This is a genomic window from Bradyrhizobium septentrionale (assembly GCF_011516645.4).
Lineage (GTDB): Bacteria > Pseudomonadota > Alphaproteobacteria > Rhizobiales > Xanthobacteraceae > Bradyrhizobium > Bradyrhizobium septentrionale.
This window is the reverse complement of sequence record NZ_CP088285.1, coordinates 2381129-2496173: the sequence shown is the minus strand read 5'-3', so window position 1 is coordinate 2496173 and position 115045 is coordinate 2381129. Positions and strand designations below refer to the sequence as shown.

99 protein-coding genes, 1 tRNA gene and 2 pseudogenes are annotated in these 115045 nt (G+C 63.8%); 50 read left to right on the top strand and 52 right to left on the bottom strand.

All coding sequences use genetic code 11. The annotated features are described in order from the left end of the window. Nucleotides 1-301: 301 nt before the first annotated feature. From HAP48_RS13615 to HAP48_RS13600, 4 genes are all read right to left on the bottom strand, one after another. The gene (locus tag HAP48_RS13615; RefSeq protein ID WP_166213369.1) at nt 302-1102 is read right to left on the bottom strand and encodes an FAD binding domain-containing protein; all 801 of its coding nucleotides are present in this window, start codon (nt 1100-1102) and stop codon (nt 302-304) included. Nucleotides 1103-1115: 13 nt separating this feature from the next. Further along, the gene (locus HAP48_RS13610; protein ID WP_166213370.1) at nt 1116-3455 is read right to left on the bottom strand and encodes a xanthine dehydrogenase family protein molybdopterin-binding subunit; all 2340 of its coding nucleotides are present in this window, start codon (nt 3453-3455) and stop codon (nt 1116-1118) included. Between the two features lie 90 nt (nt 3456-3545). After that, a complete protein-coding gene (locus HAP48_RS13605) occupies nt 3546-4031 on the bottom strand; it encodes a (2Fe-2S)-binding protein (RefSeq protein WP_024583646.1) in 486 nt (161 codons plus the stop codon). 133 nt (nt 4032-4164) lie between these two features. After that, nucleotides 4165-4500, bottom strand: a complete 336-nt coding sequence (locus HAP48_RS13600; RefSeq protein WP_224497047.1) for a hypothetical protein — start codon at nt 4498-4500, stop codon at nt 4165-4167. On the opposite strand from HAP48_RS13600, the gene HAP48_RS13595 reads away from it, so the two are divergent. The 4 genes from HAP48_RS13595 to HAP48_RS13580 all read left to right on the top strand — a co-directional run bounded on the left by HAP48_RS13595 (nt 4484) and on the right by HAP48_RS13580 (nt 9069). Continuing rightward, nucleotides 4484-6151 carry a PQQ-dependent dehydrogenase, methanol/ethanol family gene (locus HAP48_RS13595; RefSeq protein ID WP_175612328.1) on the top strand — a complete coding sequence of 556 codons (1668 nt, stop codon included), beginning with the start codon at nt 4484-4486 and terminating at the stop codon, nt 6149-6151. The two genes, HAP48_RS13600 and HAP48_RS13595, sit on opposite strands and share 17 nt — an antisense overlap. A 29-nt stretch (nt 6152-6180) precedes the next feature. Then, nucleotides 6181-7395, top strand: a complete 1215-nt coding sequence (locus HAP48_RS13590; protein ID WP_338029002.1) for a c-type cytochrome — start codon at nt 6181-6183, stop codon at nt 7393-7395. 135 nt (nt 7396-7530) lie between these two features. Further along, nucleotides 7531-8211 carry a response regulator gene (locus HAP48_RS13585; RefSeq protein WP_166213373.1) on the top strand — a complete coding sequence of 227 codons (681 nt, stop codon included), beginning with the start codon at nt 7531-7533 and terminating at the stop codon, nt 8209-8211. 81 nt (nt 8212-8292) lie between these two features. Further along, nucleotides 8293-9069: a LuxR C-terminal-related transcriptional regulator gene (locus HAP48_RS13580; RefSeq protein WP_224497155.1), complete on the top strand. Its 777-nt coding sequence runs from the start codon at nt 8293-8295 to the stop codon at nt 9067-9069. A 102-nt stretch (nt 9070-9171) separates the two neighbouring features. Here HAP48_RS13580 and HAP48_RS13575 read toward each other — a convergent pair whose 3' ends face one another. Both HAP48_RS13575 and HAP48_RS13570 read right to left on the bottom strand, forming a co-directional pair. Beyond that, complete coding sequence (locus HAP48_RS13575) at nt 9172-10545, bottom strand: hybrid sensor histidine kinase/response regulator (protein WP_166213374.1); 1374 nt, start codon at nt 10543-10545, stop codon at nt 9172-9174. Then, nucleotides 10542-11714 carry an FIST N-terminal domain-containing protein gene (locus HAP48_RS13570; RefSeq protein WP_166213375.1) on the bottom strand — a complete coding sequence of 391 codons (1173 nt, stop codon included), beginning with the start codon at nt 11712-11714 and terminating at the stop codon, nt 10542-10544. Before HAP48_RS13570 ends, HAP48_RS13575 begins: the two co-directional genes overlap by 4 nt. 463 nt (nt 11715-12177) lie before the next feature. On the opposite strand from HAP48_RS13570, the gene HAP48_RS13565 reads away from it, so the two are divergent. The 4 genes from HAP48_RS13565 to HAP48_RS13550 all read left to right on the top strand — a co-directional run bounded on the left by HAP48_RS13565 (nt 12178) and on the right by HAP48_RS13550 (nt 18554). Next, a complete protein-coding gene (locus HAP48_RS13565) occupies nt 12178-14211 on the top strand; it encodes a methyl-accepting chemotaxis protein (RefSeq protein WP_166213376.1) in 2034 nt (677 codons plus the stop codon). 347 nt (nt 14212-14558) lie between these two features. Next, the gene (locus tag HAP48_RS13560) at nt 14559-16052 is read left to right on the top strand and encodes an MFS transporter (protein ID WP_166213377.1); all 1494 of its coding nucleotides are present in this window, start codon (nt 14559-14561) and stop codon (nt 16050-16052) included. Nucleotides 16053-16079: 27 nt separating this feature from the next. Beyond that, the gene (gene otsB, locus HAP48_RS13555; RefSeq protein WP_420869897.1) at nt 16080-16889 is read left to right on the top strand and encodes a trehalose-phosphatase; all 810 of its coding nucleotides are present in this window, start codon (nt 16080-16082) and stop codon (nt 16887-16889) included. A 213-nt stretch (nt 16890-17102) separates the two neighbouring features. After that, nucleotides 17103-18554, top strand: a complete 1452-nt coding sequence (locus HAP48_RS13550; protein WP_166213379.1) for a trehalose-6-phosphate synthase — start codon at nt 17103-17105, stop codon at nt 18552-18554. 807 nt (nt 18555-19361) lie between these two features. Here the strand turns inward: HAP48_RS13550 and HAP48_RS13545 are convergent. Continuing rightward, nucleotides 19362-19775, bottom strand: coding sequence for a MarR family winged helix-turn-helix transcriptional regulator (locus HAP48_RS13545; RefSeq protein WP_224497044.1), 414 nt, complete (start codon nt 19773-19775; stop codon nt 19362-19364). A gap of 208 nt (nt 19776-19983) precedes the next feature. Here HAP48_RS13545 and HAP48_RS13540 point away from each other — a divergent pair, with 208 nt between their 5' ends. From HAP48_RS13540 to HAP48_RS13520, 5 genes are all read left to right on the top strand, one after another. Then, nucleotides 19984-20847 (top strand): isocitrate lyase/PEP mutase family protein, encoded by an 864-nt coding sequence (locus tag HAP48_RS13540; RefSeq protein WP_166213381.1) that lies wholly within the window; start codon nt 19984-19986, stop codon nt 20845-20847. An 8-nt stretch (nt 20848-20855) separates the two neighbouring features. Next, a complete protein-coding gene (locus HAP48_RS13535) occupies nt 20856-21401 on the top strand; it encodes a cytochrome b (protein ID WP_166213382.1) in 546 nt (181 codons plus the stop codon). A 532-nt stretch (nt 21402-21933) separates the two neighbouring features. Beyond that, nucleotides 21934-22023, top strand: a tRNA-Ser gene (locus HAP48_RS13530). Between the two features lie 679 nt (nt 22024-22702). After that, on the top strand, nt 22703-22939 hold the full coding sequence (locus HAP48_RS13525; protein ID WP_166213383.1) for a hypothetical protein: 237 nt from the start codon (nt 22703-22705) through the stop codon (nt 22937-22939). Then, nucleotides 22917-23459, top strand: a complete 543-nt coding sequence (locus HAP48_RS13520; protein ID WP_166213384.1) for a hypothetical protein — start codon at nt 22917-22919, stop codon at nt 23457-23459. Before HAP48_RS13525 ends, HAP48_RS13520 begins: the two co-directional genes overlap by 23 nt. 52 nt (nt 23460-23511) lie before the next feature. Here the strand turns inward: HAP48_RS13520 and HAP48_RS13515 are convergent, their stop codons facing one another. Then, on the bottom strand, nt 23512-23904 hold the full coding sequence (locus tag HAP48_RS13515) for a LysR family transcriptional regulator (RefSeq protein WP_166213385.1): 393 nt from the start codon (nt 23902-23904) through the stop codon (nt 23512-23514). Between the two features lie 116 nt (nt 23905-24020). Between HAP48_RS13515 and HAP48_RS13510 the strand changes: the two are divergent. Further along, a pseudogene (locus HAP48_RS13510) lies at nt 24021-24911 on the top strand (dihydrodipicolinate synthase family protein); the annotation flags it as partial. Here the strand turns inward: HAP48_RS13510 and HAP48_RS13505 are convergent. Next, complete coding sequence (locus HAP48_RS13505) at nt 24836-26491, bottom strand: acyl-CoA synthetase (protein WP_224497043.1); 1656 nt, start codon at nt 26489-26491, stop codon at nt 24836-24838. The pseudogene HAP48_RS13510 and the gene HAP48_RS13505 overlap by 76 nt on opposite strands. Nucleotides 26492-26837: 346 nt before the next feature. On the opposite strand from HAP48_RS13505, the gene HAP48_RS13500 reads away from it, so the two are divergent. Both HAP48_RS13500 and HAP48_RS13495 read left to right on the top strand, forming a co-directional pair. Continuing rightward, entirely contained in the window at nt 26838-28796 is a 1959-nt protein-coding gene (locus HAP48_RS13500; protein ID WP_166213386.1) for a primary-amine oxidase, read from the top strand. Then, complete coding sequence (locus HAP48_RS13495) at nt 28777-30033, top strand: MFS transporter (protein ID WP_224497042.1); 1257 nt, start codon at nt 28777-28779, stop codon at nt 30031-30033. Before HAP48_RS13500 ends, HAP48_RS13495 begins: the two co-directional genes overlap by 20 nt. Nucleotides 30034-30050: 17 nt before the next feature. Here the strand turns inward: HAP48_RS13495 and HAP48_RS50735 are convergent, their stop codons facing one another. Both HAP48_RS50735 and HAP48_RS13490 read right to left on the bottom strand, forming a co-directional pair. Beyond that, a complete protein-coding gene (locus HAP48_RS50735) occupies nt 30051-30299 on the bottom strand; it encodes a response regulator transcription factor (protein WP_224497154.1) in 249 nt (82 codons plus the stop codon). 78 nt (nt 30300-30377) lie between these two features. Next, entirely contained in the window at nt 30378-31088 is a 711-nt protein-coding gene (locus tag HAP48_RS13490) for a hypothetical protein (protein ID WP_166213389.1), read from the bottom strand. A gap of 617 nt (nt 31089-31705) precedes the next feature. Between HAP48_RS13490 and HAP48_RS13485 the strand changes: the two genes are divergently transcribed. From HAP48_RS13485 to HAP48_RS13445, 9 genes are all read left to right on the top strand, one after another. Further along, the gene (locus HAP48_RS13485; RefSeq protein ID WP_166213390.1) at nt 31706-32989 is read left to right on the top strand and encodes an ABC transporter substrate-binding protein; all 1284 of its coding nucleotides are present in this window, start codon (nt 31706-31708) and stop codon (nt 32987-32989) included. Further along, nucleotides 32989-33765, top strand: coding sequence for an ABC transporter ATP-binding protein (locus HAP48_RS13480; RefSeq protein ID WP_166213391.1), 777 nt, complete (start codon nt 32989-32991; stop codon nt 33763-33765). Before HAP48_RS13485 ends, HAP48_RS13480 begins: the two co-directional genes overlap by 1 nt. Then, the gene (locus tag HAP48_RS13475) at nt 33762-34529 is read left to right on the top strand and encodes an ABC transporter ATP-binding protein (protein WP_166213392.1); all 768 of its coding nucleotides are present in this window, start codon (nt 33762-33764) and stop codon (nt 34527-34529) included. The genes HAP48_RS13480 and HAP48_RS13475 overlap by 4 nt, the downstream gene beginning before the upstream one ends. Nucleotides 34530-34532: 3 nt before the next feature. Continuing rightward, nucleotides 34533-35414: a branched-chain amino acid ABC transporter permease gene (locus tag HAP48_RS13470; RefSeq protein WP_166213393.1), complete on the top strand. Its 882-nt coding sequence runs from the start codon at nt 34533-34535 to the stop codon at nt 35412-35414. Nucleotides 35415-35417: 3 nt separating this feature from the next. Continuing rightward, nucleotides 35418-37067, top strand: coding sequence for a branched-chain amino acid ABC transporter permease (locus HAP48_RS13465; RefSeq protein ID WP_166213394.1), 1650 nt, complete (start codon nt 35418-35420; stop codon nt 37065-37067). A gap of 73 nt (nt 37068-37140) precedes the next feature. Further along, nucleotides 37141-39465 (top strand): LamG domain-containing protein, encoded by a 2325-nt coding sequence (locus HAP48_RS13460; RefSeq protein ID WP_166213395.1) that lies wholly within the window; start codon nt 37141-37143, stop codon nt 39463-39465. An 82-nt stretch (nt 39466-39547) separates the two neighbouring features. After that, nucleotides 39548-39913 carry a N,N-dimethylformamidase alpha subunit family protein gene (locus HAP48_RS13455; RefSeq protein ID WP_166213396.1) on the top strand — a complete coding sequence of 122 codons (366 nt, stop codon included), beginning with the start codon at nt 39548-39550 and terminating at the stop codon, nt 39911-39913. A 66-nt stretch (nt 39914-39979) separates the two neighbouring features. Then, nucleotides 39980-42319, top strand: coding sequence for a LamG domain-containing protein (locus HAP48_RS13450; RefSeq protein WP_166213397.1), 2340 nt, complete (start codon nt 39980-39982; stop codon nt 42317-42319). After that, a complete protein-coding gene (locus HAP48_RS13445; RefSeq protein ID WP_166213398.1) occupies nt 42300-42605 on the top strand; it encodes a TetR-type transcription factor C-terminal domain-containing protein in 306 nt (101 codons plus the stop codon). Before HAP48_RS13450 ends, HAP48_RS13445 begins: the two co-directional genes overlap by 20 nt. A gap of 36 nt (nt 42606-42641) precedes the next feature. Here HAP48_RS13445 and HAP48_RS13440 read toward each other — a convergent pair whose 3' ends face one another. From HAP48_RS13440 to HAP48_RS13420, 5 genes are all read right to left on the bottom strand, one after another. After that, nucleotides 42642-43325 (bottom strand): hypothetical protein, encoded by a 684-nt coding sequence (locus tag HAP48_RS13440; RefSeq protein WP_166213399.1) that lies wholly within the window; start codon nt 43323-43325, stop codon nt 42642-42644. Beyond that, on the bottom strand, nt 43306-43920 hold the full coding sequence (locus HAP48_RS13435; protein WP_166213400.1) for a papain-like cysteine protease family protein: 615 nt from the start codon (nt 43918-43920) through the stop codon (nt 43306-43308). Before HAP48_RS13435 ends, HAP48_RS13440 begins: the two co-directional genes overlap by 20 nt. Next, the gene (locus HAP48_RS50010) at nt 43917-44828 is read right to left on the bottom strand and encodes a phosphatase PAP2 family protein (protein WP_175612329.1); all 912 of its coding nucleotides are present in this window, start codon (nt 44826-44828) and stop codon (nt 43917-43919) included. Before HAP48_RS50010 ends, HAP48_RS13435 begins: the two co-directional genes overlap by 4 nt. Before the next feature lie 50 nt (nt 44829-44878). Next, a complete protein-coding gene (locus HAP48_RS13425) occupies nt 44879-46687 on the bottom strand; it encodes an adenylate/guanylate cyclase domain-containing protein (RefSeq protein ID WP_166213401.1) in 1809 nt (602 codons plus the stop codon). A gap of 820 nt (nt 46688-47507) precedes the next feature. Beyond that, nucleotides 47508-48029: an alpha/beta fold hydrolase gene (locus HAP48_RS13420; protein WP_338029001.1), complete on the bottom strand. Its 522-nt coding sequence runs from the start codon at nt 48027-48029 to the stop codon at nt 47508-47510. 27 nt (nt 48030-48056) lie between these two features. Between HAP48_RS13420 and HAP48_RS13415 the strand changes: the two genes are divergently transcribed. The 5 genes from HAP48_RS13415 to HAP48_RS13395 all read left to right on the top strand — a co-directional run bounded on the left by HAP48_RS13415 (nt 48057) and on the right by HAP48_RS13395 (nt 51121). Continuing rightward, a complete protein-coding gene (locus HAP48_RS13415; RefSeq protein ID WP_166213403.1) occupies nt 48057-48782 on the top strand; it encodes a DUF805 domain-containing protein in 726 nt (241 codons plus the stop codon). A 213-nt stretch (nt 48783-48995) separates the two neighbouring features. After that, nucleotides 48996-49712 carry a septum site-determining protein MinC gene (minC, locus tag HAP48_RS13410; protein ID WP_166213404.1) on the top strand — a complete coding sequence of 239 codons (717 nt, stop codon included), beginning with the start codon at nt 48996-48998 and terminating at the stop codon, nt 49710-49712. Nucleotides 49713-49734: 22 nt separating this feature from the next. Next, complete coding sequence (gene minD, locus HAP48_RS13405) at nt 49735-50550, top strand: septum site-determining protein MinD (protein WP_029080500.1); 816 nt, start codon at nt 49735-49737, stop codon at nt 50548-50550. Beyond that, nucleotides 50550-50828: a cell division topological specificity factor MinE gene (minE, locus tag HAP48_RS13400; protein WP_029080499.1), complete on the top strand. Its 279-nt coding sequence runs from the start codon at nt 50550-50552 to the stop codon at nt 50826-50828. The genes minD and minE overlap by 1 nt, the downstream gene beginning before the upstream one ends. After that, nucleotides 50825-51121 carry a hypothetical protein gene (locus HAP48_RS13395; protein ID WP_166213405.1) on the top strand — a complete coding sequence of 99 codons (297 nt, stop codon included), beginning with the start codon at nt 50825-50827 and terminating at the stop codon, nt 51119-51121. The genes minE and HAP48_RS13395 overlap by 4 nt, the downstream gene beginning before the upstream one ends. A 24-nt stretch (nt 51122-51145) precedes the next feature. On the opposite strand, the gene HAP48_RS13390 is transcribed toward HAP48_RS13395, so the two are convergent. Beyond that, complete coding sequence (locus tag HAP48_RS13390) at nt 51146-51988, bottom strand: NAD-dependent protein deacetylase (protein WP_275949062.1); 843 nt, start codon at nt 51986-51988, stop codon at nt 51146-51148. Between the two features lie 111 nt (nt 51989-52099). Between HAP48_RS13390 and HAP48_RS13385 the strand changes: the two genes are divergently transcribed. After that, nucleotides 52100-52480: a c-type cytochrome gene (locus tag HAP48_RS13385; RefSeq protein ID WP_224497041.1), complete on the top strand. Its 381-nt coding sequence runs from the start codon at nt 52100-52102 to the stop codon at nt 52478-52480. 16 nt (nt 52481-52496) lie between these two features. Here the strand turns inward: HAP48_RS13385 and HAP48_RS13380 are convergent, their stop codons facing one another. Beyond that, complete coding sequence (locus HAP48_RS13380; RefSeq protein WP_166213407.1) at nt 52497-53657, bottom strand: LysM peptidoglycan-binding domain-containing protein; 1161 nt, start codon at nt 53655-53657, stop codon at nt 52497-52499. 314 nt (nt 53658-53971) lie between these two features. Further along, nucleotides 53972-54178: a hypothetical protein gene (locus tag HAP48_RS13375; protein ID WP_029080494.1), complete on the bottom strand. Its 207-nt coding sequence runs from the start codon at nt 54176-54178 to the stop codon at nt 53972-53974. A gap of 405 nt (nt 54179-54583) precedes the next feature. Between HAP48_RS13375 and HAP48_RS13370 the strand changes: the two genes are divergently transcribed. Next, on the top strand, nt 54584-54826 hold the full coding sequence (locus HAP48_RS13370) for a hypothetical protein (protein WP_166213408.1): 243 nt from the start codon (nt 54584-54586) through the stop codon (nt 54824-54826). 150 nt (nt 54827-54976) lie between these two features. Here the strand turns inward: HAP48_RS13370 and HAP48_RS13365 are convergent, their stop codons facing one another. Continuing rightward, nucleotides 54977-55441, bottom strand: a complete 465-nt coding sequence (locus tag HAP48_RS13365; RefSeq protein WP_166213409.1) for an Lrp/AsnC family transcriptional regulator — start codon at nt 55439-55441, stop codon at nt 54977-54979. A 161-nt stretch (nt 55442-55602) separates the two neighbouring features. On the opposite strand from HAP48_RS13365, the gene HAP48_RS13360 reads away from it, so the two are divergent. The 6 genes and pseudogenes from HAP48_RS13360 to HAP48_RS13335 all read left to right on the top strand — a co-directional run bounded on the left by HAP48_RS13360 (nt 55603) and on the right by HAP48_RS13335 (nt 61537). Continuing rightward, on the top strand, nt 55603-56616 hold the full coding sequence (locus HAP48_RS13360; RefSeq protein ID WP_166213410.1) for a 1-aminocyclopropane-1-carboxylate deaminase: 1014 nt from the start codon (nt 55603-55605) through the stop codon (nt 56614-56616). A gap of 64 nt (nt 56617-56680) precedes the next feature. Then, a complete protein-coding gene (locus HAP48_RS13355) occupies nt 56681-56995 on the top strand; it encodes a transposase (RefSeq protein WP_166204213.1) in 315 nt (104 codons plus the stop codon). 202 nt (nt 56996-57197) lie between these two features. Continuing rightward, nucleotides 57198-58565, top strand: a complete 1368-nt coding sequence (locus HAP48_RS13350) for an IS110 family RNA-guided transposase (RefSeq protein ID WP_166204212.1) — start codon at nt 57198-57200, stop codon at nt 58563-58565. A gap of 9 nt (nt 58566-58574) precedes the next feature. Then, nucleotides 58575-59459, top strand: a pseudogene (locus HAP48_RS13345) (IS3 family transposase); the annotation flags it as partial. A gap of 356 nt (nt 59460-59815) precedes the next feature. After that, nucleotides 59816-60061 carry a hypothetical protein gene (locus HAP48_RS13340; RefSeq protein WP_224497152.1) on the top strand — a complete coding sequence of 82 codons (246 nt, stop codon included), beginning with the start codon at nt 59816-59818 and terminating at the stop codon, nt 60059-60061. Nucleotides 60062-60268: 207 nt separating this feature from the next. Then, nucleotides 60269-61537, top strand: coding sequence for a S1C family serine protease (locus HAP48_RS13335; RefSeq protein ID WP_166213411.1), 1269 nt, complete (start codon nt 60269-60271; stop codon nt 61535-61537). Between the two features lie 275 nt (nt 61538-61812). Here the strand turns inward: HAP48_RS13335 and HAP48_RS13330 are convergent, their stop codons facing one another. The 6 genes from HAP48_RS13330 to HAP48_RS13305 form a co-directional block, all read right to left on the bottom strand. Then, nucleotides 61813-62757: a metallophosphoesterase gene (locus tag HAP48_RS13330; protein ID WP_166213412.1), complete on the bottom strand. Its 945-nt coding sequence runs from the start codon at nt 62755-62757 to the stop codon at nt 61813-61815. 77 nt (nt 62758-62834) lie between these two features. Then, nucleotides 62835-64583 carry a flavin-containing monooxygenase gene (locus tag HAP48_RS13325; protein ID WP_166213413.1) on the bottom strand — a complete coding sequence of 583 codons (1749 nt, stop codon included), beginning with the start codon at nt 64581-64583 and terminating at the stop codon, nt 62835-62837. Nucleotides 64584-64742: 159 nt separating this feature from the next. Next, a complete protein-coding gene (locus HAP48_RS13320; RefSeq protein WP_166213414.1) occupies nt 64743-65966 on the bottom strand; it encodes an MFS transporter in 1224 nt (407 codons plus the stop codon). Between the two features lie 75 nt (nt 65967-66041). Beyond that, on the bottom strand, nt 66042-67910 hold the full coding sequence (gene recQ, locus HAP48_RS13315) for a DNA helicase RecQ (RefSeq protein WP_166213415.1): 1869 nt from the start codon (nt 67908-67910) through the stop codon (nt 66042-66044). Nucleotides 67911-68150: 240 nt separating this feature from the next. Then, a complete protein-coding gene (locus HAP48_RS13310; RefSeq protein ID WP_166213416.1) occupies nt 68151-69371 on the bottom strand; it encodes a DUF2235 domain-containing protein in 1221 nt (406 codons plus the stop codon). 36 nt (nt 69372-69407) lie between these two features. Beyond that, a complete protein-coding gene (locus HAP48_RS13305; RefSeq protein WP_166213417.1) occupies nt 69408-69722 on the bottom strand; it encodes a hypothetical protein in 315 nt (104 codons plus the stop codon). Here HAP48_RS13305 and HAP48_RS13300 point away from each other — a divergent pair. Next, the gene (locus tag HAP48_RS13300; protein ID WP_210292835.1) at nt 69714-70241 is read left to right on the top strand and encodes a hypothetical protein; all 528 of its coding nucleotides are present in this window, start codon (nt 69714-69716) and stop codon (nt 70239-70241) included. The two genes, HAP48_RS13305 and HAP48_RS13300, sit on opposite strands and share 9 nt — an antisense overlap. Nucleotides 70242-70270: 29 nt before the next feature. On the opposite strand, the gene HAP48_RS13295 is transcribed toward HAP48_RS13300, so the two are convergent. The 9 genes from HAP48_RS13295 to HAP48_RS13255 all read right to left on the bottom strand — a co-directional run bounded on the left by HAP48_RS13295 (nt 70271) and on the right by HAP48_RS13255 (nt 78940). Further along, nucleotides 70271-71674, bottom strand: coding sequence for a VWA domain-containing protein (locus tag HAP48_RS13295; RefSeq protein WP_166213418.1), 1404 nt, complete (start codon nt 71672-71674; stop codon nt 70271-70273). A 6-nt stretch (nt 71675-71680) separates the two neighbouring features. Beyond that, nucleotides 71681-72628: an AAA family ATPase gene (locus HAP48_RS13290; RefSeq protein ID WP_166213419.1), complete on the bottom strand. Its 948-nt coding sequence runs from the start codon at nt 72626-72628 to the stop codon at nt 71681-71683. Between the two features lie 259 nt (nt 72629-72887). Further along, nucleotides 72888-73520 carry an HAD-IA family hydrolase gene (locus tag HAP48_RS13285; RefSeq protein WP_210292834.1) on the bottom strand — a complete coding sequence of 211 codons (633 nt, stop codon included), beginning with the start codon at nt 73518-73520 and terminating at the stop codon, nt 72888-72890. A 169-nt stretch (nt 73521-73689) separates the two neighbouring features. Then, nucleotides 73690-74388: a methyltransferase family protein gene (locus HAP48_RS13280; protein WP_166213421.1), complete on the bottom strand. Its 699-nt coding sequence runs from the start codon at nt 74386-74388 to the stop codon at nt 73690-73692. A gap of 97 nt (nt 74389-74485) precedes the next feature. Beyond that, a complete protein-coding gene (locus tag HAP48_RS13275) occupies nt 74486-74827 on the bottom strand; it encodes a hypothetical protein (RefSeq protein WP_166213422.1) in 342 nt (113 codons plus the stop codon). A 37-nt stretch (nt 74828-74864) separates the two neighbouring features. Then, nucleotides 74865-75044, bottom strand: a complete 180-nt coding sequence (locus tag HAP48_RS13270) for a hypothetical protein (RefSeq protein WP_166213423.1) — start codon at nt 75042-75044, stop codon at nt 74865-74867. 58 nt (nt 75045-75102) lie between these two features. After that, nucleotides 75103-75294, bottom strand: a complete 192-nt coding sequence (locus HAP48_RS13265; RefSeq protein WP_029080476.1) for a hypothetical protein — start codon at nt 75292-75294, stop codon at nt 75103-75105. Between the two features lie 175 nt (nt 75295-75469). Beyond that, nucleotides 75470-77917 (bottom strand): S8 family serine peptidase, encoded by a 2448-nt coding sequence (locus HAP48_RS13260; protein ID WP_166213424.1) that lies wholly within the window; start codon nt 77915-77917, stop codon nt 75470-75472. 348 nt (nt 77918-78265) lie between these two features. Next, nucleotides 78266-78940 carry a LuxR C-terminal-related transcriptional regulator gene (locus tag HAP48_RS13255; protein ID WP_166213425.1) on the bottom strand — a complete coding sequence of 225 codons (675 nt, stop codon included), beginning with the start codon at nt 78938-78940 and terminating at the stop codon, nt 78266-78268. A gap of 453 nt (nt 78941-79393) precedes the next feature. Here HAP48_RS13255 and HAP48_RS13250 point away from each other — a divergent pair, with 453 nt between their 5' ends. Beyond that, entirely contained in the window at nt 79394-80143 is a 750-nt protein-coding gene (locus HAP48_RS13250; RefSeq protein ID WP_224497040.1) for a S1 family peptidase, read from the top strand. Between the two features lie 168 nt (nt 80144-80311). Here HAP48_RS13250 and HAP48_RS13245 read toward each other — a convergent pair whose 3' ends face one another. The 3 genes from HAP48_RS13245 to HAP48_RS13235 form a co-directional block, all read right to left on the bottom strand. After that, on the bottom strand, nt 80312-82534 hold the full coding sequence (locus tag HAP48_RS13245; protein ID WP_166213427.1) for an acetate--CoA ligase family protein: 2223 nt from the start codon (nt 82532-82534) through the stop codon (nt 80312-80314). A gap of 168 nt (nt 82535-82702) precedes the next feature. Next, the gene (locus HAP48_RS13240) at nt 82703-83293 is read right to left on the bottom strand and encodes a class GN sortase (RefSeq protein WP_166213428.1); all 591 of its coding nucleotides are present in this window, start codon (nt 83291-83293) and stop codon (nt 82703-82705) included. Between the two features lie 218 nt (nt 83294-83511). Next, the gene (locus HAP48_RS13235) at nt 83512-85731 is read right to left on the bottom strand and encodes a marine proteobacterial sortase target protein (RefSeq protein WP_420869896.1); all 2220 of its coding nucleotides are present in this window, start codon (nt 85729-85731) and stop codon (nt 83512-83514) included. Nucleotides 85732-85984: 253 nt separating this feature from the next. Between HAP48_RS13235 and HAP48_RS13230 the strand changes: the two genes are divergently transcribed. Beyond that, a complete protein-coding gene (locus tag HAP48_RS13230; protein WP_166213430.1) occupies nt 85985-86749 on the top strand; it encodes a helix-turn-helix domain-containing protein in 765 nt (254 codons plus the stop codon). A gap of 253 nt (nt 86750-87002) precedes the next feature. On the opposite strand, the gene HAP48_RS13225 is transcribed toward HAP48_RS13230, so the two are convergent. Further along, nucleotides 87003-88223, bottom strand: coding sequence for an ABC transporter substrate-binding protein (locus HAP48_RS13225; RefSeq protein WP_166213431.1), 1221 nt, complete (start codon nt 88221-88223; stop codon nt 87003-87005). A 127-nt stretch (nt 88224-88350) separates the two neighbouring features. Next, nucleotides 88351-89892 (bottom strand): acyl-CoA synthetase, encoded by a 1542-nt coding sequence (locus HAP48_RS13220; RefSeq protein ID WP_166213432.1) that lies wholly within the window; start codon nt 89890-89892, stop codon nt 88351-88353. 215 nt (nt 89893-90107) lie between these two features. Here HAP48_RS13220 and HAP48_RS13215 point away from each other — a divergent pair, with 215 nt between their 5' ends. From HAP48_RS13215 to HAP48_RS13200, 4 genes are all read left to right on the top strand, one after another. Further along, a complete protein-coding gene (locus HAP48_RS13215) occupies nt 90108-91244 on the top strand; it encodes an acyl-CoA dehydrogenase family protein (protein WP_166213433.1) in 1137 nt (378 codons plus the stop codon). 151 nt (nt 91245-91395) lie between these two features. Next, entirely contained in the window at nt 91396-92565 is a 1170-nt protein-coding gene (locus tag HAP48_RS13210; protein ID WP_166213434.1) for an acyl-CoA dehydrogenase family protein, read from the top strand. Then, nucleotides 92565-93221, top strand: a complete 657-nt coding sequence (locus HAP48_RS13205; protein ID WP_166213435.1) for a glutathione S-transferase family protein — start codon at nt 92565-92567, stop codon at nt 93219-93221. The genes HAP48_RS13210 and HAP48_RS13205 overlap by 1 nt, the downstream gene beginning before the upstream one ends. 134 nt (nt 93222-93355) lie before the next feature. Continuing rightward, a complete protein-coding gene (locus tag HAP48_RS13200) occupies nt 93356-94174 on the top strand; it encodes a helix-turn-helix domain-containing protein (protein WP_210292833.1) in 819 nt (272 codons plus the stop codon). Nucleotides 94175-94319: 145 nt separating this feature from the next. On the opposite strand, the gene HAP48_RS13195 is transcribed toward HAP48_RS13200, so the two are convergent. Continuing rightward, entirely contained in the window at nt 94320-95543 is a 1224-nt protein-coding gene (locus HAP48_RS13195; RefSeq protein WP_166213436.1) for an ABC transporter substrate-binding protein, read from the bottom strand. A gap of 219 nt (nt 95544-95762) precedes the next feature. On the opposite strand from HAP48_RS13195, the gene HAP48_RS13190 reads away from it, so the two are divergent. The 4 genes from HAP48_RS13190 to HAP48_RS13175 all read left to right on the top strand — a co-directional run bounded on the left by HAP48_RS13190 (nt 95763) and on the right by HAP48_RS13175 (nt 101969). Further along, nucleotides 95763-96635, top strand: coding sequence for a beta-keto acid cleavage family enzyme (locus tag HAP48_RS13190; RefSeq protein ID WP_166213437.1), 873 nt, complete (start codon nt 95763-95765; stop codon nt 96633-96635). 143 nt (nt 96636-96778) lie between these two features. Then, complete coding sequence (locus HAP48_RS13185; RefSeq protein WP_166213438.1) at nt 96779-98377, top strand: AMP-binding protein; 1599 nt, start codon at nt 96779-96781, stop codon at nt 98375-98377. Then, the gene (locus HAP48_RS13180) at nt 98377-99993 is read left to right on the top strand and encodes an acyl-CoA carboxylase subunit beta (RefSeq protein WP_166213439.1); all 1617 of its coding nucleotides are present in this window, start codon (nt 98377-98379) and stop codon (nt 99991-99993) included. The genes HAP48_RS13185 and HAP48_RS13180 overlap by 1 nt, the downstream gene beginning before the upstream one ends. Continuing rightward, entirely contained in the window at nt 99990-101969 is a 1980-nt protein-coding gene (locus HAP48_RS13175) for an acetyl/propionyl/methylcrotonyl-CoA carboxylase subunit alpha (RefSeq protein ID WP_166213440.1), read from the top strand. Before HAP48_RS13180 ends, HAP48_RS13175 begins: the two co-directional genes overlap by 4 nt. Nucleotides 101970-102113: 144 nt before the next feature. On the opposite strand, the gene HAP48_RS13170 is transcribed toward HAP48_RS13175, so the two are convergent. From HAP48_RS13170 to HAP48_RS13130, 9 genes are all read right to left on the bottom strand, one after another. Further along, nucleotides 102114-103106, bottom strand: coding sequence for an ABC transporter ATP-binding protein (locus HAP48_RS13170; RefSeq protein WP_166213441.1), 993 nt, complete (start codon nt 103104-103106; stop codon nt 102114-102116). Beyond that, nucleotides 103103-104119, bottom strand: a complete 1017-nt coding sequence (locus tag HAP48_RS13165) for an ABC transporter ATP-binding protein (protein WP_166213442.1) — start codon at nt 104117-104119, stop codon at nt 103103-103105. Before HAP48_RS13165 ends, HAP48_RS13170 begins: the two co-directional genes overlap by 4 nt. Continuing rightward, entirely contained in the window at nt 104119-105012 is an 894-nt protein-coding gene (locus tag HAP48_RS13160) for an ABC transporter permease (RefSeq protein ID WP_166213443.1), read from the bottom strand. Before HAP48_RS13160 ends, HAP48_RS13165 begins: the two co-directional genes overlap by 1 nt. Nucleotides 105013-105072: 60 nt before the next feature. Then, nucleotides 105073-106020 (bottom strand): ABC transporter permease, encoded by a 948-nt coding sequence (locus tag HAP48_RS13155; RefSeq protein ID WP_166213444.1) that lies wholly within the window; start codon nt 106018-106020, stop codon nt 105073-105075. Between the two features lie 35 nt (nt 106021-106055). Then, nucleotides 106056-107651, bottom strand: coding sequence for an ABC transporter substrate-binding protein (locus HAP48_RS13150; protein WP_166213445.1), 1596 nt, complete (start codon nt 107649-107651; stop codon nt 106056-106058). 422 nt (nt 107652-108073) lie between these two features. Beyond that, nucleotides 108074-108961: a TauD/TfdA dioxygenase family protein gene (locus HAP48_RS13145; protein WP_166213446.1), complete on the bottom strand. Its 888-nt coding sequence runs from the start codon at nt 108959-108961 to the stop codon at nt 108074-108076. Between the two features lie 79 nt (nt 108962-109040). Next, nucleotides 109041-109739, bottom strand: a complete 699-nt coding sequence (locus HAP48_RS13140; RefSeq protein ID WP_224497039.1) for a DUF2270 domain-containing protein — start codon at nt 109737-109739, stop codon at nt 109041-109043. Nucleotides 109740-109861: 122 nt separating this feature from the next. Beyond that, on the bottom strand, nt 109862-111412 hold the full coding sequence (locus HAP48_RS13135; RefSeq protein ID WP_166213448.1) for an AMP-binding protein: 1551 nt from the start codon (nt 111410-111412) through the stop codon (nt 109862-109864). Between the two features lie 38 nt (nt 111413-111450). After that, on the bottom strand, nt 111451-112605 hold the full coding sequence (locus HAP48_RS13130; RefSeq protein ID WP_166213449.1) for an iron-containing alcohol dehydrogenase: 1155 nt from the start codon (nt 112603-112605) through the stop codon (nt 111451-111453). 984 nt (nt 112606-113589) lie between these two features. Between HAP48_RS13130 and HAP48_RS13125 the strand changes: the two genes are divergently transcribed. Beyond that, complete coding sequence (locus HAP48_RS13125) at nt 113590-113892, top strand: DUF6916 family protein (RefSeq protein WP_210292832.1); 303 nt, start codon at nt 113590-113592, stop codon at nt 113890-113892. Nucleotides 113893-113941: 49 nt separating this feature from the next. On the opposite strand, the gene HAP48_RS13120 is transcribed toward HAP48_RS13125, so the two are convergent. Then, nucleotides 113942-114433: a GNAT family N-acetyltransferase gene (locus HAP48_RS13120; protein ID WP_224497038.1), complete on the bottom strand. Its 492-nt coding sequence runs from the start codon at nt 114431-114433 to the stop codon at nt 113942-113944. Between the two features lie 76 nt (nt 114434-114509). Further along, nucleotides 114510-115037 carry a phage tail protein gene (locus tag HAP48_RS13115; protein WP_166213452.1) on the bottom strand — a complete coding sequence of 176 codons (528 nt, stop codon included), beginning with the start codon at nt 115035-115037 and terminating at the stop codon, nt 114510-114512. Nucleotides 115038-115045: the final 8 nt, after the last annotated feature.

Genomic DNA, 115045 nt, shown 5'->3' with positions numbered 1-115045 from the left:
GGGCTTGGTGCCGCACTTCATGCGTTCTCCCAGCCGTCCGTGGGACGGCATTTTTAATTAGCTGATTAGCTAAATTGTCTCGCCTAATGGGGGAAGTGGCAAGCGTCTTTTGCCCCGAAGCGCCGGTAAAACGGAGTGCTGGTAAAACGCGAACGGCGCGCATCGCTGCGCGCCGCTCCTCGACTTGTGTTTAGGCGCTAAAGCGCGATGAGATCAGGTTCAATCGCCATCGCGCTTTAGCCTTTTGTTTGAGCATGATCTTTTCGGAAAACCGCTTCGCACTTTTCCGGATCATGCTGTATCAGCCGGCCGCGGTCACGGCCCGCTGTCCCATCACCTTGATCAGGTTCGCGCGATAGTCCGCCGAGCCATGGATGTCGGCGAGCAGCCCGCTCGCCGGGATCGTCACGCTGTCGAGCGCGCTGGCCGACCAATTCGCCTTCAACGCTCCCTCGATCGCCGGTACCCGCATGACGCCGCTTTGCGACGCGCCGGTTGCCGTGGCACGGACGTCGCCCGACTTGGTCTTGGCGACGAACACGCCGGTCAGCGCAAAGCGCGAGGCCGGGTTCGGAAACTTGGCATAGCCCGCCTTGGCCGGGACCGGGAACGACACCGCGGTGATGATCTCGCCATCCTCGAGCGCCGTCGTGAACAGGCCCTTGAAGAAGTCTTCCGCCGATATCGACCGCTTGTTGGTCTTGACCGTCGCGCCGAGCGCCAGCACCGCCGCCGGATAATCCGCCGCCGGGTCGTTGTTGGCGAGCGAGCCGCCGATCGTGCCGCGATAGCGCACGGCGGGATCGCCGATCATCGACGCCAGATTGGCGAGCGCGGGGATCGCCTTCTGCACGGCGTCGCTTTGCGCCACATCGTAATGCGGCGTAGCGGCCTTGATGGTGACAGTGTCGCCCGAAACCTCGATGCCGATCATCTCCTGCACCTTGGAGAGGTCGATCACGTCGGAAGGCGCGGCGAGACGCTGCTTCATCACAGGAAGAAGGGTTTGTCCGCCGGCAAGGAATTTTGATTCCGTGCCCTTGGCGAACGTTGCTGCTGCGTCGGCGACCGAGGAAGCGCGGTGATAATTTGTCTCGTACATGGCTCTTCCTCCCTCAACCGTGGATGGCGTGCCAGACGCGATCGGGCGTCGCCGGCATTTCAAGCTTGTTGTTGCCGATGGCGTCCGTGATCGCGTTGATCACGGCAGCAGAGGCGCCGATCGCGCCGGCTTCGCCGCAGCCCTTGACGCCGAGCGGGTTGCCCGGACACAGCGTCGTGGTGTGGGAGAGCTGGAACGACGGCAGGTCGTCCGCGCGCGGCATGGTGTAATCCATGAACGACGCGGTCACGAGCTGACCGGTGTCGTCATAGACCGCGCCTTCGAGCAGCGCCTGGCCGATGCCTTGCGCGAGGCCGCCATGGACCTGGCCTTCGACGATCATCGGGTTGATCAACCGGCCGAAATCGTCGGCCGCCACGAAGTCGATGAAGGAGGTCTTGCCGGTGCCCGGATCGACCTCGAGCTCGCAGATATAGGCGCCGGCCGGGAAGGTGAAGTTGGTCGGGTCGTAGAACGCCGTCTCCTTCAGGCCGGGCTCCATGCCGTCAGGCAGATTGTGCGCGGTGTAGGCGGCAAGCGCGACCATCGGCAGCGCGATCGACTTGTCGGTGCCGGTGACCTTGAACTCGCCATTCTCGATCACGATGTCGCTCTCGGACGCCTCGAGCGCATGCGCCGCGATCTTCTTGGCCTTGGCCTCGACCTTCTCCATCGCCTTCACGATCGCCGTACCGCCGACCGCAAGCGAGCGCGAGCCGTAGGTGCCCATGCCGAACTGCACCTTGTCGGTGTCGCCATGGACGATCTGCACCTGGCTGATCGGGACGCCCAGGCGTTCTGAAATCAGCTGCGCGAACGTCGTTTCGTGGCCCTGGCCGTGGCTGTGCGAGCCGGTGAGCACCTCGATGGTGCCGACCGGGTTGACGCGGATTTCCGCCGATTCCCAGAGACCGACGCCGGCGCCGAGACTGCCGACCGCCTTCGACGGCGCGATGCCGCAGGCCTCGATGTAGCAGGACACGCCGATGCCGCGCAGCTTGCCATCGGCTTTCGCCTTGGCCTTGCGGGCCGGGAAGCCGGCATAGTCGATCGCCTTCATCGCGGCATCGATCGAGGCGTGGAAGTCGCCGACGTCATACGCCATGATGACGGGCGTCTGATACGGGAACGCGGTGATGAAGTTCTTTTTGCGCAGCTCGGCCGGATCGACCTTCAACTGCCGCGCTGCGGTCTCCATCATGCGTTCGATCAGATAGCTCGCTTCGGGTCGGCCCGCGCCGCGATAGGCGTCGACCGGCGTGGTGTTGGTGTAGACGCCGATCACCTCGGCATAGATCGCCGGAATCACGTACTGGCCCGACAGCAACGTCGCGTAGAGATAGGTCGGCACCGCCGAGGAGAACAGCGACATATAGGCGCCGAAATTGGCGTGGGTCTTCACCCGCAGGCCAAGGATCTTGTTGTCCTTGTCGAGCGCCATCTCCGCCTTCGAGACATGGTCGCGGCCATGCGCGTCGGTGAGGAAGGCCTCCGTGCGGTCGCCGGTCCACTTCACCGGGCGGTTGACCTTCTTCGAGGCCCACAGCGCCACCATCTCTTCCGGATAGATGTAGATCTTGGAACCGAAGCCGCCGCCGACGTCGGGCGCGATCACACGCAGCTTGTGCTCGGGTGCGATATTGTAGAATGCCGACAGCACGAGGCGGGCGACGTGCGGGTTCTGCGACGTGGTGTAGAGCGTGTAGTGCTCTTCGGCCTGATCATAATGTGCGACCGCCGCGCGCGGCTCCATCGCGTTCGGCACCAGGCGGTTGTTGGTGAGCTCGAGCGTCACCACATTGGCCGCCTTGCTGAAGGCGTCCTTCACCGCGGCTTCGTCACCGAGATGCCAGTCATAGACGATGTTGCCGGGGGCTTCGGGATGCAGCTGCGGTGCGCCCGGCTTGATCGCGGCCTTGATGTCGGCCGCGGCGGGAAGCTCTTCATAGTTGACGACGACAGCTTCGGCGGCGTCCTTGGCCTGGTTCTTGGTCTCGGCGATCACGACCGCGACGGCCTGCCCGACAAAGCGCACGGTCTCCGGCGCCATCGCCGGCCACGCGCCCATTTTCATCGGCGAACCGTCCTTCGAGGTGATCGCCCAGCCGCAGATCAGATTGCCGACCTTGTCGTCGACGATCTGCTGCCCGGTCAGCACCGCGATCACGCCGGGCATCTTCATGGCCTCGGCTGAATCGATGCCCTTGACCTTGGCATGTGCATGCGGGCTGCGGATGAAGTGAGCGTAGCTCATGCCCACCATCTTGACGTCGTCGACGTAACGACCCTGGCCGGTAATGAACCGGCGATCTTCCTTGCGCACGACGCGTGCGCCAATTCCTTCAACACCCATGGTCTGGTCCTCCCGACCGGAGATTCGTTTTGCCGCCGTTTCCATCGAGACCGGCGGTGATGAGCTTGATCGTGTGCGACGCGCGGGCTGCTATTCGGCGGCCTGCGCGACCTTCATGCGGCCGGCAGCGTCGAGCACCGCCTTGACGATGTTGTGGTAGCCGGTGCAGCGGCAGATGTTGCCTTCCAGCTCGTGGCGAACCGTTTCCTCGTCGAGCTTGCCGCCATGGCGGTGCACGATATCGACCGCGGACATGATCATGCCGGGGGTGCAATAGCCGCACTGCAGGCCGTGATTGTCGCGGAACGCCGCCTGCATCGGGTGCAGTTCGTCGCCCTTGGCGAGGCCTTCGATCGTGGTGACGTTGGAGCCCGCGGCTTGGCCGGCCAGCATGGTGCAGGATTTGACCGCCCGTCCATCGACATGGACGACGCAGGCGCCGCACTGGCTGGTATCGCAGCCGACATGGGTGCCGGTGAGGTTCAGGTTTTCGCGCAAGAGGTGCACGAGGAGGGTTCGGTCCTCAACGTCGACCGAGACCGCCTTGCCGTTTACCGTCAATTTGACTGTAGACACGCGTTTCTCCCAATAGCTTCGTTATGGGCCCAGTAGATCACGCTTCATGTGGGGCGTAACCGCGATCAAAGTCGTAGTCGCGGCCCTGTCATGAAGGCGCCGGGCTGTGTTTCCGATCCTAGCAGGCGGCCGTTCAATGAGCAATTTGCAAGCTGCCAGCGACGCGCTCCGGCGCGATCAAATTGCGCTGCGGCGCAAGCGATTCTCGGCAGCCTGACGGTGCTCGCGACGTGCCGAAAATCGTCGCCGTGATTGCTACTACCTTCCGCCTATAACGGCGCAAAGACGTTGCTGTCATTTTCATCGCCGACGCAGCGACGGAGATCGCTGGTTCATGAAATTGGGTAGCGATCCGCGCGCGCGATGCATCCATCGCGGCAACGAAACCATATTGGAGGAAGCCAATGAAGCTGAGGAGCGGGATTTTCTTTGCCGGTGTGTCGCTGGTCGCCATGGTGATGGCAGGCATTGGTGCGTCGAGAGCCAATGATTCCGTCGTCAAGGCGGCGTCCGATCCGAACGGATGGGCGATCGCCGGCCACGACTACGGCAATACGCGCTTCAGCCCGCTGAAGCAGATCAATTCCGAGAATGCCGGCAAGCTGCAGCTGGTCTACTCGCTGTCGCTGGCCTCGCTGCGATCCAACGAGTCTTCGCCGGTCGTGATCGGCAAGACGCTGTACGTGTCGACCTCGTGGGGCCCGAAATACGTCTATGCGATCGATGCCGCGACCGGCGCGCGCAAATGGACCTGGCAGCCCGATATTCCCGATGACGTGCTCCAATACGCCTGCTGCGACGTCAACAGCCGCGGCGTGTCCTACGCCGACGGCAAGATCTTCGTCGGCCGCCTCGACGGCAAGCTGACCGCGCTCGACGCCGAGACCGGCAAGGAGCTCTGGACCTCGACGGTGGTCGACTACAAGCAGGGCTCGGTCATCACCTCGCCGCCGCTCGTGGTCCGCGACAAGGTCATCACCGGCTTCGGCGGCGGCGAATACGGCGTTCGCGGCTCGTTGCAGGCGTTCTCGCTCAAGGACGGCAAGCTGCTCTGGCAAACCTACACGGTGCCGGCGCCCGGCGAACCCGGAAGCGACACCTGGAAGGGCGACACCGGGCTGCATGGCGGCGGCGCCGCCTGGCTGGTCGGCTCCTACGACGCCAAGTCCGACACGGTCTACTGGGGTACCAGCAATCCGGGACCGTGGAATACCGCGGTGCGCTCCACCGGCGATGGCAATTTCGGCAAGCTGACCAACCTCTACACCGCCTCGACGCTGGCGATCGACCCCAACACCGGCAAGATCAAGTGGCATATCCAGGGCACGCCGGCTGACGCCTGGGACTATGACGGCGTCAACGAGCTGCTGCTCGCCGATTTGAAGATCAAGGGCAGTGAAACGCCCGTTCTGATGAAGGCCGACCGCAACGGCTTCTTCTTCGTGGCCAACCGCGAAACCGGCAAGATGATCTCGGCCGAGAAGTATGTCTTCGCCAACTGGGCCAAGAAGTGGGACATCAACACGATGCGGGCGGAAGAGGATCCGGACAAGCGCCCGGGCCCCGGCCATCCCGCCAAGGACATCTGCCCGAACCTGATCGGTGGCAAGAACTGGCAGCCGATGTCGTTCAACCCGGAGACCGGCCTGGTCTACATCCCGACCAACAATGTCTGCATGGACTGGTCGGTCAGCGACGTGAACTACAAGCGCGGCGTGTTCTATCTCGGTGCCGAATTCCCGACCAAGGAAGGCCCCGGCGGCTTCCTCGGCGAGCTCGTGGCCTGGGATCCCGTCGCCAACAAGAAGGTGTGGGGCATCAAGGAAGACCTGCCATTCAACGGCGGCACGCTGACGACCGGCGGCAACCTGGTGTTCTCGGGCAATCTGCACGGCGACTTCCGCGCCATCGATGCCAAGAACGGCAAGGTCGTGTGGAGCAAGAACCTCGGCAGCGGCGTCGGCGCCGGTCCGGTGACCTATTCGGTCGACGGCAAGCAGTATGTCGCGATCGTGGTCGGACGCACCGCCGCGCTGCCGGCCTTCCTCGGTGACATCGGCAAGAAGATGGTTGCCGCAGCGCCCGAAGGCGGCTCGCTGTTCGTGTTCGCCCTGCAGTAATGCATCGTCCAAAGGAGGCAGCATTGTCCGTGTCCTGCATCAACCGGAACGAAGTGCCCAAACGTGCGCCCGGCGCCCAGTTGGGAAAGGCGATCCGGACCGTGCTGCTCTCCACCGCGCTGCTCGCGCCGGCCTTCTCGGCCGGCGCGGACGAGGCCAAGCCGTCGCTGCGGCTCTGCGCCGATCCCACCAACCTGCCGTTCTCGAGCGACGACCCGGGCAAGCCCGGCCTCTATCTCGAGATCGGCCAGGCGGTGGCGCAAAAGCTCGGCCGCACGGTGAGCACCAATTGGTACAAGTCCTATTTCGGCAAGCGCACCGTGCGGGAGACGCTGCTCAGCAAGCAGTGCGACGCCATGGTCGGCCTGCCCTTGATCGATGATTTCATGGGCCCGGCGGTGATCTTCTCGAAGCCGATCACCCATGAAGGCTATGCGCTGGTCGGCGCCAGGGATCGCAAGCTGGCCGGCATCGACGACCTCAGGGGATTGCGGGTTGCGGTGCAGTATCAGTCGACGCCGCAGAACCTGCTGGCGCTGCGGGACGATATCCAGAAGGTCACCGTGCTGAGCCCGGAGGAGGGCATGGCGGCCCTCAACCAGGGCAAGGTCGACATCGCCTTCATCTGGGCGCCGGTGGCGGGTTGGCTCAACAAGACCAGCTATGGCGACGAATATCAGATCGTGGCGACCGAGGGCGACGGCCTCTTGTGGGCGACCGCGATCGGCTTCGCCAAGGCGTCCGGCGCCCTGCGCGATGAGGTCGACGGCGTGCTGCCGTCGCTGCAGCCGGAGATTTCCGCCCTGTTTGCCAAATATGGCGCGCCGAACGGCGCCCCGGTCAAGTTCGGGCAGGCGGCCCCGGCGACGACGTCGTCCGTTGGGGCAAGCGAACCCGTCACGGTAGGGCAGGCGCCCGCGGCCGAGAAGCCGCTTCAGACCGCGGCGACCACCGGGGATGTCAAAGGGGATGCCAAGGGGGACGCCACGGCGGGACGGGAGGTCTTCAACGGCACCTGCGCCCATTGCCACGGTCCGGACGCGGTGCAGGCCGAGCGAAAGATCGATCTCAGGCTGCTGAAGAAGCGCTATTCTGACGACATGGAATCGACCTACTGGAAGACGGTTCATGACGGGCGGCCAGCCAAGGGCATGCCGGCCTGGAAGGACGTCTTCAGCGACGACGAACTCAGAAACGTATATGTCTATCTGCAGAGCGTGCAGGATACCGGCGGCTCGAACTAGCCGCTGCAATCCGCAATAGGAGCGTTTTCAAGCGAAGTGGATACCGGTTCGCGTGAAGAAAACGCGTCAGAACATGAATCGAGAGCCCCGTTCCGATTCAATCGGAACGGAGGCTCGATCAGTGCGAGGGTCCTCATGATGGGGTTCCTGATCATCGACGATCACCCTCTGTTTGGCGAGGCGCTTGGCAATGCCATCCGCATCTCGCACCCGGATGCCCGGATCTATGAGGCGACCTCGATCAAGGGGGCGCTCGGCATCCTCGCCAGCGAGCCGAACATCGATCTGGCGCTGCTTGACCTGCTGCTGCCCGATGTCGTCGGCTTCTCCGGCTTCCAGAAGATCCGGGATCGCTATCCGCGGCTGCCGATCGCCATCGTCTCGAGCGAGGAAGACAAGCACACCATCCGCGAGGCGCTGGAGATGGGCGCGGTCGGCTATTTGCCGAAATCGACCTCGCTCGGCGAGCTCTCGCAGGCGATCGCGCGCGTGCTGAGCGGTTCGGTCTCGGCGCCGCGGGATTTCGTGGCGGTCGGCGCGCTGGACCATTCCGAGACCGCGCGTACGCTGCGCGAGCGGATTCAGAAGCTGACGCCGCAGCAAATCCGTGTGCTGCATCTGATTATCCGCGGCCTGCAGAACCGCGAGATCGCGACCGAACTCAAGCTCGCTGAATCCACCGTGAAGGCGCATGTGACCGAGATCCTGCGCAAGCTGAAGCTGTTCAGCCGCAACAAGGCGATCATCGAGCTCGGCAAGATCCCGCTTCCCGTCCCCGACGCCTGCGCGGGCACGAAGGCGGAGAAGGCGCCCTAGGCTTGCTGCACTGCGAGGCACGCGCATTGAAGGTCGCCCCTATAGGCTGCCGGTCGGCTTTGGGATAACGTCGTGCGCACAATGGCTGTCATCAGCGATCCGAGGGAGGACGGCGCAGCATTGACCACGACCGCGCCCCTGGCGGACGAGCCGCGGCTCGGAAAGGCGGGTGCACCTCGACTGCTGATCGTCGAGGATCACCCGCTGTTCCGCGCCGCCCTGATCGGCGTGATCGGGGCCGAGTTTCCCGATGCCGAGGTGCTGCAGGCGACCTCGATCGACGGTGCGCTGGACGTGATCGCCGCGCGCGACGGCCTTGATCTGATCCTGCTCGATCTGTCGATGCCCGGGACCACGGGCCTGCTCGGCGCCTACCGGGTGCGCGCCGCCGCGCCGCGCAGTGCGCTGGTGATCGTGTCGGCGCATGACGATTCCCGGATCATCGGCGGGGCAATCTCGCTCGGTATTTCCGGCTTCATCCCGAAATCGACGCCGAAGGTCGAGCTGGCGCGGCTGTTGCGCGGTATCCTCGAAGGCGCGGTGTGCCTGCCTACCCGCTTCCGCGACACCGCTGCTGCCCGCAAGGGCCAGGCCGAGACGCGTGAACTGATGCAGCATCTCGGCCAGTTTACCGCGCAGCAGCTTCGCGTGCTCGATATGATCTGCCGCGGGCTGCAGAACAAGCACATTGCCTATGAGCTCGATATCTCGGTGACCACCGTGAAGGTACACGTCTCGGAGATCCTGCGGAAGCTCGGCGTGCGCAGCCGGACCGAGGCCATCATCGCGATGTCGAAGCTCGACTTCGGCAAGCACGACCACGCGCCGGTGACGGCCTCGCCGTCCCGCGACGCCTAGAGCCTTTCCCGTTCCGATGGAATCGGAACGGGGCTCTAGGTTTTTGTCTGGATGCGTTTTCTTCACGCGAACCGGTATCCACTTCGCTCGAAAACGCTCTGGTCATAGCCGCGCGGCCGACTGCTCCGCAGCCAGCAGGAACGACAGCAGCGAGCGCATCTCGGCGGGCTTGATCGGCTTCTTCAACAGCTCGTGGCCGTAGGCCGACACGTCGGAGGCGGCCTTGGCCGAGTAGTCGGCGGTCACGATGATCGCCGGAACCTTGGCGTTGATCTCGCCGCGGATCACGTCGACGGCCTGGATCCCGGTCTCGCCATTGTCGAGGTGCAGGTCGGCGATGATCGCGTCGGGAATGCCGTCGAGCGCGTGGATGCGCTCCAGCGCCTCGGTCTTGGAGATCGTCACCGCGACGTCGCAGCCCCATTTCTCCAGCAGGTGGGCGAGACCCTCGGCGCTCGAGAGGTCGTTCTCGATCAGCAGGATTTTTGCGCCCTCCATGCCGCCATAGCGATAGTCGACGCTGGCCTGCTCGCGCACCGGGACCGCAACCGGATCGAGGGTACGCGGCACGGTGACCGAGAACACCGAGCCCTTGCCGGCGCGCGAGTTCAGCCTGATGTCATGGCCGAGCAGGTCGGCAAACCGCCGCACGATCGAAAGGCCGAGCCCGATGCCTGCCTTGTCGCCGGCACTGGCTTCGCCGCGCTGAAACTCGACGAAGATGGCCTCGCGCTGGGCTTCCGGGATGCCCGGCCCGGTGTCGTGCACCTCGATGCAGATATCGTCGCCCCTCTGGCGGCACCCCATCAGCACCGTGCCACGCTGGGTGTAGCGCAGCGCATTGGCCACAAGGTTCTGCAGGATCCGGCGCAGCATCAGCGGATCGGAGCGAACCACCGCGGACGACGGCATGATCTTGAAGCCGAGGTTGCGCTTGGCGGCGGTCGCCACGAATTCCTGCTCCAGCGGCTCGAACAGCGAGGCGATCGCGACCGGGCCGAATTCGGGCCGGAGCACGCCCGCATCGAGCTTCGAGATGTCGAGCAGCGTCCGCAGCATGTCCTCGAGCGTCGCCAGCGAACGGTCGATCTGGTCGGTCAGCGCGACGCCCTTGGGCTCGGTTGCCATTTCGGTGAGCGCGGACAACGTCAGCCGCGCCGCATTCAGCGGCTGCAACAGGTCGTGCGTCACCGAAATCAGCACCGATGATTTCAGTGAGCTTGCCGCCTCGGCCTGCTGCTTGGCCTGCAGCAGGCGTCCGTTGGTCTTTTCCAGCGATTGCAGCGCCTGCTTGAGCTGCTTGGTGCGGTCGCGGACCTGCTGATCGAGCGCAATTGCGGTCTCGAACAGCGAGAACGCGTTGAGCTGCTGGTCGGTCGAACGTTCGACGCGCGACATCAGCGCCGCGTTGATCTTGCGCAGCTTCTCGGCCTCGCGTTCGAGGGCCGCAATTCGCGTGGTCTTGGTGTCGGTCATTGCGGCGCGACAGCCCGCTTGCCGATGGCGATGCCGGTCAGCGTCTGGTTGACATGCATGGAGCGATACTGCTCGCCATAGGTCTGAAAGCCAATCACTTTGTTGCGGCGATAGAGTTCCGACATCTCCCGCGACAGCTGGCGCTGCTCGACATCGAGTCGGCGCAGCACGCATTCGAAGCCGATGAACATCGAGACCTTGCCGAGGTCCTCGGTCAGCTCCTCGAGCAGGCGGCTGGTCACGTCGATCGGATCGCGCTCGCGCGCCACCGTCAGCACCATGCCCTCGTCGATGGCGCAGAAGAATTGCAGCGACCCGTCCGGATTGGTGCGCTGGATCGACCGCGCGTAATAGGCGCCGCCGACGCGGACCAGGACCGGATGGGCGGCAAAGGAGAACAATTCGAGCTTGCTCTCGCTGAGGCCGACGGCGCGGGAATATTCCAGCGCGGCCGGCTCGGCATTCAATTCCTTGACGATGCGGTGCTCGGTATCAGCCTCGGTCACCACCATCTTGGTCGAGGTCGGCTCGAAATGATCGCATTTGAACAGGCGGAACGGCAGCCGGGTCCGGATCAGGATCAGGACGGCGGCGTCGGTAAAGGCCTCGCCGCCATGGAACACCCAGGACTTCTCGAAGCGCAGGCCGTCGCCGGCGGAGCCGCCGACCACCGGAATGTCGCCGAGCGCTGCATAGATCGCCGACATGATGGTCTCCTCGCGCTGGCACATGCCGTCGATGAAGAGCAGCCCGAAGGAATCCTCGGTGTGGTCGCAATGCTCGGTCCGTTGCGCGAATTCGGTCTGCAACTCGGTGCAGATCGAGCGGCCGTGATCGACCCGGAACGTCGCGAGGTCGAACAGCGGCCGCGCCGCGATGACGAAATCGGCCGCGTTGAAGCCCATCGCGACGACGCTGTCCTCGTCCCAGCCGCCGGGCGACAATTCGCCGGCCGTGGTGCAGCCGAAGATCGGAACGTCGGGCATCCGGCGGGACAGTTCGGCAATGAATTCCTGCGGGTCATAGAACGGCGACACGAACACCACGAGCATCGCGAGATCAGCTGACGCCAATTGGCGCGCGATCTCGTCCGCTGCTTGCCGCGGCCCGTCGGTCTTTGCCTGCACCACGACAATGCTGTCGGTGGCGCTGCCGTTCTCCTTCGCCAAAGGCGTTCTCCCTGAGCAGGATTTTTTGTTTTTCTTGGCGCGGCCGGTTGAGGCAGCGCGGGTCGTAAGGGCATACGGGCCCATGCCGCGATTGGTTGCGGTCAGGCCCGCCGATAAATTCTAGGTCGTGAGGGGGAATGTCATTGGCCGGACTCTGCCGGCAGCTTCGCTCGCCGCAAGCGCCAACGGCGCCGGTCGACGCGATGACATGGGACACCTCCCGATGTGTTCTCCTGGCCCGGGCAGGGACAGGTTTGATCGGTTCTAAACTATCGGGTCGGTCCCGCGCGTCAATCACCAAGCCCAACCTCCTGGCCCGACCAAGGTAGTAGCGTGCCGATTCAGGCGAACTTGTTGCCCATTTACCGGGCCTTATCGATTCTGCCTTAGTTTTGCCCTCCGGGGTCTGGGGCGGGTTGCTGCCGGACCCCGCGTGGTTTTCAGAAGGAAGACGGGGGTTGGAATGCCGGGACTCAAGCGATCGCTCTCGATCAGGTTCCCAACCCTCAGATTCCGCGCCAAGATCATGCTCGGCTTTGCCGTCACGCTGGCGCTGTCGGCCGCCACCATGGGCTTCGCCTATATGGGCTTCGAGCGGGTTTCCGCCGGCGTCGGCTCCTTTCGCCAGAGCGTCGCGGAAGCCGATCTCGCCCGCAACATCGACCGCGAACTGATCTCCTATCGCTCGCTGGCACGCTATTACGTCGCGACCGGCAAGGAGGACGACGCCAAGGCGGCGCTCGCCGCCGAAGCCAGCCTGAAGGACGCCATCATGGCGTCGATGAAGGGCACCACCAACCCGGCCCGGCTCGAGCAGATCACCAAGCTGGAGCGTGAATTCCGCGCCTTCACCAAGATCTTTGCCGAGATCGTCCGGATCAAGGACGAGAGCGCGCAGACCGCGCAGAACAAGCTCGTCCGCAGCGCAACCTCGATGCGCTACAAGCTCGACGATCTCCCGAGCAATGCCGATGATTCCGAGCTGCAGTCGATCCAGTTCGGCGCCAAGAAGGTGGCTGACCAGCTGCAGTCGATCACCGGGGCGGTCAACACCTTCGTCGTCAACGGCGACAAGACGGTTGCCTCCAGCGCGCTCGCCCGGCTGAAATTCGCTGACAATCTGGTGAAGGGGATCACCTCGCAGAACGAGCGGATCACGCAGGCGGTGAAGGAAATCACTGCGCTGCTCGAAGAATATCGCGAGGCGCTCGCCAAGCTGATCGCCAACGCGAAGTCGATCGACGAACTGACCGTCGAGATGACGGAGTCCGCGGCCGCGATCAGCCAGGGCGCGGCGGCGATGAAGTCCGATCTGTTCGCCGACCAGAAGCGGCTTGAAAGCGAATCGCACACGATGATCGGCGATACCGAGCAGCTGATCCTGATGCTCGCTGCCGGCAGCTTCGTGCTCGGGCTGGTTTGGGCGTTCCTGCTCGGCAAGGGCATCTCGCGGCCGATCGCGGCGATGTGTGCCGCGATGCGCGAGCTCGCGGCGGGCAATTTCGATGTCGTGTTGCCCGGCCTCGGCCGCCGTGACGAGCTCGGCGAGATGGCCGGCGCCGTCGAGGAATTCAAGGTTCAGGCGGTCGCCAAGGCCGAGCGCGATGCCGCGACCCAGGAAGCGCAGAACAAGGCCAGCGCTGCGGCGCGGCGCACCGAGCTGATTCGTTTTGCCGACGAATTCGAATCCGCCGTTGGCGCGATCGTCTCCAACGTGTCGGCCTCCGCCGTGCAGCTCGAATCCGCGGCGGGTACGCTGACGCGGACTGCGGAGACCACGCAAAACCTGTCCAGCCAGGTCGCCGGCTCCTCCGAGGAGGCCTCCAGCAACATGCAGTCGGTGGCTTCGGCGACCGAGGAATTGTCCGCATCCGTCGACGAGATCGGCCGCCGCGCCAAGGAATCCAGCCAGATCGCCGATTCCGCTGTGCGCCAGGCCGAGCAGACCGACGCCCGGATCGGCAAGCTCTCGCGTGCCGCGCAGGAGATCGGCGACGTGGTCAAGCTGATCACGGCGATCGCCGAGCAGACCAATTTGCTGGCGCTGAACGCCACCATCGAGGCCGCGCGCGCGGGCGATGCGGGCCGCGGCTTCGCGGTGGTCGCCTCCGAGGTGAAGTCGCTGGCGAGCCAGACCGCCAGGGCCACCGACGAGATCTCCAGCCACATCTCGGGCATGCAGGCCGCAACCCAGGAATCGGTCGCCGCGATCAAGGAGATCGGCGGCACCATCGGGCAGATCTCCGGGATCGCGACCAACATCGCGAGCTCGGTCGAGCAGCAGAGCGCTGCAACGCAGGAGATCGCGCGCAGCGTGCAGAACGTCGCGCAGGGCACTCAGGAAACCGCCTCGAGCGTCACCCAGGTCACCCGCGGCGCCACCGAGACGGGAGCGGCCTCCGAAGAGGTGCTGAATTCAGCCCGCTCGCTGTCGGTCGAAAGCTCGCGGCTGCGCGAGGAGCTCGACCGCTTCATGGCGAATATCCGCGCCGCCTAGACCCACAAGTGTCGTCCCGGCGAAAGCCGGGCGGAGGCCGGGACCCATAACCACCACTCATTATTGTTGAACATGCAATGCGCCGCGTGCCCATTGCCATGGCCGCGGCGTATGGGTCCCGGCCTTCGCCGGGACGACGGGATTAATTGCTTCCGCCAGGACGACACGATCAATCCCGCCTGAACTGCTTTCAGTGATACGGCGATTTTCCTCGGGTTTCCGCATTGCGGGAACCCTCGCCAGCCTGCGGCGTTGACGTCGGGTGGCGGGCATTCCGTTTGCCGCAATCCTGGGAGGGAGAACCTTGGAACGCATCGTTCCGGGGGTTTTCTCATTGGTCCATTCTGATGACACTGCAGCGGACACAGTTGAGCTCTGCGAAAACGACGGACGGGACTGCGTCGCCGGCTGCACAGAGCGACGACCGCGTCATCGAGACCTCGATCCCGCTTCGGCTCGACAATCTCAGCTGGAGTGGCTTCCACACCCGCGTCGTGCTGGCGCTCGGCATCACCTGGATTCTCGACGGGCTCGAGGTGACGCTGGCCGGTGCGCTGTCGGGTGCGCTGAAGGACAGCCCGACGATGCACTTCACCAACGCCGATGTCGGCCTCGCCAGCAGCGCCTACCTCGCCGGCGCCGTGCTCGGCGCGCTCGGTTTCGGCTGGCTCACCGACCGGATCGGGCGCAAGAAGCTGTTCTTCATCACGCTCGCGGTTTACCTCTCGGCGACCGCCGCGACCGCGCTGTCGTGGAACGTCGCGAGCTACGCGCTGTTTCGTTTCCTCACCGGTGCCGGCATCGGTGGTGAATACACCGCGATCAATTCGACCATCCAGGAACTGGTGCCGGCGCGCTATCGCGGCTGGACCGATCTCGTCATCAACGGCAGCTTCTGGATCGGCGCCGCGATCGGCGCGCTGAGCGCGATCGTCCTGCTCGATCCCGCGTTGCTTGCGCCGGACCACGGCTGGCGGATCGCCTATTTCACCGGCGCGGTGCTTGGCCTCGTCGTGCTTTTGATGCGGATGTGGATTCCGGAAAGCCCGCGCTGGCTGATGATCCATGGCCGCCCGGAAGAAGCCCACAGGATCGTGGCCGATATCGAGACCTCCGCGCTGGGTCACGAGCAGCCGAGCGAGGGTTTTGAGAAGATCAGGATTCGGATGCGCGATCACACGCCGCTGCGCGAGGTCGCGGTGACGCTGTTCTCGACCTACCGGCAGCGCTCGCTGGTCGGGCTGACGCTGATGGCCGCGCAGGCCTTCTTCTACAACGCGATCTTCTTCACTTTCGCACTGATCCTGACCGATTTCTTCGGCATCGCCGCCAGCCATGTCGGCTGGTACATCCTGCCCTTCGCTGCCGGCAACTTCCTCGGCCCGCTGCTGCTCGGCCGCCTGTTCGATACGGTGGGCCGCCGCACCATGATCACGCTGACCTATGGCATCTCCGGCGTGCTGCTTGCGTTGTCCGGCTATCTGTTCTCGATCGGCGTGTTGAGCGCGCAGACCCAGACCATCGCCTGGATGGTGATCTTCTTCTTTGCGTCGCCCGCGGCGAGCGCCGCCTATCTCACCGTCAGCGAGACGTTTCCGCTGGAGGTTCGCGCGCTCGCGATCGCCGTCTTCTATGCCGTTGGCACCGGCATCGGCGGCGTGATCGGACCGGCGCTGTTCGGCGTGCTGATCGACACCGGATCGCGCAACAGCGTGTTCGCCGGCTACCTTCTGGGGTCGGCACTCATGATGGTCGCCGCAGCCGTCGCGTGGCGCTATGCCGTCGCGGCCGAGCGAAAGCCGCTCGAATCCGTCGCGCGACCACTGGCATTTGTGGAGTAGACTAGGATGAAGCATAACGTGGCTGAAATGCCTGTGGATGATGACATCACCCCTGACGCGACGACGGACAGCGTGCCGGCGCCGGCGTCGCTGATCCCGCCGCTGGGACAGACCGCGGTGCTGCTCGATATCGACGGTACCTTGCTCGATTTCGCGCCGACGCCGCGCGAAGTCTGGGTGCCGCCGGAGTTGTCGACCACGCTGAAGCAACTGCATGAGCGCACCAACGGCGCGCTGGCGCTGGTCAGCGGCCGCTCGCTCAACGACATCGACCTGATCTTCGCGCCCGACCAGTTTCCCGCGATCGGCGGCCATGGTGCCGAGATGCGGCTGCAGCCGGACAGCGAGGCGGTCGCCGCGCACGCGCCGCCGCTGGACAAGGAGTTGAAGCGCCGTCTCGCCGCGATCGCCAAGCTCAGCCCCGGTATTCTGCTCGAAGACAAGGGCTATTCGCTGGCGCTGCACTATCGGCTGGCGCCGCATGCGGAGAAGGCGATCTATGAAGCGGTGTCGCTGATCCGCGCCGAATTGCCGACCGCGCCGATCGAGGTGCTGCCGGGCAAGAGCGTCTGCGAGATCAAGCACTCTGGCTTCACCAAGGCGACCGGCGTGCTCGAGCTGATGACGCATGAGCCGTTCAGGGGGCGCCGCCCGTTCTTCATCGGCGACGACGTCACCGACGAGACCGTGTTCGGCATCATGCCCGACTTCAATGGTCTCGCATTCTCCGTCGGCCGTCGCGCAACCGGCGTCGCCGGGCATTTCGACGGGCCGAGCGATGTGCGCGAATTCCTCGCGCGTCTGCTCGACGACGATAGGGACGTCAGCCTGTCCTAACCAAATCATCTGCATCGCACGCCGCGTCGCGCATTCCTGAATGCGGTTGTTTTGCGTCATGACGTGCATCTCGCATGAATTTTTCTTTTCGCGAGTTCCCGCGAGTTCCTTCACGCTTCGCCAGAATTTGGTTTCAATTGGGAGATTCGTTGATCCGGAACCATCTTGATGAATGGTTGTTAATACGCGAGTTGACCAACAGGAGGGGACCTGGTGAACCTCGTCGTCGTATCGAACCGCGTCTCGCGCGGAAAACCCAATGAACCCATGACGGGGGGGCTGGCTGCGGCATTGTTGCCGGTGGTGGAAAAGACAGGGGCAATATGGGTTGGTTCCAGCGGACGTGTCCGCGACGGGAACCACAAGGAACCTTTTGCAGAGGTCGAAGCTCTCGGTGCGGGCGCGCTGGCGATGCTCGATCTGCCGGCCGCGCACTATGGCGGTTACTACGAAGGCTTTGCCAATTCGGCGCTGTGGCCCGCGATGCATTCGCGCGCCGATCTGATTCGTGCCTCGCACGAGGACTACACAAGCTATCGCGAAGTGAACGCGTTCATGGCGCGCGCGCTGTTGCGCTTCCGCAAGCCCGATTCCGTGTTCTGGGTCCAGGACTATCATTTCCTCGCACTCGGTGCCGAGCTGCGCGATCTCGGCGTCACGCAGCCGATCGGCTTCTTCCTGCACACGCCATGGCCGGCGCGCGCGGTGATCGCAGGCGTGCCCAATCATCGCGCGCTGATCGAAGCGATGCTGTCCTACGACCTGATCGGCTTCCAGACCGACGAGGACTGCGAGAACTTCCTGAGCTACGTGCAGCACGAGCTCGCGTTCGAGGTGCGTGACGGCGTCATCAACTCGTCGTTCGGCCACAGCCGCGCCGCGGTGTTTCCGATCGGCATCGATCCCGGCAAATTCGCGCAGCAGGCGACCAAGGCGATGATGCATCCCGACGTGACGCGGCTGCGGCGCAGCCTCAACGGCGAGAAGCTCACGATCGGCGTCGACCGGCTCGACTATTCCAAGGGTCTCGTCAACCGCATCAAGGCGTTCGACAAGATGTGGACGCTGCACCCGGCGCTGAAGCGCTCGGTGTCGCTGCTGCAGATCGCAACGCCCTCGCGCGGCGCGATCGAGGCTTACGGCAATCTCGCGAGCGAGGTGGCAAAGCTCGTCACCGACGTCAATGGCGTGCATGGCGAGGTCGACTGGACCCCGATCCGCTACCTCAACAAGGGCTTTGGCCAGGGCGTGCTCGCCGGCCTCTACCGGACCGCGCAGGTCGGCGTGGTGACGCCGCTGCAGGACGGCATGAACCTCGTCGCCAAGGAATATGTCGCAGCGCAAAACCCGGCGGATCCCGGCGTGCTGGTGCTGTCGAAATTCGCCGGCGCGGCGAACGAACTCGACGCCGCGCTGCTGGTCAATCCGCACGACATCGACGGTATGGCACGCACCCTGGCGACCGCGCTCGCGATGCCGCTGACCGAGCGGCGGATGCGCTGGGAAGCCATGATGGAGAAGCTCAACAGCGGAACCATCCAGCAATGGTTCGCGGATTTCATCGAGGCGCTGCAGGATACGCACAGTGCGGGAAACGCGGCGCTGCCTGAGCCACCCAGCCTGTGGCCGCGCCGCACGGCGGATCTTGCCGCGCGATATCACTAGTCGCATCGCATAGCAGGATGGGCATGCTTGTGATTGCCCGTCCTCATGCATCGTCGTCGTCCGATTCAACTGTCAAACAGCTAGTTCGGTGTCATCACCCGCGCATGCGGGTGATCCAGTATTCCAGAGGCGCCTGTGCTTGAGTCGAGAGGCCGCGGCGTACTGGATCGCCCGGTCGAGCCGGGCGATGACGGCGCGGGTGCATCACACACGATCGTCGTCCTGGCCTAGTGCGCAATTGCGCACGGGAGCCAGGACGACACCGATTGTGTTGCACGAGCTCTCTCTGAGTCATGCTTTCGCATTCTCGCGACATGATCCGCCCGAGCTTTGCATTTCGTTCCGCCGCTCTTCGAACAGAGGGCGCAGGGAAAGCCGGGTGCCGATCGCACCCATGGGTCCCGTGCAACAAAAAGCACGGGAGGTAGGACCACAGGTGTAACCGGGAACATCCCGGCTTTCCCTGCGCGATGGGTTACGGCTTACTTCGTGCTCTCCCCGGCGAGACTGGGCTTGTTTGTCACCGCCTCGCGAAGATGCTTCGCATCTCGCGGGGGACACCTACCACTAGGGCGTCAGGACCACACGACTTCACCGTCCGCCTCATGCGCACTCGTCAGTTGCGCAATCGGCGTCCACCGCATCTCACCGCAACACCCGTGACGATGCGCAGCGCCCCTCGATCGGGTGAGACGGGCAAATCTATACACCGAGTTGTGTTTCGGATAAAGCGAAATATTTTTGCTGCGGGGGCTTGCGCCGTCGGGCAACTCGGTGGCACGGGGGCGCGCCGTCAGTTCCGGCTATTTATTTTCGACCGCGCGGCACTGACGCTCTCGAATAAGCCATGATGCGTTCGAGCAAGGCACCGGCCCTGATCAGATCCGCACGCTCGCGGGCTGTGAGGTGCGTTTTCACGGCTTCGGTGAGCCAGCGCTCGCCGCGTGCGCGGCTGTCGTCGAGAAATCGCTGCCCGGCCGCACTGAGCCGGAGCCTGACCTTGCGCCGATCTTTGCTGTCCGGCGTACGCACGATCAGCTTGCGTGCTTCGAGGGAGCGCAGCGCCGCAGCAAGATTAGAGGAGCGCATGCCCTCATCGGACGCGAGCACCGATGGTGTGGCCGTTTCGCCGTGGCGGTCGATCGCACCCAGCACCAGCAGTCTGGCCCAAGATCGGTCGTCCGCAGTGGCTTCACGGCGTAGCCGGCGGGAAACGCCCATCAACTGCCTTCGCAATCGCGTGATGTCGTTCGTCGGGCGTTGAATTCTCATATTGCTACTATGAGATAGCTATTTATCTATAGCAATAGAGCGATGGGCGTTCTCTCGAATGTTTCCGAGCAGAAGACGCTGCGGTGCCGCCGAAGTTCCATACCATTCGTGACGACCGGAGCCCCCCATCCTGCGAAAATCGGTCAAGGAGATCATGATGACATCCAGCACTTTAAGAACATTGATCGAGGAAAAACCATTCGTGGCTTGTCCAGGAGTCTTCGACTTAGTCTCTGCCAAGCTCGCCGATCGCACCGAGGCCGACGCGCTTTACATGACAGGCTATGGAGCAGTGGCGTCCTATCTCGGCCTGCCTGATGCCGGTCTGGCGACATACTCGGACATGCTCGATCGCGTGCAGGCAATTGCCCAAACCGTGCGCAAGCCGCTGATTGCCGACGGCGATACCGGTTACGGCGGCCTGCTGAATGTTCATCATACCGTCCGCGGCTACGAGAGGGCTGGAGCTGCAGCGATCCAGCTCGAAGATCAGCAGAGCCCCAAGAAATGCGGCCACACGCCGAACCGGCACGTGATCCCCGTCAAGGAAATGATCAACAAGCTGACGGTCGCGAGCGAGGCGCGCTCGTCAAGAGACGTTCTCATCATCGCGCGCACCGATGCACGTACGTCGCTCGGCCTCGACGAGGCGATCCGCCGTGGGGAGGCATATGCCAGAGCCGGGGCAGACATTATTGTCATCGAGAGTCCGGAATCGGAAGCCGAGATGCGAAAGATCGGATCGGCCCTGAGCGTTCCGCTGCTCTCAAACCAGCTTCACGGGGGCCGGACCCCCATCCTCAGTCAGGAAAAACTCAAAGAAATCGGCTACCGGGTGGCGATTTATCCGACAGCGGGGCTCCTCGCCACCGCTTATGCATTGAACAATGTCTATAGTTCGCTGGTTGACGACAAGCCGGTGCAGGCGCCGCTCTATGACTTCAACGAGTTCACCTCGTTGATTGGCTTTGAGGAGGTGTGGGATTTCGAGAAGAGGTATGCCTCACTGGAAGCGGGCTAAGCCCCTGCATGACTGATCTCTCTGATGGTCCGCCGGAAGTCTATGACCGCACGGCGATCAAGCTCCACTGGGCGACCGCAATGCTCGTTGTGATCGAGTTCCTGATCGGCAGGACAACCAACCTCCTGCCGCGCGGTCCGCTTCGGGTCGACATCTGGTCAGTGCACGTCATACTCGGGTTTGCGCTCGCCAGCGTGGTGGTTTCGGGGATGCTTTGGCGCGTCACTCGTGGCCGTAGATTGCCGCCGCCTGACCGCGGTGTCCTTCACCTGGCCGCGCTGGCGACGCACCGGCTTCTCGATGTGCTGCTGCTGATCATGGTCGCGTTGGGCATCACCAACGTGTTCGCACACGGTTTTCCGCTGTTCAACCTTTGGCACTTTCCGAAACTCGGCAGTGGCGAATTCATGCACGGCGTCAATGCGTGGCACGGCTCGATCGCAAATGTCGTTATCGTCGTGGCGCTGTTTCATTCCGCGGCCGCACTATTCCATCATCATGTAATCAAGGACGGAGTTTTACGCAGGATGTGGCCAAGCCTGACCGAGCGGTGAGAAGCGCCGTGTGAATCGCAAACGCTGAACTGCGTTCCTCTTTCGCAGCCATCGCGTCGACCGCATCTCGCCGCAGCACGCGTGATGATCGCGACGCGCCCCTCAATCGGGTGAGACGGACGGGTCGTGGCATCACATCGCTGTACCGGTAAACAGAAATTGTTGCTGCCGGCCCCTGTGCCATCGGGCAACTCAATGGCAGGGGGCCGCGCCCCCTTCATGCTTCCGTCATTCCCTGGTGCGCAATTGCGCACCTGAGGGCAGCCCGCAGGGCCGAGCCCGGAATCCGTTCATCCGCCGAACGTGCCGCTCGATGGCTTCCCTGGAACGGCGACAGGCGGGCGGATCGGATGCATTGGTTGATTTGCGCTGGTCTCTGACCGGCCACCGGCCAAATCGCGCGCAAAGCGGCGCTGCGCGGTTGATATCGTCGAAAATTTACCCAATCTTTTCAATCCATTGGGGAAATTTCGCGCTCCGGCCCCGCGCTCCCTTGCAAAATCCGCCCCGTCCCTTCAAGAGAGGGCCTCCCGGAGAGATGGCCGAGTGGCTTAAGGCGCACGCTTGGAAAGCGTGTGTGCGGGAAACCGTACCGTGGGTTCGAATCCCACTCTCTCCGCCACTTTGCCCCAAAATTTCGTACCTCGAAACGGAGACAGGCCCGAAAACTCGGCCGTTTTCGTGAATTTTTTTACTCTGGAGAATGCCGGCCGTACTAAAAACGAGCGGCAAATGGGGCTGGAGAACGTGTTTTTCTCCGAATCCTAGGACGTCGGGAGTTGGTACAGTACGGCATTTCGGCGAAAAACAAGGCCCTCTTGGGGGCCGGTTTTGAATCTCTCTCGCTCAACCGAAACGGGCTTGGATCGATATGCTCGGTTTGCGTTCGCCCGCGATCAGTTCAATTGCCGCGGCACGGTTAGGGTTAGGTAATAGCCAGCCTCGCCGGCTGATCCGACGAGCTGCGTCGCGGATGGGTTATCGCGGGAAGGGAACTACTTTTGAGCAACCTGCTGGCCTTTCAGTGACTTACCGGCAGATTGAGCGCCTACTTCCCGAGCAACAAAACTACCGGCTTCATGCACAATCGCCTCTCTGGAATCCCAGCGCTTCCGATTTGCATATCTCGTTCTGTGGACGCTCTCGGTGCGGAGACAACTAAAGGCGGGGAAAGCTATCCGTTGAAGCGTCCACGAACGGTTACGGCCGCCTAGAGGTCAATCGGACGGTCGATTCTTCGACGCCCCCCGTGCTCGATACGAAAGTGCAACCCGCCAACGCCGATGGTCGGGTCGCATCTGATGCGCGACTGTGCAATCTTCGGCCTTCTGGGGCCGCAAATGCAACTCTCCACCAATTTCGATTTCTTGACAGTTCATGATGCCAAGCTGGCCCAGCTTGCGTCGCGGGCCGAGGATTACTTCCAGGATGATCCTGTCACGGCCATCATCAAGCTTCGCCAATTTGCGGAGTTGATGGCCAAGCTCGTGGCTGACGGTAGCCGAGGTGGAGGCAATGCAGGCCACCCAGCCGCGTAGCCTTATGGGCAAGGCGACCCAGTTCCCCGTAGGTGCGCCAAGGCTTCAGGCAATAAGCGACGATCACTTCGCCGAGCAGCCTTACCTGATCGACCCGACCAGGACTGATCCTGAGTTGGAGTTGCTATGGCTCCATCACGCAGGATACAGCATCGTGGAAGCTGCGGTTTGTTCCGATGGACCGAGCATCCTCGGTTCCGAGACAATTCGCTGCGTGGCCCTGAACCGACTGGATTTGGTCCAAAGCCGAACGGTTATTCTGAACAGGCTCAAACTAAATCGAACAAAAATCATGGAAGACCTCGAGAGCGACTTGGGAGCCGCAGCAGACCCCGCGCTGATCGCGCTGCACGTTCAATCGGCCTTACGCAGGATCAATGACATGAAGCAGAGCTGCGGACCGGAGCAGCCGTTCTCGGCGATGGCGCGCGCATTCGTGGACGCCTTCGAGGGGGAGCTTCAAGCTTGGATGCAGGCCAAACTTGTGCGAGACCGGGTAGAAGAGTCGGCTTCGACCTGAAGCGAACGGCTTCCCTCGGTCCCGGACTGTCCGTGCGATGGACCGACCAACCTTAGTGCTTTTCTCTCTCTACCGAGAAGTATCGCTTTGGGTGGCGCTCGCGAAACTTGGCGAGAGCGCGCGGCAAGATCGTGTGTGCGATATAACCTGGCGCGAGTATCCGGGGGCCGGATTCAGCATCATCGCGGATCCGTCCGGCAGCTTGTCCAATGTTGTCAAGGCTGTCCAAAGTGTGCCTCGCCTCGTCATAGAAGCGGGCGCCGCGCCTGGTGAGGACCAACCTGCGTCCTTCCCTGATGAAGAGCTGAAAGCCGATGGCTTCCTCGAGCCCGGCTACCAAACGGCTCACTTGCGGCTGTGTCCGACCGATGGCCGCGGACGCGCCAGTCACCGTACCAATCTCGACAACTGCTGCGAATGCACGCAACTGGCTGACCGGAAGCATCTCATTCTCCAGAGGCATGAACTAATGTGAATTATGCATTTTCCACATTGGAGGGGCAAGTGTTATCGAGATTTGCGTCAGAGGACAGCTTGCCTCCGCATTGGGAGAACCGTTCCATGGAATACGAAAAGTCAGCCGCGAAGGAGGCTTCACGTGCCGCGTTTCGTGGCATCGTTGCTGCGATTACTACGCCGTTTACGCCCAGCCTGAGCATTGACGAGCCCGGCCTCCGCCGTAACATGCGTCATCTGACAGATACGCTGGGCGTCGATGGCGTGTTCTGTGGCGGCGTGATGGGCGAGTTTTGGGCGTTGACCAACGTCGAGCGCAAGCGCGTGCTGGAAATCGTCGTCGAAGAAGCGCGCGGCAAGTGCAAAGTGATTGCCCATACCGGGCATCACAGCGCCAATGAAACCATCGATATGACGCTGCATGCCGAGCAGGTGGGAGCGGATTTCGTTATCCTGATGACGCCCTACTATCCGACGGCCAACGAAGAGATGATCGTTGACTGGTTCACTTTTGTTGCATCGCAAGTCCGTATCGGCATCTGGCTCTTCGACACCGCATTCTCCGGACGCCCCGCGATATCTCCGGCGACAACGGCCAGGCTGGCTGAGATTGAAAACATCTGCGGCGCCAAGATCGCCCGACCGCTGGAACACTATCTCGAAGTCAAGCGCCTTTGCGGCGACCAGCTTGTACTGAGTTCACCGTCGGAGGGTGAATTCTTGAAGATGATGCGGGATCACGGGCAGGTGGTCCATCAATCTTCAGCGGCGCCCTATCTCCTGCAGACGAAGACGTGGCAGCCCATGCGAGAATACGCAGCTCTTGGGCTGCAGGGAAAGTTCGATGAAGCGGAGCGCGTGTCAAGAGCGCTCCAGCCGCTGCGCCCAATTGCGAAGCAATGGTTGATTGAGCGCTATCATCAAACCGACATTCTACAAATTGCGGCGGTCAAGGCCTGGTCCGAAATGCTCGGCATGGCGGCGGGCCCGGTTCGCACGCCGCTCTTGCAAATGTCGCCGCAGGATCGCGCTACCTTGCGCAGCGAGCTCGAACAAGCGGGATTGCTCTCAAAGGCGATGATGTCGCTGCCGGTGACGCTGGTGCCGTCCTTCAGCTCTATGAAGGCGCAGGGCACTTCACCCCATCTGGAATCGGGCTTTGCCACAACTGCTGCCAGCAACACGGCGGGATGCTTGTAAAGCACATCCTCGACCTCGACGGATGAGATGTTCTCGCCGCCCGAGATGATGATGTCCTTCGAGCGGTCCTTGATGATGATGTAACCGTCTTCATCGATCACACCGAGGTCACCGGTGTGGAACCAGCCGCCGGCAAAGGCGTCCGTGGTCGCCTTCTCGTTCTTCAGATAGCCCTTCATGACCACGTTGCCGCGAAACATCACCTCGCCCATGGTGCTGGCATCACGCGGCACTTCCTGCATGGTCTCAGGGTCGAGCACGGTGACGGCTTCCTGCAGGGGATAAGGCACACCTTGTCGGCGTTTCAGCATGGCCTGCCTTTCGAGCGGCAGCTCGTTCCAGCCCCGCTGCTCGGCGCAGATGGAGGAGGGGCCATAGACTTCGGTGAGCCCATAGATGTGGATCAACTTGATGCCGAGCTTCTGCGTGCCCTCGATCACCGGAATGGGCGGCGCCGAGCCACCCATCAATCCCGTGATGCTCCACTCTGGTGAACTCTTGGGAGCATCGGGTGCATTGATGAGCATGTTGTAGACGATCGGCGCGCCGCACATGTGAGTGACGCGATGTTGCTTCATCAGAGCGAAGATCTTGGTTGGATCGACCTTGCGCAGGCAGACGTTGACGCCGGCGGTCGCCGCTATGGACCATGGAAAGCACCATCCGTTGCAGTGAAACATCGGTAGGGTCCACAGGTAGACGGGATGCTGTCCGAGGTTGGCTGCCAGAATGTTGCTGATGGCGTTGAGATACGCACCACGGTGATGGGTGACGACACCCTTCGGGTTGCCGGTCGTTCCCGATGTGTAGCTGAGCGCAATGGCGTTCCATTCGTCCTCGGGGTAACGAGGCAGGAACTGCGGATCGCCTTCGGCGAGAGCGGCTTCGTATTCGGTCTGGCCGATCCGCACGCCATCTCCGAAAGCCGGATCGTCGACGTCGATGATGAACGGCATCGGCCCGGCCATCAGCGCGATCGCCGCCGCAGTCAGGCCGGAGAATTCAGGATCGACAAAGATGACTCTGGCGCTGCCGTGGTCCAGCTGAAACGCGATTGAGGCCGCATCGAGCCGCGGGTTCAGGGTGTTCAGTACGGCGCCTGCCATCGGCACGGCAAAGTGAAGCTCATGCATTGCCGGCACGTTCGGCAGCATGGCCGCTACGGTGTCGCCTTCGCCGATCCCAAGTGCCACGAGCCAGCACGCCAGCCTCCTGCACCGATCATAGGTCTCGGCCCACGTGAAGCTGCGGCCTTCATACAGAGCGCTGGTGAGATGTGGATATACGGCGGCCGTGCGAGCCACGAGGCTCAGCGGCGTCAGCGGTTGAAAATTGGCCGGGTTCTTGTCCAGACCAATGTTGTAGGGGTTCCCCATGTCTCCTCCCGTTGCACGGTCATTGGGCTGGCGTTCAGAGCGTCTGGTCGCGGGCCAACCGGGCGCCGCCTTAGCATCGCGCCCGCACCCGCAGAATCGGTCAACTGACGTATTGTCGAATAGCGATGCGCGGAAGAAATTCCGGCCATCTGTCTACGAGCCAACTGGGCCGGATGTTCGTCCCATGAGACTCGATTCGTCGAGATTTGATCTGCATCCGGAATGCCCGGCGGCCGTCGTGTGTGGCCGGTGCCGCAGGGGTATTGCTCAATATGGATGCACGCGTGCGGGCGCATTCCGTCGCTCCGCTCGTCTGCGCCCAGTCGCCTATGCAAGGAGCTAACCTATGGACACCGTCACCGCCTCGTCGTCCTGCACGTGCGTCCCGGACACACCTAACACGGATGCCGTGAAGCATCCTCTCGATCCCTTGACGGCTGCCGAAATCGGCGCGGTGATCCGGATCATCCGTAATGATCTACAGTACGGCGCCGACTTTCTCTTCGAGACGATCGAGCTTCTCGAGCCTGAGAAATCACTCGTACGTCTGTACAAGCCGGGAGATGCCATAAAAAGGGCGGCGCGGGTCAATCTGTTCAAGGTCAGGGAGGATGGCATCTGGCGCCTGACGGTTTCTCTTGCGGAAGAGAAAGTCCTCACGTCGAAATACGTGCGAACCGCCAAGCCGATGATCCAGCTCGAGCAGTTCACGGCCATCGAAGACGCCGTTCGTGCAGCTCCCGAATTCATTGCGGCCTGCAAGAAGCGCGACATCGAGGACATGTCGCTTGTCTGTATCGATCCGTGGTCGGCGGGCAATTTCGACATTCCGGGTGAGGATGGCCGATATCTCGCGCACGTCTTCGCCTGGCTGCGTCTGCGGGAGAACGACAATCTCTATGCGCACCCGATCGGCGGCCTGAACGCCGTGGTCGACATCAAGACCTACGAGATCATCCGCGTCGACGACCATGAGATCATCCCGATTCCCAAGGCGGAGGTGAACTACGAGGCGGAGTTCATCAAGGGTCCACGAGCGCCCTACAAGCCCCTCGACATCGTTCAGCCTGAAGGTGTCTCGTTCAGGCTCGATGGCCGCCGCCTGGAGTGGGATCGCTGGTCTGTGCTCGTCGGCTTCAATTCGCGCGAAGGTCTGACCCTACATGACATCAGCTACGACGGGCGGCCGATCGCGCATCGCGCGTCGCTGGTGGAAATGGTCGTGCCGTACGGCACCACAGACAAGGGGCACTTCCGGAAGAATGTCTTCGACATCGGTGAGTACGGCATCGGCAAGCTCGCCAATTCGCTGAAGCTCGGCTGCGATTGCCTCGGTGTCATCGCCTATCTCGACGCACATCTCGCGACGATGGACGGCAACGTGGTCACCATCGAAAACGCCATCTGCATCCATGAGGAGGATGCCGGCCTGCTGTGGAAGCATTGGGACTTCCGCTCCAACAATGTCGAGTCGCGGCGTGCCCGCAGGCTGGTCATCTCCTGCATAGCGACGGTCGCCAACTACGAATATGGCCTGTTCTGGTACTTCCACACGGACGGCTCGATCCAGTTCGAGCTCAAGGCTACCGGCATCATCAACACCGCCGCGTGCCATCCGGGCCAGCCCGGCAAATACGGCAAGGAAGTCGCGCCCGGCGTCGTGGGCCACATTCACCAGCATATCTTCTGCGCGCGGCTGGACATGAACGTCGATGGCGACAACAACAGTGTCGTCGAGCTCAACACCCAGGCCGATCCCTGGGGACCCGACAATGTCTATGGCAACGGCTTCTACGAAGAGGAAACGGTTCTGAAGACCGAGTTGGGCGGTTGCCGCCAGGCTAGCCTTGCGACGCATCGAGCCTGGAAGGTCATCAATCCCGGCCGCAAGAACTGGGTCGGCACGCCGACGGGCTACAAGCTCGAGGCAAGTCATCCGGTGACGCCGTTCATCCATCCCGAGTCGCCGTCGGGCAGGCGGTCGACCTTCATCAAGAACCAGCTCTGGGTCACCGCCTTCGATCCCGAAGAGCGCTATCCGGCTGGCGAACACATGAACCACTCGGATGGAACGGGAGGTGTTTCCGATTTCGTCAGGAACAACCGGAACATCGAGAACACCGACATCGTGCTCTGGCACGTCTTCGGACTTCACCATCAGGTCCGTCCTGAGGACTTTCCGGTTCAGCCCTGCATCTTCACCGGTTTCAAGCTGATGCCGAGCGGCTTTTTCGACCGCAATCCCGGCATCGACCTCGCGCCGGACAGCAGCGCCGCAAGCTGTCATGCGCAGGCCGGCGAATAGGGCACGGCTCGCTACCGCATTCTTCGCAGTGCAGCCCATCCGGCCGGCATCGTCGGCCGGTCGGCTCCCGTCTGCGGCCATCGCTTTTGCGATCTTTGTGAGTTCCGCCGCGCGCGTCCTTCCCGCGCTGCTGGCCGTCTCCATCCAGAAGGACCTGGGCTGGCAAATCTCCGACGTCGCCTGGCCGATCACGTTCGGCATCGCCGTCTCTGCATCTGCATCGCCGCTCGCTACGCGTGGCCTCGAACGATGGGGCGTTCGATGGCCGCTCGTCGTCAGCCTGGTTCTCCTCGCGGTATCGCTCGCATCGACGACGCTCGCGACGTCGCCCGGGCACCTCGTTCTGGCCTGGGGCCTCGGACTTGGCTGCAGTGGATCCTTGAGTGCATCCATCCTGGGCGCGATGGTCGGCAGTCGTCGCAGCGCGGCGCATTGCGGCACACGCTTTGGCCTCCTGACGTCGATGCAGTTTCTCGGATCGGCGGCAGGATTGCTGCTCGCATCGCGCGCGGTCGAGGCATTCGGTTGGCGCATCGCGTTCCATGCCGCTGCAGTCGTCGTCCTGACCACGGCCTTCGTGGTCGTCCTCCTCGTCCCGGCATCTGGACGCGAAGTTACGCCGCAGCAGTCGGCATCCAGCCGGCATGCGCCGTCGTATCCGGAGGGGAGGGGGTGGCGATTCTGGGCGCTGGCTGCGATCTTTTGCATCTGCGGCGCATCGACATCCGGCTTGATCGACAGCCAGCTCAGCATCCTCTGCATGGGCGCGGGTCTCGGCCTCTCGTCGAGCGCCGACGTGATGGCCATCTTCCTGCTTGGCGGCGCGATCGGAAGTGTGGCGAGCGGGTATCTCGCGGATCGTTATCCAGCACGAATGCTGCTGGCGGGCTACTTTGTCGCCCGCGCGCTCATCCTGCTTTGGCTGCCGTTCACAGGCCTCAGCGTTGTCGAGCTTGCCCGGTTCGGCGCGCTCTATGGCCTCGATGCGGCGCTGACGTTTCCAGCGCTGGTGATACTGATGTCCGCAAATCTCGGCAGCCACGGCATCGGCGCGGCAATGGGCTGGATGATGGCGGCGCACGTGGCAGGAGCCACCATCGCTTCTGCCGGCGTCGTGGCTCTTGGCCTTGCAGGCTATGCGATCGGGTTCGCGAGCGTTGGCCTGACTTGCCTCGTGGCCGCGGGGCTTGCGGTGCTGCTTAAGGATCCGCCTTCAAATGAAGAGCCATTCCGCTGAAACGATCGCGAAGTCGGTCAATGGCCGGCAAGCTTCCGGGACCGTCGGGAAGGGTTCTCCGCCAGCAGCAGTCCTTCGGATACCGCAAGTGCTGCGAGCCGCGTGCGCGAATCACAGCCCATCTTTGCGAGGATGTGCTCGATGTGTGTTGAGACTGTGCGGGGCGACACGAAGAGCTGCTCGGCGATGTTGGGATTTGACGCGCCGCTGGTCACGAGGTGCAGGATCTGAATCTCGCGGAGCGAGAGATTGTACGGCCAGCGAATACATTCTTCGGTGATCAGGAGGATGTTTCCGCGGCAGGGCGTGATCGTGACCTGGTGGCAGCGGCCGGCCTCGTCCGGCTAGACGAAGCGTTGCGGTTTCGAGGACTTCGCCTTCTCCAGCATGAGCCGGCGAAGCTCTCCGCCCTCGCCGAGATGCGGCCCCGGACTACGGTTGGGCAGGTGAAATGCAAAACCATTCGGCGAGACGGCGAGCGCGTAGGAGCCGGGCGCCAGCTCATCGGCCAGAAGCTGTGGTGTCCTGAGCTGATCGCAGATGTTCAGCAGGATCGGGCGGAAACGCTCCGTCATCTCGCGGTGCTCGTCCTTGGCGTGCGCCTCCTTGGACCAGCTCATGTGGATGGCCCCGATGTAGCGGCCGTCCGCGACGCGCAGGCACATTGTCGAGCCTTCCCTGAATCCATCCGGCATCAGGTATTCCTGAGCGGTGAGTGTATCCGGCAAATAGAGATTCCAGTCACGCTTGTAGTCTCGCCAGCGCAGCGAGTGCGTGTCCTTTTCGCGCGCGATGGCGTAAGCCGGGCAGGCGTTAGGGAATCCGTCGAGCACGTAGGACATCGTTCTGTCCGTATACCCTTCGACGGCCAGAGAGCGGTGAGTTCGGGATATCGGATCTATTGCGACCAGGGCAATCGCCTCGCTCCTCACGAACTCGCGCAACAGACGGGTGACCTGCGTCGCCTGATCAATGATCTGATCATTCAGGACTGCCGCCGGTGTATCGAGCCGGACCGTGGCTGACATTGTATGGTCGATCGCTGCCGATTTCACGGTGAGCCTCCAGCTCGTGAAAGATCTTGTCGACGGTTCGTGATCGAATCTTCTTCTTGGTCGCTGACGGTCGGTTTTCTGGTTTGGCCGGATCGAGGTGCTTTACGCAATCTCAGGGCAACAACCGCTCCAACCAACGCAAGGTGCCACGTCATTACTGTGGCCCTTCGCTCTGCTGACCCCGATGGTCCCGGATCGAAATCAGCACCGCCTGAAAGCTACACGAGTACCTTAGGGCTGCGCGCCTGGCGAGTCAAAGGAACGTCACAATTCATGCGGCCCAAAGTCAACGTTTCTGACGTGGGCGTGCCGGCAGCGTCGTTGGTTGATGAAAATCCGGGCTGGGCTTGCTGAGCAAATTGTCACCCCGGTCTCTGTTCGTGCCCGCAGTGTAGCTCGGGAGACTTCCGGGTCGCTCCAACGCGCCCGCTAAAATCGGTCAGCTGACGTATTGCTGAAAATCGGCGGGAAACCGAAGCTTCGATCCTGCGGTGCAGGTCGAGGGCCGCAATCACCCGACGACGCGTGGATGCGCCGTCGTCACCCAACACGAAATCCCGCCCGGTCTCGGTCGCGATGCCGAGAACCTGTGCGCGCGATTGCAGGAGGTCGCTCAGATGGTTTTGAGACTCACCAGACGTTCAGTGACCGCGGGCATCGGCGCGGCTGTCGCGGCGCCATTTGTTGGACGATCGGCGTTTGCAGCACGGCCGATCATTCTCGGCATTCCCTACTGCCAGACGGCGGCCGCGGGGGTTGCGGATCATCAGGACTTTCTGAACGGCACGACGCTCGCGATGGAGGAGATCAATGCCGCGGGCGGCATCCTCGGCAGGCCGCTGAAGCTGTTCACGACGGACATGAACGTTCTGTCGCCAGAATCCTCCAAGCAGGCGCTTGCCGCCTGCGTGGACGCCAAGGTCGACGCCATCTCCTTTGCTTTCACGCTTGTCCCGCTGCCGGCGATGGACGCGACCGTGAAGTACAAATGTCCGTACATCAACGGCAACGCTCAACGCGCCGGCACCTCTGCCGTCAAGGCGCATCCGGATAAGTACAACCACATCTTCCAGTTCTGCCCGTCGGAGGTGAACTACGGATGGAGCTATGCTTCCTGGCTGGAGGACGAGGAGCAGCGGGGCGTCTGGAAGCCGAAGAACCGCAAGGTTCATATCATTCAGGAGCAGATCGGTTACTGCCAGACCATTTCGCGTGCCGCGCAGGAGGCGATCAAGCGGCGCGGCAAGTTCGAAGTCGCCCGCATTACGGATATCCAGTATCCCGTGCAGGACTGGGCGCCGGTCATTCGCGAGATGAAGGAAGTCGATGCCGCCGCGATCATGGTGGACCATTGGGTTGCCGCTGAATACGCCGCGTTTTGCAAGCAGTTCGTTGCAAGCCCCGTGCGCGACTCGCTCGTCTATCTCCAGTACGGCCCGTCCCAGCCGGAATTCCTCGAGCTTGCCGGATCGGCTGCGAACGGCTTCGTCTGGGGCACGACCATGGGCATTTATGGCGACGAGAGAGGTCTCGCCTACAGGCAAAAGTACAAAAAACGTTTCCCCGGCATCGCGGGGCTCGCCTACACCGGCATCGCGTACGATCAGACCTACTACCTCAAGAAGGCCTGGGAGGCTGTTGGCGATCCCCGGAAGTTCAGCGAGGTCTGCGACTGGATCCGCGCCAATCCCCAGCGTGGCGTTTGCGGTCACGTCGACATGGGTAATCCCTACCAAGAGGCGAGGCATTTCCCCGACAATGGAGGAGACGAGCTGCAGGCGCAAAAGCTCGAGGCCGGCGTCGCGCAGCTCTACGTGCAGATCCAAGGAGGCGAGCACAAGATCACCTATCCCGGTCCGGTCTCGGAAACGAAACTGATCGCTGCGCCGTGGTGGAGCTGATGCTCAGACGACTGTCTCCGAGCAGCGGGGTTGAACAGGGCGGAACAGCCACCCTGTTCTCCTGCAGTGGAATTTCGCTCGATCTCGGCGGGCGTGAGATTCTCCGCGAGATCAACCTGCACGTCCAGGCCGGGGAAGTGCTTGGCATCATCGGCCCCAACGGCGCGGGCAAGACGAGCTTGTTTGAAATCCTCTCCGGACGGATGCCTCCGAAGAGCGGCACGGTGTGGTTCAAAGGCGAGAATGTCACGAGCTTGCCGTTGCATTCCCGTTCGCGTCTGGGAATTGGCCGCACCTTTCAGACGCCGGTCGTCCCCGACGAGTTGACGGTCGGTGAGACATTCAAGGCGGCGCGTCAGGCCTATCGGCCTTTCCTCACCAAGTTCGACGCCGAATATGGCGCCGACCTTGTCGGTCTGAAGATCAGTGAGGACACACCGGCGATGCAGCTCGATACCTTCAACCGGCGCAAATTGTTGTTGGCCTGCCTGCTGATGCGCCGGCCGTCGCTGCTGCTGCTGGACGAGCCGGCGGCGGGCCTGATCAATTCGGAGGTCGACGAGATCGACAAGCTCCTGCGCATGCTCGCCAAGGAGATGGATGTCGCGATCCTGATTGTTGAGCATCGCATCGAGCTCCTCGGCATGATCGCCGACCGCATTCTGGTGATGGACGCCGGAGAGGTCATCTCCGAGGGCTTGATGGACGACGTCATGGCGGATCCCAAGGTTCACGCGGCCTATTTCGAGGACTTCAGCGAAGAGGCCGACGCATGAACATCTCCGTGAGCAATCATTTGCCGGGCGCTCCGGCGCGGCAGCCCTCGCGCGAGGTCTTGAACGTCCAAGGATTGTCTGCCGGCTACGGTCCGGTCCGCGTCATCCACGACCTGGATCTCGTCGTGCAGTCCGGGGAGCGGATTGGCATCGTCGGCCTGAACGGCCACGGCAAGTCGACGCTGTTCTATGCAATCGCGGGGCTCACCGGCTGGCAGCGTGGCTCGATCAAACTCAACGGCAGGGAGGTGGGTCGCACCCGAAGCCAGGGACCGGGGCGCTACACCCACGAAATCGTGCGCGCGGGTTTGGCGCTGATTCCCCAGGGCGACGAGATCTTCCACGGCCTGACCGTCGAGGAGCATCTCGATTCCGGGGCCTACACCGCGACGGCGTGGCGCGATCGCGCCGCACGCAAGCTCCGCATCCTCGAGATATTTCCACCGTTGCGGAAGCTGATGGATGTACCTGTGGGGCGCCTGTCGGGGGGCGAGCGACGCATGGTGTCGATCGGTCGCGGCCTGATGACCGATGCGTCGCTCTTCCTCGTCGACGAGCCATCGCTCGGGCTGGCGCCCAAGATCGGCAAGAGCGTGATCAACGCGCTGATGGCCGTCAAGCTCGGAGATGCCGCCATGATTATTGCGGAGCAGAACGTTGCATTGCTTGAGGGACGGGTCGATCGCGTCATCGGCATGCATGTCGGCAAGCTCAAGGGTGAGGCCTCGGCGGCCCTCGCGTTGAACGTTTATCGAAAGGCGTAAAACGTGGATATCTGGTTTATCGTCAGCAACACCATCGTCCTTGCGTGCATTTACGGCACGCTCGCGATCGGAATTTCGATCACGTGGTCGAGTCTTGGCCTGCTCAACCTGTCTTACGGATTCATTTTCGCATTCGCAGGGTATGGCGCCTGGTTGTTCGCCCAGAACGTCTCCGCATGGGGACCTGCAGTGCTGGCCGCGGGTATCCTCGCCGGCGCGCTCGGCGGTGTAATCATCTGTGCGATCGGATTCATACCGATCCACGACAAACCGAATTTCACCATCCGCGGTTTGATTGCGACGCTCGCGATCAATCTGATCGGCACGCAATTCCTGCTCTGGTGGTTCGGTCCGCGTTCGAAGAATCTGCCGGATATCTTCGGCAACTGGTCGCTATCCTTGCCGGGCGCGGTCTTCACGGCCGACAAGGTCGGCAACGTGGTGACGTCCATCGTGATACTGGCGGTCGTTCTCAGGTGGATGCAGTCGAGCCGCCGTGGCCTCGAAATCCGCGCCATGATGATGAATCCCCACGCGGCCTCCATCGTCGGCATCGGCGTGCGGCGCACCTCCTTTTACGTCATGGGCATCACGGGCGGATTGGCGGGTCTCGCGGCCGTCCTGCTTTCTCAGACCTATTACATCTCGCCGTTCGGCGGACTGATGCCGATGATCAAGGGCGTCAGCATTGCGCTTTGCGGCGGACTCGGCAGCGTGCGCGGCGCCGTCATCGCCGCGATCGTGCTCGGCCTGAACGAGGCGCTGACAGGCATGTCGATCGGCGGCCGCTACGTTCTCATCACCCAGTTCGTCGTGATTATCGCCATTCTCTTGGTTCGTCCGCGCGGCATTGCCGGGCTGCTCGACAAGGCGAGGGAGGCCTGAGCAATGTCTCTTGATAGCGGCACCAAATGGCGCAACCCACTCTTCGTCTGGGGCGGCAAGCGCGACGTCGAAGAACTTCCAACCATTCCGTTTCGAAGCCATCAGGAGGTTTGGGAAGGGACTCGTCAATCGAAGACGAAGCTGAACCCGGTCGGCCGGCTGCGCTACTATCACAAGTGGCCAGGCCACGGCAGGACGATGTGGAATCGTCTTCGCTACTGGCCGACGCGCCGCCGGGTGCTGCGGCTGCGCGGGGAATACAATCCCAAGACGTTGCGCGCGGAGAAGACGATTGTCGACAAGCGGCCGATCTGGTGGGTGTTGGGGCTACTCGCGCTGGCGATCGCTCCCCTGTTCACGCCCGGCGACCTTCAGAACACGCTGCTGACGGCGGGAGCCACGTTCGGCATCTATTCCGCCATCAGCCTGTGCTGGATGCTCATCATGGGCACGGCGGGTGTCTTCTCGCTCGCCACCTACGCAGTGGTCGGGACGGCCGCGTTCGTTACGGCGCTGCTTGCGGTCAAGTTCGCGCTGCCTTGGTGGCTGTTGCCCCCGATCGGCGCGCTGGTGGGTCTGGTCTTCGGCGGGATCATCGCGCTGCCGGCCACGCGGCTGGATGGCTTCTACTACGCGCTTCTCACCCTCGGGCTCAACGAGCTCTGCCGGGTCTACTTCATCACCTCGAAGGAATTCGGGTCCGCCAATGGCGGCCTGTATGGCGCAACGACCTACGTGCCGGAAGATTGGTCGCAGTTGGGTCAACTGCTCCTGGCGTATTACGCCTGCTTCGGCCTGATGCTGCTCGCGTTGCTGCTCTACCGGTTCGTGAACGGCCGCAGGCTTGGGCGAATCCTTCGCATGGCGCCCGAAAAGCGCGAGGCCTTCGCCGAGGCGACCGGGGTGAACTTTCGCCAGGCGCGTGTCTGGGTGTTCCTCATCTCGTCGGCGGCGCTGGGCTTCATCGGCGGATTCTACACCTCGAATTTCGGCGGCGTGGCGTTCTCGATCTTCAACTTCGACACCGTCCTGCTCGGCCTCGCCATGCTGGTGATCGGCGGCGTCGGACGTGCGGAAGGCGCGGTGGTCGGTACGCTCATCGTCGTGTTCTTTGACCAGGTGCTGAACACATGGGGGCCCGCGCGCTTCATGATCATCGGCCTCATCATGCTGCTGGTCGTTCTCTACCTGCGCAACGGGCTATTTGGGATCAAGGCGCAGTTCCGTGCCTGGCGCGACAAGAAGAAGAGCGAGCGGAGGTCGACGCGGGCGGAGAAGGGCGGCGAGATGTTGCCTGAGGAGGCGACGGAGACCGACGACAAGAGCATCATCTATCAACGTCGCTACGACAAGATGACCCGCAATCATCTTAAGACGCTGGTGTCGCCGGAAGTCATCGAGGAGCATCGCCAGTCCCTCAATGGACAGCACAGCGAGGCGCTCGAACGGCTGCTGATCTATTTCCGCACGCGTCCTCAGGTGGAGAAGTACGCCATCATGGCCGTGGAACGCTTCGAGGGGTACCGCATCGTGGCGCTGTCCGGACATCGGGGCGTGGCGCCGCGCGTGGTCGAGGACAGGATTTACTCGACACCGGATGAGGCCTGCCACGGCGTCTTCATGCGACGCGTTCAGGACCTGCTGGAGTCCTGATCGAACTTACGAATGAAGCTTTGTCCGACCTGCGCGGCGGACATCGGGACGATCGCAAACGAGGGAGTTGGTGGTGGCACCGGTCAGGCTATTTGGCTACACGGACAGGATCTCGGTCAAGCCGGGCGAGGCCATCCAGTTTCATGTCAGCTCCGAGGGGGCGGACACGGCTGAGGCGCAACTGGTGCGCTTGATCCACGGCGATGAAAATCCGGCCGGACCTGGCTTCGTCGAGGAGGAGGTGGCATGCGCCGCCAACGGCACATGGCGGGTCGAACGACAGTTCACCCAGGTGGGATCGTTCCTCGAGGTCGATGACCCCGCAGGCCGGTTAGCGTTCGAAGGCAGTTTCACCCTGTTCGCCTTCGTTCACCCGACCTGGCCTGCGTCCGGGAAACGCCAAAGCGTCATCGGCCGATGGGACGGTGATCGGAAGCAGGGCTATGGGATCGGGCTCGACGAGAAGGGCTATCTGAGGTTTTGGATCGGACGCGGCGAAGATGCCGTCGACTGCCTGGCTGCCGATACGCCGCTACAGGTTCAGATGTGGTATTTCGTAGCCGCGACTTTCGATGCCAAAACCCGGCGTGCGACTTTGTATCAGGTCGGTGTCGGCAACCGGTACAACGGCCTGTTGGGCAAGGTCGCACTGGTCGATTACGATTCTCATGCGTCCGCGATATTCCGGACCGGACCCGGCAACCTCGGCACAACGCCGTTCCTGATGGCAGGCTCGCGCAGGCGCGACGCGCAGCAGCGTGCATGTGTATCGGAGTTTTATTGGGGCAAGATCGACCGGTGCGGCGCGTTTGATCAGGCGCTGCAGCCCGGCGAGCTCGACACGATCAGAAGCGGCCTCGTCCCCGCGATGGAAAGCCTGGTCGCGTACTGGGACACGACCGCGGGATACACCGACCGCGGCATCGGCGATCTCGTGGTCGACGTCGGGCGGCACAAGCTGAATGCCGGAGGATACAACCGCCCGGTTCGCGGCCAGACCGGTTGGAACTGGGATGGCTTCACCGATTGCTTCCGTCTGGCTCCGCACGAGTTCGGAGGCATCGAGTTTCATGCCGACGCGCTGACCGACTGCAATTGGAAGGCAACCAGGGTCGTCACCCTGCCACGCGGTCTCAAAAGCGGCTGCTATGCCATGCGGCTGCGCTCTGGCAGGGGAAAGAGCTTGAGCGAGGAGCATGTCGTGTTCTTCGTGCGGCCGGAAAAACCGCAGGCGCGGATTGCATTTCTGTTTCCGACGTTGACCTACCTTGCCTTTGCGAACGAGCGCTTGTGCTTCGATCATCCGGAGCGCGAGGCCTTGACGGGTCAGCCGGCCGTGCTGTCCGGCATCGATATCGAGATGTACGCGCGAGCCGATTTCGGGCTGTCGACCTACGACATGCACGCCGACGGCAGCGGCGTGTGCTACAGCTCCTATCACCGTCCGATCTTGAACATGCGGCCGAGATACAGGATGCCGAGCCTGGACGTGGCGTCGGGATTGGCGGCCGATCTCTCGATCATCGCATGGCTCGACCACAGCGACTTCGATTACGAGGTCCTGACCGACGAGGATCTGCACCGCGACGGACCGGCGGCATTGTCGCCGTACGCCTGCGTCATCAGCGGCGCGCGACCTGAATACTACACCGAGCGCATGCTGGACGCGACCGAGGACTATATCGCCGACGGTGGCCGCTACATCTATGCGGGCGGCAATGGATTCAACGCTACGGCAGGCGTTCGCGACGGCGAACCATGGATCGTGGAGTGCCGGCGCCGCGATGACGGGTACAAGCCGTGGATATCGCGCTACGGCGAGCACTACATGGCCACAGACGGGATGCGCGGCGGCCCCTGGAAGGTGCTCGGACGGGCAACGCAGAAGCTGGTCGGGATCGGCTTGAGCAGCTCGGGCGGCGGACGAAGCGAGCCATACCGGCGGATGCCGGACAGCTATCACCGCACCGTGTCCTGGATCACCAAAGACATCGATGGCGAGATTATCGGCGACTTCGGCCTAGCCAACAACGGCGCCGCGGGGCTGGCCCTCGACTATTACGATCGTGCCTTGGGCACACCGCCGCACACCAGGATCATTGCATCGTCGGGGGGACACACCGATAGCTATGTCGTGAACCAGCAACTCGTTCTCTATTCCTACCTCGGCCTCTATGGGTCGTATGACTGGCGCGTTCATGCAGACATGACCTACTTCACGGCGCCCCATGGGGGAGCCGTGTTCGCGTGCGGCTCGGTCGCGTTCGCGCAATCGCTGCCGGTCAACAATTTCAGGAACAGCTCATCCCGTGTGCTGGCCAACGTCGTCGAGGCGTTCGTCGGGACGGGCAGGTTGCCCGGGTTCGCCTGGGTCAACGAGGAAAAGCAGTGGGCCTAAAACATCCGTCACGGAATGCCGCGCCGGTACGTCCAGCCGGCACGGTTCACGTCGGACATTTGCAGATTCCGGAGAGCTGAGGATGCTGCCTCTCGATTACGAAAGGTCTCAGGACCGCGACATCATCGTCCGGGACCGGTTCGACGGCTTCCGCCGCGAGTTTCTGCGGACGCTCGTGACGCCCGAGGTGATCGAAGAACACCGCCGGTCGCCGCTGGGCCAGCACAGCGAACGGCTCGAGCGTCTGTTGATCTATTTCCGTCAACGGCCGCTCGACGAAAGATATGCGGTCAAGGCCGTAGAGCCGTTCCGCAAGTATCAGGTGGTCAGGCTGTCGGGGCATCGGGGGACTTCCCCGCGCGTGGTTGACGAGGCCATCTACGCGTCAGCGAACGACGCCTGGCATGGTCTGTTCCTGCACTGCATTCGCGACCTTCTCGAAACCTAGAGATAGCTGCAACACGCTGGGTGGGGCACGAGCCTCGTTCAGCTTCTCGATTGGAAACTCCGCACCATGGCGCAGATCAAGATATTCGGCTATGCAGACAAGATCTCGGTGAAGCCCGGCGACACCATACAGTTTCATGTCAGTGCCGACGGCGCGTCCACCGCTGAAGCCCATCTCGTGCGCTTGATCCATGGCGACGAGCATCCGCATGGTCCGGGATTCATCGAGGAGGAAATCGACTGCGTCGCCAACGGCACCTGGCGGGTCGAGAAGCAGTTCACGCAGGTCGGATCCTTCCTTGAGGTCGCCGACCCCGACCGCAAGCTCGCGCTGGATGGCAGCATCACGCTTTGTGCATTCATCTGGCCGACGTGGCCGGATGTCGGGCATCGTCAATGTCTGCTCGGCCGCTGGGACAATGACAAGAATCACGGCTACGGCCTCGGGATCAATCCGAGCGGCAGGCTGGAGTTCTGGGTCGGGAGCGGGAACGAGGTCGACTATCTGCAAGCGGAGCTGCCGTTGCAGAAGCAGGCCTGGTATTTCGTTGCGGCCACCTTCGATGCGCGAAGCGGTCGCGCCACCCTCTACCAGGAAGGAGTCGTGAACCGTTACAACAGCCTGCTCAGCAAGGTCGCGCCGGTCGAATATCGCTCGCATGTGTCGGAGGTGTTTCGATTCAGGCAGAGCAACTTGCCCGAGACGCCGTTCCTCGTGGCCGGCTCGCGCGACTGGCACGCACTCCGCGGCCATTTCGTGTCGCAGCTCTACTGCGGGAAAATCGATCGCTGCGGTGTGTTCGATCGCCTGTTGGGTCGCGAGGAGCTCGACGCGATCCGCTCGGGCGGGCAGCCTCCATCATACGGCATGGTGGCATATTGGGACACCACGAAGGGTTACACCGATCGCGGCATCGGCGATGTCGTGGTCGACATCGGACCACACCGTCTCGATGCGAACGGGTACAACAGGCCGGTGCGCGCACAGACTGGCTACAACTGGAACGGCCGCAACGACTGCTTCCGTCTCGCCCCGCATGAATACGGCGGCATCGAATTCCATGCCGACGCGATGATCGACAGCAACTGGAAAGTCACAAAGACGCTCGAGCTGCCCGAAACGCTGCGCAGCGGCGCGTACGCGATGAGGGTACGCGGCGGCGACGGCAAGGGCCTGGCCGAGGAATACATCGTCTTCTTCGTCCGGCCGCGCGTTCCGAGCGGTCGCATCGCTCTGCTGTTCTCCACGGCAACCTATATCGCCTATGCCAACGAGCGCTTCGCGACCGACGGCCACATCGTGCAGCCGATGGCCGGTCAGCCGCCGACGATCTCCGAGGTCGACATCGAAATCTACGAAAATCCGGAGTTCGGCGGAGGCTGCTACGACTCGCACGCGGATGGCGCCGGCATCTGCTACTCGAGCTATCACCGCCCGATGGTCAACATGCGACCGAAATACCGAATCTCCGCGTTCGACCTGCCCTGGAATTTTCCGGCTGATCTCTCGATCCTGGCGTGGCTCGAGCACAAGGGATACGACTACGACGTTTTGACCGATGAAGATGTTCATCTGGAGGGTGTCGCCGCAATGGCCCCCTATGCATGCATCCTCAATTCGACGCATCCGGAATATCATTCCGAGCGTATGCTCGATGCGCACGAGGACTATATCGCCGGTGGCGGACGATTCATCTGCATGGGCGCGAACAGCTTCTGCTGCAATGTGGCGTTTCGCGACGACGAACCGTGGATCATGGAGTGTCGCAAGACCGGAGGACACTGGATAGCCTGGGCGGCACGGCCGGGCGAATACTACCTCGCCACGACGGGGCAGATGGGCGGGATCTGGACCGGCTTCCAGCGCTGGGGGCAGAAGCTGGTCGGCAACACGTTTGCCGGCGAGGGCTTCGCTCATAGCCAGCCCTACCGGCGGATGCCGGATAGCTATGATCCCGCGCTGGCCTGGATCACCGAGGGGATCGAGGGCGAGATCATCGGCGATTTCGGCCTGGGCAACGGCGGGGCGGCGGGCATCGAGATCGACTGCTACAAACTGGGGTTCGGCACGCCGCCCAACACCAAGATCATCGCATCCTCAGGCGGTCACCCCGACAACTACATCGCCCACGACGAGGAGGGGGCGCACGCGCATCAGGGTTTCAGCGGGACGCACAACTACATCCTGCGGGCCGATATGGTGTACTTCGAGGCGCCGAACCATGGTGCGGTGTTTGCAACCGGATCCATCGCATTCGGGAGTGCCCTGCCCATCGACGGATTCGAGAACAATGTCTCGCAGCTTCTGAGCAACGTTGTGAATGCGTTCGTCAAGCCGGGACCGTTGCCGGGCTCGTCGAACAGACCCATGCAGAATACGGAAAGACTTGAACGAGTTGGCCTCTAGCGTCACCCGGGCCATTCTCACCCCGCCGCGCTACTACAATCTCCGAGGCGTCCGGAAGCTGGTTCGTCGGCGCGACGAGTACGAGCAGATCTTCGCGGGCCTGATCGATGAACTTCCGCTCAATCCCAACTGCGATCGGCATGCCTTCCGCCTGTCGATGCTCGGCGCCATGAACTGGACCGTGTTCTGGTTCAAGGCAGGCGGCCCGCTCAGCGTCGACCAGGTCGGCCGCCAGATCGCCCTCATGGTCCGCGGCGCTGCGATCGATCGCTCCCGCAAGCGATAGCCGGCGCTGCACGCCGCGACCGGGTACCGATTTGTGTCACCCTGCCGAAGCGCTGTCGGTTGGAACCGCAAGCGATGCTTGAAACAGGACAGCGAGCAGCTGTGCGGGCTTCACGTCACGGAAGGCGGGCAGAAGGTTCGAATCCATCGGCAGGATGAAGTCTTTTTGGCTGTCCTGATATCGGATCCACAATCCGGCAAAGTGAATTGCCGGCGCAAGCAGCAGCATCGGTTCGCACGAGTTGCCATCGTCGATGCTGGACGAGATCGCTTCGCGCACCGAGGGCGCTTGAAGCGCATTGAGAGAGCTGGTGACGTATGGCCCCTCGTTCAGTTCGGCCAGGCGGTAATCTCCGTGGTCTGTCAACACAGCATGAGCCGCAGCAATCGGCTCAAGAGCGTCGCTCCTGTCATAGATGAGAAACCGCCAACCGAGGATGGTCACTACGGAATCGAGTGCAGGTAACTCAATTGTCGCGGGAGCCTTGATTGTCGCGGTAGCCTTGGCCCCGGCGTCGTTGGGCCGGATCAGACGACGCAACGTGTTCAATCGCAGCAGTGCAATGCGATGCGGTGCGCAAAGCTGGAGGTCTTCGGGATGGTCGCTGTGCGCGAAGCTTAGCTTGGGCGTCGCAAAGCCCCGCGTGGATGCTCGCTTGATCATGCCGGCAAGGACGGCGTTGCGGGCACCATCTGAAAGATCAGCTGCTGAGATCGGCATGCGCTGCCCCCTTGGTGTAGTATGTGTCCGTCCAGGCGCCGCAGTTGATATAGCCGCGCGGGAATTCCTCGGCGTCGATGTCCGAGAGGCCCCACCAAGGGTCCGCGATCGCCAAGCCGCGGTCATCTTGCTGGTGCGCACCGGGCGCGGGTTCACCGGCGTAACCTTTGATCGTGACAAGGTGGGCCCCGCCGCCATTCCACACGATGCGCATGCATAGCGGGCGTGTGCCGCCGATCTCTTCCTGGGTCTCTTGAAAGGACGCGGGTCGGCGCGCCGTCCATTTGCTGAAATGGCCAACGCGGAACAGCGACGACATCAGGTAGCCGTAGACATTACATGTCTCGTTGCCGCCCACGCAGCAATCATCCTGGCCCAGTTGTCCGTTCGCGATGTCGCATTGGGTTACTGTGCTGGAGGGCCGATAAAAATGGGCGACGCTCGCCGCGACGGCGGCCCAGCACCAGTTTGACTTTTCCTGCTGCTGGTTCTTGAAGTCGAGCAGCCGCCATCTTGATTGCGTGAGCGGAGGCAACTCAATCGGGACGCAGGTTGCGTTCACGAGAGAAGCGGTTTCGTCTGCTGTTGAAGTCACGATCGTTCCTCCGGTTTCGCGGTGGAGGTCGAATATCCGGAAGGCAGGGTTAGTGTCCCGGCCCCGCCAGGCTCACGTTTGGCCTCAATCAATGTCGCCTTGAACGTCGGACAATTTTTGAGGATATCGAACGCCTGGCCGGCAATCTCCCTTCCAGCACGCGTATCGCTCGGGTAATGGACACCCGCCACCTCTCGATTGCGGCCAATGCGATCGGCCAATGCGATGAGCGCCCTTTTTGTATGCTGAGGATCGATCTCCGCAAGCGACAGCGCGATCAGGTGGCTTTCGAGCGAATGCGCGCTTGGAAATGAGGCGTGCCCCGGCGAATTGATCAACGGAACGAGAGCAGGGCAAATCTGCTGCGGCCGAGCCCGATTGAATTTGAGCTTGAAGTGAATCGCGACCATTTGAGCGACCCGGATCGCCATCTCAATGATCTTGAGCGTGTTGGGGTGTGACCACGCTGACATCATCAAGACCTCGGCAAAGTAGCCGCGGAGTCTCGCATTTTGATCGAGAATTTCCCCGATCAGGCGCGGGCGCTCGTCGCGAGCCATGGCGGCCAGCTGATCAATTTCGACAACAATTTTTGCATGATCCGTTGGCGGACCATCGTGCTGAATATAGCGGCGCCAATTGGTCTCGCCGAACTCCGCCAGGGCGATCACGCCAAAGAGGTCGGGTTGCCACCCCGACCAAGGGAAAACCGCATTGAAATTGAAGTCCGACTCACGGATTTCACCGCCCAGCGGATCGAAGATCAGGAAAGGTGCGCCCTGTGGCGGTGGCGAACCAACATAGGCTCCGCCTGCGCCATAGCTCTGACCGCCAGCACCACCGCCACCGCCATCTCCGCCGCCGTCGCCGCCACCGTCCCCGCCGCCATCACGCAAATGAAATTGCATCGCAACCTCCCAGCTCCAATGATCATTTTGTCAAATCGGGTCACTCCAATTCACACAGGAAGTCCTGCGGCTTCCAGTCTTTGCACGTAAAGCGAGGCCTGCTCCGCTTTGAAAGGGCAACGCGGTGCATAGTGAGATACAGTGAACTGCGGCAAAACCAACCGATGGTGCTTCGCCATCAGCGAGGCGTCCTCATGCCGGCCGACGGCCACCAAGCTTGCCGCCGCGATCCTGATCGCGTTTCCATACCGTGGATTGAGGCTGAGTGCCTTTCGCGACCAGCGAATGGCTTCCTCATAGGTGCCGTTCAAATAATGATTTTGGCAGAGCCGTGAATAATTGACAAAGGCTTGTTGATCCAGCGGGGACAGCCGAATGGCCCGTTCGGCGCGCTCAATTCCCGACGCTGCCTGGCCGATGAAGCCGTATGTTGCGCTGCTGAACATCCATGCCCAGGGATTGTTTGGCGACGCCGCAAGCGCACGATCAAAGCAGTCCAAAGCCGTGTCATAGTCAAAATGGAATGCGCTCCGCGCGTGCCCTTGCAGTGAAAGAGCAAGTGCGTCGGATGGATCGCGTTCGATGGCGCAGTTCGAGAGCCGAATGATCTCGGCGACTTCGGCGTCGGGATCGGTCGATCGGCCCTCGGCAATGTTCAGCATATGCCAACGCGCAGAAAATGCATATGGTGCCGCATAGCCGTCGTCCTCCTCGCGCGCCCGTTCCAACAGGGTCCGAGCCCGCGAAAAGCTCGCGAAGTCCAGCTTGTAGAGCAGGTCAAGCGCGCGCAGAAAATAATCGTACGAGTTTAAATTGTGGGGACGCTTCCGCATCGCGCGTTTGACCTCGGCCTGTTGCACATGCGCCGAGATGCGACCCACGATCATGAGGGCGATTTCGTCCTGCAGGCCGAAGATCTGCTCGATATCCGTCTCGTATTTTTCTGCCCATATGACCGATGCCGTCGATAAGTCCCCGAGCTCAACAGAGAGCCGAATTCGACTGCCGGCGCGCCGGATCTTGCCGCTGAGAAAATACCGCACGCCAAGCCGTTCGCCGGCCACCGTTCCGTGATCGACGGCGCGGCGATCGATCATCATGGTCGACCCGCGAGCAACAACCAGAAGATGACGAATATTGCTGAGCGTTGCGATGATATCGTCGACGAATCCCTCAGCGAAATAATTGTCGTCGGCATCGTCTGAAAGACTGACGAATGGCAGGACCGCGATCGAGGGCAGTCTTGCGCGTTTCGCAGGCGAGCCCGCGAACCCGACTGCCGCACCGCGATCCACCCCCGGCAATCGTAACGAGAACGCGGTGACGGCCCGCGTCAAATTCTTCAGCCGAAGGTCACCAAGGCTGTCGAATTTCAGTTCTCCGACGCCATCAAGATTATCGAGCATGGCCGACGACATCACGATCCCGCCCGCCGGCGCAGCCGTCTGAAGGCGCGCGGCGATATTGACGGCGCTTCCGTAGACGTCATCGAGATCGAAGATGACGGGCTCCCAATGGAGACCAATTCGAAATGCGATGCGACGCTCGGGAGAATGCTGGCTTTCCCGAAGCAGGATTTCCTGCTGCAACTCGGTGGCGCATTCCACGGCATCCGACGGGCTCTCGAATACGGCGAGAAACCCGTCGCCGGTATTCTTTACGATCTCACCGCGATGGGAGACGATGGTCGGATCCGTGGTTTCAACACGGAGGGCGCGAAGGCGTTGATGGGTTTCGAACTCGGCCGCTTCCATCAGCCGGGTATAACCAACCACATCAGCCGCTAGCACCGCGCGATGCGCGCGCTCAAAGGGAGGCGCCACTTGAGGAGACAACACAGGGTCAATCTGCACTGCCATGCTCAACACCGGCGCGTTGTGACCTTGTCTGTATTTTAGCATGACGAAACGCCGCTGTCGCCGCCCGGTTGGAAGGCGTCGGTAGGTGAGGACGGCCAGGCCGGTTGTCCGGGAATCAGGTGCAGATGAGGGCCGGCGGTCGGTGCGGACATATCTCCTCCACGGATGAAAGACCAATGGATAGCCCGACAGGGTGGCGGTGAAGCCAGCCCGGTCGCATTTCGATAAGAGATATTACCGGGTTGAGAATCCTGCCCTTCGTTATGCAGATTGAGCCATGCAGCCTCCTTCAGTGGCTTATGGACAATCCGCGCAGCTCAGCATGCAGGTGATCTCGGGGGCCGGATCGGACGCGGACGCGACAACATCCCGGGATTTTGCAGTTTGTGTGAAGCCTCTCATAGGGGCCATGGAGTTTTTCCGGCACAAGCAATTCATTGTGTGTCAAAACCGCTTCAGAGTAATAACTGGGGCCGCGGACTGACTGGCATCCAGCCCGCGAGCGAGGAATAAGGCTGTGCAAGCGGCGGCCGGCCTGCTCTCGGCCGGGTGCCACATCGTTGGTTCTCATCCAACGCTATCGATCGCGATTTGAATGTGAAGCACCTTACAGTGCCGAGAATTATTGAGGCGGCGCGACGAGCGAGCTTCGTAGACATTGAACCAGAACGTCCAACGCCGGCCCGTGGAGATCAGTTGCGACGAGCAGAGCGGGGGGGGGCGCAACAGCACAGGCCGGTTTTATCGTCGGCAGCTCCTCCCCCGCACCCGGCGCAACGAGGGACGCCGCCACCAAGTTGCGCTTGGCGGATGACAAACGTCACGTCGATGGAGCGAACGCACGCAAATGCCGGTCGATCACGGCGTCGACCTCGTCCGGGTGATCCACCTGGGGCAGATGCCCGGCGCCGGAAATGATCGCCAGCCGGCAATTCAGCATCGCCGCGAGGTCCGTCATCGGCTGCACCAGCAGCTGGTCGAGCGCGCCAACGATCATCGTCAGAGGCACCTGCAGCCGTTTCACCCCGTCGAGATAGGCGAGGCCCTGGATCGCGCGGGCACAGCCGACGAAGCCCTCGGGATCAGTCTCGTTGATACAGTCGCGCAGTGCGCCGGCAGTCGCCGGATGCGCCGCGAGAAAGGCGGAGCCGAACCAGCGCTCGGCGGTCGGCGCGGCCAGCGGCGCTATGCCGCGCTCGCGCACCAGCGCGATCCGGTCGTCCCATGCCGCGGCGAACGGTGGCGGCGCATCGGCGCGTGTGCAACAACTTTCGCATTCAGCGGCGCGTTGACCCGCTTCGTCCCATCTCCTACAGGTTGCAAAAGTGTTGCGGCTGAACAGACAGGCCCAACATTTTGGGGGCGGGCGATGAAATTACCCGAGCGAACCGACCAGCCGACCTTCTGGTTGTATGCCGTCCCATTGGTGCTCGCGCATCTCGCGTTGGGCTTCATCCTCACCAAGGGCAGCAATGGTGGGTTGGGCGGGATCGATACGGTCGTGATCATCGCGCTGGCGGCAGTGGTTGGGGGCCGGTTCAAGGATATCGGATGGCCCGGCTGGATCGGTCCAACATTCATGCTCGGCACGATGCTGGTGATCCCGATCCTGGTCGCGGCCTACGCGATCACGAACAAGCTTCCGCCGGATCAGTTCATGGCGTTGATGAATCCGGTCGGACTGGTGGTGGGGGTTGCAAATTTTGTGTTGCTGGTCGTTGCCGGCACGATGCCGGGCAAGGAGGCCGCTGCGGCGGATGTCGCTCGGGCTGTCGAATCGGTGCAAGCCGCGGTCGAGCCTGATCCGTCGCTAACGGCCCCCGTCGTTGCCACCGAACCGCGCAAGGCGGATCCGCTGGTGATCGGGGCCATCGCCGTATTCGCCCTCGCGGTGATCGGGCTGGTCGTCGTCTTGGTGCTGTTTCCGCAGCAGCACGCGAGCCAGGCCCTTTCATCCCCGCCGGCCCCACCGGCTTCAGTGTCCGCGCCATCAACTGCCGTCAGGCCGAATCAGGTGCAAGGCTATGGCCTGACCAAGGACACCGCCGACTTCCTGCGGCAAATGTCGCAGCAGCCGCGCGCGGCGAACCGATAGCGCCACGCAACTGAGCTGCCGCCTCCGTCGGCTGTTGCGAGGAGCGTGGCTAGAGCTGGCCGTTCGCGGCGTTGCCGGTCATGGTCCGTTCGCGGGGGTTCCTCCCGTCAGCCCCTCCCAACCAAATCCGTGAAAACACCCAGCTTCGTTAACCATTGATTAACCATGCGGGCCGATTGTTAACCATTCGAAAAGACAGCCGAGTCAGGGGCGATGGACGCAACTCAACAGGTCGTACGTCAGCAGGTCCGCATGCGCGGCCGTTCCTATGTTGCGTTCGTTTTCTCGCCCGTCGTGCCGGTCGTGTCCTGGCTTGCCGAAATTGACGCGACACTGGCGAAGTCGCCGGGCTTCTTCACCGGCAAGCCCATCGTGCTCGATTTGTCGGCCGTCGATCTCAGCCAGGCCGCAATCGCGCATCTGGTCGGCAATCTGGGGGAACGCAACATCCGTATCCTCGGCATCGAGGGTGTCGACGAATCGAAACTCGGCACCAACATGCCGCCGCTTCTGACCGGCGGCCGGGCCTGCGCGATCACCCATGTCGAGCCGAAGACGCCGCAGGTGCAGGAAAAAAGCAAGGACAAGGACAAGAGCAAATTGCCGTCGCTGCTGCTGGAGAACCCGGTCCGCTCCGGTCAGTCGATCGTGTTTGCCGAGGGCGACGTCACCGTGCTCGGCTCGGTCGGCTCCGGCGCCGAGGTCGTCGCCGGCGGCTCGATCCATGTCTACGGCACGCTGCGCGGCCGCGCGATGGCCGGAATCAACGGCAATTCGGCGGCTCGCATCTTCTGCCAGAGGATCGAGGCCGAGCTGCTTGCCATCGACGGCTATTACCAGACCGCGGAACAAATCTCTGACAGCTTGCGCAACCGGCCCGCCCAGGCGTGGCTCGAGGGCGAAATGCTGCGCATCACAGCTTTGAACTGACCGACCACAAGGAGAGAGAGAAATGGCCAAGGTTTTGGTCGTGACGTCTGGGAAGGGAGGAGTCGGCAAGACGACCTCCACCGCCGCGCTTGGCGCGGCGCTCGCGCAAATGGGCCAGAACGTCGTCGTCATCGACTTCGACGTTGGCCTGCGTAACCTCGATTTGGTGATGGGCGCGGAGCGCCGGGTCGTATTCGACCTCATCAACGTGGTGCAAGGGGTTGCGAAACTGCCGCAGGCCCTGATCCGCGACAAGCGGCTGGAGAACCTCTGGCTGCTGCCGGCGTCGCAGACCCGCGACAAGGACGCGCTGACCGAAGAGGGCGTCAAGCGTGTCATCGCGGATCTCAAGACCAAGTTCGACTGGATCCTGTGCGACAGCCCGGCCGGTATCGAACGTGGCGCGACGCTCGCGATGCGCTACGCCGACGAGGCCATCATCGTCACCAATCCCGAAGTGTCGTCGGTGCGCGACTCCGACCGCATCATCGGCATGCTGGACTCCAAAACGGCCCGCGCCGAACGCGGCGAGCGGGTCGAGAAGCATCTGCTGGTCACCCGCTACGATGCCGGCCGCGCCGCGCGCGGCGAGATGCTGTCGATCGACGATATCCTGGAAATCCTTGCGACCCCCTTGCTCGGCATTGTCCCGGAAAGCCAGGACGTGCTGCGCGCCTCCAATGTCGGCTGTCCGGTGACGCTGAACAATGCCGGCAGCGCGCCGGCGCGCGCATATAGCGACGCGGTGCGGCGCCTGATGGGCGAGCAGATCGAAATGAAGGTGCCGGTCGAGCGAAAGGGGCTCATGGACCGGCTGCTGCGACGGAGGGCTGCGTGATGAACCTGATGCGGCTCTTTGGCGGCCGTGCAGGGTCCGCCCCCGTGGCACGGGAGCGGCTGCAAATCCTGCTCGCGCATGAGCGTGGCCGGAGCGGTGCGCCCGATCTTCTGGAGACCCTCCGCTCGGAAATCCTGAGCGTGGTGTCCAAACATGTCGATCTTGATCCCGACAAGATCGTGATCCGGATGGATCGCGGCAAGTTCGTCTCGATGCTCGAGGTCGACATCGAGGTTCCCAACGGCGTGCAACGATCAAAGATGGTGGCAGCCTCATGACGGCAGACAGCGACAGCCATATTGCCTGGCAGCGCGCGCAGCTCAAAAAGCTCCGCGCGGCGTTGAAGGCGATCGAGGCCGATCAGCTCGGCAAGGCCAATTGCGGCCGCGCGACGCAGATGACGATCGACGAATTGCAGCGCAAGATCGGCGAGTCAGGCCGCTGCATCGCCGAGTATGAGCGCCGCACCCGTCGCCCGCTGGCGACGGACCAGCGCAGCCTCGCCAGCGTGAGCTGGACGCACTGGAACGCCAACATGCCGATGGCCAAATCGCAGCGCCATCGGGCGTGAGAGCAGACGCGAGCGAGCGCTGATCTACAGCAGAAACGACAGCGCGGTCTCGCACTGGTCCTCGACCTTGAGCGTGAGCAGGTCGTCGGCTCGGGTGCGGCCGAGATTGACGGCGGCAATTGGCAACCCGCGTTGCTCGGCCATCCGCACGAAGCGGAAGCCGGAATAGACCATCAGCGAGGAGCCGACGATCAGCAGCGCGTCGGCCTGTTCGAGATGCGTCTGCGCCGAAGCGACCGTGTCGCGCGGCACGTTCTCGCCGAAGAACACCACATCGGGCTTCAGCACGCCGCCGCAGGCTTCGCAGGCCGGCACCACGAACGATGAAAAATCCTGCTCGAGGTCGGCGTCGCCATCAGGCGCATCAGCGGCATCAAGTGCGAGCCAGGCCGGATTCAGCCGCGCCAGTTCACCCTGAAATTGTTCGCGCGGCATCGTCGCAGAGCAGCCGAGGCAGCGGACCACGTCGAGGCGGCCGTGCAGGTCGATCACGCGCTGGCTGCCCGCGGCCTGGTGCAAACGATCGACGTTCTGGGTCAACAGTAGCTCGCAGCGGCCCTGTTGTTCGAGCTTGGCCAGCGCACGATGCGCGCCGTTCGGCATGGCGCGGCCGAATCGCCGCCAGCCGACCATGCTGCGCGCCCAATAGCGCTGCCGCGTTGCGGCCTCACCTAGGAATGCCTGGATGGTGACCGGCCGAGTTCGCTTCCAGTTGCCGTCGCTGTCGCGATAGTCGGGAATGCCGGAATTGGTGCTGCAGCCGGCACCGGTCAGGACAAACAGGCGCTGGTGGCCGGCGACGAAATCCTCGAGGGCGGGGTGTTGCATGGCAGCACATCTAGTGTGACGCGCGCATGTGCGCCAGATGGAGAGCCTGCCGCAGAGGACCTTTCCCGTGGCCTCTGCGTTGACGGCATGGCACCCGAGACGGTTTTACGCGCGCTGCCTTGCCCGGCGCGATTGCCAACGGAGTGATCCATGCGGCCAAGTTTCATGATCCTGCTTTGCGGGCTGACCGTCCTGCCGTTGTCGGCATCCCGTGGCCAGGATGCCGGCGCGTCCGGCGAGCAGGCGTTCAACAATTCCTGCCGCACCTGCCACACGGTCAAGGACGGCGACAACCGCGCCGGCCCGAACCTGCACAACATCATCGGCCGCAAGGCCGGATCGGTGGCAAACTATCGCTATTCGGAGGCGATGAAATCATCCGACATCGTCTGGGACGAGGACAGGTTGCTGCGCTTCATCGAGGATCCGGACGCGCTGGTGTCGGGCAACGGCATGAAGCCATACACCGGGGTGCGCTCGGCGGAGGATCGCGCTGGGATCGTGGCCTTCCTGAAATCACCCGGCAAGTGACCGGAGAGTGCCGGACTCACCGTGTCGGCAGGACGAAGACCTGGCCTGGATAGATCAAGTTCGGATTGCGGATCTGCTGCTGGTTGGCCCGATAGATCACCGCGTAGCGCTGCCCGGCGCCGAGTGCGCGCTGGCTGATCCGCCACAGACTGTCGCCGCGGACCACGGTGGTCGTCGTGATCTTCGGCACGATCACGGCGGAGGGTGAACTCACTGTCGCGGTGGTTGTCGCCGCCGCCAGCTGCGTTGCGGATACATCCGCACGGCTGGAAGACGTTCCGGGGACCGGGATCGATGCGGTCGCCGTCGTCTCCGGAACGTTGAACGGCACCTCGGCACGCGCACGGACCTTGCCGGAGCCGGGGTCGACGTCGTCAAGCCGGATCCGATAATCGCCAGCCGTGACGCCCTTGTTGATCGTGACCGAGAGGTGCCCCGCCTCGTCGGCCGTGGCGGATGTGATCAAGCTGTCGTTGAGGTAGAGCCTGACGGTCGCGCCGGGAGCTGCCTGACCGCTCACACGGAGCTTGCCGCCCGGTTCGGTCTCGACGGCCTCGACCGCCACCTTCCCGGCCCCCGGGGCCGCGGCTGCGGGTTGCGACAGCACCCGGATCGGTTTGTCCGGCGCCATCAGCGCCACCATCGGCCGCTCCCTTGCCGCAGCCTCGAGCGCCACGGCCACGCTCTGCTTGGAGGTCACCTGCTTGCCGTCGCGCGTGATGCGCAGGGTCAGGTCATAGTTTCCCGGCGGAAGCGGGCGCGGAACCATGACGAACTGGCCGGATGCATCAGCCACGATGCGATCGTGCACCTCGCCATTGCGCAGCAATTCTACCGTTGCGCCCGGCGCTGCCCTGCCGGCGACGACGGTCTCGCCGGTCGGCTCGATGCTGACGACGTCGAACTCCGGCACCGCACCGCTGCCCGGTGCTGGCGGTGGTCCTGCCAGCGCGTTGGCCAGCGCCGCGGTCTCGGTTTGCGCCTTTGCCAGCGGCGTCTTGTCCTGGTCTTGCGCGGGAACCGCCGGCGCGGATGGCGCTGTCGCCATCAAAGGCGTGCTCACGCCGAGGATTTGCTGGGTTTGGTGGATGCCGTAGACGAGCGCCGCCGTGCCGCCGGCGGCAAGTGCCAGCAACGGTATGACCAGTCTCATCGTCGTGACGTTCATGATCGTCATCCGCGGATGTCCCCGCGCGTCCGCGCTCGCATCCCCGCACCCTGAGGGGATTCCGGGTGAGATTGCGCCGATTTGCGCGGCCCATCAAGTCGAATGAGAGGATTACTCCTCCCGGGTCGCCCGGCCGAGCCAACTCACCGCCACTCCGCGGCACTGATCATGTCAGGCTCAAAACTCCGGTGCCGCATTGTCCACCACCTGCTTCATGACGAAGGATGTGCGGGTCTGCCGCACGCCGCGTGGCGCGCTCACCCGGTCGACATGGACGCGCTCGAAGCCATCGACCTGCGCCGATTTCGACGGCCGCGCATTGCCTATTGAGAGTACGACAGCTGCTCTTCCGTCACCACGCGCTCGATGTTGCCGGCTTTGCTCCTGATGCGGTATCGAAGCCGTCCGTCTGCTTCAATCGGCATGCGTTGAACGATGGTGTAGACCGCCGGCTGATCGGCCTCGGCACGCCCCTGCGGCCCCTGGGCCCGGTGGTGAACGTCTTCATTCAGCTTGTAGGCATATGACATCTGTCCACCTCTGCAGTGTAGGGGGTGCTCTAGAGCATTTTCGGCTCTGATTAAATCAGAACCGAAGCTCTAGCTTTTTGTTTTGACGCGTTTTCTTCACGCGAACCGGGGTCCACTTCGCTCGAGAACGCTCTAACGCAGGACTGTGCTGTGACGCAATGGAGCTGTGGCTTCCCGTATCGACGCAACTTGCTGCTACGATTGCCGCGTCCGGCCTCTCTGGAGTCCGCAGGAGCACGTAAGTCACATTGACCGAATACGCCGCAAATAGCCACCCAATACTCGCCTTCGACGAAGGCTGTATGAGGGCGTTGGAAGGGGTTCCCCAGCCCATTTATGCGGCCTCAATTGCCATTTGGTCTCCGCAGGCAGATGCTGCCAGCAAAAAGCGCAAGGGAGAGCAGCATGAGCAAGCCAGGTCTCGACAATCGGCATCCCAACAAGGACGGCGAAATCAGCGGCAAGCACGGCGACACGCTGCTGCGCACCCTGCGCAAGGTTTACGGGCCGGGTTTCGCGGCGGGTTATCCCGAAACCGAGAAGTTGAGCGATGTCCTGGCCGCACTGAATGAGACGTCGCTGAGCCAACTCCGCAGAGATCATCAGACCGGCCATCTCGGGCACAAGATCGCCAAAGCTTCGAAGTAGGTTGCCGAGCGGAGCTAAAGCATGATCCGGAAAAGTGCGAAGCGGTTTTCCTTCGCGACAAACGCGGAACGCGTTTGCGCGGAGATCATGCTCAAACAACGAGCTAAAGCGCGATGACGATTCAACCCAATCTCATCGCGCTTTAGCGGCTCAAAACTCCAGCGCCGCATTGTCCACCACCTCCTTCATCACGAAGAAGGTGCGGGTCTGGCGCACGCCGGGCAGTGCGATCAGCTGGTCGCCATGGATGCGCTTGAAGTCGTCGACGTCGCCGGCGCGGATCTTGAGGAAGTAGTCGAAATCGCCGGCGACGAGGTGGCAGTCGAGCACGCATTTGAGCTTCGCCACGGCCTGCTCGAAGCTCGCAAAGCTCTCCGGCGTCGAGCGGTCGAGCACGACGCCGACCATCACCAGCGTGCCCTTGCCGAGCTTGCGCGGCGCCACCATGGCGCGGACGCCGCTGACATAGCCCTCGTCGAACAGCGCTTGCGTCCGGCGATGACAGGTGGCGGGGCTGACGCCGACCTGATCGGCCAGCTCGGCATTGCTGAGCCGGCCGTTCTTCTGCAGCAATCTCAACATCTTGAGGTCGATGCGATCGAGCCGGGCGGACATGGAAGAATCTCTCACTGTTGGACTGGTTTATGAAAGAAAACATAGCATCTGCGCCAGAACCAGCAATCATCGGTAGCTGCGAGGGCTGAGTTAGAGAACACCTTTCGCGCCTGGGGTGATAGGTGTGGCCGCCGTTCCAGACCACCAAAGAGGATGCCAGTATGCTGGAGAAGTTCGCGCGCTATCCGCTCACCTTCGGACCGACCGCCATCGAGAAGCTCGATCGGCTGTCAAAGCATCTCGGCGGCAAGGTCGAGCTCTACGCCAAGCGCGAGGATTGCAATTCGGGCTTAGCCTTCGGCGGCAACAAGCTGCGCAAGCTCGAATACATCATTCCTGATGCGATCGCCTCCAACGCCGACACGCTGGTCTCGATCGGCGGCGTGCAGTCGAACCATACGCGCATGGTGGCGGCCGTCGCGGCCAAGATCGGCATGAAGTGCCGGCTGGTGCAGGAAAGCTGGGTGCCGCATGAGGACGCGGTCTACGACCGTGTCGGCAACATCCTGCTCTCGCGCGTGATGGGCGCCGATGTGCGCCTGGTCGACGAAGGTTTCGACATCGGCATCCGCAAGAGCTGGGAGCAGGCGATCGAGGAGGTGAAGGCGGCGGGCGGCAAGCCCTACGCCATTCCGGCCGGCGCCTCCGTGCACAAATATGGCGGGCTCGGTTATGTCGGCTTCGCCGAAGAGGTGCGCGCGCAGGAGCGCCAGCTCGGCGTCAAGTTCGACTACATCGTCGTCTGCACGGTGACCGGCTCGACCCACGCCGGCATGCTGGTCGGCTTCGCCGCCGACGGGCGCGCGCGCAACGTGATCGGCATTGACGGTTCGTTCACGCCCGCCCAGACCAAGGCGCAGGTGCTGTCGATCGCGCAGAACACCGCGAAACTTGTCGAGCTCGGCCGCGACATCGTCGAGGACGATGTCGTGCTGATCGAGGATTACGCCTATCCCGCCTATGGCGTGCCCTCGGAAGAGACGAAGGCGGCGATCCGCCTCAGCGCGCGGCTCGAAGGCATGATCACCGACCCCGTCTATGAGGGGAAATCGATGCAGGGCATGATCGATCTGGTGCAGAAGGGCTTCTTCCCGGCCGGATCGAAGGTGCTCTACGCCCATCTCGGCGGCGCACCGGCGCTCAACGGCTACGCCTACGCGTTCAGGAACGGGTGAGGCGGTGAACCTCCTCCGAATGAGTGGACACCTGTAGTAGGCTCAGAGAGCCCGGAGGTGTCGGATGCAAGAGCGTCAACGTCGGTCGTTTACCGAGGAGTACAAGCGGCAGGCCGCTGAACTCGTGGTATCGAGTGGCCGGTCGATCACGTCGGTCGGCAAGGAACTCGGTCTGCGTGATTCGGTGCTGCGGCGCTGGGTGGAGAAGCTCCGGCAGGAGCCGGCAGCGGCGGCGCGGCGCCCCACGACGCAAGCGACGCCGATGCCGGCGGACCAGGCTGCCGAGATCGCCCGGCTGCGCGAGGAGAATGAGCGGCTGCGCATGGAGCGGGACATTTTAAAAAACTGTCCAGCGCCGTGGCGTGCCTGCGCGGGGTAGAAACAGCCTTGTGCTATCGTCTGAGGCCGGGAGGGTAGCGGCCGTCAGCTTATTGGAGGCACTGTCCCCGTTAAAAAACGTGGTCCATGGGTGCATGCGGACTTGAGAGTGGTGACGGCGCTCCGGCGGCGATCCCGATTAGGAAGATGACAAATTGGCATAACCCAGACCCTCCTGCCCATGATTGGACGGAGGACCCGCAATGCTCAAGACGACAACTGCAGATCGCCCGGAATTGAAGCCAGTCAACGTCGGGGCGGCTGCCATCGACATCGGATCAAAGATGCACATGGCCGCCGTGAACCCGGCCTGCACCGATGTCCCAGTGCGCACGTTCAGCACGTTCACACAGGACCTGCATAGTCTGGCGGACTGGTTCAAGACATGCGGTGTGACCAGCGTCGCGATGGAATCCACTGGCGTCTATTGGATCCCGGTCTACGAGATTCTGGAGCAGCGCGGGTTCGAGGTCATTCTGGTCAACGCGCGGTATGCCAAGAATGTGCCCGGGCGCAAGACCGATGTCAGCGATGCTGCGTGGTTACGCCAGCTTCATTCCTATGGGCTGTTACGCGGCAGCTTCCGTCCCGATGCCGAGATTGCGACCCTGCGCGCTTATCTGCGCCAGCGGGAGCGGCTGGTTGAATATGCTGCCGCCCATATCCAGCACATGCAGAAGGCTCTGATGGAGATGAACCTGCAGCTCCATCATGTCGTCTCGGATATCACCGGAGCGACTGGTATGCGGATTATCCGAGCCATTGTTGCAGGCGAGCGCAATCCCGACGTTCTGGCAACCTATCGAGACGTGCGCTGCCATTCTTCAACGGAGACGATCCGCGCGGCGCTGATCGGCAACGACCGGGAGGAACATGTCTTCGCTCTGACCCAATCGCTGGAACTCTACGACATCTACCAGGCGAAGATGCTGGACTGCGACCGCAAGCTCGAAGTCTTGATCGCCGCGCTTAGCAACAGAGAAGCAAAGCCGGTCGGAAAGCTATCCCAGCCACGCGTAAAGACCAAGCAGGTCAACACACCCACCTTCGATGTCAGGACCGCGCTGTACGGTGTGCTCGGCGTTGATCTGACTGAGATCCATGGGCTGGGTCCGTCACTCGCATTGAAGCTCGTCGGCGAGTGCGGCAAGGATCTGAGGGCGTGGCCAACCGCCAAGCACTTCACCTCTTGGCTCTGCCTCGCACCCGGCAACAAAATCTCCGGTGGCAAGGTACTATCTTCACGCACGCGGAGATCCTCCAGCCGGGCAGCCGCACTACTGCGATTGGCAGCCACAACCGTGGGGCGGAGCGATACGGCGCTCGGAGCATTCTATCGCCGGCTGTCCTCACGCGCGGGCAAGTCGAAGGCGGTGACGGCGACCGCCCGCAAGATTGCAGTTTTATTCTACAACACACTCCGGCATGGCATGAGCTACAGGGATCCAGGTGCCGACCAATATGAGCGACAATATCGCAGCCGCGTCCTCGCTAACCTTCAGCGCCGGGCCAAATCGCTCGGCTTTGTCTTGCAGGCCATTCCGTGCAACGCCAATCAGGCTGTTTCTTAGGAAGTCGATCGCGATCTTTGCCGGAACCCGGACATGAGCTTCCGCTTCATTGAGGACCATCGCGACGCCTATCCGGTGCGGCTGATGTGCGCCGTGCTCGGGGTCTCGGCGGCCGGCTATTACGCTTGGCGTGAGCGCCCGGTAAACGCACGCGCAACCACCAATGCCGCGCTGCTGGCTGCGATCCGACAGGTCCATCAAGACAGTGGCGGACGCTATGGCAGTCCGCGGGTCCATGCCGCTCTGCGGGTACAGGGACGTGGCGCCAGCCGTGGCCGGATCGAACGCTTGATGCATCGGCACGGCATCCGCGCCATCATGGCATCACCGCGTCGCGTTCGGACCACCGACAGCCGCCACGGCCTGCCGATCGCGCCGAACCTCATCGAACGTCATTTTGCAGCCGCGGCCCCAAACCGGATCTGGCTCGCCGATATTACCTACATTCCGACTGCAGAGGGCTGGCTCTACCTGGCGGCCATCATGGACCTCTTCAGCCGCAAGATCGTCGGTTGGGCGATGCGGGATCACATGCAGGTCGAACTCGCCTCGTCCGCCTTGAAGATGGCAATCCAGCAGCAGCATCCGGAAGGCGGATTGATCCATCACTCCGATCGCGGCGTGCAGTACGCCTCACAGGACTATCGCGCGATCCTGTCGGCCGCCGGCATCACGGCATCAATGAGCCGCAAAGCCGACTGCTACGACAATGCCCCGATGGAGAGCTTCTTCCATACCCTGAAGACCGAGCTCGTTCATCATCGCCAATATGAGACCCGGGCCGAGGCCCAGCGCGATATCTTCGCCTTCATTGAGGGCTTCTACAATCGAACTCGACTCCATTCCGCCATCGGGTACCTCGCCCCGATCGAGATGGAGCTAAAACCAGCTTAACCCTGTCCACTTTTTCGGGGGAAGATCAGCGGCTACGCTGCTCCAAACCTCCCCTTGAAAAGGGGAGGTCGCTTTGCGCGCCAGAGCAAAGCGGGTGGGGATCTGCTTTCTCCGCTTGCAGCGTCGCCTGCGGCTGACCCCCATCCCGACCTTCCCCCTTTCAGGGGGAAGGGGAAGACAGCACCCTCTGCGGAAATACCGTCCCGGACTTCGTGGAGCCTGTCATCGGGCGCGCGTTCGCGCGACCCGTTGGCTCCACCCGGGTTACAAGCCCCCTCCGTTGCCGCGTCAGGTCCGCGTCAGCTTCGCCCGGTATCTTCATCGTGCCGGGCGAGTTGGGAGACCGTCGCGTGAGGATGATGAATGCGGCCGGCCGGGCCATCGCCGCGCTCGGCATTGGCATCGTCGCCGTGGGACATTGGTTCTGGGTCTACCAGAACCATGGCTATATGCCGCGCACCCGCCTGCTGGCGCTGAACAGCGAGGTCGAGCTCTATGCCGGCATCTTCCTGATCGGCGTCAGCGTGCATGCCCTCGCATCCTGGTACTGGTTCAACGATCCGGATCCGCCGGCGCAGTCCTCGGTTCGGGAGCCGCAGTAGCATCCCGCTTTCGCGGCGCTTGGATTATGTCCGGGTTGACATCAAAGGAACAAAATAGGAACATGTCGCCATGTAACCTGAGGGTGTGGCGAATGCCTCATCCGCGGCGGTATTGCGTGGCCGCAGGACCAAAGACCAAGCCGCGCACCACTTGCGGATGAATTTCTCCGCCTCCTATGATGGGGTTGTGGCTGGGGAGTGCGTGTCATGAGAGTTGTGATCTGGGCGGTCGTTGCGGCCGTTTGCCTGCTTGTGTCTGCAACTCCGTCGAGCGCCCGCGGCCCCTATGGCTCGATCACGGTCGGCAACTGGAAAGGCGGCGCCTTCACCGACGACAAGAGCGGCGCGTTCACGCATTGCTCGGCGGGGTCGACCTACCAGAGCGGCATCTTCTTCATGGTGGCGATCGCCGAAAACGGCAGCTGGCGGCTGGGCTTTGCCCATGAGAGCTGGCGTCTGACGCCGGGCGAGGCCTTTCCGCTTGCGCTGACCTTTGACGGCCAGCCGGCGTTCAATGTCTACGGCATGCCGCTTGGCACCACGCTCGTGAATGTCGAGATGCCCGTGAACTCCAATTTGATCAATCAGTTCCGCAAGGCGCGCCAGATGACGGCATTCGCGCAGGGACAATTGTTTCAGTTCAACCTGAATCAGACCGGACAATTGCTGCCGGCGCTGCTCAACTGCGTCATGTCGGTGAAGAAGAACGGCGTCGCCAGTGCCGGGGAATTCGCGGTCGCGGCGAAGCCCGTGGCGGCCCCGCAGGCTGCACCGGCGCAGTCTGCACCGAACCCGCCACAGAAGCAGGCCAGGGGCGGGACCGGCACCGGTTTTGTGGTCAGCAGCACCGGCCATGTCGTCACCAACCATCATGTCATCGATGGCTGCAGCGAGATTACGGGTAATCTGAGCGGCGAGGCGCCAGTCAAGCTGCGGCTGGTGTCGAGCGATGAAACCAACGATCTCGCACTGCTGCAGGCGCCGTCCCCGTTCAAGGACGTCGCCAAGATCAGGCAGAATGCCATTCCGGTCGGCAACGGAGTGGTGGCGATCGGTTACCCCTATCACGGGCTGCTGACATCAGATTTCACCGTGACCACGGGCATCGTCTCTTCGCTGAGCGGCATCCTCAACGACACCCGCTTCCTGCAGATCAGCGCCGCGGTGCAGCCCGGCAACAGCGGCGGCCCGCTGTTCGATCTTGGCGGCGGTGTGGTCGGCGTCGTGGCCGCGAAGCTCGACGCCGTCAGGGTCGCGCGGGCCACGGGAAGCATCCCGGAGAACATCAATTTCGCGATCAAGACCGGCGCGTTGCGCGACTTCCTCGACAACAGCGCCGTGCAGTACCAGACAGCCGAGTGGCGTGATGCGTCAAAGCGGGAGACGTCCGAGATCGCAAAGGACGCGCGCGGCTATACGCTCCTGATCGTATGCAAGGTGAACGAACAAAGCGCGGGTGCGAAACGGGGAAATTGAGACCTCCGCTACTCCCTCTCCCCGTCCTTACGGCAGGGCGATCGCATATGGCTAGAGCATGATCCGGAAAAGTGTGTAGCGGTTTTCCGCAAAGATCATGCTCAAAACAAAGAGATAGGGCGGGATGACGATTCGAAGAAGAGTCATCCCGCTCTATCGGCCACATGTCTTTCCCTGCGAAGTCCGGGCAGCCGCCGGCTACTTTGCATGGGGTTGTTTTCGATATTTTGGCAATTCGCGCCTGCGACTGCCACGTGCAGGCGGGGTATCAGAGCTCAGCGGCCGAGCCGCCGCAGCGTGTGCACCGTGATCTCGGCCGGGCAATTCAGCCGCACCGGCGCCAGGCTGGTGCCGGCACCGGCCGATGTATATCCGGCAAGCTGATGGAAGCGCCAGGGGCCTCTGCCCATGCGGCGCGGCAGCCGCGCCTCCAGCTTGATCGCGATGCCGCCGGGCAGGCAGAGCTGGCCGCCATGGGTATGGCCGCTCAGCATCAGGTCGAAGCCGGCTGCCGCTGCTTCGCGATAGGATTCCGGCGTGTGCGCCAAGAGGATCGAGAACGCATCGCGCGGGATCGCAGCGGCAGCCTTCGCAATGTCGTCGATGCGATAGAAATGCGCGTCATCGATCCCGGCGAGATGGATCGTTGCGCCGTCGCGCGTGATCGGCTCCTGCTCGTTGAACAACATCCTGATGCCCATCGCCTCCAGCGCCGGCGTCATGCGGATGCTGTCATGATTGCCGAGGATGCCATAGAGCGGCAGCTTGATCCGCGCGCAGAGATCCCTCATCAGCGCGAGGCTTTTCTCGAACGGGCCAAACGTCTTGCCGCGATAGTCGCCGGTCAGGACGCAGATGTCGCAGGCGATGGTGTGCGCGATGTCCGTGAGATGCTGCATCGCGCCGGCGCTGATGTCGGCGTGGAGATCGCTGAGCTGAAGGATGGTGAAGCCGTCAAAGGCTGCAGGCAGGCGTGCCGACGTCACCGGATTGCGTCGTACCTCGACCCGGTCGGCGTTGCGCCGCGCGCGGCCGTAGAGGCCGGCCGCCTTAAGCGCGGTCGTGACGATCCGCGGCGCCAGATTCCAGTTCTCGACGTTGAACACCAGCGTGCCCTGGCCGAACAGCTGCTTCTCGTGCGCGGCCTCGATCGAAAGCCGGCGCACGACGTGATGTGAGCCGATCCGCTCGACCAATCCCTGCAGTGCCGTGTCGGCCATCGTCCCCCGTGCGGCCCGCGAAGCGCGGGCCGGGACGACACTATCATGCGCGATCCCGGTGGGGATACCGCCGCTGCTCAGACCATGGGAACGCGCCTGGCGGCGACCGCGGCCGGCGAGATCACCTCGATGTCGAGCGGCACCTGCCAGCGCTCGGTGAAGCGCACCTGCGGCGGCGCGTTGCCGTTGCGCCCGCCCTGCAGCACGAAGCCGTCATAACCCGAATTCATCACCTCATTGCATTTCTGCACATAGATCGGGAAGCCGCCGATATAGGGCATGAACACGCGGGGACGGCCCGGGATGTTGGCGCCGACATACCAGGAGCTGCAGGTCGAGCGCAGCGAAACGGTGGAGACGTCGTTGACATGGGCGACCCAGGCGTCCTCGTCGTCGCGCACCGCCTCGATCGTGCCGGCGCCGATGTCGCGCATATGACTGATGCAATCCGCCAGCCAGTCGACATGCTGCTCGATCGCCTGGATCATGCTCGCGAGCACCGACGGGCTGCCGGGCCCGGTGATCATGAACAGGTTCGGGAAGCCCTCCGAGGCGAGGCCGAGATAGGCGCGCGGGCCGGCGCGCCATTTCTCGGCCAGCGTCTGCCTGCCGCGGCCGGTGATCGCGATCTTGTCGAACGAGCCGGTCATCGCGGCAAAGCCGGTCGCGGAGACGATCGCATCGCACCTGTATTCGGTGCCGTCAACCACGATCGCATCACCCGTGATGCGTTGGATCGGCGTCTTCGACACGTCGACCAGCTTCACATGCGGCAGATTGTAGGTCTCGAAATAGTTGGTATCGACGCAGAGCCGCTTGCAGCCGAACACGTTTTGCGGGCACAGCAGCTCGGCGGTTGCGGGATCCTTGACGATGCCGCGGATCTTCTCCCGTGTGAAATCGGCGATGGTGTCGTTGGCGGCCTGCTCGAACAAGAGGTCGCCGAAAGCGCCGAGGAAGGGCAGGCCGCCGCGCTGCCAGGCTTCCTCATAGAGCCGCTCGCGTTCCTGCTCGCTCGCCTCCAAGGCCGGCTGGGCGTTGAACTGGAAGTAGAAGCCGGTCGGGCGCGCGCGGGCCTTGGCACGTAGCTCCGGATAATGCGCCTTGGCTTCCTTCAGATACTCCGCCGACAGCCGCTCGTTCCACGCCGGCACCGACCAGGTCGCGGTGCGCTGGAACACCGTGAGCTCGGATGCCTGCTGCGCGATGATCGGGATCGACTGGATCGCGGACGAGCCGGTGCCGATGACGCCGACGCGCAGGCCGGTGAAGTCGACGCCCTCATGCGGCCATTCGCCGGTGTGATAGATCGGCCCGCGGAAATCCTCCATGCCGGTGAAGGCCGGACGGTTCGGCGCCGACAGGCAGCCCACCGCCATGATGCAGAATTTCGCGGTGACCCTGTCGCCGCGGTCGGTCTCGATCAGCCAGTGGCCTGCCTTCTCGTCGAAGGTCGCCGCGGTGACGCGGGTGTCGAATACGATCTGGCTGCGCAGGTCGAAGCGGTCGGCGACGTGGTTGGCGTAGGCGAGAATTTCGGGCTGCGGAGAATACTTCTCCGACCAGCTCCAGTCCTGGTCGAGCTCCTCGGAGAATGAGAAGGAGTATTGCAGGCTCTCGACGTCGCAGCGTGCGCCGGGATAGCGATTCCAGTACCAGGTGCCGCCGACGCCGCCGCCGGCCTCGAACACTCGCGCTGTGAAGCCGAGCCCGCGCAGCCGATGCAACATGTACATGCCGGCGAATCCCGCGCCGATCACGACCGCATCGAACGTTCCGGTTTCGGCAGGGCGCGCAGCTTTGCGCGCGGTGCTCTCCTGAGCCATGGCCCGTCTCTTCCCTATCTTTAGCTTTGGCCGTGCCTCGTTGGACGCGACAGGGCAAAGATTAGGGCGAGGGCGGCGCGGCCCGCAAGCGCATGCGTTGCCGCGCCGGGTATGGCTCCTATGCCGCTGCGTTGACAGCAACGGTATCGGAGCGCCGGTTCACTCCAGCCGCTCGACCTTGCGCAGCGAGGGGAACAATTTCATCCAGAGCAGCGCCACCGCGACCGTGCCGAGGCCGCCGATCAGGGCGGCGGGCACCGCGCCGAACAGCGCGGCGGTGATGCCGCTCTCGAACTCGCCGAGCTGGTTGGAGGCGTTGACGAACAGATAGTTCACGGCGCCGACGCGGCCGCGCATCTCGTCCGGGGTTGCAAGCTGCACCAGCGAGACGCGGATCACGACGCTGATCGTGTCGGCGGCGCCCATTGCGGCGAGCGCCAGCGTCGACAGCCAGATCTGCCGCGACAGCGCGAATACGCAGATTGCCAGCCCGAAGGCGATCACCGCCTGGAACATGCGCAATCCCACCCGCCGCGAGATCGGATACCGCGTCAGCACGGCCGTCATCACCAGCGCGCCGACCGCGGGCGCGGCGCGCATCACGCCGAGTGCCCAGGGGCCGGCATGCAGGATGTCGTGCGCATAGATCGGCAGCAGCGCACTGGCGCCGCCCAGCAGCACCGCAAACAGATCGAGCGAGATGGTGCCGAGGATCGCCGGATTGCCGCGAACGAATTTGACGCCGGCGAACAATTGCCCGAGCGACGGCGGGTCCGGCTCGGCCGCCGGCCGTTCCAGCCGGATCGCGCCACAGCAGATCGCCGCGAGCAGCCAGAACGTCGCCATCACGGCGTAGGGGACGGCCGGCGAGATCGCGTAGGTGAGGCCGCCGATCGCCGGACCCGTGACGATCGCGACCTGCCAGGCGCCGGCCGACAGCGCGGTGGTGCGCTGCAGCTGGCCCTCCGGCGCCACGGCCGGCAGCAGCGCCGAGGCGGCCGGGTCGCCGAATGCTCCGGCGACACCGAACGCGATCAGCACCGAGAAGATTTCCGGCACCGTCAGGTCGCCGGCAAAGCTGCGCCAGCCGAGATAGGCGGCCGCAAGCCCTTGGATCAGTTGGCAGGCCTGCACCACGCGGCGGCGATCGTAGCGGTCGGCGGCGTGGCCTGCGATGAAGACCAGCAGCGCGTTCGGGATGAACTGCACCAGCCCGACCAGGCCGAGATAGACGGCGCTGCCGGTCAGCACGTAGACCTGCCAGCCGATCGCAACGGTGGCGATCTGGTAGGCGAATTCGGAGAAGCTGCGCGAGGCCACGAACAGCAGCAGTGGCCGGTGACGGGACAGCTCGGCGGACGCCGCCTCGGATTGCGCGGACATGGGCCACGGATGGCGGAGCGTGCGACGGCAGTCAAGTGTGACGCGGCCTAAACGCATCCCAAACTGGTCGGATGTTCAGCCTTCCGTCCTGTTCACCAGCCTGATCAGCTCGTCGCCATAATGCTCGAGCTTCTTGTCGCCAATCCCGGCGATGCCGCGCAGTTCGGTCAGCGTGTCCGGCCGCATCGCGGCGATGCCGTCGATGGTGGAATCATGCAGCACGACATAGGCCGGCACGCCACGCTGCCGCGCCACCTCGGAGCGCCAGGCGCGCAGCGCTGCATGCAGCGCGGGGTTGGCCGCCGCGCCCTTGCCGTCGGCCGCCGGCGCCAGCTCGCCGCGGCGCGACTTGCCGCGGATCGCGCGGTTGCGTGCGCCTTCCGGCTGCTCGCGCAGCATCACCGCGGTCTCGCCCTTCAGCACGCCGCGCGCGCTGTCGGTCAGCTTCAGCGCGCCAAAGGCGTCGCTGTCGGCGCGCAGATGCCCCATCGCCACCAGCTGGCGCAGCACCGCACGCCATTGCTTCTCGTTGAGCTCGCGGCCGATGCCGAACACCGACAATTGGTCGTGGCCGAACTGCTTGACGCGCTCGGTCAGTCGCCCGACCAGCACGTCGATCAGGTGCATGGCACCAAAACGTTGCCCGGTGCGATAGGCGCAGGAGAGCAGCTTCTGCGCGAGCACCTTGCCGTCGCGGACCCGCGGCGGCATCAGGCAGTTGTCGCAATTGCCGCAGCTTTCCTCCGCGCGCGCCTCGCCGAAATAGCCGAGCAGGCGCTGCCGCCGGCAATGCACGGTCTCGGCCAGCGCGACCAACGCATCGAGCTTGCCGATCGAGACGCGCTTGAAGGCGTCGGAGCCGGTCGATTCGTCGATCATGCGGCGCTGCTGCACGATGTCGGAGAGGCCGTAGGCCATCCACGCGGCCGAGGGCTTGCCGTCACGGCCGGCGCGGCCGGTCTCCTGGTAATACGCCTCGATGCTCTTGGGCAGATCGAGATGCGCGACGAAGCGCACGTCCGGCTTGTCGATGCCCATGCCGAAGGCGATGGTCGCGACGATCACGATGCCGTCCTCGTTGAGGAAGCGGTCCTGATGCCGGGCGCGTACCGACGCATCGAGCCCGGCATGATAGGGCAGCGCCGGAATGCCGGCCTCGCTGAGCGACGCCGCGACGTCCTCGACCTTGGCGCGGGACAGGCAATAGACCACGCCGGCGTCGCCGGCATGCCGCTCCTTGATGAAGTTCTTCAGCTGCGTGGTCGCGTTCTGCTTGTCGACGATCTCGTAGCGGATGTTGGGCCGGTCGAAGCTCGCGACGAATTGCGGCGCGTCGGTGAGCTGCAGCCGCTCGGCGATCTCCTTCCGCGTTGACGCATCCGCGGTCGCGGTCAGTGCGATGCGCGGCACATTGGGGAAGCGCTCGGCGAGCGCGGACAGGCCGATATATTCCGGGCGGAAGTCATGGCCCCATTGCGACACGCAATGCGCCTCGTCGATCGCAAACAGCGCGATCTGCGCCTGGCCGAGCAGATTGAGGCAGCGCGGCGTCAGCAGCCGTTCCGGCGCGACATAGAGCAAATCGAGATCGCCGGCGAGCAGCCGCCGCTCGACCTCGGAGGCCTCCTGATAGGACAGCGTCGAATTCAGCACCGCCGCGTTGACGCCGGCCTCAGAGAGGCCGGCGACCTGGTCGCGCATCAGCGCGATCAGGGGCGACACCACGATGCCGCAGCCGTCGCGCAGCAGCGACGGCAGCTGGTAGCAAAGCGACTTGCCGCCGCCGGTCGGCATCAGCACCAGGCAATTGCCGCCATCGGTGACGTGGCCGATGATCCTTTCCTGCGCGCCGCGGAAGCCCGGCAGGCCGAACACGGAACTGAGCACGGCGCGCGCGTCGCGAGGCGGCGTGGATGCGTGGTCGAGGGCGGGCTGGGCAGTCATGATCCGAGATAGGGTGATTCGAGTTCCGTGGTCGAACGATTCCGGAACAGAACGTGTTAATACACCCTCCCGCGATAAACTCAATTCAGGCGTTGGCTGCCTGTCGCCGTGTACGTCCGCGCCACCGGCAAGCGGCTGAGCTCAGCCGCAAGCGGATCAAGGATGCGATCGACGCGGAGAGCGTTTTCGAGCGAAGTGGACACCGGTTCGCGTGAAGAAAACGCGTCAAAACAAGGAGCGTCAGACCGTTGGGGCCGGTGGCGTCGGCGGTGGCGTCATCGGCTCGACCTTGTAGGTGGTCGGCAGATTGATCGGCCGGTAGGTCGGATCCTTCTCCATCCGCTCCAGCACGGAAGCATGGATGGTGGAGTTGTCCGGAATCGGCCGCGGCTCGCCCATCGGCAGATAGAAGCCGAGGAAGGATTTGCGCGCGGGCCATTCCTTCCATTTGTCGCTCTTCGGAATCCATTCCAGGATTTCCCAGGCGCCCGTCAGTGAATTGTGCAACGGGGCCGTCGCGCTTGGCGGCACATAGACATGCGTGCGCGGCGGTAGCGGCATCCCCCAGGCGAGATGATCGATCAGCGCCTGGTCCATAGGCAGCCCGGCGGCCTTGGCCTCCTCGAGCATCCAGATCAGCGGAAATTTTGACGGTCCGCTCTCGGTCTCCGGATAACCGCCGCCGACATCGGAATGCACGCCGGCGAACCAGACCTGGCGAATGTCCTGCTCCACCGCGGTCGAAGGATCGAACGGATCGGAGCGGAATTTCTGCGGCTCGATCCAGCGGTTGAGGCGGAACATGCGCCTGCGCTCGTCGATCGAGATCGCCTGGCGGAAGCGCCTGACGCTCGAATTGGTGCGGGTGAACAGCAGCGTCTGCAGATCGAACAGGAAGTTGTCCTGCCGCGGCACGATGATCGAGGCCACGGTGTCCCAGACCCCGACGAACTCGATATCGATGTTGCGGCCGCCGGCGATCTGGCTGAAGTGCCAGGCTTCTTTCAGCGGGGCATCGTCGAACGTGCCGTCCGGCTTCTGGGCGTCGGAGCTGGCTTTCTTGTAGGTGTTGAACGCGTAGCCGGCGATGTCGAGCTGGTCGACCGGCAAGAGGCCCATCACGTGAACGAAGGCAGCCAGCACGCGCACGGTGTAGGCGCCGCGGCTGAAGCCGAACATCCAGACCCGGTCGCCCGGCTCCCAAGTCCGGCACAGGAACTGGTAGGCACCGAGCGTGTCCTTGTCGAGACCGGCGCCAAAGGCCAGCCCAAGCAGGCCGCGCACCTGCTGCTTGAAGCGGCCCCAGGTGTTTTGCAGGCCGATCGTGCCGAGGCCGGGATGGTAGTAGACCCGCTCGCGCTCGTTCTTGTCGGTGACGCGAAACAGCTTCAGCACATTGGAAATATTGGCGCCGATCTCGTTGCCGGTGCCGTCGCAACAAATCACAATATCCTTCGGCATCCGTTGCCCCCGCGGTCGCCGTGAAAATCCGCAGCCTCAATGTACGGCAGAACGCGAGCACGATTCAATCTCCAATAGAAGACGGTTCTGTGTACCCGGCGTGAACGCGGCCGTGCCGCGCAACCCGAATCCTCTGGCCGCAATTGGCATCAGCTGCATACTGGCGCTTGACGGCGATCCGCAGAATTCAATTGCAACACTTTGGAAAAGGTGGGAATCTGCCTCCTGATCATTACAGTATTGCGTTGATATTTTCTCCCTTTCGGGGTTTTCGCCGGTGCGCGCGATCGTCTTGCCTGCGGCTTTGCGCAGCGTCCTCACCATGGACGGAAACAGATCGGCATGAGCCATCAAGCTTTCGTGACGGTCATTCTCGCGGGTCTGGTGGTGATTGCGTTCGGATTGTTCTGGTGGGTCGGCAACTATTCCGATCGCGTCTTTGCCAACAGATTCCGCAGCCGCTTTCCCGAGAAAACGCTGAGCTACAGCGGCGCCCAGCTCGGCGAGCTGGTGCAGTCCGATCTCCGGATGAAGTATGTCTTCCCGATCCTGTTCCCGCTCGATCTCGCCGTCATGCTGGCGCTGGCGGGCGCGATGGGCGCAGCGTCATCGTACTGGCTCAACCTGTCCTACCCGCCGGCGGCGTGGCTCGGCCTGGTGGTCCCGGCGGTGTATCTGCTGAGCGACCTGATCGAGGATTTCCTGCTGGGCTGGCTGTTGCTGCGCGGCGATCCGCATGGGGCGGCGCGATCGGCCTCGATCCTGAAGGCGATCACGACGATCAAGCTCGTCAGTATCTCGGCGTCGGTCGCGCTGACGCTGATTGCATTCGCCGGCTGGCTGTTCCACGGCGACGCGCTTCGTCTCTAAGGTGCGACGTCTTCTCGGATGCCGGCGGCCTATTGATACGTCGCCACGATGTCGGAGACGGCACGCTCGAGCTGCTGCGCAGTCGCGCATTGGCGCACCACGGTGCAGAAGGTCGCGTAGCGCGGCATCTCGGAATCGCCAAAGCCCCAGACCATGCGGCCCTCGGGGTTGAGCCACACCAGCCGCTTGGAGCGCTCGCCGATGCGGCGCAGGATGTCGGCGCGCGGATCGAGATTGTTGCTGCGGGCGTCGCCGAGCACGATCACCGTGGTCTGCGGCGTGATCGCGCTCATCCAATTGTCCTCGAAATCGGCGAAGGAATTGCCATAGTCGGACGAGCCGAAGCCGACCTTGGACATGATCTCCTTCATCGCCTCTTCCGGCGTCTTCGATTCCAGGATGTCGCTGACCTCCATCAGATGGCCCGAGAACGCGAATGAGCGGACGTCGTCGACGACCTCATGCAGGCTGTGGATCAGGAGCAGGAAAAAGTCCGAGACCCGGGCGACCGAGCCGGAGACGTCGCACAGCGCCACGATCTTCGGCCGGTCGCGATGCTTGCGCTTCCACGCGGTCAGGAACGGCACGCCGCCCCAGGCCGCGTTCCGCCGCAGCGTACGGCGGACGTCGAGATGGCCGCGGCGCTGACGTTTGCGCGGCTTGGAGTAACGCTCGCGCAGCCGGCGCGCGATCCGGCGGATCAGCGCGCGCATCTGCTCGACCTGACGCGGCTCGATCCGCGCCAGCGGCGCGTTTCGCAGGATCTCGTTGCGCAGGTTTTCCGCCTCTTCACGGCCGTAGAGCAACAGGGCTTGCGAGACCGCGTCGCGCACGGTGCCGCGCAGGCCGTTGAGCGCCTCCTGCAGTCGCTCGGCGAGCCCCGGATTGCGCGTGGTCAGGTCGTCGATATCGTCGCGCAGGCGCTGGATGCCCATCGCATCCAGGATGCGGGTCTGGAAGATGCCACGCTGGGTGAAGTAGCGGATGTCGGGCAGCGAGGCCGCGCCGGAGGCGTTGGCGATCGCGGTCGATATCGCGGACCGATCCTGCGACAGCAGCATCTGCGCCAGCGGCCCGACATCGTTGGGGGTATTCTCGTTGGGGGTATTCTCGTTGGCGGCAGCGCCGGCCGTGTCGCCATGTTCATCGGCGGACGGATTGCTGCCCTGCTCGCTGTTGTCGTCCGTCATGCTCTGCTCGGTGCTCTTCTGCTGCGGCTCGGGCTGGCTGAAGAACAGGTCAAAGCACTCGCCGAGCGCGCGCTTCTCGTCTTGCGTCTTGGCAAGCGTCAGCAGGAACGTGTCGCGCAGGATGTCGCGGTCGGCAAAGCCGACCTGGGCCACCGCGCGCATCGCATCGATGCTTTCGGCGGGCGAGACCCGGACCCCGGCTCCCCGCGCCGCACGAAAGAAGCGATGCAGGTTCTCGCGCATCTTGGTCTAGCTGAACACGCCCTGGCGCGACGCCTTGGCGATGAAGGACGATATCTGTGGCGTCGCGGCCTCGATATCGGCCTCGTATTTCAGGAGCACGTTGAGCGTGTCCTTGACGATCTCGTGGTCGAGCTCGCTCGCCTGCAGCAGCACCAGCACGCGCGCCCAGTCGATCGCCTCGCTGACCGAGGGCAGCTTCTTCAGGTCCAGCGTGCGGATCTCGTGGATGAAGCCGACCATCTGCTTGCGCAGCGTCTGCGAGATGCCGGGCACGCGGCTCTCGACGATGCGCTCTTCCAGCTTCTGCTCGGGGAAACCGATATGCAGATGCAGGCAGCGCCGCTTCAAGGCGTCGCCGAGGTCGCGCTCGCTGTTCGAGGTCAGGATCACGGTCGGCGGCGCCACCGCCGAAACCGTGCCGAGCTCGGGGATCGTGACCTGGAAGTCCGAGAGGATTTCCAGCAGCAGCGATTCGAATTCGGCGTCCGACTTGTCGATCTCGTCGATCAGCAGCACGCAGCCGGCCGGCTGCTCCAGCGCCTGCAGCAGCGGACGCGGCTCGACGAATTCCTTGGAGAAGAACACGTCGCCGAAAGTATGCAGCTGGTCGAGCGCGGCAGCCAGCGTCTGCGCGCCGCCGAGCACCTCGCCGAGCTTGTCCTTCAGGATCTGGGTGTAAAGCAGCTGCTTGGCGTATTTCCACTCATACAGCGCCTTGGCCTCGTCGAGGCCTTCATAGCATTGCAGGCGGATCATCTTCAGGCCGCGCCACGCGGCGATCGCCTTCGCCAGCTCGGTCTTGCCGACGCCGGCGGGGCCCTCGACCAGGATCGGCTTCTCGATCTGCTGCGACAGATAGACCGCGGTCGCGATCTGCCGGCTCGCAATATAGCCTTGCGCGGCGAGGCCGCTTTCCACGGCCTCGATCGAGGCGGTGGGCCTGGTGTCAGCCACGAGGATCAGCTCCGGATTTGCCTTGAACTCGGACCAGTTCTGCGCCCGTTGCGGGCAAAGCACAAGGCTCGTTTGGCTCGTAATGGCATGGGGTTAGCGCAAGGTTCCCGGGATATTTCCGCCGAGCGCAATACGCAGAAGCGCAGCCCGGACAAGGAAGGGATCACGTTGCGATTTCGCGATCGTGCCGTGACCCGGGGGGAGGCCGAGGATTAGAAGTTGCCGCCTGAATGCGAAGTGAATGTGCGGGGAAACCGCTTCACCTCAGCGTGAGGCCGGTCGCGGCTTCGAGCTCGGAGATCGCTTGCGCGGAATTCACGACCTTGATCGTGGTCATGCCCATCTCGCGCGCCGGCTTCAGATTGACGCCGAGATCGTCGAGATAGATGCAGTTCTTCGGGTTCACCTGCAGCGTTTCCACCATCATCTGGTAAATGCGCGGGTCGGGCTTGCGCAGGCCGATCTTCGCGGACTCGATGATGTGATCGAACAGTGCCATCACCTCGGCGACGTAGAGCGTGCGCCCGCTGCGGCTGCCGATCGCGTTCGCCGGCAGATTGTTGGTGATGCAGCCGGTCTTGAACTGCGCCTTGATGCGCTTCAGCGCCTCGACCATCTCGGGGCGCAGGTCGCCCGAGAGCAGCGGCAACACGTCCTTGCCGCGCACCTCGGCGCCGAGTGCTTTCGATTCCGTGGCGAACAGTTCGTCGAAGGCGTCGATATCGATCTCGGCGCGCTCGAACTTGGCCCAGGCGTTCTCGAGATGGTTGGCGGCGTTGGTGCGGCGGATGATGTCGATCGGCAAGCCGCGCTCGCTCTCATAGCGCGCGAATGCCTCGAACGGCGAGGTGGTCAAGACGCCGCCGAAATCCCAGATCACTGCCTCGATCATCAAAATCCTGCCCGTTAAGATCCTGCCCGTTGCAAAGCGGTGGCTTCGCCTCGCGTCTTCCGGCCGTCTGGCAGGAAGATAGGGAAACGCGTGTCCGTTCTCTTTATGGGAATTGCCGCCGATCAGGCAAGCCGCCACTTTGCTGCGAAAATCCGCCACGCGGAACGGCTCACCAGACCATCGGCACCAGGCGGTAGCGTACGCGGGCGAGATACTCGGCATAGCCGTCGAGCTCGGCGGTGAGCATCCGTTCCTCCATCAGCGCCCGCAAGCCGAGCAACGCCGCCATGACGGGTACGATGGCAAGGCCGTACCAGGATCCGAGCAGCAGCGGCGCGCCGACATAGGTCAGCAACCCGCTGGCATAGATCGGATGTCGCACATAGGCGTAGGGCCCCGTGGTCACAGCAGCATGACCGCGCTCGCGCTGGATCTTCACGACCGGCGCGGCATAGCTGTTTTCCCGGTAGGTCCGGTACACGATGTAGAACGATGCCGCGATCATGACAGCGCCGGCACATTGCAGCCAACCGGGGACGAGCGATGTCTGGTAGCGCGCCGCGTCGAGCGCCATCAGCGGCAGCCACGTCAGCCACAGCAACGGCATGATCGTCGTGATGATGCGATCCCATCCGGCCTGGCCGCGCGAGGTGCGCCGCTCTGCCAACAATCCCGGATCATGCTTCGCGAGCCAGGCCTCGGTGATCAGCCCGCCGATCGTGATCTCGAACAGCAACACCCAAGCGCCGGCCCATCGCATGGTGCCGGCCGCGAGGAACAGCAGTATCCCGAGGCCTGTGAATGTGAAGGCCGCGCGGCGCAGATTGGGGCCAGGGGTATGGGGGCGGGGATTGCTGTTCTCGTTCATCTCTCTCTCCGACGAGCGGCAACGGCCGCGCCGCCGGACCGGGCGGGCCGTTGCATGTCTAGGCAGCAGATCGATGCGGCTCAACGCGAAACGTCGATCACGGCCGGCGGGTCCAGTTTCGCGCCTGTCCGGAATAGACCTTGCTCGGCAGCGCGCGCGCATTGGGATCGAGCAGGATCTTCATCGCGGTGTTGAGCCGCGCCTCCGAGTGCGGCGAGCCATCATGGCGCATCTGCTGCGGGGCCCCCGGGCCCTGTGGCGGCGCCATGTAGGCCGACGTTGTCGGCGGAGCGGGCGTGGTGGCGATCTTCGGACGGGCGACAACAGCGGCCTCCAACGGACGCCGCGCCTGGTCCATGCTTGACGCTGCGGATGGTGCTTCCGCCGGCGGCGGGGAGGCGGGGCTGTCGGATCCGGATTTGCGGGGCGGTCTTGCCATGGCATCGGCTCCTTAAGGTTCGGTGATGACGACGACGTCAGGATTTGTCCTCGTCGGATGTGGTGCGTTTGGCGATGATCGGGTTGCGGTCGCTGATCGCGGCGAGCAGCGAGGCGTGGCTCACGACTGAGGACACGACGATCTTCCCCGAGGGCTCGATCCGGCGACCGTTCTGCTGCTGTTGCTCTGGGCTCCTGGCGGTTGATTTCTGTATCATGTCGGCCTCCTCGAGGGTGGGGGTGGGGCCCGACAGCGCCGGGCCCCGAGTTTGGCGATCAGATGCCGAAAGCACCGAGGACGCCCGGCAGCGCCTGCACGGCCGTACCGAGGATGTCCTGCCAACCCTGCGGGTTGACCGACCCGTTGGTCGCCACTTCAGCAATCCGCTTCGGACCGCGCTCGATGCCCTCACACTGGATCGGGCTACGCACGCTTCCGAAGGTCTCAAAGTCGTTCCTTGCGTACATGTTCAGCTCCTTCTTTCGGTTTGAATTGACGGCAACTACGGGAGGTGAGCACCGACCGGGGCAGCCGTCGCTGGACGTCGCCCAGGGGATCGCTCATCGCGTCGATCCCCCGGACCACGTGACGCCGATTTCGCGCCACGTTCTGATCTCCTCCGAACGCAGAGGAGCAATCGCGTCAATAGACCTGCCACTGCCGCAGCGGCCCGACCGCCACCGGCACCACGTCGCTCACGTCGATCGTGTACTGATAGACTTCGCGCGCCTGGGTCAGGACCTGCGTCGGATTGAAGAAGCGGTAGGTCACGTCGTGGCAAACCGATTCCGGACGGCAGATCACGCTCTGGTCGACTTCGACGGTGTCGAGCCGCAGGCCCTTCTTGGCGACGTCACTGAAGATCTTTCGCGTGTTGTAGGCATTCATCGCGGAATAGTTCAGTGCCCGGTCCTGCGGCGAGAGGCCGACATTGCGGAATTCGTTGTAGATCCGCTCGAGGAAGCCTTCGGCACCGGCAGGCCAGGTGTCGGGGTCGGGTCCGAACAGCGTGTAGAGATCCCACTGGTAGAAGCCGCGCCAATCGGTCACCAGCGTCGGCACGACCGTTCCGTTGAGCAGCTTGGTCGTGTTGGTGCTGTCGACCCAGCCGGCCATCGAGACCCGTGCCACGCCGCCGCGCGGCGGGAATGCCGGGGGCGTCGTCGGTCGCGCGTCGGCGTCAGCGGCCATCGCTGTCGCGGTCACCACGGTGCGGGTCGTCGCGGGATCGTCGTGCGAGACTTCCTGGTGCCACAGCGCGAGGATCAGTGCCGCGAAGAAGCCGAGACCGAACACATCGAGCGGCTTGATCGCGTAGATCGGGATCGAATCGATCGTCATCGTCCAGGTGATGGCGTCGGCGTCGGGGAAGTTGTTGCCGGAGCCGGCCGGCGTTGAGGTCTCGCCTTCGGCCTGGTTCAACAGATAGCGCGCCATGATCGCCGGATTGTACGGCGCCGAGGTATCGCCGGAGCGGTCGCGCTCCGGTCCGAATACCGGATCGCCGCGTCCGATCAGGCTGTCGCGCCAGTTGGCGATCGCCTGCACGAAGTAGTCGAGGCGGGCTTCCTTGCCGAAATCGTAGAACAGCCTGCCGATCGGGAAGGCGAGCTGGCCGGTGGACTCGGGCGTAGCGCTCTGCGGACGCATGCCGCCGCCGCCGCAGCCGCAACTCTTCTCGCTGGTTCGAACCGCGGGTGCCTCGTACATCGGCATTGCGACGGGAAGCGCGTGGCTCGGCATCAGCGCCGGAAGCTGCTGCGGCTGCAGCCAGGCTTGCGGCACCATGGCGGCCGACTGCATCGCCATCTGCGGCATCATCATCTGCGGCGCTGCCATCTGCGGCATCGGTGCCGGCATCCAGACCACGTCGCTGCCCGGATGAGGGGCGTGATAGGGATAAGGCGCGGGCGCTGCGATCGGCGCGGCGACGACACCGTGATCAACGGGGGCCGCCATGGCCACAGGTGCCGACCCGACAGCCTGAGCCTCGCTTGGCATGATCCCGGGACTGCTTCGCAGGACGGAGCCGTCCGGCCCGAAAATGCGTGGAGCCGATGGTGCAGACATTGCTGATAGATCTCCCATGGAACCCTCTCTGGTTGCAGTTGGCTGAGCGGCGGATGACGGTTGGACGAAAGGGCGCGCGGACACTCCCCAGAAGCGGGGAGGCGCGGCCGTGGCACCCGACGGCATGACGGCGTCCGCCTGCTCGCCAAGCAGGGCGGCGACAGCCGCGGGAATATCGAGACGTCCGGCGAGACAGCGCGAGGCGCTGCCGTCATTGCGGCAGGGCACCGCGCTTTCGAGCAGCGCAGCACGGACGGCTTGCGGATCGGCCTTGCGTCCATTCTGGCGCAGGCATGAGAGCAGCAGGGCGACGACGCCGGCGACGATCGGCGCGGCGAAGCTCGTTCCGGAACGCAGGCTGACGTTGCGGACCGGCGAGGCGCCGACAATGTTCTCGCCCGGCGCGAGGATGCCGTTCTCGAGATAGGCGTCGCCGAAATTGCTGAAGGGCAGCGGGGTGCCGGTGAGATCGCATGCGCCCACTGCCAGCACCGAAGCGAGACTGCCCGGCACCTGGACGCAGCGGCAGCCGTCATTGCCGGCGGCGGCAACGATCAGCTTGCCGGCGCGTTCGCAGGCGCGCACGGCGTCAATGAGAATGCGATCGGCCTGTCCCGTCGCGGATTGCTGGCCGCTGCTGATATTGATGACGTCGGCGCCCGCGGCGAGCGCCTGGTTGATCGCGAGTGCCAACGTGCTTTGCGAGGACGGCTCGATCTGTCCGCCCGCATTCTCGCGATAGATCGAGAGCACGGTCGCGCTGCAATTCGGCGCAACGCCGAGCACCGGGCTGCCGGGCGTGCCCATCAGCACGCTGGCGACGTGCGTGCCGTGCTCGGACTGAATCATCGGCGAGGACGGCGCGACGAATTCGCCGCCCATCGCCACACGGGCCTGCCTGAGCGAGGGATGATTGAGATCGACGGGGCCGTCGATGATCGCGATCTTCACCGCGGGGTCGCCGCCCGACGTTCGCTGCCACAAGGCAGCCAGACCAGCGATGTCGGCAACTGGATTCATGAAATAGGTCCTGACCGACCTGCCGCAAATCCTCGCGGCCGATCCGTCTTCCACGGCAATCTGCAATTACGCAGCGAGCGAAAAGAGCGGGATGTCGTTGCGTTGGCGATGTTGTGACAGGTGCATCGCGAATGGGCTATTCGCCGTGGTGGATCAGAAAGGATCGAGCCGGTGATGGGGTCCGATCGATCCATGAGATCAATCGCGTGGGCCGAATGATCGATCAAAGGATTTAGCCGGGATCGATCTCATGGCGCGACGCGCGCGTATGCGGCGTGACGCGCCGCATCGTCGCGCTGAAGCGTGACGCGCCGCGGTCGGTCGGACACGGAATTCAGGATAGCGGGATCAACCGAGTTCGCGGCGCCGATCGGGCGCTGGCGCCGATGATGCGATCCACGGCGCCTCGCGCACGCGCCGCATCGCCAGCGCCCGGCGGGGCAGGCCGAGCTTCTGGAGCACGTGGTGGACGTGATGCTTGACAGTCGCAAGACTGAGATTGAGATCGCGCGCGATCTCTTTGTTGGACATGCCCTGTCCAATCAGCTTGAGAACCTCGCCCTCGCGACGCGTCAGGCCCTGATCCGCATCGATCGTATCCGTCTGACGCTCCATGCAAAACAGCGCGCGCAGCAGGCCGCCGGAAATCTCGGCGCTGCAGGCGAGCCGCCCCGAGGCGACGTCCGACAGCGCGCGGCAGAGCTCATCGAAGCTGGCGTTCCGGGAAATGTAGCCGCTGAATCCGGCACGGCCGCAGCGAACCACCTCGCGCCGGTCTTCGTTGAGGCCGAGCGCCACCAGGGCGACTTCCGCATGCGCGCTCGCAATCACGCGCACTTCGTCGAGATCGATGCCCTGCGTGACGTCGATCAGGATGACATTCACACTGCTTGATTCGAGTGTTTGGCGCAGGCCGGCGAGATCGGGCACCGCCGTCTCGATCGCAAATTCGGCGTGGTTCTGGAAGCTCGAGATGAGCCCCTCGCTGAACAGCCTGATCGGCGTGACGACCGCGATCCTCATCATTATCCTCGAACTTAACGAAATGGCGGATGGAGCGCCGTATGAAAGTCAACGGCACCGGCATCCAGAAAGTCATGAAGGTAAATGCGGCATGCTGCCAGAGGTTGTATTATTTCATTGTCGGGTGGAAACTACGTCCGCGATGCGCGCATGATCAAGAGACTCAGTTCACATTCGAGCGTCGTCCGGATCGCGCGACGTGATCCGAAGTGTTGCATATCGCGACAAGACGGCGGATGCGGAGCACGTGCATGTGATGACGCGTGCAGGAATCCGGCGGCGACTTCAACGCCGTAGTGATCGACGCCTAGATATTTAGACAATTGACGCGTGCAGGGCCGGATGCTCTGTACAAGATTGCGTGTTCTCCGAGGCGAAGTGCGAGCGACGCAATGCCACGTTCCGGATACGCTTAATTCTGATGCAGATCGATTGGATTCCATGACGAGCCTGATGCGAGCGACAGCCTTTCTGACCCTGTTGATGGCAGCTCCCGCGTTCGCCATCGTCGGTGGCGGCGCGCCGTCGACCGACGGCGTGGCGCGCGCCGTCGTCACGATCGTTGGCTCGCGCGGCAATTTCTGCACCGGTGCGCTGATCGCGCCAAAAGTGGTGCTGACCGCGGCGCATTGCGTGCAGCCCGGCGCCGATTACAAGATCGTCGAGTATGGCGCAGACCGGCAGCCGAAGCTGCAGGACGTCAGGACGGTTGTGATCCATCCAGCCTTTCGGATGCAGGCGATGACCAATCATGTCGCGACCGCCGATGTCGCGCTGCTGCAGCTCGCTCTGCCTGTCGCAGGCAGGGCGCCGGCCGCGCTCGGCATGCCCAACATTCCGATCCAGGTCGGCGGCCGTTTCACCATCGCGGGCGTCGGCGTCGCGGTGCGCGGCGACGGCAAGAGCGGCGGCAGCACTCGTGTCGCCGGCCTGATCGCGAGCGGCAAGCCCGGCACGCTGCAGATCCGTCTGGTCGATCCGGTCGGGCAGGGCGTGCGCGACGGGCTCGGCGCCTGCACCGGCGATTCCGGTGCGCCGGTGTTCGAGGACAAGCCAGGCGGGCCTGCGATCGTCGGCGTGGTGAGCTGGTCCACCGGCCCGAACGGCACCGCCGGCTGCGGCGGCATTACCGGCGTCACGCCGCTGACGCTGTATCGCGACTGGGTGATGCAGACCGCGCGGCAATGGGGCGCGAGCTTTTAGCGCGGCTCCCTGATCGAGCCACACGCGCTGCTGCGTAGATCCGTCATCCTGAGGAGCGCGTAGCGCGTCTCGAAGGATGCACGGCCCAGAGCCGGGCCGTCGCCCTTCGAGACGGCCGCTTCGCGGCCTCCTCAGGGTGACGGTGATGGATTGGCTGTGCGCCGAATCCTAATGCCCCGCCGCCTTGTTGGCGGCGGCGTTGTTTAGCACGATCAGTCCGTCGACGGCGACGCCGAGCTTGCTGTTGATCAGGAACGGGTTGACGTCGATCGAGGCGATGCGGCCATTGGCATCCGCCATCAGGTTGGAGAGCCCGACCAGCGCCTTCACCGCCGACGGCTCGTGCAGCGCGGGCTTGCCGCGATAGCCCTTCAGCTTGACGCCAGCCTTGGTCTTCGCGATCAGCTCCTTCGCCTCGGCGGCATCGAGCGGTGCGCCGGCCAGGGCGACGTCCTTCATCAGCTCGATATCGACGCCGCCGGTGCCGAACAGCACCACGGGACCCATCTCGGCGTCGAGCGAGGCACCGACCACGAGCTCGAGGTCGGCCTTGACCTGCTGCGCGATCAGGATGCCCTCGAGCTTCGGCTTACCCTTCAGCTTCTTCACCCGCGCGGTGATGTCGTTGAACGCCTTCTTCACCTCGGCCGCATTGGCGAGGTTCAGCACCACGCCGCCGATATCCGACTTGTGCAGGATGTCGGGGCTGACCACCTTGGCGACCACCGGAAAGCCGATCGACTTGGCGATCTTCACCGCTTCGGCTGCGGTCTGCGCGACCTCTTCCTTGGAGATCGGGATGCCATAGGCCTTGAGCAGCTTCTTCGAGGCAACCTCGTCGAGCGCGGCAGCGCCATTGGCCGCCTTCAGCGTCTTCTCCAGCACCGCGCGCGCGGACGGCTTCGAGCTTGAGGCGATGTCGGGCACCTCCTTGCGCAGACCTGCATATTCGATCAGCGACTTGATCGCGCCGACCGCACGGTCGAGGCCCTGCATCACCGCGATATCGGGCAGCGACTTGCGCAGTCCCTTGGTGAATTCGGTGAAGCCGATCGACATCGCGCTGATATAGATCACCGGCTTGTTGGCCTGGGCCGCCATGTCGTTGACGATGCGCAGATTGCGCTCGCGCAGCTCGTGCGGCGCCTTCGGCAGCTCGGCATCGATGATGACGATGTCGGTGTCTGGATCGTCGATCATGATCTTGATCGACTTCATGTAGACGGAGGGATCGACCACCGCGGCGAAGCCGGCGTCGAGCGGGTTGCCGACGATGCTGCCGGGCCCGAGCATCTTCGCCAGCTGCTCCGATGCGCTCTCGCTCAGCGGCGCAAAATTCAGCCCGGCGGAATAGAACGCGTCGATCAAGAGCCCGCGCTTGCCGCCCGACAGCGACACCGCCGCAAGGCGGTTGCCCTTCGGCGGGTCGGCGTGGACGAAGCACTCAGTGGTCTCGATCAATTCATCCAGCCCGCGCACGCGGATCACGCCTTCGCGGGTCGAGATCGCATCGAAGGTCTCGATCGAGCCGGCGAGCGCGCCGGTATGCGCCATCGCGGCGGCGCGGCCGCCTTCGGAGGCGCCGAGCTTGAGCGCGATCACCGGCTTGCCGGCGGCGCGGGCCGCCTTGCAGGCGTCGCGAAACACTTTGGTGTTCCTGACGCCTTCGAGATAGACCACGATGACGCGGATGCTCGGATCGGCGGCGAAATAGCTCATCAGGTCCGGCGTCTCGAGGCCGGATTCGTTGCCTGTCGTGACCATGTAGCCGACGCCGACACCGCGATCCTCCAGCGCCTGGCGGATCGCCATCACGATCGCGCCGGATTGTCCGGCGATCGCCACTGCGCCCTGCTCCATGGTGACGATGCGGTCGTCGATATTGGTGAACAGGTTTTCGCCGGCGCTGAGATTGCCGAGGCAGTTCGGGCCGGTGACGGCAAGCCCGGTCTCCTTGATCGCCTGTTTCAGCTCGACCGCTAGCCGCTGGCTCTCCTCATCCTGCAGCTCGCTGAAGCCGGAGGTGACGATGGTCGCCGAGCGCGCGCCGGCCGCGGCCGCGTCGCGGATCACCTGCACGGCAAACCGGGCCGGCACTAGCACCAGCACATGATCGGGCTTTTCGGGAAGGCTGGCAAAATCCTTGTAGCAGGTGACGCCCCAGATCGCTTCCCGCTTGGCGTTGATCGGAAACAGGCCCCCGGCATATCCGTACTTGACCAGATTGTTCCAGATCCGTTCGGCGTAGTTGCCGGGCTTGTCGGTAGCGCCGACCAGCACGATGTTGCGCGGATGCAGCATCGCGTGGATGCTCTTGACGATGTCGCTGGCATCAGCGGGCGGCGCCCATTTGTGGGAGGTATGAAATGCGGCGCTTGCGAGAGCTTCCATTGGGCCTGCCCTATCCTTGTTATCGTTGATTTCCTCTGGCCAACGGTCGGTCGCCGCAGCTCGTCGTTCTTCGCTCCTTTTATGGCTGATGGACAAGGGTGGCAACTCACGCTGGCGCAAGTCAGAGCATCGCATGCGATATCCCGGCATACGCAAAATTCGTGCGGATCAGGAACCCCGTTCGAGCGGGGTCGAATCCGGTTCGATCAGGGTCGCGTGCAGCAGATAGCGCTCGGGGCCCGATGTCAGCGCGTCGAACGGCCAGCAGGTCGACAGCACCAGCTCATGGCGACCGGTGAACGGATCGATGCCGGATTGATCGAAGCGGACGACCGAGCTGCGGTCGGCTCGGTAGCGAAATGTCTTGCCGTCGCTCCGCGTCACGTCGATCTCGTCACCGATTGCGACATCCCTGAGAAAACGGAAATGGGTGTCGCGGTGCGCGGAATAGACCGCAACGCCCGGCTCGCCGGCATCGACGGTCTGTTCGACATGGCCGGGACCGAATGCCAGCGCCTGGCCGCTGCTGCCGGCCAGCACGATCGCGGAAGCGTGCAGGCGCTTCACCTCGATCCGGGCAACCGGCCAGGTATCGGCCCAGCTCCATGGCTTCACCGGCTGGCCGGTCGTGATGCTTTGTGTGAATGCGCGCTCCAGCAGCACCTGCGCAAGCAGCGCCTTGGCGTGGATATAGGCGCCCTGGCCGAACAGGATCAGGCCGATGAGGGCGAAGGCGAGGGGGAGAAGGAAGCGGGGCATTGTTGAGCCTTGCGCAGTCATTCCGGGGCGTCCGAAGGACGAACCCGGAATCTCGAGATTCTCAGGTGCGCAAGTGCGCACCGTAGTTCGATGCTGCGCATCGCCCCGGAATGACACTCGAAGAAGAAGTGGCGCGCGCGGCCCCTGGGGGACGGGTGGAAGGCCGCGCGCGCTCTTGAAGGAGGAGGTCGGGGGGCACCTCCTCCTTTCATCCGACGTCATTGGGGCGACGTCTGACGCCGGTTGAACACCAGAAGGAGAAAGCTGATCGTGAGCAGGATCACACCTGCGATCATCTTCAGCTCTGCATCGGTTGCCGTCTTCGGCAACTGGATGGTGCCGGGACCTTGCGTCGCGACCGGTGACCGCTTCAGCACAGCGAGTTGCACCTTGCCGTCGCCCGCGTCGGCGCGGCGTTCGGTCGGCGCGGCCGGCAGGCGCGGACGCTCGCCGAACACCTTTGCGAAATCCCAGCCGGCAGGCAGGTTGAGCGGCAGCTCGGAGAGTTTGAGCGGCTCGCCATCGGGGCGGCTCGGTGTCTTGTCGACCGCAACGAGGCTGGTCAGCCGGGTGACGAGCTGATGCTCCAGCGCCAGCGCAAGGATGGTCTTGTCGGCATCCTCAGGGCTCTCCTGGCGCGTGGTGCGCGCGACCTCGGCATCCGCGATCTTGCGGCGCGCCCACAGTTTTGACAGGCCCTTGCCTTCGGCGGCGCCGGCCAGCGGCAGCGTCACGCTCCACGGACGGTCGCCGATGCGGCCCTTGATCTCGATCGAGCCGGCGAGCTTGTCGAGCTTTGCGGCCAGCACCAGCGGTTCGTCGCGATAGACGTCGGGGAGTGCCGTCGGCGTCAGGTCGGCGGTCGCGTCGGAGAATTTCGCGGCGAGATTCGTCACCGCGGGATTCTCCAGCTTGGCGAACAGGCCGCGCATGCGCTCGTCGACCTGCTCAACCGAGCCGATATGGGTGAAGGTGCCGCGGCCGAGTTCGGCGGCGCGCGTCATCAGATAGGTGTTCGGCGCCGAGCCGATGCCGACCATGAACACCCGCGAGCGGCCGCGCAGCGCGCTGATGGTCTCGAACAATTGCTGCTCGTTGCCGATCGCGCCGTCGGTCAGGAACACGACCTGGCGGACGTGGTTGGCGTCGTCATGGTTGGTGTCCGATAGCGCGGCGCGCATCGCTGGCACCATCTCGGTGCCGCCGCGAGCCTGCAGCGCGCTGACGAACGACGTCGCGTTGCCGATATTGGCGCTGTTGGCGGCGACCGGCGCAGGAAACAGCACGTCCATCGTGTCGTCGAACCGGATCACGTTGAAGCGGTCGCTCGGTTGCAGGCGGCCGAGTGCGTAGATGAGGCTTGCTTTGGCCTGGATCATCGAGGTGCCGCCCATCGAGCCGGAATTGTCGATCACGAAGATCACTTCGCGGGCGAGCTGCTTTTGTTGCGCCTGCTCGACCGAAGGCGGGGTGACGAAGGCCAGCAGATAGTCGGAATTGCCGACATGCTCGCGGAACAGCCCGACCGACGGTGCCTTCTCGACGGCCGGCTTCCAGGTCAGCTCGAAATCGCGATCGGCCGGCACCGGGCTCTCGGCGAGCTTGACGATGCGTGTTGTGCTGTCGGGGCTCGCGATCTTGACCTGGTGGAAGTGGCTCTTAACCTCGCCGAGCGCAAAGCCGGCGTTCAGATGCACGGTGATGTTGGTCGGATTGACCGGCGCGTTCTCGGCGGGATCGAGCACCTCGCGCGCGATACGGTCGCGGTCCGGCACCGGATCGGTCGAGGTAGCGCCCCAGCCATTGCCATCGGCGCGGAGGTCGACGCTCTGCACCACGGGACGCGGATTGTAGCGGGGGCCGACCACCATCGGCACCCGCAGCGCGAATTCGTTGCCGTTCTGCTGCACCGGCTCCTGATATTCGATCTGCACCAGCACGGTTTCGCCGGGACCGATATTGGCGACCGAGTTGGTGAAGATGTTCGGCCGCTCCTGCTCGGTGAGCGCGGCTTTCTGGCCATTCTGCTTGGCCTGCTCGTATATCGCGCGGGCCTGCTGCCGCTCCTTGATGTCGCCGACCACGATACGGTCGCCGACCACCATCTTCAGCGTGTCGACCGCGCCGCCCGCCGGTAGCGGATAGACATAGGTCGCTTCGACCCAGTCCTTGGTCGGGTTGCGGAAGATCTGGGTGACGCGGGCGCGGACGGTCGCGCCCGACACCGTGAGGTCGACATCGATGCCGAGCCGCGTTGCATCGGCATAGCCGTCGTCGGTCTTGAACAGCAGCGAGCCGGATCGCGCGTCGCCCGGCCGCAGCACCGCCTGTTGCGGCAGCTCGGCCGACCACACCGGATCGAAACTCACCAACAGCGCCGCAAAGCCGATCACCAGCGCGGCCACACCTTCCACCAGAAAGAACAGCACAATGCGCATCCGACGCGACAGGCGGATCTGCGGGCTGCTCTCACATGCATCGTAAATCGTCATTTTCGTCACTCCCGAGCGAGGCTTTCGCTGCCTCGCGATCATGGAGAACGGCGGTTTTGGCGCGAGCAGAATGATCGGCAATGATCGGCCGTGGTCCGGCGCGGCCCGCCGCCGGCCGAGGCGGGTTTGTGCGGTTTTGTGATGGATTGTCCGGTCTGCTAGACTGTCCAGACTCATTGGGAATCGGGCAGGAATCAGGATGCCGACGCCGGACAAGCAGCTTTCCGCCGAGCAGAGCCAGCAGGTCGCGGAGACCATCCGCGAGGAAATCGCGCGCCGCCGCATCTCGCGGCAGACACTGGCCGAGCAGGCCAAGCTCAGCCTTTCGACGCTGGAGAAGGTGCTCGGCGGCCGCCGCCCGTTCACGCTGGCGACCACCGTGCGGCTGGAGCAGGCGCTCGGTGTGTCCTTGCGCAAGCTGCCGGAGGCGATCAGCGTGGTCGCGCCTGCCAATGGCGGGATCGCGCCCGACAGCCTCGGATCCTATTCGCGCCGCTCGGTGGCGCGGATCGAGGGCACCTACATCACGGTCCGTCCGTCGTTCGGTGAGAAGGGCGCGATCTACGCCTACCGCACCGAGATCGCCTGGGACGACGCGGCGTCATCGCTCGGCTTTCGCGAGGGCGAGCGGCAGGACACCGACTACACCCAGTATGGCGAGGTGGCGGTACCCAATGAATCCGGCTTCGTCTATCTCGTGACCAACCGGCATGGCCAGCATCGCGTGATCACGGTCTCGCGCCCGCGCAATTCCGGCGAGATGTACGGCATCATCACGACGTTGCTCGCCGGCCGCGGTTCGCTGCTGACGCCGGTCGCCGCGCCGATCGCATTTCTGCCGGTGAAGAACGTGCCGAAGCCGAGCGTCGGCCGGGTGTCGGCCGACGATGCAAACTACGCCGTCTATCGCGAGCATCTGCGCCGGACGATCGATGAGCCGTTTGCGATCTTTTTGCCTGGATAACGTCGACAGGAGTGCGATGGTCAGTCCCGTCATCCTGAGGTGCGAGCTCTTGCGAGCCTCGAAGGATGCACGGCCACCGGCGGGGCCGTCGACCCTTCGAGACGCCGCTTCGCGGCTCCTCAGGGTGACGGTGAGATAGGGGCGCGCATCGCCCTGCCGGATTTCATCCAGCCTATCACTCCGCAAGAACAACGAAGCCGCCCGAATGGGCGGCTTCGCGACACTGTGACATCAGCTCGTTGAGCGGGCGGTGTTAGCCGCCGGTCTCCGCGCTGATGATATCGCCGAACAGCTCCCACTGCCCGTTCTTGAACTGCATCATCTTGAGCTGCTCGACCGGGGCGAAGTCGGTCGCGCTGGTGTTGATCCGGATGCCGGGGATCAGGGTGTCGGGCGTGAAGTCCTTCAGGCTGGCGGCCTGCTTCATCACGTTCTCGCGCGTCAGGTTGTCGCCGGCCTGCTTCAGCACCTGCGCCATGGTCTGCGCCGCGGCGTAGCCATAGACCAGATTGGCGTCGGACAGGTTGGCGCCCGGCAGGTACTTCTCGGCGAAAGCCATGAACTTCTTCATGCCTTCATCGTTCTTCCACTGCGGATCGGACGCGTCCTTGAGGTACCCGGCCGACAGCACGCCTTCCGAAGCTTCGAGCCCGGCGGGCTTCATGACCGCGCCGATCGAAATCGAGACGTCGGTCATCACGTGCATCGGCTTCCAGTTGAGCTCGGCGATCTTCTTGATCGCCTGTGCGGCGAATTTCGGCGTCGAGATGTTGACGAACACGTCGGCGCCGGTGTCCTTCAGCTTGACGATGTGGGAATCGATCGACGGCTCGGTGGTCTCGTAGCTTTCCTCGGCGACGATCTTGACTGACGACTTGTCGAGGACCTCCTTCAGGCCGACCAGGTAGTCCTTGCCGAAATCGTCATTGGCATAGAAGATTGCGACCTTGGCGTCCGGCTTGGCTTTCAGGATGTACTTGCCGAAGATCCGCGCCTCGACGCGATAGCTCGGCTGGAAGCCCATCGTCCACGGGAAATCCTTCGGATCGTTCCACTTGCTGGCGCCGGTGGCGAGGAAGAGCTGCGGCACCTTCTTGGCGTTGTGATACTTCTGCACCGCGGTCTGGGTCGGCGTGCCCAGTGCGTTGAACACCAGGAACACCTCGTCGCTCTCGATCAGCTTGCGGATCTGCTCCACCGTCTTGGGCGGCGAGTAGCCGTCGTCATAGGAGATCCAGTTGATCTTGCGGCCGCTGATGCCGCCCTGATCGTTGATCATCTTGAAGTAGGCTTCTTCGGTCTTGCCGATGACGCCGTAGGCCGAGGCGGGACCGCTATAGGCCTCGACATTGCCGATCTTGATCTCGGTGTCGGAGGCGCCGGTGTCATACTTCTTTTGGGCAAAGGCGGCCTGGGTGGAGAGCAGGCAGAGCGCCGTGGCGGCGGCCAGCAGCGACAATTTTGTTGTTCTCATAAAGACAATTTCCTCGATTGATTTTGATTGGGGACTTACGCAACGAACCCGCAGCCGGTCCCGGCAGACGGCTACGGGGCAATTGTTGTCACGGCGAGATCATAAGCGCGTCACGCGCGTCTCGAGATCACGCCGCGGTATCGGTTGGCTTCGGCTGGCTGAATTGCTGCCGGAGCGTCGGCTTATGAATTTTGCCTGTCGCGTTCCGCGGCAGGGCATCGATGAATTCGATCAGGCGCGGGCACTTGAACCGCGCCAGATTGGCCTGGCAATGCGTGTGGATCTCGGCCGGCGTCAGCGAGTGGCCGGGTTTCACCGCGATCACGGCCATCCCGACCTCGCCCCATTGCTCGTTGGGGATGCCGATGACGGCGGCCTCGGCAACGGCCGCCAACTGGTGCAGCACGCTCTCGACCTCGGCCGGATAGACGTTCTCGCCGCCGGAGATGTACATGTCCTTCCAGCGGTCGACGATGTAGTAGAAGCCTTCCTCGTCGATCCGGGTGGCGTCGCCGGTATGCAGCCAGCCGTCGGTGAAGGAGGAGGCGTTGGCGTCCGGCCGGTTCCAGTAGCCCGGCGTGATGTTCGGGCCCTTGACCCAGAGTTCGCCGAGCTCGCCGACCGCGGCATCGCTGCCGTCGGGCCGCACGATTCGCACTTCCGTATGCAGCACCGGCTTGCCGGATGAGCCCGCCTTGCGCGCGGCATCCTCGCGGTCCAGCACCATCACCGCCGGCGAGGTCTCGGTCATGCCGTAGCCCTGTTGCAGCGCGACGCCGCGCGCCTCCCAGGTCTTGAGCAGCGGCACCGGCATCGGCGCGCCGCCGACGCCGCCAATGACGAGGCGGCTGAAATCCGCTGACGCGAAGGCCGGATGCTGCGCCATGAACTGGTAGATCGCGGGCACGCCGAAAAACACATTGATGCCCTGCGCCGGATCAGAGATCAGCTTCAGCGCCTCGCCGGGGTCGAACGCGCGCATGATCAGCACCGTGCCGCCGGCATGCAGCACCGGGTTGGTGTAGCAATTCAGCCCGCCGGTGTGGAACAGCGGCAGCACCGTGAGCAGCACCGAGGCCGGCGAGATGTAGGCGGGGCCGCCGAGATTGACGCAATTCCAGAACGTCATCCCGTGCGTGATGATCGCGCCCTTGGGCTGGCCCGTGGTGCCCGAGGTGTACATGATGGTCGAGATGTCATCGAGCATGACCTCCTCGAACCGTTCGAGCGGCCTCGCCGCCGCAATGCCGGCCTCATAGGCGCTGCCGGGGCCGAGCCGCACCGTGGCAGCGACATTGCAGAGTTTGGCGACCTCAAGCGCGGTCGCGGCGAGATCGTCGTCATGGATCATCACCTTCGGCGAGGCGTCGCCGGTGATGTAGCGCAGCTCGGGAACGGTGAGGCGGGTGTTGAGCGGCAGGAAGATCGCGCCGATCCGGAAGCAGGCGAACTGCAGCTCCAGCGTATCCGTCGTGTTCAGCGCCAGCACCGCGACGCGATCGCCGCCGGCGACGTTGAGGGTGTCGCGCAGATAGCCGGCGAGCCGCGACACCCGGGCGTCGAGCTCCGCATAGCTGAAGCGGCGATTGCTTGCGAGATCGACAAGCGCCATCTTGTCCGGCGTGCGCCGGCGATGATGCGCGATCCAGTCGTAGTAACGAACCGGCAAATTTCCCTCCTCCGGAACGGCAGTCTTGCGCCGCCTGTTCCTGGCTCGATTGATGCCATGAATTGGCAGTGGAGGGGGCGTATTGGGATACTGTCTTGCGTTTACTGGCTGGCTTGTGCCGGGATGGAAAGCCGGTCCGGCGGACAGCCACTCGACGCAAGTGAACGGGGAAGAATCCGGACATCGTCGGAGGCGGGAATCAACGGAGCAAGCGGATGGCAAACCCGTTCTACACCAGCGAGCATGAGGCCTTTCGCGAGGTGATGCGGCGCTTTGTTGCCAGGGAAATCGAGCCTTATGCCCATCAATGGGACGAGGAGGGCGAGTTTCCGCGCGAGCTCTACGCCAAGGCATCCGAGATCGGGCTGCTCGGCCTCGGTTTCCCGGAAGAATATGGCGGGATCGCCGCCGACCAGTTCATGAGGATCGTGGCCTCGCAGGAGCTGGCGCGCGCCGGCGCCGGCGGCGTCTCCTCGAGTCTGATGAGCCACACCATCGGCTCGCCGCCGATCGCCCGCGCCGCGCGGCCAGAAGTAAAGGCGCGGGTGCTGCCGGAGGTGCTCGCCGGCAAGAAGATCTCCGCGCTCGCGATCACCGAGCCGAGTGGCGGCTCCGATGTCGCCAACCTCCGAACCAAGGCGCGGCGCGACGGCGACCACTACGTCGTCTCTGGCGAGAAGACCTTCATCACTTCGGGCATGCGCGCCGACTATCTGACGGTCGCGGTGCGCACCGGCGGCGAAGGCCCGGGCGGCGTCAGCCTGCTGCTGATCGAGGGCAGCACGCCCGGCCTCTCCCGCACCAGGCTGAAGAAGATGGGCTGGTGGGCGTCGGATACCGCGACACTTCATTTCGACGAATGCCGCGTGCCGGTCGAGAATTTGATCGGCGAGGAGGGCCAGGGCTTCAAGATCATCATGCAGAACTTCAACAGTGAGCGCATGGGCATGGCGGCGAGTTGCACCGCCTATGCGCGGGTCTGCCTCGACGAGGCGATCGCCTATGCCAAGGAGCGCAAGACCTTCGGCAAGCCGATCGCCCAGCACCAGGTGATCAGGCACAAGATCGTCGACATGGCGCAGAAGGTCGCGGCCTCGCAGGCGATGCTGGAGATGCTGGCATGGCGGCTCGGCCAGGGCGAAAGCCCGGTCGCCGAGATTTGCATGATGAAGAACCAGGCCACCCAGACCATGGCGCATTGCGCCAGCGAGGCGGTGCAGATCTTCGGCGGCGCCGGCTTCATGCGCGGCGTCAAGGTCGAGCGCATCTACCGCGAGGTCAAGGTCAACGCCATCGGCGGCGGCACCGAGGAGATCATGAAGGATCTCGCGAGCCGGCAGATGGGGTTGTGATGAATTTGCTCCGTCATTCCCCGGTGCGCAATTGCGCACCTGAGGGCGCGCGGAGCGCGAGCCCGGAATCCATCGGGCGGCAGATTCGATGTGAAATGGATTCCGGGTTCGATGCTTCGCATCGCCCCGGAATGACGAGGATCAAGGAAACATGCTCTTCACCGCCGACCATGACGAACCGCGCCGGGCCTTGCAGAAATTCATCGCGGCCGAGATCAATCCCCACGTCGACGAGTGGGAGAAGGCCGATATCTTCCCGGCGCATGAGCTGTTCAAGAAGCTCGGCAATCTCGGCTTCCTCGGCCTCAACAAGCCGGTCGAGTTCGGCGGCCAGGGGCTGGATTATTCCTACGCGCTGATGATGGCCGAGGAGCTCGGCGCCATCACCTGCGGCGGCGTGCCGATGGCGATCGGGGTGCAGACCGATATGGCGACGCCGGCGCTGGCGCGGTTCGGCTCCGACGAGGTGCGCCGCGAATTTCTGGCGCCGGCGATTGCGGGCGACCAGGTCGCCTGCATCGGCGTCTCCGAGCCCGGCGCGGGCTCGGACGTCGCCTCGATCAAGACCAATGCCCGCTCCGACGGCGGCGACTACGTCATCAATGGCGGCAAGATGTGGATCACCAACGGCACCCAGGCCGACTGGATCTGCCTGCTCGCCAACACCAGCGACGGCCCGGTCCATCGCAACAAGTCGCTGATCTGCGTTCCGATGAAGACCAGGGGTGTGCAAGTCGCGCGCAAGCTCGACAAGCTCGGTATGCGCTCGTCCGACACCGCGCAGATATTCTTCGACAATGTCCGGGTGCCGAAGCGCAATCGGATCGGCGAGGAGGGGCAGGGCTTCACCTACCAGATGATCCAGTTCCAGGAGGAGCGGCTGTGGGGCGCGGCGGTCTGCCTGAAGGCGCATGAGTACATCATCAACGAGACCATCGACTACACCCGCAACCGCAAGGCGTTCGGCGGCTCGATCCTCGACAATCAAGTGGTGCACTTCAAGCTCGCGGAGATGCAGACCGAGGTCGAACTGCTGCGCTCGCTGATCTACCGCGCCGGCGAGGCGCTGGTGGCCGGCGAGGACGTCACCAGGCTCGCGACCATGGCGAAACTGAAAGCCGGCCGGCTCGGCCGCGAGCTCACCGATGCCTGCCTGCAATATTGGGGTGGCATGGGCTTCACCAACGAGACGCCGGTCAGCCGCGCCTATCGCGACAGCCGCCTGACCTCGATCGGCGGCGGCGCCGACGAGGTGATGCTGATGGTATTGTGCAAGATGATGGGCACGCTGCCGGGCCTCAAGCAAAAGGGAAACGCCTGATGATCACGCTGTATCACTGCGACGCCGCGCGCTCGTTCCGTCCGCTGTGGATGCTGGAGGAGCTCGGGCTTCCCTATGAGCTGAAGATGCTGCCGTTCCCGCCGCGCGTGTTCGCCAAGGAATATCTCGGCATCAATCCGCTCGGCACCATCCCGTTCATGATCGATGGCGAGACGAAGATGACGGAGTCCTCCGGCATCTGCCATTATCTCGGCACCAAATACGGCCCGACGCCGCTGATCGTAGGTCCCGACGAGCCGGCCTATGGCGCGTTCCTGAACTGGATGTATTTCTCCGACGCGACGCTGACCTTTCCGCAGACACTGGTGCTCCGCTACAGCCAGCTCGAACCGGAGGAGCGGCGCAACCCGCAGGTCTCGGGCGACTATGCAAAATGGTTCCTCGGTCGGCTGCGCGCGGTCGAGGCGGCAGCGGCGAATTCGGAATTCCTCTGCGCGGAACGCTTCACCGCCGCCGACATCGCCAACGGCTATGCGCTCCGGCTCGCCGGCAATATCGGCCTTGCCAAGGATTTCGGGCCGAATGTCGCGGCCTATTGGGCGCGGCTGCAGCAGCGCGACGGTTACAAGCGCGCGGTGGCGGCGGAACAAAAAGCCGGGCAGGAACAGAATGTTGCGCCGCGCGCGCGGCCGTAACTTTCCCGTCGTTCCGGGGCAATGCGTCGCATCGCCCCGGAATGACGACGTTCAGCGTCGGTGACAGGTTGCGAATTTGCGCTATGGTAGCTCCCGCCGCAGCGGCCCAAAGAGCCGCGCGAGGAGGAACCGCCATGGACGCGATCGTGAACGCAAAGGGCGAGCAATCCGGCCACCGGATGCTGATCACGCCGGAACGGGTGTTCTATGCCGGGCTGCTCGGCCGCCCGCGCGAACGCTGTCCCGGCGCATTCCATGTCTATGTCGCGATCCGCGACGGGTTGCATCTGTCGACCAGCGAAGGCCGCGAGTCCCATGGCGAACTCGCCGTGACGATGCCGAACCTGCGCCACACCATCACCAGCGAGTATCGTTCGGCGATCTGCGTTGCGATCGAGCCGGAGAGCGTGCCCGACGGCACGCTGGAGGCGGTCGCCCGCCGCCTGCAGGGATCGGACTCGCATCTGTTCGCGGGTCGTATCCGCGCCGCCTATGCGACACTCGCCGAGATGCAGCATCGCGACGCGATTGCGAATGCCGAGTTCGACACGATGTGCTTCGGCGACGCGCTGCCGCAACGCGCGCTCGATCCGCGCGTCGTGCGCGCCATCGGCCGCATCGGGCAATTCTCCGGCGAGCCGGTGACCGCGGCGGGCTGCGCCACCGACGCCGGTCTATCGCCCTCGCGTTTCCTGCATCTGTTCAAGGAGGAGACCGGGATCTCGTTCCGCTCCTTCCGCGCCTGGAAGCGCGCGCGGCATCTGCTGTACTTCGCCAACCAGGACATCAATCTCGCGCATCTCGCGCAGGACATCGGCTATCCCGATAGCACCCATTTCAGCCACTCGATCCGGCGCTTCTATGGCCTGAAGCCGCGCGCGATCTTCTCCGGCTCACGGGATCTTGCGATCTACCGCACCGGGCAGGCGGCGAGCGAGCGCGCGCTGACGTAAATGTCGCCGTCGTCCCGGCGAAGGCCGGGACCCATAACCACGGCTGTTTGTTGTTTTGGCGGGTGTCTGTCATCCCGCGCCACCGATAGATCACGCGGTATGGGTCCCGGCCTTCGCCGGGACGACACTTCGGATTCTTCTCCGCTCACAAATTCGCGCCCTGGATCACCTCGCCGAACCGCAACCAGCCGGGCCCTTCGATCCGTTGCAGCTGAAGCTGCTGCAGCGGGTGATGGTTGGTCGGGCTGGTGTTGACACGGATGCCGGGCAACAGCGTCGGGATCTCGATATCTTTCAGATTGTTCGCCTGCGCCATGATGTTGTCGCGGCTAAAGTTGCCCTTGCATTGCTCGAGCACGATCTTCAACACCTGCGCCACCGTGTAGGCGTAGAGATTGTAGCCTTCCTTCGGATTGCCGTCGGGGAAGTATTTTTCCATGAAGGCGAGAAAGGTCTTCACGCCGGGATCATTGGCCCAGGCCGGATCGGCGACGTCCTTCACATAGGCCGACGAGATCGTGCCCTGCGACTTGTCCAGACCAACCGGCGCGATGGTCGACGAGATCGAGGCGGCGCCGCTCGCAATAAAGTGCATCGGCTTCCAGCCGAGCTCGTAGATCTTGCGGATCGACTGCGCGCAGAACTTTGCCGTCGTGCCCGAGATCAGCACATCGGGATTGGCGCCGCGCAGGGTGACGATCTGGGAATCGATCGTGGGATCGGTGACCTCATGCGACGCCACCACGGCCGATGTCGCGAACCGCTCGCCCAGCACATCCTTGGCGCCGGCGACGAAATCCTTGCCGAGATCGTCGTTCTGGTACAGCACCGCGAACTTCGCGTCCTTGTTCTGGCTCAGCGCATATTTGACGAACACTTGCGCCTCGGTGCGCGCGCTCGGCGCAAAGCCCATCGTCCAGGGATAGCTCTGGTAGTCGCCCCATTTGTCGCCGTTCACCGACAGGAACAGATGCGGGACTTTTGCGGCGTTGATGTATTTGACGACGGACGAGTTCGGCGCGGTGCCGAGCATGTTGAACAGGAAGGCGACATTGTCGCTTTCGATCAGGCGGCGCACCTGCTCGACCGTCTTCGCCGGATTGAACGCGTCGTCGTAATAGATGTACTTGATCTGCCGACCGGCGATGCCGCCCTGCTCGTTGAGCATCTTGAAGTAGGCTTCCTGGCATCGCGCCTGCACGCCGAGCGCCGACACCGGGCCACTGAGCGAGGTGGTGCTGCCGATCCTGATCTCGGTCGCGGTGACGCCGGGCGTGTCCTCGGCAAGCGAAGGCCGCAGGCCTGCGACTGCGGCAAGGCCAGCGCCTGCCGCGCCGGTGAGCCATGTGCGCCGGTTGATCGAGACCATGACGTTCTCCCCGTGATGCCGGCTTGTTGCGCCGCTTTTGCTTGGCAAGCTGAGGCTATGCGTCACGTGGGCTCTGCGTCTTGTGTTAACCGGCTGGCGACGGATTCCGGCGTGGGCCCATCGACTTAGCCAGTCAACGCAAGATGGCGCGACGGCAAATTTCTCATCATGGGAAAACCAACGGCGCATGTGCGCTGCAACCCGGACAAGCGAGACGCCATGAGCGACAAGGCCGTCATCACCTGCGCGCTGAACGGCGTGCTTACCGACCCCAAGCAGCACAACGTTCCGGTGACGCCGGAACAGATGGCGCGCGAGGCCAGGGCTGCGTTCAACGCCGGCGCCAGCATCATGCACATCCATCTGCGCCAGCAGGAGGCGACCAAGGGCCACCTGCCGTCATGGGAGGTCAGCGTCAGCAAGGAGATCCAGCAGGCGATCCGCGAGGCCTGCCCCGGCGTGATCATCAATCACACCACGGGGACCTCCGGCCCGAACTACCAGGGCGCGCTCGACTGTGTGCGCGAGACCAAGCCCGAGATCGCCGCCTGCAACGCCGGCTCGCTGAATTATCTGAAGGTCAAGGCCGACAACACCTGGGCCTGGCCGCCGATGATGTTCGATAACGCGGTCGAGAAGGTGCAGGACTATCTCGACGTGATGAAGGTCGCCGGCACCATCCCCGAATTCGAATGCTTCGGCTTCGATGTCGGCATCGTGCGCTGCGTCGGCATGTACCGGCAGACCGGCATGTATTCCGGGCCGCTCGAATACAATTTCGTCATGGGCGTCGCCTCGGGCATGCCGGCCGATCCGGAGCTGCTGCCGATCCTCCTGAAGCTGAAGGCGCCGGACGCGCATTGGCAGGTCACCGCGATCGGCCGCGGCGAGATCTGGCCGCTGCACCAGCGCGCCGCCGATCTCGGCGGCCATCTGCGCAGCGGGCTGGAAGACACGTTCTATCTCGGCGACGGCACCAAGGTGACCTCGAACGGGCAGCTCGTCGAGGGGCTTGCCGCCTGTGCGCGCCGTGCCGGCCGCGAGATCGCGAGCCCGGTAGAAGCGAGGCAGATTTTTGGGGTCAGGCACTGACGTCAACCCCGCCGTCATTGCGAGCGGAGCGAAGCAATCTATCTTGCCGCGTGGGAAGAATGGATTGCTTGGTCGCTTCAGCGCAAAATTGCTTTGCAATTTTTGTCGCGAGTTCCTCGCAATGACGATGGAGGAGGAAACACATGGACAACCTCTTAGCAACCGGCGGCGTCACCGGGCCGGGCCGCATCGGGCGGGTCGCGATCGGCGACCTCTTGAAGCGTGCCGCGCGGCGGTTTCCGGATCGCGTCGCGCTGACCGACGGCGGCAGGCAGGTCACCTTCACCGAGCTCGAACGCGACGCCAATCGCTTTGCCAATCATCTGGTGCAGCGCGGGTTGAAGTCAGGCGAAAAGATCTCGACCATCTGCAACAACTCCGTCGAGTTCGTCAAAGCACTGTTCGGCATCCACCGCGCCGGCCTGGTCTGGGTGCCGATCAACACCATGCTCGGACCGTCCGACATGGACTACATCCTCGGCCATGCCGAGGTGCGCTTTGCCATCATCGATGACAATCTGCACGCTCAGGCTGACCGGCGCGCCGCATTGGAAGCGCGCGCCATGGAGATGATCGCGATCGACCTGACCGGCAATGCCGGCAAGACCGGGCTGCAAAGCTTCAACGATCTCCTGGAAGGGCAATCCGATATCGAGCCCGAGATCGAGATCAACGACCGCGATCTTGCGATGATCATCTACACGTCGGGCACGACGTCGCGGCCGAAGGGCGCGATGCATTGCCACCTCGCGGTGGTGATGGCCGTGATGAGCAACTGCATCGAGATGCAGCTCTCGCGTGACGACGGGATCACCGGGCAGTTTCCGCTGTTCCACTGCGCCGGCCATGTGCTGCTGCTGAGCTATCTCTCGGTCGGCGGCCGCATGGCGTTGATGCGCGGCTTCGATCCGGTGGTCTGCATGGAGGCGATCGTCCGCGATCGGCTCAGCGTGTTCGTCGGCCTGTCGCTGATGTACCAGGCGATCCTCGATCATCCGCGCCGGCGCGACTACGACCTGTCGGGCCTGCGCTGCTGCATCTACACCATGGCGCCGATGGGCAAGCCGCTGCTCGAACGCGCGATGGCGGACTTGTGCCCGAATTTCGTGCTGTCCAGCGGCCAGACCGAAATGTACCCGGCGACCACGATGTCGCGGCCGGAGGTGCAGCTCGACCGCTTCGGCAATTACTGGGGCGAGTCGCTTGTTGTCAACGAGACCGCGATCATGGACGACAACGGCAACCTTCTGCCGCGCGGCGAGATCGGCGAGCTGGTGCATCGCGGGCCCAACGTGATGATGGGCTATTACAAGGACCCCAAATCGACCGAGGAAGCGCGCAAGTTCGGCTGGCACCATACCGGCGACCTTGCCCTGATCGACGGCAATGGCGAGGTGCTGTTCCTCGACCGCAAGAAGGACATGATCAAGTCGGGTGGCGAGAATGTCGCCTCCGTCAAGATCGAGGAGACGTTGCTGGCGCACCCCGCCGTGCAGAACGCTGCCGTGGTCGGGCTGCCGCATCCGCAATGGGGCGAGGCGGTTTCCGCCTTCGTCAAGCTGAAGCCCGGCGCGGTGGCTGACGAGGCCGGCATCGAGGCGCATTGCAGAAAGCATCTCGGCGGCTTCCAGGTGCCGAAGCTGGTGCGTATCCTCGAGGAAATGCCGATGACCGCGACCGGCAAGCTGCGCAAGGTCGAGCTGCGGCAGCAATACAGCGGGCATTTTGTGGAGCGCGCCTAGTGGCCATTATCGAGAATACGATTTCCACCGGCAGCGCCGGCTTCCAGGGCAATCGCGACGGCATGCTGGCGCTGATCGCCCGGATGCGGGGGCTGGAGGAGCGGACCCGCGCGGCCTCCGCCGCGGCAAAGGACCGCTTCCACAAGCGCGGCCAGCTGTTGCCGCGCGAGCGCGTTGCGCTGGTGCTCGATCCCGGCTCGCCCTTCCTCGAACTCTCGACGCTCGCCGGCTACATGTTCGATTTGGCTGACGCCGACAAGAGCGTGCCCGGCGGCGGGCTGGTTGCCGGCATCGGCTTCGTCTCCGGCATCCGCTGCATGATCAGCGCCAATGATGCCGGCATCGATGCCGGCGCGCTGCAGCCCTATGGCCTCGACAAGACGCTGCGGGTGCAGGAGCTCGCGCTGGAGAACAAGCTGCCCTATGTGCAGCTCGTCGAGAGTGCCGGAGCCAATCTGCTGCGCTACCGGGTCGAGGACTTTGTCAGAGGCGGCAATATCTTCCGCAATCTCGCGCGGCTGTCGGCGGCGGGGCTTCCTGTCGTCACCGTCACCCATGGCTCCTCGACCGCGGGTGGCGCGTATCAGACCGGCCTCTCCGATTACATCGTGATGTTGCGCGGCCGCACCCGCGCCTTCCTGGCCGGGCCGCCCTTGCTGAAGGCTGCCACCGGCGAGATCGCGACCGAGGAGGAGCTCGGCGGCGCCGAGATGCACACCTCGATCTCGGGCCTCGGCGATTATCTCGCCGAGGACGACCGCGATGCGCTCCGCATCGCGCGCGAGATCATGGCCAAGCTGCCATGGGATCGACCGAGATCGGAGCCGGCCGCGTTCAAGCCGCCGCGCTATGACGCCGAGGAACTGCTCGGCATCATGCCGATGGACCACAAGCGCCCCGTCGACATCCGCCAGGCGATCGCGCGCTTCATCGACGATTCCGACTTCACCGAATTCGGCTCAAATTACGGCCCGGCGACGGTGTGCGGTCACGCCCGTATCGAAGGGCAGGCGATCGGCATCATCACCAACAATGGCCCGCTCGACGTGCCCGGCGCCAACAAGGCGACGCACTTCATCCAGGCTTGCTGCCAGTCGCGCACGCCGATCCTCTATATGAACAACACCACCGGCTACATGGTGGGCAAGGCCTATGAAGAAGCCGGCATGATCAAGCATGGCTCCAAGATGATCCAGGCGGTGACCTCGGCGACGGTGCCGCAGATCACCCTGTATTGCGGCGCCTCGTTCGGCGCCGGCAATTACGGCATGTGCGGCCGCGGTTTCCATCCGCGCTTCTGCTTCTCCTGGCCCAATGCCAAGACCGCGGTGATGGGTGGTGAGCAGGCCGCCGAAACCATGGCGATCGTCACTGAAGCCGCCGCCGCGCGGCGTGGCAAGCCGATCGAGAGGGAGAAGCTGGAGGCGATGAAGGCGCAGATTGTGGGCGTGTTCGATGGCCAGATGGACGTGTTCTCGACCAGCGCCCGCGTGCTCGACGACGGCGTGATCGATCCGCGCGACACCCGCAGCGTGCTCGCCGAGGTGCTGGCGATCTGCCGCGAGGCCGAGGCGCGCACCCCGCTGCGCATGCAGTTCTCGGTGGCGCGGCCATGAGTGGGGCAATCGTGAAGCGGACACCGTTCTTCAAGATCCTGATTGCCAACCGCGGCGAGATCGCGCTGCGCGTCATGCGCACGGCGCGGCGGCTCGGCTATGGCGTCGTCGCAGTCTATTCGGACGCCGACCGCGACGCGCTACATGTGCGCGAGGCGGATCAGGCGGTGCGGATCGGCGAGGCGCTGCCGGCGCAATCCTATCTGAAGATCGACACGATCATCGCAGCCGCCAAGGCGAGCGGCGCCGGCGCGGTGCATCCCGGCTACGGCTTCCTCGCCGAGAACGAGGACTTTGCGCAAGCCTGCCGCGATGCCGGGCTGGTGTTCATCGGCCCGTCGCCGGAAGCGATCCTTGCGATGGGCAACAAGGCCGGCGCCAAGGAGATCATGCAAAAGGCCGGCGTGCCCTGCGTGCCCGGCTATCAGGGCGCCGATCAGGGCGATGCCGTGATGCTGACGGAGGCCAAGGCGATTGGTTTCCCCGTGATGATCAAGGCGGTCGCCGGTGGCGGCGGCCGCGGCATGCGGCTCGTCGCAGACGCTGCGGCCTTTCCGGACGCGCTGCGCAGCGCGCGGTCGGAGGCGCAGGGCGCGTTCGGCGATCCCACCGTGATCCTCGAGCGCGCGATCGTCGATCCCCGCCACATCGAGATCCAGGTGTTCGGCGACCGCCATGGCAACGCCATCCATCTCGGCGAGCGCGATTGCTCGGTGCAGCGGCGGCACCAGAAGCTGATCGAGGAGGCCCCGTCGCCGGCGGTGACACCGGAGTTGCGCGCGCGGATGGGTGCGGTCGCCGTGCAGGCCGTCAAGGCGATCGGCTATGAAGGCGCCGGCACACTGGAATTCCTGCTTGATCGCGCCGGCAATTTCTACTTCATGGAGATGAACACGCGGCTTCAGGTCGAGCATCCCGTCACCGAGGCGATCACCGGGCTCGATCTGGTCGAGCTGCAGCTCCGCGTCGCCGGCGGTGAGCCGCTCGGCCTCAAGCAGGAGGACATCCCGTTCTCGGGTCATGCCATCGAGGTGCGGCTGTGCTCGGAAGACACCGGGCACGACTTCATGCCGCAATCCGGCACGATGGCGCGCTGGCAGATGCCCGATGCCATCCGCGTCGAGCACGCGCTGCAATCAGGCTCGGAGATTCCGCCGTTCTACGATTCGATGATCGCCAAGGTCATCAGCCATGGCAAGACCCGCGACGAGGCGCGCGGCAAGCTGATCTGCGCCCTGGAGCAGGTCACGGCCTTCGGCGTCACCACCAATCAGGGTTTCCTGATCGACTGCCTGCGCCATCCGGTCTTCGCCAAGGGTGAGGCGACCACGGCGTTCATCGGCAACAACCGCGATGCGTTGCTGGCGCCGCGGCCCGATCGGGGTAGCGACCTCGCGCTGGCGGCGCTGCTGCTCTACGTCACCAATCCGCACGCGCCGCCTTGGCAACGCGGCCGGTCGCTGTCGGCGACGTTCCCGCTCGGCCTGCGGATAGATCTCGGCCACGGCGTGCAGGAGATCGAGATTGTTCCCGAACGCGACGGCAGCTACGTCGCGACCCGCAACGGCGATCGCTTCAGCTTTGCGATCGACGAGCTGGATCAGGACAGCATCCGTTTCCACCATGACGGCCTGATGGAGCAGGCAAAATTCCTGCGCGACGGCGATCGGCTCTACATCCTGCATCGCGGCGTGACGCTGTCGGCGCGCGATCTCACGCTCGCCCCGCCGGAGAGCGCGTCGGCCGCCGGAGGCGATGGCAAGGTGCGCGCCGCCATGAACGGCCGGGTCGTCGCGGTGCTGGTGAAGGCCGGCGACAAGGTCGCGGCCGGCCAGCCGGTGATGACGCTGGAAGCGATGAAGATGGAGCACGTCCACACCGCCGGCGTCGCGGGCACGGTGTCGGCGATCGATGTTGCCGAGGGTGAGCAGGTAACGACGGGTAAGATCGTCGTGGAGATCGAGGCGGCCGCATAGGGACTGTCGTCCCGGGCAAGCGCAGCGCGACCCGGGACCCATAACCACCGATCGGTGTTGTTGGAGCAGGCTGCGGCCACAGTTCGGTGCATCAACGAGCAACGGTGGTTATGGGTCCCTGCTTTCGCAGGGACGACAGCGGAATTATTCTTCACGCCCCGTCCCGTCATTCAGCCAGCAGGCGACCTGATGCCCCGCACCGGCCGCCTGCAGCACCGGGCGCTCCGTTTTGCAACGGTCGATCGCGTAGCGGCAGCGGGTGTGGAAGGCGCAGCCTGAGGGCGGGTTGATCGGGCTCGGCACGTCGCCGTCGATCATCGGTGCGAGCCGCTTGGCCTTGGGGTCAGCGACCGGCACCGAGGCAAGCAGCGCCTGGGTGTAGGGGTGGCGCGGATTGGCGAACAGCTCGTGTTTGTCCGCGATCTCGACAATGCGGCCGAGATACATCACCGCGACGCGGTGGCTGATATGGGCAACGACCGCGAGGTCGTGCGCGATGAAGAGGTAGGAAAAATTCTGCTGGCGCTGCAGGTCGATCAGCAAATTGATCACCTGCGCCTGGATCGAGACGTCGAGCGCGGAGACCGGTTCGTCGCAGACGATCAGTCGCGGTCCGAGCGACAGCGCGCGTGCGATGCAGATGCGCTGGCGCTGGCCGCCGGAGAATTGATGCGGAAAATTCTTCATCTGGTCGGGCCGCAGGCCGACCTGCTGGAACAACTCCGCGACGCGCTCCTGCTTCTTCGCGCCGGTTGCCAAGCCATGCACAATCAGGGGCTCGCCGACGATGTCGCCCGCCGTCATGCGCGGGTTGAGCGAGGCGAACGGGTCCTGGAACACGATCTGCATCGAGCGGCGGTAGGGCCGCAGCGCGGTCTTGCTGAGCGGCGCGATGTCCTCGCCATCCAGCTTGATCGCGCCGCTGGTCGGCTCGACCAGCCGCAGCACGGTGCGCGCCACCGTCGACTTGCCGCAGCCGGATTCGCCGACCAGGCCGAGCGTCTCGCCCGCGCCAAGCGAAAAGCTGACGCCGTCGACCGCATGCACGGTGCCGACCTGCCGGCGCAGCACGCCGCCGCGCACCGCGTAGTGCTTGACGAGATCGGTGACCTCGAGGAGCGGGCGCTGCTCGGTCATAACGACGCCTCCGCCATCTCGCCGGCGCGCCAGCATGCCGCCCAGTGCTTGCTCTTGACCTCCTCGAGCGGCGGATACTCTTGACGGCAGCGGTCGATCGCGAGCTTGCAACGTGGCGCGAAGGCGCAGCCGGGCGGCAGATTGGTCAGCGACGGCACCATGCCGGGAATTTCGGTCAGTCGCGCATCGGTCTTCGCGCCGAGCGCGATAACCGCAGGCATCGAGGCCATCAGGCCGCGCGTGTAGGGATGCAGCGGCGTCTCGAACAGCGCCTCGACTGTCGCCTCCTCGACCTTCTTGCCGGCATACATCACGATCACGCGCTGCGCGGTCTGCGCGACGACGCCGAGGTCATGGGTGATCAGGATCAGCCCGGTGCCGAGCCGCTTCTGCAGATCGACGATCAGCGCGAGGATCTGCGCCTGGATGGTGACGTCGAGCGCCGTGGTCGGCTCGTCCGCGATCAACAGCGCCGGCCGGCACGCCAACGCCATCGCGATCATGGCGCGCTGGCGCATGCCGCCGGACAGCTGATGCGGATATTCCTGCGCGCGGCGCTCCGGCTCCGGAATGCGCACCAGCCGCAGCATGTCGACGGCCTGCTTCCAGGCCTCCTTGCTGCTCACCTTCTGATGCAGGCGCACTGCCTCGATGATCTGGTCGCCGATCCGCATCACCGGATTGAGCGAGGTCATCGGCTCCTGGAAGATCATCGAGATGCGGTTGCCCCTGATGTCGCGCATCGCGGCATCATCGAGCTTCAAGAGGTCGGTGCCCTCGAGCGTGACCGAGCCGCCGACGATGCGACCGGGCGGATCGGGCACCAGGCGCATGATCGAGAGCGCGCTGACGCTCTTGCCGCAGCCGGATTCGCCGACGATCGCGAGCGTCTCGCTGCGGCCGACCGAGAACGAGACGTCGTCGACCGCGCGGAACAGGCCGGAATTGGTGAAGAACACCGTCTGCAGGTTCTTCACATCTAGAACCGTATCGAGCGTCACAGCCTCACTCATCAGCCGCGCTGCCTCGGATCGAGGATGTCGCGTAGCGCGTCGCCAAACAGATTGGTGCCGAACACCGCGAGGCTGATCGCAATGCCAGGAAATATCACCAGCCACGGCGCGGTGCGGACATATTCGGCGGCGGATTCCGACAGCATGCGGCCCCAGGACGGATAAGGCTCGGGAATGCCGAGGCCGAGGAACGACAGCGACGCCTCGGTCAGGATGGTCGAGCCGAGTTGCGCGGTGGCAAGCACGATCAGCGGTGCGATGGTGTTCGGCAGCACATGGCGCAGCGCGATCCGTGTCTCGCTCATGCCGATCGATTTGGCGGCCTCGACGAAAGGCTGCTCGCGCAGCGCCAGCGTGTTAGCGCGGATCACGCGGGCAACGGTCGGGATCAAGGGAATCGCGATCGCAAGGATCACGTTCGGCAACGAGGGGCCGAGCGCCGCGGTCATCACCAGCGCGAGCACCAGCAGCGGCAGCGATTGCAGGATGTCGGTCACCCGCTGGAACACGAGGTCGACCCAGCCGGAGAGATAGCCGGAGGTGAGACCCACGATCACGCCGAGCGTGGCGCCAAGCGTCGTGGAGCCGATGCCGACGGCGAGCGAGATCCGCGCGCCGTGGACGATGCGGCTCCAGACGTCGCGGCCGAAGGAATCGGTGCCGAACCAGTGCAGCATGGAGGGGGCGGCCAACCGGTGCGCGGAATCGACGCTGAGCGGATCGTAGCGGCTGATGACATTGGCAAAGATCGCGGTCAGCACGAACAGCAGCATGATGATCAGGCCGACGGTGCCGAGCACATGCCGCTGCGCGAGGAACGCCAGCCGCCCCCAGCCACCGGTGGCGTTGGCCCCGGCGCGTCGCAGTTCACTTTCGAAATTGATCGTCGCCATCGGGCTCTCTATTTGAGCATGATCTTATCGGAAAACCGGGTCCCACTTTTCCGGATCATGCTAGTCCCCAAACCGGATGCGCGGGTCGATCGCCGCATAGAGCATGTCGACAATGAAATTCACGACAACCACGACCACCGCGATGAACATCACGAGGTTCTGCACGATCGGGTAGTCGCGCCAGCGCAGCGCCTCGACCAGGAAGCGGGCGATGCCGGGGATGTTGAACACGGTTTCCGTCACGATCAGTCCGCCGATCAGGAATGCGGCCTCGATGCCGATCACGGTGATGACCGGCAGTACCGCGTTCTTCAGCGCATGGTGATAGTTCACGGAGGCCTCGGAGGCGCCCTTGGCGCGCGCGGTGCGGATATAGTCCTGGCGCAGGATTTCCAGCATCGAGGAGCGGGTGATGCGCATGGTCAGTGCCGCGCTGCGGAAGGCGACTGCCATCGCCGGCACGGCATAGATCGCGAGTGCCTCGGTCCAGGTTTTCGGGTTGGGGTTGAAGATCGGCATCGTGCCGAACAGCGAGACCGAGGCCATCAGGACCAGCAGGCCGAGCCAGAACGACGGCAGCGACAGGCCGCTGAGGCTGACCACGCGCAGCGCGTAGTCGAGCTTTGAACCCTGGTGCACGGCGCTGATGACGCCGAGCGGGATGCCGATCGAGGCCGAGAACAGCAGCGCCAGGCCCGCAAGCCGCGCGGTGATCGGAATCCGGGGCAGGATTTCCTCCAGCGCCGGCTTTTCCGAGACGTAGGAATAGCCGAGGTCGCCGCGCAGCAGGCCGCCGATCCAGTGCAGGTACTGGATCACGATCGGTTGGCTCAGGCCGAGCTCGCGCTCGAGATTGGCCTTGTCGGCGGGATCGACGAAGCCCGCGGCGTCGAACAGGATGTCGACGATGTTGCCCGGAACGACCCGCAGTAGCACGAAGATGATGACCGAGATCCCGAACAGGGTCACGAGCATCAGGAACAGCCGCCGCACGATATAGGCAAACACCCTGGCCCTCTCCCTGATCTCGAATCTTCTTCGCGCTACTTGTCCAGCCAGACGTCTTCGTAACGATAGCCGTTATAGGAGCTGTTGGACATGATCGTGACATTCTTCACGTAAGGCTGCCAGCAGGTGCCGGTGCGGGCATGGAAGATGATCGGACGCGCGACGTCTTCCTGCAGCTTCTTGTCGATCTCCCAGACCAGCTTCTTGCGCTTGTCGAGGTTGGTCTCTTCCGACTGCTGGTCGAACAGCTTCTCGATGTCCTTGTTGCAATAGTTGGTGTAGTTCCGCTCCGAGCCGCAGGCATAGTTCTCGTAAAAGGACTGGTCGGGCTCGTCGACGGCATTGCCGGTGAGGTTGAGGCCGAGCGAATAGTCCTTGCGCGCGATCTTCGGGAACCACTGCGCGGTGTCGACGACGTCGAGCTCGGCGTCGATATAGATGCTCTTGATCTGGTCGATCAGAATGATCGCGGGATCGCGGTAGACCGCGATGTTGCGGGTCGACACCTTGATCTGCAGGTGCTTGTCCGGGCCGTAACCCGCCTTCTGCATCAGCTTACGGGCTTCCTCGCGGTTCTTCTCGATGTCGGGACCGTAGCCGGGGATCGATTCAAGCATGTCCTTGGGCATTGCCCACAGGCCGTCCGGCGCCGGCTCCATTGTGCCCCCGATATCGCCTTGGCCCTCGAACATGATCTGGATGAACGCCTTGCGGTCGAGCGCCAGCGCCAGCGCGCGGCGGATGTCGATGTTGTCGAACGGCGGTCCGCTCGAATTGATGATGATGTTGGTGGAGACGTTGTTCGGTTCCACCACGCAGACGGCATTGGGCGCCTGCGACTTGACGTCCTTGAGCAGCGGGATCGAGACCTCGGTCGGGAACGTCATGTCGAACTTGCCCGAGACGAAGCCGAGGATCGCCGTCGAGCGGTTGGTGATGATGGTGAACTCGATACCATCGAGATAGGGCAGGCCCTTCTTGAAGTAATCGGGGTTCTTGGTGAGCTTGATCGACTCGTTGGCCTTGAACTCGACGAACTTGAACGGCCCGGTGCCGACAGGCTTGGTGCGCATGTCGCCCGGCGACACGTGGCAGGGATAGATCGGCGTATAGCCCGAGGCGAGCAGCGACAATAGCGCGGGCTGTGGCCGCTTCAACTTGAACGACGCCTCAAGGTCACCGTTGGTGGTGACCTCGTCGACCTGGTCGTACCAGGATTTTCGCGGATTCTGCCGGAATTTCTGCTGCGACTTGCCCATCAGCATGTCGAAGGTGCATTTGACGTCGGCCGCGGTGAACGGCTTGCCGTCGTGCCATTTCACGTCCTTGCGCAGCTTGAAGGTCAGCGTCTTGTTGTCGCCGCTCCAGGCCCAGCTCTCCGCAAGCTCGGGCCGGATCGTGCTGGCGCTGTTCTGGGCGATATGCTGGTCGAAAATGACGAGATTGCTGAAGATCGGCATGAACGGCACGTTCAGCGAATAGGTCGCGCCCTCATGGATCGAGGCACTGCCGGGACTGTCGCGGTGATAGATCCTGAAGATGCCGCCGGATTTCGGTTCGGCTGCGAGTGAAGCGCCGCTGATAGTCAGCACAGACAACACCGCGACGGCCAGCGCTTGCACGCTCCGCATGGTCCCTCCCACATTTCGGTCTCAATGGCCGATTGGCATCGACGATACCACGGTGAGGCCGCCGGGCAACCAGCGAGGGTCGTGCGGGGATTGGCAATTGGGATGACGCCAGAGCATTAAAATATCCATGGACCGGGAATAATGCGTGTGATTACGGGGAACTTTGCGTGTTTTGCTATGCAGCGGCGAATCCCCGTTCGAATTTGGTTGCTGATGCCGAGGCGTGCGGAGTGAACGGTCTGCAATCAGCGACAGTTTGTCGCCGGTTGCAAGTGTGGCCGTCGACGTGTTCTCCGTCATCCTGAGGTGCGAGCGGAGCGAGCCTCGAAGGATGCACGACCACCGGTCGGGCCGTCGATCCTTCGAGACGCGCGCAAGAGCGCGCTCCTCAGGATGACGGTACAACAGGTACAGCATTCGCATCACTCCGCCGCCTGCGACGAGGGTGGGCTCACGCTGGCGACGCCATCGGCCTCGGTCGCGGAGATCGTGGTGCGGATCATCAGGCGGCCCTCGTGCGCCGGCCAGGGGCGGCCGCGATGCATGGTGGCGCGGTTGTCCCACATCACGACATCGCCCTGCTTCCATTGGTGCAGGTAGCTGACGCCAGGCGCCGTCGCGGCTTCGGTCAATTGCTCGATCAGCGCCTTGCCGGCCTCGGCATCCATGCCTTCGACGCCATAGGCGTGGGAGGCGAGATACAGCGCGCCGCGGCCGTTGACGGGATTGCGCCAGACCATGCGCCAGCACACCGGCGGCAGCGCGTCGACTTCCTCTGATGTTGCGAGCCCCGTCGCCACCTTGCTGCGCGAATGCGCGTAGGAGTGCCAGGCGAATGAGTTCTCCAGCCGCCTCGCCACCTCCTTGTCGAGCCGCTCGAAGGCAAGCCGCATCGAGACGAATTCGGTCTCGCCGCCATGTTCGGGGATGATCCGCGCCGACAGGATCGAGGTCAGCGCCGGCACGCGCTTGAAGGAGGAGTCGGTGTGCCAGAGCTGGTTGGCCCTGGCGCGCAGCTGCTGCCGATGATCGGACGGAACCACCTGGCCGTCGGGCCCGAAGGTCGAGAGGATCACGAAATGCGAGCCGGTGCCCATCGAGCCGACCTTGGTCACCTCGGGCGGGCCGAAGCGGCGCGAGAAGGCGAGCTGGATGTCGTCATCGACCTGCTGGCCGCGGAATACCAGCACCGAATGTTCCTCGAACGCCGCGCGCACGGCCGCATAGGCGGCATCGCTGGCGGCAACATCTGACAGCGTGACGCCGCGCAGTTCCGCTCCGAACCCCTGACGCAGTGGGATCACGTCCATCGGCACATCCTCCCTGACTTTTCTTGTTGATGTGAGGTTAGGGGAAAAGCCCGCCAGCGGCAACGCGAGGCGCGGCACCTCACCCCATCGCGATCAGCTTGTGCCGCGTGTGCCGGTCGGCGATCTCCATGCGACGCGTGATGAACGCGAACAACACCCAGCTGGAGTGGAAGGCGACGCCGGCCAGAACGACGATGGCGCCGGGAATCGGGCCGATCGAGGCGCGGTCCCAGATGTCGCTCACCGCGGTCAGCGGCAGCGGATGGATCGCCAGCTTGCCGTAATAGGCGATCGCCTGGATCGCGAAGATCCAGCCATAGGTCCGGCGCAGCCGCCGGCCGATCGCACGGGCAAGGCTGATGTGGTAACTGGGATTGCGGTAGTCCTTGGCGAGCAGCTCGGTCCAGGCCGCATTCGGCGTGGGACCTTCGCCGCGGATCATCGGTGCGTAGAAATCGGTTTCGAGCAACCGGGCGCGGGCACGCCAAACGTTGAAGTAGCGGTAGCGTCGCGCCTCGAACAACAGGAACACGGTCACCAGCAGGCCGACCAGCACCATTGGCAGCGGCGAGGCCTCTGCGTTGCTGTAGGTCGCCGACAGCGCGATCCCGGTCGTGACAACAGCCCAATTGGTCGAGCTGTCGAGGCGGGTGCGCCAGACCGTGCTGCGGTAGACCTCGCCGCGATAGAGGTGGGCGAGCGCACCGATCTCGGCGGCGGTGAATTCGAGCCTTCCGGCCTTTACCGGCTCGGGCTCGCGCGGTTGGGGCGACGGCATGGCGGCCTCCGGCGAAGCTGGCTTGCGATTGCCGAGCATAGCGCGAAATCCGCACAACGGGCGAGTCCGTTGCATCCTCCGGTCTGCCTCGCAGCATCGCTCCCGCCCGCTGCATCGACCGCTCAGACGATCCGCGAGGCCTTGTTGCCCCAGTAGCGGTCACGCAGCAGGCGCTTGTAGAGCTTTCCGGTCGGCAGCCGCGGCAGCTCGGCCTCGAAGTCGACCGAGCGCGGCACCTTCTGGCGCGACAGCGCGCCGGCGCAGAACGCGATCAGCTCCTCGGCGAGCTCAGGCCCCGGCGCGATGCCGTCGGCCGGCTGCACCACCGCCTTCACTTCCTCGCCGAGATCGACATTGGGCACCCCGAACACCGCGGCGTCGGCGACCTTGGGATGGGTGATCAGGAGGTTCTCGCATTCCTGCGGATAGATGTTCACGCCGCCGGAGATGATCATGAAGGTGGCGCGGTCGGTGAGATACAGGAAGTTGTCGTCATCGACGTAGCCGACGTCGCCGACCGTGCTCATGCTGCCGTCCGCCGAACGGGCCTCGCTGGTTTTTGCCGGATCGTTGAAATACTCGAAGGGCGAGCCGGTCTTGAACCAGACGGTGCCGGGCGTGCCCTTCGGGCAAGGCTGCATGTTCTCGTCGAGAATATGCAGGTCGCCGAGCAGGACCTTGCCGACGGTGCCGCGATGCGCGAGCCATTCCTGGCTGTTGCAGGCGGTGAAGCCGAGGCCCTCGGTCGCGCCGTAATATTCGTGGATGATCGGGCCCCACCATTTGATCATGTCGTCCTTGACCAGCGCCGGACAGGGCGCCGCGGCATGGATCGCGATCTCCAGCGACGACAGATCGTAGCGGCTGCGGACCTCCTCGGGCAGCTTCAGCATGCGCGAGAACATGGTCGGCACCAGCTGGCTGTGGGTGATGCCCCATTTCTCGATCAGCTCGAGATAGCGCTCCGGATCGAAACTCTCCATGATGACGACGGTGCCGCCCATGCGGATGGTGAGATTGACCGCGGCCTGCGGCGCCGAGTGATAGAGCGGCGCCGGCGACAAATAGACCATGCCCTCGCGGTAGTGCCAGAGTTTAATCAGGAAATCGAACAGCGGCAGGTTTTGCCCCGGCGGCTCTTCCGGCAGCGGCCGCACGATGCCCTTGGGCCGGCCGGTGGTACCGGACGAATACAGCATCGCGGTGCCCAGCGCCTCGTCCGCGATCGGGGTGGCCGGCAGGCCGGCGGTCGCCTGCGCGAGCCCGACAATGCGATCGCTCTCGCTGTCGCCATCGACCACGATGCAGAGCTCGACCTGCGGACACTCCTTCAGCGCCTCGCGCGCGATGTCGAGCTTCAGCTTCGAGGTGACCAGGACCCGCGACTGGCTGTTGGTCAGGATGTAGGCGAGCTCGCCCGCGGTGAGGAAGGAGTTGACGCAGGTGAAGTAAAGGCCCGACCGCTCGCCGGCGCCGCAGGCCTCGAGGTAGCGGTTGTTGTTCTCCATGAAGATCGAATAATGGTCGAGCCGCCGCAGGCCTTGCTTGCGGAACAAATGAGCGAGGCGGTTGCAGCGCGCCTCCAGCTCGCGATAGGTGACGATCTCGCCGGTCCCTGCCATGATGAAGGCGGGCTGCAGCGGGCGCAGGTAAGCATGCTTGCCGGTATACATCGAACTTTATTTCCCCTCGCTCGCGACGTGATCATGCTTCAGGCGGCCATCATCAGAATCTCGCGGACCTGGGAGGGACCGTCGATCTTGCGCGGATTGCGCGGCACCCAGGGCGTGCGCATCGCACCCGCCGCGATACGATCAAAATGCTCGGGGCCGACGTGCACGTCCGTCAGGCTGCGCGGCATGCCGAGGTCGCGGATGAAGCGGTCGAGCACGTCGCCCGCGTCCGCGTTCGCGTGACCCATCGCGGCCGCGACCAGCGCTTGCCGGTCGGCATTGTCGCGCTTGTTCCAGCGCATCACCGCAGGCAGCATCACGCATGACGTATGGCCGTGTGGCACGTCGAACTCGGCGCCGAGCACGTAGCCGATGCCGTGGCTCGCGCCCATCGGCACGCCGGAGGCGAGCGGGCCGGTCGAGAGCCAGGTGCCGATCTGGCAATCCATCCGCGCCGAAATGTCCTTCGGGTCGGCCTTCACCCGCGGCAGGCCTTGCGCCAGCATCTCCAGTCCCTTCAGCGCCTGGGCGTCGCCGTAAGGATGCGCCTCGCGCGAGCAGATGCCCTCGACGCAATGGTCGACGGCGCGGATGCCGGTCGACAGGAACAGCCAGTCCGGCGTGTGCACCGAGAGTTCAGGATCGAGGATGGTGGCGCGCGGCATCACCAGCGGATGGCGCAGCATCTCCTTCTGCCGCTTGGCCTCGTTGGTGACGCCGGCGATCGAGGAGAACTCGCCGCCGGCGATGGTGGTCGGCACGCTGATCTGGCGCACGACGGGCGGCTTCATCTCGGGCGCGACGCCGCCATGGGTGCGGATCGCCTCGATGCCGTCGGATGTCGTGACGTTGTTGGCGAGGCAAAGCTGCACCGCCTTGGCGCCGTCGGTGATCGAGCCGCCGCCGATGGTGACGATCAGATCGGTCTTCGCATCACGCGCCTGTTCCGTCGCCGCGATGACCGCGGCGCGCGGCGTATGCGCCGGCATCCGGTCGAAGGTGCCGACGCAGCGCGCGCCGAGTGCCTGGCGGACTTTCTCGATCTCGTCGGTCTCGCGGTTCAGCGTGCCCGACACCATCAGGAAGGCGCGCTGCGCGCCCAGTCGGTCGAGCTGCTCGACGATCGCCTCAGCGGCGGGGCGCCCGAACACCACCTCGTCCATGGCGCCGAATACGACACGGCCTCGATGCACGCGCCTGTCCTCCCTCAGGATGCGCCGCCTTGTTGGCGGCGCTTTGCGGGGAGGTTAGCGGAGGAAATCGGGGCCGTCATCAGTTCCTCCGGGGCGCCCGGCGGAGGCCGCCGCCTCTTCCGCTGTCGTCCCTGCGAAAGCAGGGACCCATAACCACAGGGTTGCGTTGTTGAAGTGAGCTGCGGCCCCAGCCCTGGATAAGCAATTGGCATTGGTGGTTATGGGTCCCGGGTCGCGCTGCGCTTGCCCGGGACGACATCGAATATGTGGCGCCAGCTGAGACATACATCCGCATCCTCGCGGCGCGATGCACCCGAGTCTTGCGTTTACTTGCCCTCGTTGGAAGCAGAGGGCGCAGGGAAAGCCGGGTGCCGATCGCACCCATGGGCCCCGTGCAAAGGTAGAAAGCACGGGGGTAGGACCACAGGTGTAACCGGAGCAATCCGGCTTTCCCTGCGCGATGGGTTACGGCTTATTTCGCGCTCTCCCCGGCGAGACTTGGCTTTTTTGTCACCGCCTTCGCAAGACGCAATTGCGTCTTCCAAGGGGACACCGGCCGCTAGGGCGTCAGGACCACACGACTTCACCGTCCGCTATCCACGCGCATTCGTCGACTGCGCGCTCAGCGTCCACCGCATCCCACACCGCGTTCGTGACGATCGCGAAGCGCCCCTCGATCGGGTGAGACGGGCGAACCATACACTGAGTTTCCATTCCGATAAACCGAAATATTTTTGAGCGAAGGGCTTGCGCCGTCGGGCAACTCAGTGGCAGGGGCAACTCCATCTTCTCGTCATTCCGGGGCTCGCCAAGCGAGAACCCGGAATCCATTGATCCACGGTACTGCGGCGTGATGGATTCCGGGCTCGTGCTTCGCACGCCCCGGAATGACGACACAGGGCCTCGATTGCGGACGTCCGCCAGAAACCTTGACGGCAACATCGCGCGGCGTGTTACACGTCGCATGCAATTGGGAACGTGCGCATGACATCCACCGTCGACCTCGCGACATTGCGGATTGATGACTTCACGCCGCATCAGGACGCGGAGTTCGAGATGCAGGCGGCAGATCACGTCTTGGCGCTGAAGCTTGCCAAGGTCGAGTCCGCGGGCAACAGCGGGCGGCCGGGCGGTGCGTTCTCGCTGCTGTTTGCCGGGCCAAAGGGAGCGTGGCTGCCTCAGGCGATCCATCCGGTGCGGCATCCGACGCTCGGCGTGATGGAGATCTTCCTGGTGCCGGTCGGTCCGCTTGCAGATGGCAATGGCTATCAGGCGGTCTTCACCTAGAGCTTCGGTTCTCACTGAATCAGAACCGAAATGCTCTGGCGCGTTTTGTTCAGGCTGAAGCGGCGTGGGCGCCGGTCGCTCCCGCCGCGCGCCAGCGCATCAGGTCGTAGACGCCTTTGTCCTCCTCGGTGACGAAGCCGAGCCGGCGATAGAGCCGCATCGCGGGATTGAACTTCTCGACATGGATCGACATCGGCTTGCCGGCTCCGGCGGCCTCGTCGAGCAGGTCGCGCATCAGCGCACCGCCCAGACCGACTCCGCGATATTCCGGCAGGAAGGCGATATCGATGACGCAGTGCTCGCTCGGCCAGCGGTCGACATAGAGACGGCCGATGTCCTCCCCGTTGCGCATCGTTACCAGCCAGTCGGCCGTCGGATAATAGTGCTGGTAATGCACGTGCTGTGCCCGGAATTGCATGGCCAGGAACGCAGCCTTCTGCTCCGCGCTCCACGGCGTCACGGCCAGTTCTTCGACGCGGGTCGAGGCATAGAGCCGCCCGAGGAAGGGCAGATCGGCCTCGGCGATGCGACGGAAGCTCAAGCCGGCATCCGCTGCGCGCGTCCATCCGAACGCCGCGAGAGCACTGTCCGTGCGCGGACCATCCGCCATGGCCGGCTCAGCCGCGCGCCGGGAAAATACCCTGCAACGCGATGCAGAAATTCAAGGTGAGGTACGGCATCATGTTGTTATGGGGCTGGCCGCCGCCGATCGGCATAATCGAGCTGGTTGCCGAGAACGGCGAAATGTTGGTCAGTGTTGCCGTGTAGGCCTGCCCCGGGTTTGCGCGCGCAAGCGATCGCACCGGGCTGGGTGTGGCGAGTTGGGACTGATTGATATTGCCCAAAACCCCGTGGTTGTGCAGGGGCATTTCGGATTGCAGCAGGGTCACGGTCGTCGTGCCGGCGGACTGCCCGAGATCGTAGACGGTGCCGAACGAGCTTTGCCCCGGTTGCATCGGCGAACTGCCTTGCAGGTTGGGCAAGGCAAAGTTGGACTTGCCGTCGCCACCATAGGTGGCGCCGAGCAGCGAGAACAGTGCGGTGTTCTGCGAGATCGGCATCAGCTGGCCGTTGCAGAAGGCCCATCCGGAGGGTGCGAAGTTGCACGGGAAAATGCGGATCTCGGCCAGGAATTGATCAGACATGGTCCCGT

What these genes read in the sequence shown, in the direction of transcription:
- HAP48_RS13615 (WP_166213369.1), bottom strand. Translation starts at nt 1,102, where the DNA reads ATGTACGAGACAAATTATCACCGCGCTTCCTCGGTCGCCGACGCAGCA.
- HAP48_RS13610 (WP_166213370.1), bottom strand. Translation starts at nt 3,455, where the DNA reads ATGGGTGTTGAAGGAATTGGCGCACGCGTCGTGCGCAAGGAAGATCGC.
- HAP48_RS13595 (WP_175612328.1), top strand. Translation starts at nt 4,484, where the DNA reads ATGGTGATGGCAGGCATTGGTGCGTCGAGAGCCAATGATTCCGTCGTC.
- HAP48_RS13600 (WP_224497047.1), bottom strand. Translation starts at nt 4,500, where the DNA reads ATGCCTGCCATCACCATGGCGACCAGCGACACACCGGCAAAGAAAATC.
- HAP48_RS13585 (WP_166213373.1), top strand. Translation starts at nt 7,531, where the DNA reads ATGATGGGGTTCCTGATCATCGACGATCACCCTCTGTTTGGCGAGGCG.
- HAP48_RS13580 (WP_224497155.1), top strand. Translation starts at nt 8,293, where the DNA reads ATGGCTGTCATCAGCGATCCGAGGGAGGACGGCGCAGCATTGACCACG.
- HAP48_RS13575 (WP_166213374.1), bottom strand. Translation starts at nt 10,545, where the DNA reads ATGACCGACACCAAGACCACGCGAATTGCGGCCCTCGAACGCGAGGCC.
- HAP48_RS13565 (WP_166213376.1), top strand. Translation starts at nt 12,178, where the DNA reads ATGCCGGGACTCAAGCGATCGCTCTCGATCAGGTTCCCAACCCTCAGA.
- HAP48_RS13560 (WP_166213377.1), top strand. Translation starts at nt 14,559, where the DNA reads ATGACACTGCAGCGGACACAGTTGAGCTCTGCGAAAACGACGGACGGG.
- otsB (WP_420869897.1), top strand. Translation starts at nt 16,080, where the DNA reads ATGCCTGTGGATGATGACATCACCCCTGACGCGACGACGGACAGCGTG.
- HAP48_RS13545 (WP_224497044.1), bottom strand. Translation starts at nt 19,775, where the DNA reads ATGGGCGTTTCCCGCCGGCTACGCCGTGAAGCCACTGCGGACGACCGA.
- HAP48_RS13540 (WP_166213381.1), top strand. Translation starts at nt 19,984, where the DNA reads ATGACATCCAGCACTTTAAGAACATTGATCGAGGAAAAACCATTCGTG.
- HAP48_RS13535 (WP_166213382.1), top strand. Translation starts at nt 20,856, where the DNA reads ATGACTGATCTCTCTGATGGTCCGCCGGAAGTCTATGACCGCACGGCG.
- HAP48_RS13525 (WP_166213383.1), top strand. Translation starts at nt 22,703, where the DNA reads ATGCGCGACTGTGCAATCTTCGGCCTTCTGGGGCCGCAAATGCAACTC.
- HAP48_RS13520 (WP_166213384.1), top strand. Translation starts at nt 22,917, where the DNA reads ATGCAGGCCACCCAGCCGCGTAGCCTTATGGGCAAGGCGACCCAGTTC.
- HAP48_RS13515 (WP_166213385.1), bottom strand. Translation starts at nt 23,904, where the DNA reads ATGCTTCCGGTCAGCCAGTTGCGTGCATTCGCAGCAGTTGTCGAGATT.
- HAP48_RS13505 (WP_224497043.1), bottom strand. Translation starts at nt 26,491, where the DNA reads ATGGGGAACCCCTACAACATTGGTCTGGACAAGAACCCGGCCAATTTT.
- HAP48_RS13500 (WP_166213386.1), top strand. Translation starts at nt 26,838, where the DNA reads ATGGACACCGTCACCGCCTCGTCGTCCTGCACGTGCGTCCCGGACACA.
- HAP48_RS13495 (WP_224497042.1), top strand. Translation starts at nt 28,777, where the DNA reads ATGCGCAGGCCGGCGAATAGGGCACGGCTCGCTACCGCATTCTTCGCA.
- HAP48_RS13485 (WP_166213390.1), top strand. Translation starts at nt 31,706, where the DNA reads ATGGTTTTGAGACTCACCAGACGTTCAGTGACCGCGGGCATCGGCGCG.
- HAP48_RS13480 (WP_166213391.1), top strand. Translation starts at nt 32,989, where the DNA reads ATGCTCAGACGACTGTCTCCGAGCAGCGGGGTTGAACAGGGCGGAACA.
- HAP48_RS13475 (WP_166213392.1), top strand. Translation starts at nt 33,762, where the DNA reads ATGAACATCTCCGTGAGCAATCATTTGCCGGGCGCTCCGGCGCGGCAG.
- HAP48_RS13465 (WP_166213394.1), top strand. Translation starts at nt 35,418, where the DNA reads ATGTCTCTTGATAGCGGCACCAAATGGCGCAACCCACTCTTCGTCTGG.
- HAP48_RS13455 (WP_166213396.1), top strand. Translation starts at nt 39,548, where the DNA reads ATGCTGCCTCTCGATTACGAAAGGTCTCAGGACCGCGACATCATCGTC.
- HAP48_RS13450 (WP_166213397.1), top strand. Translation starts at nt 39,980, where the DNA reads ATGGCGCAGATCAAGATATTCGGCTATGCAGACAAGATCTCGGTGAAG.
- HAP48_RS13440 (WP_166213399.1), bottom strand. Translation starts at nt 43,325, where the DNA reads ATGCCGATCTCAGCAGCTGATCTTTCAGATGGTGCCCGCAACGCCGTC.
- HAP48_RS50010 (WP_175612329.1), bottom strand. Translation starts at nt 44,828, where the DNA reads ATGCAATTTCATTTGCGTGATGGCGGCGGGGACGGTGGCGGCGACGGC.
- HAP48_RS13425 (WP_166213401.1), bottom strand. Translation starts at nt 46,687, where the DNA reads ATGGCAGTGCAGATTGACCCTGTGTTGTCTCCTCAAGTGGCGCCTCCC.
- HAP48_RS13415 (WP_166213403.1), top strand. Translation starts at nt 48,057, where the DNA reads ATGAAATTACCCGAGCGAACCGACCAGCCGACCTTCTGGTTGTATGCC.
- minC (WP_166213404.1), top strand. Translation starts at nt 48,996, where the DNA reads ATGGACGCAACTCAACAGGTCGTACGTCAGCAGGTCCGCATGCGCGGC.
- minD (WP_029080500.1), top strand. Translation starts at nt 49,735, where the DNA reads ATGGCCAAGGTTTTGGTCGTGACGTCTGGGAAGGGAGGAGTCGGCAAG.
- minE (WP_029080499.1), top strand. Translation starts at nt 50,550, where the DNA reads ATGAACCTGATGCGGCTCTTTGGCGGCCGTGCAGGGTCCGCCCCCGTG.
- HAP48_RS13395 (WP_166213405.1), top strand. Translation starts at nt 50,825, where the DNA reads ATGACGGCAGACAGCGACAGCCATATTGCCTGGCAGCGCGCGCAGCTC.
- HAP48_RS13385 (WP_224497041.1), top strand. Translation starts at nt 52,100, where the DNA reads ATGCGGCCAAGTTTCATGATCCTGCTTTGCGGGCTGACCGTCCTGCCG.
- HAP48_RS13380 (WP_166213407.1), bottom strand. Translation starts at nt 53,657, where the DNA reads ATGACGATCATGAACGTCACGACGATGAGACTGGTCATACCGTTGCTG.
- HAP48_RS13375 (WP_029080494.1), bottom strand. Translation starts at nt 54,178, where the DNA reads ATGTCATATGCCTACAAGCTGAATGAAGACGTTCACCACCGGGCCCAG.
- HAP48_RS13370 (WP_166213408.1), top strand. Translation starts at nt 54,584, where the DNA reads ATGAGCAAGCCAGGTCTCGACAATCGGCATCCCAACAAGGACGGCGAA.
- HAP48_RS13365 (WP_166213409.1), bottom strand. Translation starts at nt 55,441, where the DNA reads ATGTCCGCCCGGCTCGATCGCATCGACCTCAAGATGTTGAGATTGCTG.
- HAP48_RS13360 (WP_166213410.1), top strand. Translation starts at nt 55,603, where the DNA reads ATGCTGGAGAAGTTCGCGCGCTATCCGCTCACCTTCGGACCGACCGCC.
- HAP48_RS13355 (WP_166204213.1), top strand. Translation starts at nt 56,681, where the DNA reads ATGCAAGAGCGTCAACGTCGGTCGTTTACCGAGGAGTACAAGCGGCAG.
- HAP48_RS13350 (WP_166204212.1), top strand. Translation starts at nt 57,198, where the DNA reads ATGCTCAAGACGACAACTGCAGATCGCCCGGAATTGAAGCCAGTCAAC.
- HAP48_RS13340 (WP_224497152.1), top strand. Translation starts at nt 59,816, where the DNA reads ATGATGAATGCGGCCGGCCGGGCCATCGCCGCGCTCGGCATTGGCATC.
- HAP48_RS13335 (WP_166213411.1), top strand. Translation starts at nt 60,269, where the DNA reads ATGAGAGTTGTGATCTGGGCGGTCGTTGCGGCCGTTTGCCTGCTTGTG.
- HAP48_RS13330 (WP_166213412.1), bottom strand. Translation starts at nt 62,757, where the DNA reads ATGGCCGACACGGCACTGCAGGGATTGGTCGAGCGGATCGGCTCACAT.
- HAP48_RS13325 (WP_166213413.1), bottom strand. Translation starts at nt 64,583, where the DNA reads ATGGCTCAGGAGAGCACCGCGCGCAAAGCTGCGCGCCCTGCCGAAACC.
- HAP48_RS13320 (WP_166213414.1), bottom strand. Translation starts at nt 65,966, where the DNA reads ATGTCCGCGCAATCCGAGGCGGCGTCCGCCGAGCTGTCCCGTCACCGG.
- recQ (WP_166213415.1), bottom strand. Translation starts at nt 67,910, where the DNA reads ATGACTGCCCAGCCCGCCCTCGACCACGCATCCACGCCGCCTCGCGAC.
- HAP48_RS13310 (WP_166213416.1), bottom strand. Translation starts at nt 69,371, where the DNA reads ATGCCGAAGGATATTGTGATTTGTTGCGACGGCACCGGCAACGAGATC.
- HAP48_RS13300 (WP_210292835.1), top strand. Translation starts at nt 69,714, where the DNA reads ATGAGCCATCAAGCTTTCGTGACGGTCATTCTCGCGGGTCTGGTGGTG.
- HAP48_RS13305 (WP_166213417.1), bottom strand. Translation starts at nt 69,722, where the DNA reads ATGGCTCATGCCGATCTGTTTCCGTCCATGGTGAGGACGCTGCGCAAA.
- HAP48_RS13295 (WP_166213418.1), bottom strand. Translation starts at nt 71,674, where the DNA reads ATGCGCGAGAACCTGCATCGCTTCTTTCGTGCGGCGCGGGGAGCCGGG.
- HAP48_RS13285 (WP_210292834.1), bottom strand. Translation starts at nt 73,520, where the DNA reads ATGATCGAGGCAGTGATCTGGGATTTCGGCGGCGTCTTGACCACCTCG.
- HAP48_RS13280 (WP_166213421.1), bottom strand. Translation starts at nt 74,388, where the DNA reads ATGAACGAGAACAGCAATCCCCGCCCCCATACCCCTGGCCCCAATCTG.
- HAP48_RS13275 (WP_166213422.1), bottom strand. Translation starts at nt 74,827, where the DNA reads ATGGCAAGACCGCCCCGCAAATCCGGATCCGACAGCCCCGCCTCCCCG.
- HAP48_RS13270 (WP_166213423.1), bottom strand. Translation starts at nt 75,044, where the DNA reads ATGATACAGAAATCAACCGCCAGGAGCCCAGAGCAACAGCAGCAGAAC.
- HAP48_RS13265 (WP_029080476.1), bottom strand. Translation starts at nt 75,294, where the DNA reads ATGTACGCAAGGAACGACTTTGAGACCTTCGGAAGCGTGCGTAGCCCG.
- HAP48_RS13260 (WP_166213424.1), bottom strand. Translation starts at nt 77,917, where the DNA reads ATGAATCCAGTTGCCGACATCGCTGGTCTGGCTGCCTTGTGGCAGCGA.
- HAP48_RS13255 (WP_166213425.1), bottom strand. Translation starts at nt 78,940, where the DNA reads ATGAGGATCGCGGTCGTCACGCCGATCAGGCTGTTCAGCGAGGGGCTC.
- HAP48_RS13250 (WP_224497040.1), top strand. Translation starts at nt 79,394, where the DNA reads ATGCGAGCGACAGCCTTTCTGACCCTGTTGATGGCAGCTCCCGCGTTC.
- HAP48_RS13245 (WP_166213427.1), bottom strand. Translation starts at nt 82,534, where the DNA reads ATGGAAGCTCTCGCAAGCGCCGCATTTCATACCTCCCACAAATGGGCG.
- HAP48_RS13240 (WP_166213428.1), bottom strand. Translation starts at nt 83,293, where the DNA reads ATGCCCCGCTTCCTTCTCCCCCTCGCCTTCGCCCTCATCGGCCTGATC.
- HAP48_RS13235 (WP_420869896.1), bottom strand. Translation starts at nt 85,731, where the DNA reads ATGCGCATTGTGCTGTTCTTTCTGGTGGAAGGTGTGGCCGCGCTGGTG.
- HAP48_RS13230 (WP_166213430.1), top strand. Translation starts at nt 85,985, where the DNA reads ATGCCGACGCCGGACAAGCAGCTTTCCGCCGAGCAGAGCCAGCAGGTC.
- HAP48_RS13225 (WP_166213431.1), bottom strand. Translation starts at nt 88,223, where the DNA reads ATGAGAACAACAAAATTGTCGCTGCTGGCCGCCGCCACGGCGCTCTGC.
- HAP48_RS13215 (WP_166213433.1), top strand. Translation starts at nt 90,108, where the DNA reads ATGGCAAACCCGTTCTACACCAGCGAGCATGAGGCCTTTCGCGAGGTG.
- HAP48_RS13210 (WP_166213434.1), top strand. Translation starts at nt 91,396, where the DNA reads ATGCTCTTCACCGCCGACCATGACGAACCGCGCCGGGCCTTGCAGAAA.
- HAP48_RS13205 (WP_166213435.1), top strand. Translation starts at nt 92,565, where the DNA reads ATGATCACGCTGTATCACTGCGACGCCGCGCGCTCGTTCCGTCCGCTG.
- HAP48_RS13200 (WP_210292833.1), top strand. Translation starts at nt 93,356, where the DNA reads ATGGACGCGATCGTGAACGCAAAGGGCGAGCAATCCGGCCACCGGATG.
- HAP48_RS13195 (WP_166213436.1), bottom strand. Translation starts at nt 95,543, where the DNA reads ATGGTCTCGATCAACCGGCGCACATGGCTCACCGGCGCGGCAGGCGCT.
- HAP48_RS13190 (WP_166213437.1), top strand. Translation starts at nt 95,763, where the DNA reads ATGAGCGACAAGGCCGTCATCACCTGCGCGCTGAACGGCGTGCTTACC.
- HAP48_RS13185 (WP_166213438.1), top strand. Translation starts at nt 96,779, where the DNA reads ATGGACAACCTCTTAGCAACCGGCGGCGTCACCGGGCCGGGCCGCATC.
- HAP48_RS13175 (WP_166213440.1), top strand. Translation starts at nt 99,990, where the DNA reads ATGAGTGGGGCAATCGTGAAGCGGACACCGTTCTTCAAGATCCTGATT.
- HAP48_RS13170 (WP_166213441.1), bottom strand. Translation starts at nt 103,106, where the DNA reads ATGACCGAGCAGCGCCCGCTCCTCGAGGTCACCGATCTCGTCAAGCAC.
- HAP48_RS13165 (WP_166213442.1), bottom strand. Translation starts at nt 104,119, where the DNA reads ATGAGTGAGGCTGTGACGCTCGATACGGTTCTAGATGTGAAGAACCTG.
- HAP48_RS13160 (WP_166213443.1), bottom strand. Translation starts at nt 105,012, where the DNA reads ATGGCGACGATCAATTTCGAAAGTGAACTGCGACGCGCCGGGGCCAAC.
- HAP48_RS13150 (WP_166213445.1), bottom strand. Translation starts at nt 107,651, where the DNA reads ATGCGGAGCGTGCAAGCGCTGGCCGTCGCGGTGTTGTCTGTGCTGACT.
- HAP48_RS13145 (WP_166213446.1), bottom strand. Translation starts at nt 108,961, where the DNA reads ATGGACGTGATCCCACTGCGTCAGGGGTTCGGAGCGGAACTGCGCGGC.
- HAP48_RS13140 (WP_224497039.1), bottom strand. Translation starts at nt 109,739, where the DNA reads ATGCCGTCGCCCCAACCGCGCGAGCCCGAGCCGGTAAAGGCCGGAAGG.
- HAP48_RS13135 (WP_166213448.1), bottom strand. Translation starts at nt 111,412, where the DNA reads ATGTATACCGGCAAGCATGCTTACCTGCGCCCGCTGCAGCCCGCCTTC.
- HAP48_RS13125 (WP_210292832.1), top strand. Translation starts at nt 113,590, where the DNA reads ATGACATCCACCGTCGACCTCGCGACATTGCGGATTGATGACTTCACG.
- HAP48_RS13115 (WP_166213452.1), bottom strand. Translation starts at nt 115,037, where the DNA reads ATGTCTGATCAATTCCTGGCCGAGATCCGCATTTTCCCGTGCAACTTC.